The following is a 112,592-nucleotide window of genomic DNA, read 5'->3' on the forward strand; positions in this document are numbered from 1 at the left end:
TCTCGCGCCATTTTGACGGGCAGCTCCAGGGCAAAACGGTGGCGCTGTGGGGTCTGGCGTTCAAGCCCAATACCGACGATATGCGTGAGGCGTCCAGTCGACGTTTGATGGAGGCCTTGTGGGAAGCGGGCGCTACGGTGCGTGCCTACGATCCGGAGGCGAGAGAAGAGACTCACCGCCTCTATGGCGACCGTGCGGACCTCACGCTTTGCGAGGGCGCGTATCAAGCGTTGGACGGCGCGGATGTGCTGGCGATCGTCACCGAATGGAAGGCGTTCCGTAGTCCGGACTTCGCGCGCATTCGCAGCGCACTAGCCAGTCCCGCGATTTTCGATGGGCGCAATCTTTACGACCCCGCGGCGGTCGAGGAGGCCGGGCTGGCGTACTACGGCGTAGGCCGTGGCCGCAGCTTGAGGTCGTCGGGACGCGGGCCTTCCCCATGAATGTCCGTTCGCGGGTGCGGCATGCACAGGCGATTCCCGGAACCAGTGCCCGCGCCAGCTCCTGGCGCCTTGCAACCATCGCTATTTTTTTTCTGTGGACGTTCTTCTCCGTTTTTGTCTACAGCCATTTCAGCCAGCTGGGCGATAGTGAGGCGTATCTGACTGGTGCCTACGATGAGGATAGGCAGGCACGTACGGTGGTCATCACGCTGCTGTCGGTGAAGCTGCTGTCTCTGGTCAATAGTGAGCTTGTCGCGCACTTGGTGTTTTCGATGTTTGCCGCCAGTGGCATGGCCTATCTATGGGTACATGCGGGTTTGCACGGCAAGTATCGCTGGCCGGTGCTGGCGATCATGCTTAATCCGTGTTTTGGCGTGTGGGCTTCCGTCATCGGTCGCGAGTCCCTTTTTGTGGGCTTGCTTGGCTACTTCATGGGCGCGGTGCTTGCTTACTACACGTGCAAGCATTTGAGGCATCTGCTGCTGGCGGGAGTGTGCCTTGCAGGACTGATTTTTGTTCGAAGCGCCTACGGCATCGGCCTGGCCATCTTTCTGATCATGTTTGTGATGTACACCTTGCCGATCCGGATGAACCTCAGTGCCGGTGTGCATATCGTGCTCGCTGTGGGTCTGGCGGCCTTGCTGGTGATCGTCGCCTGGCCGGCGCTTGATAACTATCTTGTCAACGACATTCTTCCGAAGGCGAAGAGTTACTTCACCCTTACTTCGGCCACCACGCGAACCTGGATTCAGCTGAGGACATCCGGTGATCTGTTTTCAGGACTATGGTGGTCCTTACCGCTGGCCCTGGTGGGGCCGACGCCAGGTGAGGTGGCGGCACGTCCAGTGATGCTGCCGTTCTTTGTCTCGGGGCTGGTGATCGTTGGCGTGTTGCTGCATCAGCTATGGCTGACCTTGAACGGGGCGATGCCAAAAAGTGTGCGCAAGGTCCTGATGTTGGCCTGGTTGCCGTCGCTGGTCGTCATCCTGATTTCGTATGTGCCTTTCGGTATCTACAACCCGGGTAGCGGCATCCGGTACCTGTGCGGCGTTTTGCCCTTTCTGGTATTCCCCGCACTGTTTTGCTCGACCGTCCGTGCCGACAGCAGGTGCGCGCCGTTGAGGGTCATGTACCCGGCGCATCGCAGTAGCCGTGTGCTCGGTGCCGGGCCATGAGCGTGCTGGTATCTATGGTGCGCCTTGTGCCAGCGGCCATGTCTGTGTTCGTCACCGCCGGCATGATCGCCTTGTTGGGCAAGGGTCGATATGGCGAGCTGTCAGTGCTGATGGCGACTGGCGCTTTGTTGAACGGCCTGTTCTTTCATTGCTCGCGCAATCTCATTGTGTACCGGTCTCTGCTGCGGCTGCGTGCGGAGGATCTGGGTGACTCGTGGGGCGTCGGTGTGTTGTTGTCGATGCTCGCGCTGCTTGGCCTGGTCGGTGCGGGTCGTTTCGATGCACTGCTGTGGCTGCAGGTCATGCTGTTTCTGGTTTGCATCTCGCTGTGGGAGCGGGAGCTCGAATACCTGCGCTCAACGATGGATATCCGTGGGTATCTCGTGGTGGCTTGCGCCAGGCCGATGTGGAATCTGGCGGGCGTCGCCTTGCTATGGCCGTATCGTGGCATGGCGTGGGCTCCGCATGCCGCTTTTCTGGTCGTCAGTGTGTCGCCCATGCTGGCGTGTGCATCAAAGATGAGAGAAGTGTGGGGCAAGCTGACCTCCATCCTCAGCTTCTCCCTGGGTAATGTGGCGAGGACGATGCCGGCAGGCGTCGTCATCACGCTTTCCATCTCTTACATCTTCGTATCGGATGCACTACTCAAGTTGAGTATGAGCAGGTTCCTGCCGGCCGAGGCCATGGGGACCTATGCCTCGGGTGTCGATCTGATCATGCCGGGCTGTTGGGTGCTGGTTTTTTCGCTGGCTTGGGATTTCGCGCCGCGATTGCTTGCTGCCGGCAGGGACGATCAAGCGCGAATCATCGTGAGAAGAAGCCTGCCGGTGGCTGTGCTCTGGCTGCTTGCGGTGTTCACGGTGCTGGCGATGCCCGACATGGAGTTGCCATTGATCGGCAGTCATGGGCGTCTGTATGCGTTCCAGTTGCTCGGCAATATGCTCGCGGCCGGACTATCCGGGATTGTCTTTCCGGCGTTTGTCGCCATGGGGCGGCGCTACACGGCATTGAGCTGCGCGCTCTTCGGCTTCAGCTTGAATCTTTCGTTGGCGTACTGGGCGATACGCTCATCAGGCGGCGAGCCTGACCAGGCGCTGCACCTTTCCCGTGCGATTGCGATAGCTCAGGTGATGGCCGCGACCGTGGCCATTTCCATGCTTTGCCGATGTATCGCGTTGGCGCGCCGGTATCCGCAGCAGACAGCCGAGTCATGAAGATCATTCTTTTCGCCAATACGGATTGGTATCTGTACAACTTTCGGTTGTCTACGGCGCTTCATTTGAAGCAAGGCGGGCACGACGTGATTCTGCTCTCGCCACCAGGCGACTACGGCCACCGTTTCGCATCTTATGGGCTTCGATGGATCGCACTTCCAATGCAGCGATCCGGGCTCAATCCCTTGCGTGAACTGCGTACCGTGTATGCGCTGGTTGCCTTGCTGAAGCAAGAGAAGCCCGGCCTGTTGCACAGCTTTACCGTCAAAAGCGCTATCTATGGCGCCATAGCGGCACGCATGGCCGGCGTACCCGCCGTGGTGAACGCGGTGGCCGGCATGGGCTACGTGTTTGCCAGCGAAAGCCTGAAAGCTCGACTGCTCCGGCCGCTGGTGAGGCTGCTGATGCGAGTCACCATGGGCCAGGGCCACTCGCTACTTATTCTGCAAAACCCCGATGACGCCAAGATGTTCGTGGATGAGGGGCTGGTGCCCGAAGAGAAGCTGCGGATCATCCTCAGCTCCGGCGTCAACACCATGCAGTTCAGGCCAGTCGAGCGGCGCGCGTCACCGAAACGCCCACTCAGGGTTTTACTCGCGGCACGTCTGTTGTGGGCCAAGGGCATCAGAGAATATGTCGAGGCCGCGCGTCTGCTGAAGGACAAGGGGAGGGATATCGAATTCCTGATTGCTGGTATGCCGGATACGGGTAACCCTCAGTCAGTGACGACGGAACAGATTCTGGCGTGGTCGGAGGCTGGCATTGTGACCTGGCTCGGGCATATGGCGGATATGCATGCGTTTCTTCCGTCCGCGGATGTCATGGCCTTGCCCAGCTACTACCGCGAGGGCGTGCCGAAGAGTCTGATCGAGGCGGCTGCCTGCGGGTTGGCCATCGTCACTACGGACCGTCCAGGATGTCGCGAAGTGGTGGCCCGTGATGGTATCGACGGGTTGCTGGTGGAGCCGCGCGATGAACAATCGCTTGCTCATGCCATTGCACGCCTCGACGACGATCGCGATCTGCTACATCAATTAGGCATTCAGGCGCGCCGGAATGCGTTGAAGCATTTTGACGAGAGGATCGTCATCAGCAAGACCATGGATGTGTATACCGAATTGCTGCCCGAATTTCGTAATGACGACGCTAACGCGTGGCAGCCGGACGCGGCCTGTATGCATACCATCGGCCAGACAGAAGGTTGGGTGGAAAGCGACCATGTGCCGGCTCCTTCGAGGCCGGTATCGTGACGGGGCGGAGTCTTTTTCGCACAGCCAAGCCATTGCTGTTGGTTATTGGTGTGCTGTTCCGGGTATTTCCGCGTGTAGTTTTCGTGGGCACCTGGTTCCTGGTCAGGAGCATGCCCGGCAAGGTGGGGGTGCTGATTAGATATCTCTACGCCAGGAGGCTCGCCAAGGCTTGCGGCGACAATGTGTTGATCGGTCCGGCCTGCACCATCTTGCATTGGAAAAATCTGGAGCTCGGCAACAATGTGGCATTGCACGAGCGGAGTTATGTCGATGCCATCGGCGGCGTGTCGGTGGGGAATGACGTTTCCATCGCCCATGCCACTTCGATCTTGTCCTTCGAGCACACATGGACAAATCGCGCCAAACCGATCAAGTACAACGACCTGTCGCTTTCGCCGATTGCGATCGCGTCCGATACATGGATTGGATGCGGTGTTCGCATTCTGGCTGGCGCATGTATCGGCGAGCGTACGGTGATAGCCGCTGGCGCGGTGGTTCCAAAGGGTTGCTATAAGGCCGGTGTCTTTGCCGGTGTGCCGGCCCGGCTCAAGAAGGCAATTTCATAAACGGGACGCACCCACGTATGCGTTCTGCTTTTTTTTCGCGCTGGTGTCTCCGTCGACGAGTTGTTGATCGGTTATCCATGCCGAAGTACGAGCGCTGTTTTTAGAAATTGTTCTATAGCGACGTATGAGGCGTGGGTTTCATGCTCGTTGTTCGGATTGCTGCGGAGTCCACGTGATGGACGCAGCCTTCATTAACTATTGAATGGACACTCTTGACATGCCTGATACCAAGATCCCTACGATCCTTTACGCCTACGACGAAGCAGCGCAAGTCGAATTGCATAGCGGTGAGACCGCCGTGGATCGGACCCCGATTCTGCATGGCGGCGGCATGCCAGGTACGGTGGTGACCATCTATGACGGACAACAGCGCGCCGTGGGCTCTGCGCAGGTGAACACATCCGGCGAATGGGAGTTTGAACTGAAAGCGGACCTGGCCAGTAGTGTGAACTTGTTTCAAGTCAGTACGGATGGCCAGGCATTCAGCGAACTTTTCGAGATCGATGTCGATCCGCGGGTTTTCGCTCCCGTATTTATCGATAGCGTGAGCGGTAGGGATGGATCAGCGTTTGAAGAGGGCGGCACGACTGACCCGTATCCGGTGCTTACCGGCAAGGTGGATGTTGCATCCCCTTGGCTATGGGACATGGCCGGGGATGTCTGGGTGACGATCTATGACGGCAGCAAAGAAATTGGCAAGTTTCAGGTCACCGATGGCTCGGGTAACTGGGAATATCAGCTGGAAACAGCTTTGTCGCCGGGCGAACACCATCTCACCGCAAAACTAGGTAATAGCCCGGCTAGCGGGGCGGTTGACTTCAGCGAGCTGCCGGCTACTGATGTGGCGCCATCCATTGAGATCGTGCGAGACGTGACTGGCGGTTCGCAGGCTGATCTGAGCAGTGGGGATGTCACCGATGAGCGCAATCCCCGCATCCAGGGTAAGGGCGAGCCGGGTACGGACGTGGCGATCTATGACAACGGCGAGCTGATCGGCGCGGCGCATGTGAACAGTGCCGGCAATTGGTGGTTCACGGTGTGGAATCTGTTGGGAGGCGATCACCTCCTGGTAGTAAAGGGTGCCGATGACCACGAAAGCGCGCCGTTCAAGCTGACCGTGGATATCTCGGGCATCGTTCCGGGGATCTCCATCGTGCGCGATGTGAGTGGCGATTCGCCGGGCAATCTGAGCAGCGGCGACGTGACCCATGAGCGCAATCCACGTATTCAAGGCACGGCCGAACCGGGTACGGATGTAGCGATCTACGACAATGGCGAGCTGATCGGCACGGCGCATGTAAACATTGCGGGCAACTGGTGGTTCACGGCGTGGAATCTGTTGGGGGGTGAGCACAACCTAGTGGTAAAGGGAGCCGATGACCACGAAAGCTCGCCATTCAAGCTGACGATAGACAACTCGAGCATCGTTCCGGAAATTTCGATCGTGCGTGAGGTGACCGGCGATTCACCCATCAATTTGAGCAGCGGCGCTACGACCGATGAGCGCAATCCACGCATCCAAGGTACAGCCGAGCCGGGTACGGATGTGACGATCTACGACAACGGCGAATCGATCGGCACGGCGCATGTGAATAGTGCCGGCAACTGGTGGTTCACGGCGTGGGGGCTGGGTGAAGGAAAGCATGGCCTTAGCGTCACGGGAGCGCATGGCAACGAGAGCGCGGCTTCGTTCGAATTTATCGTTCAGACGATGCCCGCAACGCAGCCGGCCATCCAGGGCGCGATTGCCGCGGATGGCTCCCTGATTGGCTCTGGTTATGGCTATACAACGGTTGATGTTCGGCCAACGCTTTTTGGCAATAAGGCTGGGGCAAACGCTATCGTCACCATCATGGACGATGGCAAGGTGATCGGTATAACCCATGCCGGTGCGCAGGGCACATGGGCCTACGAATTCTCGGATGCGTTGCTGGACGGGACTCACCATATCACCGTACAAGTGGGTGCCGGCCCGGTGAGTAACGTGTTCGATCTTGGCGTCGCTACCTGGTCGCCGAAGATCAATTCCGTGTATGACCATGACACTGACCAATCCCACAGCCAGGGCGGCTTTGTCATCACTGATGCGCATCCGACAATTTCGGGCATTGCTCCTATCAGTAGCTACGTGACCCTGATGGATGGCGATAAAGTACTTGGCACGGTTAAGGCAGATGCCCAGGGAAATTGGAGCATTACCCCGACACTCGATCCTGGCTCGCATCATTTGAGTGTGAGTGCAGACAACGGCAAGAACGGTTCTTCGGCGTTCGATTTCAACACCAATGCCGCCCCGCAAGAAGACAGCCAGCCCGAGGAATTGGCACAGCATGACATTCTCGTTGATGGACACGACGATCTGTTTACCTCTCACTCGGAGCATGACAACACATCGCTGAGTGTGCACGATCTTGAGGTCAATCAGGTCTTGCCGCTGGGAGGCCTGGCTAGTCAGCATGCATCTACGGAAGGGCAGGCGCTCAATATCCACTTCCCGCTATCGCACGAGCCGATCCACGTTCCGATGTAATACGAATGGGAGAACGGATGGTGCTCGGGTTTTCTTTCCTCCTTCCGGGTTGATTGGCACCGAATCTCCGCTAGATAGGCTTTTCTCATCCCCCTGCTCGCGACGCGAAGCTAGTCCCGTGGGACAGGGGGATGTTGAGCGTTGGGGAAACCTCCGACGCAAGCGTTCTCTCAAGCACTCACCCCTCCCCAGTCCTCCCCTGTAAGCAGGGGAGGGAGCCAACGGCTCGCGTAGATGGGATTCGGCGCCAATCAAGCTCTCAGAAAATGGAGGGTGGCCTGCTGCGTTTCTACAGCGTGACCCTGCTGCGCATCAGTTCGAAGTCGAAACGCTCGTTGATTGGCTTCAACGCCGACCGGCTAGCATCTCTTCCACCAGCGGCGTAAACCGCTCCCAGCTGCCGGGTTGTCCGGGCAGTTGTGTCAGCTGTTCAACCGTACGCAGAAACTGGTCGCGTGGGTATTCAACGGCGCCCAGGCTGATGAGGTGGTTGTTGGTGACCTGGGCGTCGATGAGGGGGAAGTCCCAGCGTTGGAGCAGTTGACCCAGGGCGAGGAGGGCGAGTTTGGAGCCGCCGCTTTCGCGGCTGAACATGGATTCGCCGCAAAAGAGACGACCAACGGCGACGCCGTAGATGCCACCGATGAGGCTTTCGCCTTCCCAGACTTCGACGCTGTGGGCGTGGCCCATGGCGTGGAGTCCGTCGTAGGCGTCGATCATGGCGGGGACGATCCAGGTGCCTATCTGGCCGGGGCGTGGTGCGGCGCAGGCTTCGACGACGTCGCGGAAGGCGTGGTCGATGGTGACGCGCCAGGGTTTGCCGGCGAGTTGGCGGCGCAGGCTGCGGTTGGGTTTGAGGCGGCTGGTGTGGAAGACGCAGCGTGGGTCGGGCGACCACCACAGGATGGGTTCGTCTTCGTTGTACCAGGGGAAGATGCCGCGCGAGTACGCCGCGAGCAGGCGGCGCGGAGAGAGGTCGCCGCCGAACGCGAGCAAGCCGTTGGGGTCGGTCATGGCGCGACCGGGATCGGGGAACAGCTCCGGTTTGGCTGCGTCGAGAAGAGGCAGGCGGATCATGGCTCGGCGTCGCGGTGGGCATACGGATCATGTTGCAACAGATCGTGTGCATAAGCGTCGATGCCTTCGGCCTCGCGCGCAAGCGCAGCACGCACGGCAGCGCGGAAGCCCTTGTCGGCCAGGTAGTGGCGCGAGTGCGTGCGTACCGGCAGAAAGCCACGCGCGAGTTTGTGTTCGCCTTGGGCGCCGGGTTCGAAGCGCTGCAACCCTTCGCGGATCGCGTGTTCGATGCCCTGGTAATAACACAGCTCGAAGTGTAGGCCGGGTATGTCGGCGCGGCTGCCCCAGTAGCGCCCGTAGAGCGCGGCACTACTTTGCAGAAACAGCGCCATGGCGATGATGACGTCGCCATCCAGCGCCATCGCCACGTGTGAGACCGTGCTCAGACTGTGTCCCAGTTCGGCGAAGAAGGCCGAGGTCAGCGCGGCGTGATTGCCCTTGGAGTCAAAGGTGTTGGTGTAGAGCTGGTGTATCTCGCGCCATTGCTCACGGCTCAGCGCATCGCCACGGTGCCATTCGATACGCAGACCGCTACGTGCCACCTGTGCGCGTTCGTGGCGGATGTTTTTGCGCTTCTTGTGATTCAACGCAGCGAGGAAGTCGTCGAAGCTCGCATAGCCGCGATTGGGCCAATGGAACTGCACGTCGGTACGGTGCAGCCAATCCCGCCCGAAAGCGGGCAGATCGTCGGCACTGAGAAAGTTGGCATGCACGGAAGACAGCCCCAACTGGTCGGCCAGCGCCTGCATCGCGCTGGTCAGCGCTTGGCGTCGCTGTGGCGCCCTGGTGTGAGTGCCCGCCAGCAGACGCTCACCCGGCACGGGCGAATAGGGCACGGCGTTGAGCAGCTTGGGGTAGTAGTCGCCGCCGGCACGTTCCCATGCGCCGGCCCAGCTCCAGTCGAACACGAATTCGCCGTGCGAGTTGCCTTTGAGGTACAGCGGCGCGGCGGCGATCAGCGCATCGTTTTCATACAAACCCAGATGATGCGGACGCCAGCCCCAGTCCTCGCGAATACAGCCGGTGGATTCCAGCGCGGCGAGGAAGGCGTGGGAGAGGAACGGGTTGTCGTCCGTGCGCAGCGCGTTCCAGTCCGCGGCCGGCAGTTCGGTAATTCTGGAATGAAAGCGCGCTTCGATCACGGTGTCTCAGTGTGCGGCAACCAACAGTGAGTGTGGCTGCCGCGGGTCATTCAATGCACCGCCGGCAAGCGTGCAGCGAGGCGCTCGACGAAAGCCTCCGGTTTACCGTAATCGTGCTGATGCGGCAGCACCTGTCGCTTGTCGTGTACTTCCAGCAGGAGGGTAGGGAAGCCCTGTCCGCCGACTTCTTCCATCAGGCGGCGGCTAGCCTGCACGTGTTCGATCACCTGCGTGCTCTGCGCCTTGGCGAAGGCGGCGGCGAAGCGTTCGCCGTCGAGGCCGATTTCCATCGCCAGCTCGGTCAGTACCTCGGGTTCCACCACACGCAGGCCGCGCTGATAATGCGCATCCTGGATGGCGATCAGCATGGGGTACGCCTTGGTCGGATCGATCGCTTCAGCCGCCAGCACCGCTGTGATCGGCGGCAGCGAATACAGCACAGTACCTTGCTCGGCCAGCAGGCCTTCCAGATACGCCTTGCCGAACGGCTGCCCGCTGAGCTGGGCGATGCGCTGGTCGGCATGCACGATGTGTTCGGCCATGTCCGGATCCAGCCGGCGCGGTTCGCCAAACAGGCCGCCGCCGTGCAGTTGCAGGGCCAGCCGGCCGCCGAGTTTGTCGACGGCCGCGCTCACCAGCGGCTGCGCGGCATAGCACCAGCCGCACAACGGATCGTGGATGTAATGCAGGGTGGCATGGTGGCCGGACATCAGGCTTCCGCGATCTGCGGATTGTCCAGCCAGCGTTCGGCGTCCAGCGCGGCCATGCAGCCGAAGCCGGCCGAGGTGATGGCCTGGCGGTAGACATGGTCGGCCACGTCGCCCGCGGCAAATACGCCGGGCACCGAGGTCATGGTGGCCATGCCGTTCTGGCCGCTGCGGATCTTGATGTAGCCGTCGTGCATCTCCAGCTGGCCTTCGAAAATGCCGGTATTCGGCGTGTGGCCGATGGCGACGAAGAAGCCGGTGGCCGGGATATCGCGGGTGGCGCCGCTGTTGACGTCCTTCACGCGCACGCCGGTCACACCTGACGGGTCGCCCAGCACCTCGTCGACGGCGTGATTCCACACCAGCTCGATCTTGCCGTGGGCAGCCTTCTCGAACAGCTTGTCCTGCATGATCTTTTCGGCGCGCAGCTTGTCGCGGCGATGCACCAGGGTGACCTTGCTGGCGATGTTGGACAGGTACAGCGCCTCTTCCACGGCGGTGTTGCCGCCGCCGACCACCACCACTTCCTGCTCGCGGAAGAAGAAACCGTCGCAGGTGGCGCAGGCGGACACACCCTTGCCCTTGAAGTGTTCTTCGCTAGCTATGCCCAGGTACTTGGCGGTAGCGCCGGTGGAAATGATCAGCGCGTCGGCGGTGTACTCGCCGGAGTCGCCCTTGAGGCGGAACGGGCGCTGCTTCAGGTCCACGCTATGGATATGGTCAAACACCATTTCAGTATGGAAGCGCTCGGCATGCTCGGCCATGCGCTGCATCAGCGCCGGACCCTGCAGGCCCTCCACGTCGCCCGGCCAGTTGTCCACGTCGGTCGTGGTCATCAATTGACCGCCCTGTTGCAGGCCAGTGATCAGCGTCGGCTTGAGATTGGCGCGGGCGGCATACACGGCGGCGGTGTAGCCGGCGGGGCCGGAGCCGAGGATCAGCAGGCGGCTGTGCTTGGGGGTGGTCATGGTTATAATCCTTGGGGTCTACTGGCAGCTTGAATCGTTATTCGTTCCGACCCTTACAGCGGTTTCCTCATGCCGGTTCAAGGCATGGAGCCGGGTCGCCTAAGCCCGCAAGAATGGGGAAGACGCGTGACCGATTCAAGGCGTAGGTAACGGCGATACGCCAGAGTCCCGGGGCTCTCAGGGTTCCGGGCAGCTGGTGGGGGATATCGACGGGTTCATCCGGCACTCAAGGGCATATGCCGAGGATGGCCGCCTTTTTAGTGGCACGACCCGATCAAGCATAGAGGCGTGGCGGGTTCTGGCTTTTGCCCCTGCGACGCAGTAGAAGCAGGTTTGGTTCACCCCGAGGAAAAGGAATACGGTGGCGCGTAGCGCGAATGTCAAGAAGCAAAAAGAGCCCAGCGGCCTCAGCGAGGAGCTGAAGCGCCGTCTGCGCGAAGCCGGCGCGTTGCTGCTGTTGCCGCTCGCTCTGTACCTGCTGGTCTGCCTGTTCAGTTACAACGACCAGGACCCTAGCTGGGGCCATGCCAGCACGGTGGAGCATGCGCGCAACTTCGGTGGCGAAGTGGGCGCGAACATCGCCAACCTGCTGCGCTACATCTTTGGGCTGGTCGCGTATTGCTTCCCGCTGTTGCTGCTGATTCTCGGCGTGCAGGTGCTGCGCCATCGCGGCGAGCGCACGGTGCAGCCATGGGAGCCGTCGCTGCGGCTGATCGGCTTCGTGTTCTTCTTTATTACCGCGCCGGCACTGCTGTATCTCAATTTTCATGACGAGCCGATCCTGCCGCAGGGCGTGGGCGGCATCATCGGCCAATGGGTGGGCAGCGGCCTGCTGCACGCCTTCGGCGACAAGGGCGCGCCGCTGCTGTTGCTGGCGGTGTTCCTGGTGGCAGTGACGCTGGCCACCGGCCTGTCCTGGTTCAAGCTGATGGATTGGACCGGCCAGTTTGTACTCAAGGTCGCCAACTGGTTCGGCGGCAAGCTGCGCGAGGCGCCGGAAGCGCTAGCCGCGCGTCAGGCGCGCGCCGAGCGCGACGTGGTCAAGAAAGTGGAAGCGGTGAAACAGGCCAAGCGCGAACCGGTGCGTATCGAAGCCCAGCCGGCGCCGGTGGTAAAGAGCGAGCGCGCCAAGGTCGAGACGCAGATTCCGCTGTTCACCGGTGCCGCCGCGCCGGGCGAACTGCCGCCGCTCTCGCTGCTGGACGAAGCACCGCCGCAGGGTCCGGGCTATTCCGAAGAAACCCTCGAAGTACTGTCGCGCCAGGTCGAGCTGAAGCTCAAAGACTTCAAGATCGAAGCCAAGGTGGTTGGCGTGTATCCCGGCCCCGTCATCACGCGCTTTGAGCTGGAGCCGGCGGCCGGCGTGCGCGGTTCGCAGGTGTCCAGTCTGGACAAGGACATCGCGCGTGGCCTTTCCGTGGTCAGTGTGCGCGTGGTCGACGTGATTCCCGGCAAGAACGTGATCGGCCTGGAAATTCCCAACAGCAAGAAGCAGATCGTTTATCTCTCCGAGATCCTGCGCTCCGACAAGTACGACCAGCTGAAGTCGCCGCTGGCGCTCGCGCTGGGCAAGGACATCGCTGGCCGTCCGTCCGTGGCCGACCTCGCCAAGATGCCGCACTTGCTGGTGGCCGGTACCACCGGCTCGGGCAAATCGGTAGCGGTCAACGCGATGGTGCTGAGCCTGCTCTACAAGAGCAGCGCGAAAGACGTGCGCATGATCATGATCGACCCGAAGATGCTGGAACTCTCGGTGTACGAGGGCATTCCGCACCTGCTGGCGCCGGTGGTCACCGACATGAAGGAGGCCGCCAACGCACTGCGCTGGTGCGTCGCCGAGATGGAGCGCCGCTACAAGCTGATGGCCGCAGTCGGCGTGCGCAACCTGGCCGGCTTCAATAAGAAGGTACGCGACGCCGAGAACTCCGGCCAGCCGATGCTGGATCCGCTGTTCCGTCCGAACCCCGAAATGCCGAATCTCGCGGCCGAGCCGCTGGAGCCGCTGCCGTACATTGTGGTCATCATCGACGAATTCGCCGACATGATGATGATCGTCGGCAAGAAGGTCGAAGAGCTGATCGCACGTCTGGCGCAAAAGGCGCGTGCCGCGGGTGTGCACCTGGTGCTCGCCACCCAGCGTCCGTCAGTGGATGTGATCACTGGTCTGATCAAGGCCAATATCCCTACGCGCATCGCGTTCCAGGTGTCGTCCAAGATCGACTCGCGCACCATTCTCGATCAGTCCGGCGCGGAAACCCTGCTTGGCCACGGCGACATGTTGTATCTGCCGCCCGGCACCGCCACACCGGATCGCGTACACGGCGCCTTCGTGGACGACCATGAAGTGCACAACGTAGTGAACTGGCTCCGGTCGCAGGGCGCGCCGCAATACATCGAAGGCGTGCTGGAAGAAGTGCAGGCCACCAGCGACGGCAAGTTCATCAACGACTCCGGCTTGCCGCAGGAAGGCGAGGAGGGCGGTGATGCCGACACGCAGCTGTATGACAAGGCCGTGCGCATTGTGACTGAGACGCGCCGCGCATCGATCTCCGGTGTGCAGCGCCATCTGCGTATTGGCTACAACCGCGCCGCGCGTCTGATCGAGCAGATGGAGCAGGATGGCGTGGTGAGCGCGCCGCAGCACAATGGCAACCGCGAAGTATTGGCACCGCCGCCGCCGAAGAATTGAGGTTTTGTGCTGGGAAGGGTGAGCCAAGGGCTTACCCCGTCCCAGCCTCCCCCTGCTTGCGGGGGGAGGAGCTAAAACCTTGCGACATCGTGCTCCCTCCCCTACACGCAGAGGGGGGCTTGGGGAAGGGTAAAGCCCTTGCGACACCCCACCCAAACGCCAACCATTAAGCGACCCCCGCGCAAACTTCGCCACCATCGCGGAAACGAAACAGGGAACCCCATGAACCGCTTCATCGCTTTCACCGCCGCCGTCGCCTTGTCGCTGTGCGGCGCCGCCCAGGCCGCCTCTGGCCCGGCGCGCGCACGCCTCGACACCTTCGCCACCGGCCTGCACTCACTCACCGGCAAGTTCACCCAGACCCTGACCGATGCCGCCGGCAACGCTGGCAAGACCAGCTCCGGCACGCTGGCGCTCGAAGCGCCGCGCCAGTTCCGCTGGGATACGGTAGCGCCGTACAAGCAGACCATCGTCGCCGACGGCAGCCGCGTGTGGCTGTACGACCCGGATCTGGAGCAGGTCACGGTGCGCGTACAAAGCACCGAAGAAGCACACAGCCCGCTCACCGTGCTCACCGACCTCAAGCAGATGGACCGCGATTTCAAAGTGGCGGAGCAGGGCGAGCACGACGGCCTGAACTGGCTGCGCCTCACCTCTACCGGCAAGGACCCGCAGTTCGACTACGCCGATCTGGGCTTCGACGCTAACGGCCTGGCACGCATGACCTTCCGCGACCAGCTCGGCGCGGTCACCGACATCCGCTTCTCCGGTTGGCAGCGCAACGCCTCGATTCCCCCGGCCACCTTCAACTTTGTGCCGCCGAAGGGTGCCGATGTGATTGGCGACGCGCCGGTGATCACCACCCAGCCGCTGAAGAACTGATTCACTAGCGTGCTGCGCCAGCTGCCGCGTTGGGCATGGATCGGCGGAGGCCTGCTGGCCTTTATCGCCGGCATGATCAACGCGGTCGGCTTTATGGGTTTTCGCCATCAGGCGATTACCCATCTCACCGGCACCACCACCTTGCTGGGCGCCGCGGTGGCCGAGGGTAACCGCGGCGAGATGCTGCACTGGGCACTGGCTATCGTGTCGTTTCTGGCCGGCGCAGTGCTCAGCGGTTTCATCGTGCAGCAGCACACACTGAAACTGGGGCGCCGCTACGGCGTGGCGCTGATGGTGGAGTCCGCACTGCTGTTCGCCGCCGTGCCGTTGATCCACGACGGCAACGACATCGGCCTATGTCTCGCCTCCATCGCTTGCGGCCTGCAGAACGCGATGGCCAGTACCTATAGCGGCGCCACCTTCCGCACCACGCATCTCTCCGGCATTTTCACTGACCTGGGCATTTACCTCGGCCAGCGCCTGCGCGGGCTGGAGGTGGACAGCCTGCGCATCCAGGTCTGTGTGGTGATTGCGAGCAGTTTTCTCGTCGGCAGTGTGGTCGGCGCGCTGGTGTTCGGCGTACTGGCCGAGCGCACGCTGTTGCTGCCCGCGGTGCTCACCGGCGTCGTCGGCCTCGCCTACGCCATCTACCGCCACCGGCATCTGACCTAAGATTTGCTAGGGCACCTGCCGTGAACATGGCAGACTGATGACCACACGACCTTGAGTCGGACCCGGCGAATCATTCGGCGGGCAGAAAGGGACGCGACATGTATTTTCTATGGATGGTTGTAGGCGCCGTGCTTGGCGCTATCGCCGGGCAGAGCGTGTTTGCCGCGCTGTCCGGCACCGTGCTCGGCCTGTTGTGGGCGCGACAGTCGAAGCTATCCAAGGAGTTGCGCGACACCCGCGCGACGCTGGATGCGCTGGGTGCAGGAAATAAAGCCGTGCCAAAGCCGGCGGAGAGTCGGCCCTTTCCGCTGGTCGCGCCACCGGCAGCCGCGGTGGCCGTCGCGCCCATGCCGGCTCGCGACACACAGCCATTGCCGGTGATAAACAACCCGCCGTCATCCATGCCGAAGCCGACACCTGAGCCACCTCGCGCTCAGGTGCCCGCATCGCCGCCACCGCCGAGTGGCCCTACGCTGCCGGAGCGCGTGTGGGGTTGGTTCACGGAGGGCAACGTGCCGGTAAAGATCGGCATGTTGGTGTTGTTTGCCGGTGTGGCCGCCTTGTTGAAATACGCCTCCGACAGCGGCTTGCTGCACGTGCCGATCGGGTTGCGAATCAGCTTGGTGGCGGTCGCGGCGATTGCGGCGCTCGGTTTCGGTTGGCGCCAACGCACCGAACGGCGCGTGTTCGCGCTATCGCTGCAAGGCGGTGCGATTGGCGTGTTGTTGATAACGATCTTCGCGGCGTTTCGTTTGTACGATCTGCTGCCGCCCGCCGCGGCCTTTGCCTTGCTCGTGCTGCTGGTCGCCGGGATCGGGGTGCTGGCTGTGCTGCAAGACGCCTTGGCGCTGGCGGTGCTTGGCCTGCTCGCCGGTTTTGCCGCACCGATCCTGGTTTCCACTGGCAGCGGAAGCCATGTGGCGCTGTTCAGTTACTACGCGGTGTTGAACATCGCGGTGTTGGGCATTGCGTGGGTGCGTTCCTGGCGCGTGCTGAACCTGTTGGGTTTCATCGCGACGTTCGGCGTCGGTACGGCCTGGGGCGTGTTGCGCTATCAGCACGAACTGTTCGCCAGCACCGAGCCGTTCCTGATTCTGAATTTCCTGTTCTATCTGGTGATTCCGTGGCTGCATGTGCTGCGCGCCCCGGCGGATCGACGCCTGGTGATCGACGGCAGCCTGTTGTTCGGCAATCCGATCGTGAGCTTGCTGCTGCAGGGCGCGCTGCTGCGTTGGCAGGGCCAGAGCATGGCATTTTCCGCGCTGATCGCTGCCGCCATTTACGTGCTGGTCGCCTTCAGCGTGCGCCATCGAAGTGGGCTGCGATTGTTGCGCGACGCTTGGGCGGTGTTGGCGGTGGCCTTGGCTACGCTGGCCGTGCCCTTGGCATTGAGCGCCGGTGTCACCGGCAGCATCTTTGCGTTGGAAGGCGCCGGTCTGATCTGGCTGGGTTTGAAGCAGCAGCGCGCATTGTCTCGCTGGAGCGGTCTGGCCTTGCAGGTATTTGCGGCCGGCGCTTTGCTCATCGGTCGCGCGGGACATGCGCACGACACGATGCTGCCGCTGCTCAACGGCGATTTCGTCGGTGCGTTGCTGCTCGTTGCGGCCGCTTTTGCCGGCAGCACGTTCTATGCGCGCTGGGGTAGCGATGTCTTGACGCAGCGAATCATCGCGGTGGCTCTGTATGGGTGGGGATTGTGCTGGTGGTTGCTGGCATGCCACGCGGAAATCGTTCACTTCGCCGGGCCATCCATGAGGTTGGCTTGGGGCATCGCGCTGCTTGCGCTCACCGCCTGGGGCACTGCCGAGGTGGCGCAGCGCCGGCCCCCGCACGAACTGGGGCAAGTCATCGCTTTCACCGTGCCCGCGCTGTTCGTCTCCATACTTCTGCTGCTGATCCGGTGCGGCGTGGAGGAGGAGCAGCTGCTGGTCGGCTGGCGCTTGCTCAGCGTCGCGTTTGCCGCCGTGCTCGGCTGGCGCGCATTGGCTTGCCTGCGCGCCTACCCGTTGGCCGCGACGCTGGCACAGCTCGCCTGGCTATGGCGTTGGGCCGTGATTTTTACAGTGGCGATTGGGGTGGCTTTCGCTGGCAGTCGCTGGCTGTCGACCAACTGGTACGTGGTGCTGGCATCTATCCCGCTGTTGCTATTGCTCGCGCTGGCGTTGTGGCAGCCGCGGTGGATCGCTTCGCCGCTGTCCGAGCTTTTGCCACAGTGGCGTCCGCCGTTGCTGCATTCATTGCTGATGGTGTTGGCCGCGCTGGGTCTCTGGGCACTGCTGCAGGATGGCGACGCAGCACCGCTGCATTATCTGCCGCTATTCAATCCGGTGGAGATGCTGCTATTGCTGATCGCCCTGTGCGTAGCGCGTTGGCTTATCGACCCGGCCACGTCGCCAGCATTGCAGCATGCGCGTCCGATCATGCTTGGCGTGTTTGTGCTGCTGTTTACTACCAGCGCCACCTTGCGCGGTGTGCATCAGCTGGCCGGCGTGCCCTGGGACAGCGCGCTAAGCGATTCCAGCCTCGCGCAGATGTCGTTGACCGTGGTGTGGAGCGCGCTCGGCCTGCTGGCCTGGGTGTGGGGCTCACGCCGTGGCCAGCGGCTGGTATGGCTGGCCGGCGCGGTGATGATGGGTGTGGTGCTGGCGAAGTTGCTGCTGATCGATCGCGGGCACCTCGGCAATTTGTTCGGCATCGGCTCCTTCATCGCCTATGGCTTGCTGTGCACGGTGATCGGTTATCTCGCGCCGGCGCCCCCCAAGCGCCCGCTTTCATCTGAAGAGGAGGCCGCACATGCGCCTTGATCTGCGTTGGGTTTTGGCGGCATCGCTGCTGCCGCTGGCAGCGGCGCATGCCAGTTCGGTGACTGAATATGCCTACGGTTTCGCCTTGGATACCAAGAGCGAAAGCGAGGCTTATCGGGTGGCCTTAAGTCCCGCTGTGTATGCAGCATCGCGACCCGATGCCGGGCTGCGCGACATCGTGGTGATCAATGCGCAAGGGCGCCAGGTGCCGTTTGCGCCGATGCCGCCCACCGCACCACAGGTGCATACGTATTCGCTCAAAGCGAAGCTGCTGCCGCTGCCCACCAGCGATGCGGATGGTAAAGACAGCGTGCGGGTGGAGCGCACCGCTAACGGCGATATCGTGATCAATCAGCCGAGGGCGGTGGCCGCTGCGATCATGCCGGTGCAATGGCTGGTCGATGCGCGCCGTTCGATCGCCATCGACCACATCGATATCGATGCGCTGGACTCCGAGCACGACATGCAGATCCAGCTGGCGGTCGAAGCCAGCGACGATTTGCAGCAATGGAGTGAGCGCAACCAAGGCGCCACCATCGTCAGCGTGAAACGCGGCGAAGACGCCGTAGACCAGCGCAGCATCCCGCTCAGCGGCGAGCCGGCACGCTATTACCGCTTGCGCATCATCGATGGCGCGCCGGCCTGGGACAGCGAGCACACGCCCGCTGTCCAGCTTAGCGGTCATTACACCGACCCGGCCGCCGATCACGCCGCGTCGCTGCAGTGGCAGACCTTGCAGGCCACCACGTCAAGCACATCCGGCAATGGCCATGACTACGATTACGCATTGCCAGCCAGCTTGCCGCTGGAGGCCGTGCGAGTAACGTTGCCGGACGCCAATACCGCTGCACTGTTCCAGTTGTCGGCGCAGGCAGGCGAGGGTGGCAGTGCATCGTGGGGCCCGTTGGCCTCGATTACCGCCGTGCGCGTCGCGGGTAAAACCACGGCCGATGCCTCGTTCTCGCCGCAACGCGTGCAGCATTTGCGCTTGCACACGGATACGCCATTGCCGCAGGCGCCTGCACTGGCGGTGGCCTGGTTGCCGGATGAGTTTGTGTTTCTCGCCGAAGGCGGCGGCCCTTATCAGCTGTTGGCCGGCAGCTATGCAGCACGGCGTGCTGACTACCCGGTAGCTGCGGCGCTGGAAAGCCTGCGCGGAACCCACCCCGAAGGCTGGCAGCCGCCTTTGGCCGCCCTGGGCGCGCGCAGCGATGCGGGTGGCCCACAGGCTCTGGCAGCGCCCAAGGTGCCTTATGATTGGACCAAGCCGCTGCTGTGGGTGGTGCTGGTGGCGGGCGCGCTGGCAGTTGGCGGCATGGCGCTGAGTTTGTTGCGGCAATCCAAGCGTGACGATGCCCGCCCCTGATTCCTAGATTGTTTCCGTTACCTCATGTCCAAGCTGTCCCCATCCCCCGGGCTATTCGCCGAGTCCGATGAGCTGAAGCCGCTGGCCGAGCGCATGCGTCCGCGCAGCCTCGACGAGATCGTGGGCCAGCAGCGTGTGCTGGCGCCGGGCAAGGCGCTGCGCCGCGCGCTGGAAGCGGGGCGGGTGCATTCGATGGTGTTGTGGGGGCCGCCGGGTTGCGGCAAGACCACGCTGGCGCTGCTGGTGGCGCGTTATGCCGATGCGGATTTCCGCGCGATCTCCGCCGTGCTTTCCGGCCTGCCTGAAGTGCGCAAGGCGCTGGCCGAAGCCGAAGGCAACTTTGCCCAGGGGCGGCGCACCGTGTTGTTCGTGGACGAGGTGCATCGCTTCAACAAAGCGCAGCAGGATGCGTTTCTGCCGCACATCGAGAAGGGCATCATCATCTTCGTCGGCGCGACGACTGAGAACCCTTCGTTCGAACTCAACTCCGCCTTGCTCTCGCGCTGCCGCGTGCATGTGCTGGAATCCGTTTCCGTCGAAGACATCGTGGCTGCGCTGAAGCGCGCACTGGCTGATAAAGAGCGCGGCCTCGGCGATGAGCAATTGCAGGTGGCCGACGCATCACTGCAACTCATCGCCCGCGCTGCCGATGGCGACGTGCGCCGCGGCCTGACTCTGCTGGAGATCGCCGCCGAGCTGGCCCATGACGGTGTGATCGATGACGCCACGCTCGAACAAGTGCTGGCCGATCGCACGCGTCGCTTCGACAAAGGCGGCGAGCAGTTCTACGACCAGATTTCCGCGCTGCATAAATCGGTGCGGTCGTCCGATCCGGATGCCGCGTTGTATTGGCTGTGCCGCATGCTGGATGGTGGCGTCGATCCGCTCTACCTCGCACGCCGCATGACCCGCATGGCGGTAGAAGACGTGGGCCTGGCCGAGCCGCGCGCGTGGCGCATGGCGCTGGATGCGTGGGACACCTACGAGCGCCTCGGCAGTCCGGAAGGCGAACTCGGCCTGGCGCAGCTGGCGATCTGGCTGGCCATCGCACCCAAGAGTAACGCTGCCTACAAGGCCTACAACCAGGCGCGCGCCGTCATCCGCGAGAGCGGCACGCTGGACGTGCCCATGCACCTGCGCAACGCGCCGACCAAACTGATGAAAGGCCTCGGCTACGGCAAGGGCTATCAATACGACCACGATGCCGAAGGCGGCGTCGCGCTCGATCAGCAATGCCTGCCGGATGCGCTCGAAGGTACCGTGTTCTACGAACCCGTCGAGCGCGGGTTGGAATTGAAGTTGCGCGAGAAGTTGCTGAGCTTGCGTGAAGCGCGGCGGCAGGCGCGTGACAGAAAGTAGGCGGCTTTTTTTCTAGCGCTACGAGGACTCGATTAACTTCGAGTCCGCGCAACGCACTCCCTCCCCTGCTAGCAGGGGAGGGCTGGGGAGGGGTAAGTACTTGAGAAAGCGCTACTGGCGAGTTTGTCTCAAGAGCATCCCCTCCCAGCCTCCCCCTGCATGCAGGGGGAGGAGCAGAAACGGTACCCCCAACACACTCGAGGTAAGTCATGTCCATCGTCTGGTACTTCGATTTCATCTCCCCATTCGCATGGCTGCAGTGGCCCAAGATCAAGGAACTGGCGCAAACGCAGCCAGTGACACTGCGCCCCATCCTGTTCGCGGGCGTGCTCGACCGCGTCGGCCAGAAAGGGCCAGCGGAGATTCCCGCCAAGCGCGAGTTCTCGTATCGCTACGTGTTGTGGCGCGCGCAGCAAACCGGGCAGACGCTGCGCTTTCCGCCCAAGCATCCCTTCAACCCGCTGGCCGCGTTGCGCCTGTGCATCGCCGCTGGCTGCGACGTGCGCGCCACCGACGCGATCTTCGACTGGATCTGGGGGCAAGGGCAGGTCGCCGACACCATCGAAGCGTTGGCGCCGGTCGCCAAACAGCTCGGCATGGCCGATCCCGCCACCGCCGTTGCCGACCCCGCGGTGAAGGCGCAGCTGAAAGCCAATTTCGACGCGGCCATGGCGGAAAACATCTTCGGCGTGCCCACGCTGTCGATCGACGGCCGGCTGTTCTGGGGCGGCGACGCCCACGAATTCGCGATGGACTATCTGCGCAATCCAGCCATGTGGGACGAGGCCGAGATGCGCCGCGTTGCCACCTTGCCGGTTGGCGTCTCACGGCTCTAAGCGCTGCTGCGCTCTCCCTTGCGGCGTTTCGCGGTGCGGGCATAGATTCGCCGCACCCATAACGATTCGAACTGGGGAGGGCGAATCATGCGCGTACTCGTAGCAGGACTGATCGGCGGCATCGTGATGTTTATCTGGGGCGCCGTGGCGCACATGGCGCTGGGGCTGGGTAACCTGGGCATACACCAGCCCGCCAATGAGGATGTGGTGCTGAGCACCCTGCACCAGGGGCTGGGCATGCAGTCCGGCGTGTACATCCTGCCGTCAGTAGACCCGAGCAAAATGTCCGACCCGGCGGTGGTGACGGCGTATTCGGAAAAGACCAAGGTGTCACCGTACGCCTGGGTGGTCTACATGCCGCAAAGCGACAACCTGATGCAGATGGGCCCGCAGCTCGGCCGGCAATGGGCCTCCGACACGCTCTCCTCGTTGGCACTGGCCTTTGTGATGGGCCTGGCCGCCTTCAGCTTCAGCCGCCGCCTCTCCCTTGCCGTGGTGCTGGCCGTGTTCGCCTGGCTGAGCACGATGGTGCCGTACTGGAACTGGTACCGCTTCCCGCTGGACTTCACCCTGGCCGCCCTGGTCGAGCAACTGCTTGGCTGGCTGCTGGCCGGCGCCGCGATGGCCTGGTGGCTGGGGCGCAGCGAGCGCTCACGGGTCTAAGCGCCAACTCCCTCCCCTGCGTGCAGCAGGGGAGGGCTGGGGTGGGGTCAAGCCCCTCATCTCGTAACGCCGCCACAAGTACTCACCCCCTCCCAACCTCCCCCTATCCGACGGGACTAGCTTCGCGTCACAAGCAGGGGGAGGGGCTAACAGCACCTCGCGTTGCAGCAATCCGCCCCCCACAGCGATAATCCCGCGTTCAAGTCATCACCCGGATCCCACCATGCTGGACCCCGCACTACTGCGTTCGCGCCTGGCCGACACCGCCGCGCGCCTCAAGGAAACCCGAGGCTACGAACTCGACGTGACCGCGGTCGACGCGCTGGAAAGCGAGCGCAAGCACCTGTCCACCGAAACGCAGGAGCTGCAGAACCTGCGCAACACGCGCTCCAAAGCGATCGGGCAGGCCAAAGCCAAGGGTGAAGATGTGGCGCCGCTGATGGCCGAAGTCGCCGGCATCGGCGACAAACTCAAAGCCAACGAGCACGCCCTGGCCGACGTGCAGGCCAAGCTCGCCGCCATCGCGCTGGGCATCCCCAACATCCCGCATGAGTCCGTGCCGCAGGGCAAGGACGAAAACGACAACGCCGAACAGCTGCGCTGGGGCACCCCGCGCGCGTTCGCGTTTGAGGTGAAAGACCACGTCGACCTCGGCGCCCGCCACGGCTGGCTCGACGCCGACGCCGGCGCCAAGCTCTCCGGCGCGCGCTTCACCGTGCTGCGCGGCCAGCTGGCGCAACTGCATCGCGCGCTTGCGCAGTTCATGCTCAACCTGCAAACCACCGAGCATGGCTACCTCGAATGCAACGTGCCGTTGATCGTCAACGCCGAAAGCATGCAGGGCACCGGCCAGCTGCCGAAGTTCGAAGAAGACCTGTTCTCCACCCACGTGGGTGACAGCAAGCGCTACCTGATTCCCACCGCCGAAGTCGCACTCACCAACCTCGTTGCCGACAGCATCGTCGAAGCCGACGCACTACCCATGCGCCTCACCGCGCACAGCATGTGCTTCCGCGCCGAAGCCGGCAGCTACGGCCGCGACACCCGCGGCATGATCCGCCAGCACCAGTTCGAGAAAGTCGAAATGGTGCAGATCGCCTCGCCCGAGCAATCGCACGCGCAGCTGGAAGAAATGGTCGGCCACGCCGAGAAAGTGCTACAGCTGCTCAACCTGCCGTACCGCAAAGTGCTGCTGTGCACCGGTGACATGGGCTTCGCCGCCATCAAGACCTACGACCTGGAAGTGTGGCTGCCCAGCCAGAACACTTACCGCGAGATTTCCTCCTGCTCCAACTGCGGTGATTTCCAGGCCCGCCGCATGCAAGCCCGCTGGCGCAACCCCGCCACCGGCAAGCCCGAGCTGGTGCACACCTTGAACGGCTCCGGCCTCGCCGTGGGCCGCACCCTGGTCGCCGTGATGGAGAACTATCAGAACGACGACGGCTCCATCACCGTGCCCGAGGCCCTGCGCCCCTACATGCACGGCCTGGAAAAACTCGCCTGAGCACCCATGCCGCCATGAGCGCCCAGCGCTGGGACAAAGTGGAACTGATCGCCAGCTACTCGCTGCTGGTGATCCTAGCCACCGAGCTGCTCACCCGCCTGGGCCTGATCAGCATGTTCCCGCTGCCCATCGTGGACCTGGTACTCAGCAGCATCGCCACCGTGCTGGTACTCGGCGCGTTCTGGTTCGCCCGCCACAGCCGCAAACTGCGCTTCTGGGTGATCGGCTTCGCTGCCGCTACCCAGCTGGTGCCGATGGTGATTCGCCAGCCGGTACTGCTGTTGCCGCTGATCGGCGCGGCGATTCCGGTGGGGATTATTTTGTGGGCGCTGCTGGCGTTGTCCAAGAAGGGGCAGGGGACGGCGGGGCATTCCTGATAAGATATCGCGGCTTAAACGGCGCGCGATGCACGATCGGGCGACGACAAATACGGAGAGATGGCCGAGTGGTTTAAGGCAGCAGTCTTGAAAACTGCCGTAGGTGTGAGCCTACCGTGGGTTCGAATCCCACTCTCTCCGCCAGATACGCAAAAGGCCCCCCAGCGGGGCCTTTTGCGTATCTGGCGGAGAGAGTGGTGTGGACGAAGCCACCGGTTCGACAGCCGAAGGCTGGCCCCGGAGCGCATAGCGCGGAGGGGTGAGGCCCATGGATGGGCCGAACAATCCCACCCTTCGAGCTGGACCTTATTTGCGCAAATTACTGAGAAACGGGGCGCAAATAGTTAACTACGTTTAACTACCTCCTTCCCACTTATGCGGGTGGAGATTGGTGCTTATCAATCGCAATCCGTGCGATGGACCAGGGCGAAAATGCTCGTCCGTTAGAGGAGCTTTCTTTACTTCACCCTCCGCTCTGCCAGCGACAGCAGAGCGGAGGTTTGTCCCTGTCGCAGGATAACTATGGAGAGAAGTGAATGAGCATGAAGCCTTACCTCAAGCGCCTGGCCCTCGGCATCTTCGTGGCACTCGCCTTTACGATCAACACTGGCGCAATGGCCGCGAACTTCGTCACTGCTAAGCAAACTATTACCATCGCCGCTGGCAGTTATCCGTCCACTATCACGGCGATCTGCCCGCCTGGCTATGCAGTCACGGGCGGCGGATTTCAAGAGATCAGTCAAGTGTCGGGGGACGGTGGCGGATTCACCCCCGTCGTTTCCGCAGCTCCAGGCCAAACCGCCTGGGTTGCCGCGCCCATCTTCATGGTCTTTTCAAGCGCCCCAACAGACGCTGGAGACGGGTGGACCGTTACCGGTGTCGTAACGCAGTTCGCGCCGGGGACGGTCACCGCCTACGCGCGTTGCATGATGTGACCTGTATTCCGACCGGCGTCGATAGGCGCCGGTCACCTTCCGAAAAGGGGGCAGGAACATTTATCAAAGAAATATGTCTTCGACCCCATATTTTCGGGCGTTACGAATCGCCACTGTATTGACGTAAGAGTTTGGCAAAACCTCACCTCGGACGAATTGAATGCGCGACATCTGTCGCCTGCTGACGTGGAAAGAGCTGCGCAAAAATACAACTGCTACCGGCCGCTGGGACTGAACTTCTACGGGAAACCGGACGGAGGCGGTTAATTGCATTTAACTTCCTCCTTCCCGTTTTCTATGTTGATCAGGTAGTCGGTGTATCGGGGGCATTTCTCTGTAAGGGAGCCGGGCTTCGTAATTCGGTTTGGCATGCTGCGTGCTAGGGTATTTCGACTAGGAATGCCAGGAAGATCGTAAGGATGAAAGAGGCCAAACAACTGCTTTTGGGGCTGCTCGACTACATTGGTGAGCAGGCGAAGTTGGTGAAGCCGGAAGGGTTCCAGCTCGCCAAGCTCGCTGGCCCCAAATATGGCCCCCTTGATCTGGTCGGCCTCCCCGCCCTGCGGTTCAACGTGAACGAGGCGGGCGAGGGGGCTTGGCTGCGCATGGAGCGACTTGAAGCGCTCCCACCCCCGGAGGTTCCACCGCCACTGGTCTCCTTTGTCTCGGCCTCGCTGGATCCGAACGGACAGCCGCCGGCTATTCTCGATGTGGCCGTGGATGCTCATTTGGCGACGAACCCCGACATGGATGGCGCTGAGTTCCGCGCCAACTTGTCCAGGCAGTTCGATCCCTATGCCAAAGAGTGGTGGGGATGGTCCGAGCAAGAGAAACCGCGTCGTCGATCCATTGACCTCTATACGTCGTTTTTCGCCCTTAAACAGCAAATCGAGGCCGAGGAAACGGCCAAGCCCCAAGAGCTGGTATGGGGTATTGGTGTGGCGTCTTGGAAGCTGCCCTCGGAAGAGGGCTCATTGAACTACGAGTATCCGTTGCTCACCCAGGCGGTTGAGATCGTCGTGGATGAGCAGTCCATGGCCATTGAAGTTCGGCCGCGTGATGTTGAGCCGCGGTTGGAGATGGATGCCCTGGTGAGCGCTTCGGTGATCGGAGCGGCTGCGGTGGAGATCACGGCCAAGGATCTTCTGAGCCGTGATGGAGCCCCCGAGCTAACGCCCTTTGACCCATCGTCCTACGGGCACATCTTGAAGCTGGTAGCGTCCAATCTGGATGCAAAGGGGGCCTATCGTGAAGTGCTTGCCGCTGGTGAGCCTTGGTCCGTGCCTGGTCCGCATCTTGTAGTCACCGACGCATGGATTTTGTTGGCACGGCCGCGACAGAACAACTTCCTGCTGGAAGATTTGAAGCGCCTCAAAGCCAAGGTGGAGCAGGCGACTGCGCTACCCAGTGGGCCCTTGTCCCTGGTGACGCCGCCGTCCAATGAGGTGGTTATCGTCGAGCCCATGCGCTTCCGCGGACTGTCCACCAGTGGCGGTGTCGGGGGTGGCGACGGCGCTAAGGTGGAGGAACTGTATTTCCCGCTGCCCAGCAACGAAGAGCAGATCACGATCATCGAGCAGTTGGAGCGAGCCCCGGGCGTGACTGTTCAGGGGCCGCCCGGGACCGGCAAGACCCACACTATTGCTAACGTGATCTGTCATTACCTTGCCACTGGTCGCAGGGTGCTGGTGACTTCTCGTGGCGAGCCCGCTCTCCAAGTGCTGCAAGAGAAACTACCGCCCGAGGTGCGCCCGTTGACCGTAGCACTGTTGTCCAGTGACCGGGATGGCACGCGCCAGTTCCAGGCGTCTATTGAGGCGATTCAACACAGCGTGTCTCAACTCAATCCGCGAGAAACACTGCGGGAGATTGAGAGCCTGAAAATCGGCATCGATCGGACGCATCATGAGTTGTCCGAGATCGAGCGCCGAATGGATGCGATTGCCGTGGCCCAGTTGGGCGACATCGAGGTTGATGGCGAAAAAATCCGCGCGCAGAAGGCGGCGGAGTTTTTGTTGAGTGGATCTGAAGCCCATGGTTGGCTCGATGATGAGCTCACCCTCGCTCGGGAGCATCAACCTCAACTTAGCGAAGATGATATGGCGGCGGTGCGTTTGGCGCGGCGCCAAGTGGGTGATGATCTCGTGTATCTGGGAGCGATGCTCCCTGATGCCGATGGTTTGCCTACGGCTGACCAAGTGAGTGAGTTGCATCAAACGCTGATCAGTTTGAAAAACCTCGAACATGAGATTGCTGAGGTCCCCGGCCTTGCCGTGAGTGGCAATACGGCTGAGATGCATCAGGCTGTCCAAGAGCTCTTGAAGAGCGTGGAGTTGGCCCACCGAGAAGTGGAAGCCTTGGAAGCGGGTGCGGCCGGTTGGGGGCAGGCGTTCCGCGAAAAATGCCGCGCCGGTTCTTATGCCGCGGAGCGTGCCGCGTTCGAGGCCATCTTTGGAGACATTGATCGTCTTGTGGCTGCACGCGCGGAGTTCTTGCAGCGACCGGTGGTGTTCCCTGCTGAGGGGCTGAGTTCACCCAAGACCATCGAGGCGGTAGCGCGTGCTGCGCAAACCGGTAAGCCGTTCGGTCTCCTGGCGATGGGATCCGGTGATGCCAAGCGGCATCTGACAACGGTCAAGGTATCCGGATTACCACCGCAGGATGCCGATGCTTGGCAGCACGTGCAGCGCCATGTGCTTCTCCATCAGGAGTTGGCCTCGTTTGTGGCGCGATGGAACACGTTTGCCGAACCCCTCTCCTTGCCGATGCTGTCGGAGGGAACGCTCGACCTGCGGAACATCGAAACTTTGGCCACGGCCGCCAGGAAGGTGCATCGACTGAGCACGCACCTAGATCGCGTCCTGGTTAACCAGGCATCCGCTGTGTACGCAGAGGCCCCAACCCAGAAGCTCCACGGTGGGTTGGCTGGGCTGCACGAGGTCACCCAAAGCCTGAGGAAATATCTGGAACGCTCGAAGTTGGCGCGGGCAGCGCATGGGGTCACTGCATTGCAAGAGCGGCTGGCGGGTAAAACCGGCGTGGTCTCTGAGAAGTTGCGGCAGTTTGGCCTGCATTTGCTGGGGCAGTCGCACAACACTGTTGAACAGGTGAGTTCGGAATACGTGAACTTGATGGCGGAGCTCCGGCGGATCACTGGGCTCGGGCCACAGCTGGTCACGGTGGCTGCTGCCGCGGAGAGTTTGCGGGCAACCGGTGCGCCTCGGTGGGCGGAACGGATTGAGCGGCAGCCGTGTGGACAGGCCGGTGACGACGCAGTGACACCGACACAATGGCGCAAGAGTTGGACGTGGGCCCGGCTCCGCGGACATCTGGAACAGATCGAGGCACGCCATGAGTTGCGGGAGTTGGCGAATCGCCGTTCGGAGCTAACCAAAGGTCTTCAACGACTGTATTCCGACCTAGTGGCCAAGTCTGCGTGGCTCGCAACCAAGCAAAACGCCACCGGAAAGATCATGTCCGCCCTCAACGGTTATGCCACGGCCATTCGGCGCATCGGGCAGGGCACGGGGGCGAATGCGCCGCGGTATCGGCGTGATGCCCGAGATGCAATGAACGATGCGGCAGGCGCGGTGCCCTGCTGGATCATGCCGCATGCACGCATCTCCGAAGCCATGCCGGCGGACATTGGTGCTTTTGACCTCGTGGTGGTGGATGAGGCCAGCCAGTCGGATCTATGGGCGCTACCGGCCATCTTGCGTGGCAAGAAGATCCTGGTGGTGGGCGACGATAAGCAGGTGTCCCCGGACGGCGGCTTTATTGCAGCCCAACAGATCGAGCTGTTGCGTCAGCGCTTCTTGGGAGACCAGCCGTTCGCCGCGGACATGACCCCGGAAAAATCACTCTATGACTTGGCGGCACGCGTGTTCGCTAGTCACCAGGTGATGCTCCGGGAACACTTCCGCTGTGTGGCCCCGATCATTGCCTATTCAAACCGGTTTTACGGGAATGCCATCCGGCCGCTCCGTATCCCGCTGGCATCCGAGCGGATTGATCCTCCGTTGGTTGATATTTTTGTTCCGAGTGGTCGTCGTGACAGTAAGGATTTCAACCGTGACGAGGCCGAGGCGATTGCCGACGAGATCGAGACTATCCTGGCCAACCCTGCATTGAATGGGCGCACGTTGGGTGTCGTGTCTCTGCTGGGGATCGAGCAAGCTAAATACATCGATGAGCTGGTCCGGGGGCGTTTCCCAGCAGCCGAGCTGGTGCGGCGCAAGTTCACTTGCGGTGAGCCCCGGGCATTCCAGGGCAGTGAACGTGACATCGTGTTCTTGTCGATGGTGGCAGACCGCGACCGCCACCATGCACTGTCCCGCATGGGACACGAACAACGGTTCAACGTGGCCGCCAGCCGTGCCAGGGATCGCATGTATTTGGTGCGCTCGGTGGAGTTGGGCGACTTATCCGAGGTCGATTTGCGCCGAGGCTTGATCGAACATTTCAGTCAGCCTGCGGTGTCTCCGGAAACACCAACTGAGAACCCCATTGATCTGTGTGAGTCGGGGTTTGAGCGGGAGGTATTCACGAGGCTCACTGAAAAGGGGTTCCGCGTGATCCCCCAAGTCAAAGTCGGCGGCTTCCGGATCGACATGGTGGTGGAAGGTGCTGACGACAAACGGTTGGCCATCGAGCTCGACGGCGACGAGTTTCACGGCCCCGATCGTTGGGCCCACGATATGAACCGTCAACGCGTCTTGGAGCGTGCAGGGTGGACGTTCTGGCGCTGCTTTGCCTCCACTTGGTCGTTGCACAAGGAGGAAGTTTTTGCCGAACTCTTGTCACGGCTCCGCCAAATGCAGATCGCGCCGATCGGTGCCCTCAGTCAGCTGGTCACCATGGTAGAGCACAGGGTCTGGCAGCCACCGGCGAAGGAAGAGAGCGAGGATGAGGTGGATCGAGTGATCCGAAAGGCCATTGATGATACCCAAGCAGAAATGACCTGATTCTTGGTGGGAAGCGATTCTTGCTGCGAATGTCGTTAGGAGAGGAACAAGGGAGACAATGGCATGAAAGTAAGGGATTTAATCAAAAAGCTTGGAGAGTTTGATCCTGAGCTCGAAGTGCTCTGCTCGACAGAGGACGAAGCGATTGTGGGGCGGCGGAAGCTAGTGCAGTTCTTTGATTTCGGGCATGCCGGCGTGGTGCGCGGGATCACTGGGCGCGATGAAAATCGAGAGTTTACGTTTACGTTTGACGACGGTGCAAAGGCGCGCGAGATTGTCTTCTTGGATGTGACCGCGGTCTTCTGACCTCGAATTCTTGCCAATTAGATGTTTAGGGCCGCTGAGCAGGTCGACCATTGGCATTGCGTGGAGAAATGGAGTGATAGATGTCATTGGATGATGAGGCTCTTTTCATCTTGAAAATGCCGCCAGATTTCCCCGTTGATGATCTCTACGCAGTGGCAGAGATCCTTTTCGATGCCGATATTTTTATCCCGGGCTACATCCCTCCGGAAGTTGGGCTCTATGAGCCAAAAGGATTTCTTTACTCACATCACGCGGAACGGTTGGAGACGATCTTGCTGCCAGATCGCAATGTGGCATCCCGATTGGCTCAGGTCATTCGAGGGAAGTCAGTCAGTCAAGATCACCAGCGCCGGCAGGCCGCTGCCATCATGGCGTTTGCGCAGTGCCTGGACATACAGATCGAGCCATCCATTGCTTTTCATGAGTTGGCCCACGTCCAAGGGAACGATGCTGCGCATGAAGAGCTGGCCTGGTTCCGTGCGGCTGATCATCCGAGACCGCTCGATTGGTTGAATGTTGCGCTTAGTCGCGCCGATCGGATGAATATCCAGGCTCCTCCGCCTAGCGTGGTCAGTCGCAACTTGGCGCGGCCGCTGCATCGATGGAAACGGAACTATATCCATGCCTTGAAGATCGGGGAGATCGAACTAACACCCATGTCAAAGTTGGACCAGGTACTCACGTTCTTCAAGTGGATGTATGAGGGTTTCATGTTGGGTGGTCCCGCTGCACTTTTGGCCGCGATTTACTTCGCGCCAAACTCCGCGCCACGCGGTGGCCTATTTAAGTCACTTCGTTCGCCGGATCGAGAGCGGGCCATCGGTGGTATTCGGAATGCCGCCTGGGATCTAACCCATTTAAGCGACTTCACCCGGCATGTGCAGGATCAGAGCAAGAGGTATCTGTTTGCCAGTTTTGATGTGGGGGCTCGTCATGTGGCAGGGTTACTTTTTGAGACTGGGCAGGATCCGAAAAATCCTGAAACCGTTGTCACGGGTTTAAGGCGTTGGTGGCCGGAGAAAGACGCAAGACTGATCGCTCAGATGCTGTTCGACTACTTCAGTCGAGGGCGCCCTCCCGAGTGGTATGCGGATCAGGCAGCGAATCCAGGTCGCATCGATGAACTCGTCTCGGAAGGCGAGCGGGCCGTGAGGCAATTTGCAGTGGCGTGATCGTTCTTGGTGCTCCGATGTTGTTTCATGGGTGGCAGGTGTACGGAATGGTTCGCCATCGAGAAGTAGCTGGATAGGGAGATTAATTTCACCTTGGGTGCTTGTTGTAAACAGATGTGGAGTGGGCATGGGCGTCACCCGGAGGCAGCATTACGTTTGGCGTGGTTATCTTCGCGCGTGGGCATCGGATGATCTGATCTACTGCTTGCGCGAAAATAAGATATTCAAATCAAATCTTATAGGGGTCGCCCAAGAGCGTGACTTCTACAAGCTTCTAGATCTGAACCAAGAAGAGATCCTGTATGTCGAGGCCTTCTGCAATGCGCAGCGAGAGCCGCTGCGGACTACAAATCTGAGATGGATAAAATTATTCACGAAGCTCTTCGATCATCAGAGGGAAATGATCGCGGCCGGCCATTCAGTTGAGCACGTCAACAGGGCGGTTGATTTGGCAGCAATCGAAGAGGTTGAGAAACTGCATGGTGAGATTGAACAGGGGGCGGTGAGATATCTGCAACTCCTACGCAGGGGTGATGCCTCTTTTTTTCAGAACGTGGAAGATAAGATTAGTTTCTTATACTTCTTGTGCGTTCAATACACGCGAACTAAAAGTTTAAAGGCAAGGGCGATGAGTGGCCCGAACCGGATTACTGCGGTCAATCCAGAGAATGTTTGGAATGTGCTGTCACAGATTGTTGCTACCAGCTTGGGGCAGAGCCTGATCGCATATTCTTATCAACTCTATTTTCTTAGGCCCGAGGGAGAGGCAAGTTTTATTACCGGTGATCAGCCGGTAATTAATGTGCGGAGCACGCTCACCCCTCCCGGAGAAGCTCCCCAAGAGCTAGACCTTTACTATCCTATTTCGCCCAAACTGGCTGTTTTGGTCGCCTCAGAGCCGCCCGACAACTCCTATTTGTCGGACGAGGATGTTTGTGAATACAACCTGCACATGCAGGCGCACTCGCACTCGCAGCTATTCGCCCACGAGGCTGAGATCTTGACCCCGTTTCAATGAAGCAGGCGGAAATCGCCGAGGGGTGCCTCGATCGACTGACGTGTAAGACGATAGCCTTCCCGAAACTTGGCCAACTCAGGGAGGCAACCCCCAACTGATGAGCCAGGCGTCGGGGGCATTCGGGCTGGACGTTACTCATATCAATCCACTCTCTCCGCCAGATACGCAAAAGGCCCCCCAGCGGGGCCTTTTGCGTATCTGGCGGAGAGAGTGGTGTGGACGAACCCATCGGTTCGACAAATTTGTCCGGAACAATCGTTCTTGCCGAACTTTGCGGCGGTCGGAGCGTTCCTAGCTTTGCCAAAGGGAGGCTGCTGGTGAGAGTGAAAGGAGTTAAATCCAGAAACCTTTCCGTATCGGCTCGCGGGATCCTGGCCATGGTCGTGACGATCAGCTGCCATCTCGGCCTGCTGATGGTGTTGCTGCGACCGGTCGCGCCCAGCACAGACATGACCTCGGTGGTTGAGAACGACACAGCAGCGCTCGATGTGCGCTTCATTTCGCTGCCGCGACTGACGGCTACGCCACCGGCATCACCCTCACCTCGACGGGTCGCCCCTCAGAAGGCACTAGTGAAAGAAACGGTACCGCCACCGGCCCAACGCATCATGCACGTTGCCTTACAGCCACCCAAAGCGAACTCCACCAACCTGTCGCTCCCGCCTGTCGCGCCCGTCACCCCCACGAACAACCAAGCCTCCACAGGCGACAGAGGATTTCGGAGCCGGCTACTCAACGCCCAACATTCCCAAGACATCCGTGGGGTGCCTGGGTCAGATAAACGTGTCGCGCCTGGCGTCGAATTGATCGATCCCATGAGCCAGGGCGTCGGTGCGGTGATGCGCGGCACGCAGCGTCTGTTTGGCGTTACGAATCGCCACTGTATCGACGTCGGAGTTTGGCAAAACCTCACCCCGGACGAATTGAATGAGCGACATCTGTCGCCTGCTGACGTGGAAAAAGCGGCGCAAAAATACAACTGCTACCGGCCGCTGGGACTGAACTTCTAGGATCGTTTTGACCGACTGCGAGTGGCAGCCACGATGATCAGCAGCACCGGCAGCGCGCGGCCAGTCTGCCGCTGTCGATCAGGCAGAAGTAACGTTACGACTTCACTCGATCGGCACCCTGGAGGATGATCGCGCAAGCGCGCCACCCCATGGTGCGCAAGCTGCCGAAGTAGCCCGGCTGCCTACGCAACTTGAATGCAGGTATCTGTCCCCCATTTAGGAGAGCCAACATGGTCAGCAAGAACACTGTTTGTCTCTGGTACGACGGCACCGCGTTGGACGCTGCGAAGTTCTACGCCGAGACGTTCCCGGATAGCGCGGTGGGAGCTATCCATCGCGCGCCCGGCGACTACCCCGACGGCAAGCAGGGCGATGTCTTGACGGTCGAGTTCACCGTGATGGGCATCCCTTGTCTCGGCTTGAATGGAGGGCCGGTGTTCAAGCACAACGAGGCGTTCTCGTTCCAGGTGGCGACCGACGACCAGGTTGAAACGGACCGCCTGTGGAACGCGATTGTCGGAAACGGCGGTCAGGAAAGCGCATGCGGCTGGTGCAAGGACAAGTGGGGGCTGTCGTGGCAGATCACGCCACGCGCGCTGACGGCCGCGTATACCGACCCCGATCGAGCGGCGGCCAAGCGCGCGTTCGACGCCATGATGGGGATGACTAAGATCGACATCGCTGCGATCGAAGCGGCTCGGCGCGGCTGACGCTACCGATCAGGTCAAGCCTTCGCGCCGCGACTCTGGATACTCGAGTCGCAACCCCACGTCGACCCACCGCGGGTTCTCTGAGCCCGTACCTCGGACCGTGTCGAAAAATGCTCCCGTCGTTCGTCGTAGTTCTACGAAGGCCAAAATAAATATTGGCATCCTGGTTCTACCAACCATCGCAAGACTCGGGAGAGATCATGGCTACCGCAACGGCAACAAAAAGAAAGCTCGTGTTGAAGATGTCCGTTTCCCTGGACGGCTTTGTCGCCGGACCGAATGGCGAGGCTGACTGGGTATTTCGGACATCGGGCGGCAACGACTCCACGGAGTGGGTGCTCAATACGCTTAGCGGAGCCGGCGTGCACATCATGGGGAGCCGTAGCTATCACGACATGGCGGCGTTCTGGCCCTATTCGGACATGCCGTTCGCACCGCCGATGAATGACATCCCCAAGGTCATCTTTTCGAGGAAGGGGGTCAAGGGCGACACACAGGTGGATCCGACGCCGGCGCTCGCCGAAGCAAAAGCGCGCAATGCGGAGGGGCATGGCGTCACGCCAACAGAGGCGGTCTTGCAGTCCTGGGCCGAACCCACGGTGGCGCGCGGCGATCTCGCGGAAGAAATTCTCCGACTGAAGGAACAGCCGGGCAATTACATTCTTGCGCATGGCGGCGCCCAGTTCGCCCAAAGCTTCGTTGCCTCCGGCCTTATTGATGAATATCGACTGGGCATTCATCCGGTTGTGCTGGGCCAAGGCCAACCGCTGTTCTCCGCATTGCACAGCCCGGTTGATCTGCGGCTAGTTAGCATGACTCCCTTCCGCTCTGGCGTCGTAGCGGCTGTCTACCAGCCGACATGAGCCTCGGAAAGTGCCGCGGTTGTGTCAAAGAACTGCACTCAGACCCCGTTTCCGCTCCCGTTTTCGCGCTCCGTTGTCAGAACAGACAACATCTTGTAGCTTCGAAATATGGCGCTTAAACGGATGGACAACGTAGGGATCGTCGTCGATGACCTCGAAGCGACGATTGATTTCTTTCGCGAGCTCGGCCTCGAGCTCGAAGGGCGGGCCACCATCGAAGGCGAATGGGCCGGACGTGTTACCGGATTGGGCGATCAATGCGTCGAGATTGCCATGATGTGCACTCCCGACGGTCACAGCCGGCTCGAGCTCTCCCGCTTTCTCACGCCGCCCGTTGTCGCGGATCATCGGAACACCCCGGTGAATGCTCTGGGCTATCTACGAGTGATGTTCACCGTGGACGACATCGACGAGACGCTCGAGAAGCTCCGCAAGCGCGGCGCGCAGCTCGTAGGCGAAGTGGTGCGTTATAAAGGCGCGTATCGGCTTTGCTACATCCGCGGGCCTGAAGGGCTGCTCATCGGTCTCGCCCAGGAGCTCAGCTGAGCGCCGGCACCACAAACAGAAATTAGAAATTAAAGGGGTCCACGCCCGCCGACACGACCTCGTATCGCTCGCAACGACATCGCGAGTTGGAGGGAGTCGGCGGGGTGAGCGCCCAGTTTCCCGGCGTCGCGGTGTCTACATCGACGCGCAAAAGGGAAACGAAGCTGCTGCAGCTGTCACCTCCCCACCCTCGCCAGAACAACTGACCAAGCTCGCCAGGAATGCTGACGAAGTTAGTCGACTGTTCGACTTCGGCCAGAAGCGGTCATATGGAGTGGCTTGTTGGATTTACTGCACTATGTGAAGCAGCAGCTGGCGCTTCAGGAGGGCGCTTCTTCTATCTGGTCTTTGTGGCCGGGTAGGTATTCGACCCACGAACCAGCTTGAATCCGACGATTGCACCATCGTCGCTTCGTTCGAAGCGAATCGACATGTCCTGCGCCGTCATGAAGAACGCGGTCTTCGACTCCGGAAACAGCTCCATGCGCTTGGCGCCGAACAATTCACTCTGGAAGTAGAGGCGTTCGCCTTCGGCGACGATGTGGGCGGGCAGGTTCACCAGCTGATAGTCGCCTGCCAGCTGTTTATTCGCATTGGCATCGCCGGCGATCGCGGTCTTCTTGATTACATGGAACTCAGGCCAGCCGTACTCGGCGGCAATACTGGACAGGATCTCGTCGATGAGGGCCGCGCCGTTGTCGCTATTGGTCATCACCACCACGCCCTGGCCGGAGCGGGTGTAGCCATACAGCTGAGAGCGGAATCCTTCGGTGCCGCCAGTATGAGCGAAGCTGGTGCGGTCGCCCAGGTTCTCGACGAAGAAACCCAGGCCGTACTCACCCAAGCCGCGGGTCAGCATGGTCGAGGTCATGTTGCGCGACAGAATTTTGTCGGACTTGCCCGATTCCGCTTGTTGAACCTCGATCACCACACGCGCCAAGTCGCTGGGCGTGGTCCAGAGACCGGCCGCGGCGGACTCCGGATAGTTATGCCATTGACCCGCGATGGCCTTGCCGTTGCCGTCGTAGCCCGTGGCCGCCAGGTCATGCCAGATGCTTGGCAGTGGCACGGCGAAGGTGCTCTGGGCCATCCCCAGCGGATCCAGGACCGCCGCTTTCATGTACTGGTCGAACGGCTGCCCACTGGCTTCGCTCATCATCAACTGGACGATGCTGTAACCACCGCCTGAGTAGCGCCAGGTACTGCCGGGGGCAATGTCTACTCGGACTGGTTCGGAGTTTGCGGGCGCCGTACCGTCCAGCACCTGCAACAAGGTCGGCAGCTTTTGCCCCGGCACATATCCCTTGAAACCATGCACCGTTATGCCAGCGCTGTGATTGAGCAGCATGCGCAGACTGACCGCCTTGTCCCGGGTGAACTCGTTCTGCGGAATCTTCCAGGACACGAGTTGGCTATTAGCGTCCCCGTCCAGCGAGAGCTTGCCTTGTTCAACCAGGCGCAAGGCCCCCATGGCGCTGACCGCTTTGCTGACCGAAGCGGCCTGGAACAGCGTGGTCGTGGTCGCGGGCCGCCGACTGGCGATATCGGCCACGCCGTAGGCACGTACCCATTCGATGCGGCCGTGGTTGATGAGGGCAATGCTGACCCCAGGAACCTGATAAAAGGCCATGCGCTCTGTCAGTGTCATTTTCTGATCTGGTGAGCCCTTGACCACGACGCGTGTGGACAGTCCCTGCTCGACCCTGGTGATCCGCGCTTGAAGCGCGGACGGCGTCGCTTCGGCGGAAGCTGGCGCCAATGGCGACTGAGCCTGGGCGCACAGGCTCCACAGCAAGAGCGTTGCGCAGGTCAGCCGTAGGTGATTCTTCATGAAAGGTTCGCCGTAGCAGTATGGGGTTCTGGACTCAGATGCATGAGCAAGCCATTTGGTTGCAACCGCTGCGCTTCCAAGCAAGCTTGCGTGTCTGCGTCGCGACGCTGGTCAATTTGTCCGACGAGCCTGGTCAACGGGGTTGGCAAAGGTCGGTCACCCGGCTGGCAGTCCGCAGTCAGAGACATTGAACTGCACTCTGACCTTGTTTTCGAGTCATCAATAGTTTACGCAAAGCTACTTGTCACCCACAGCAGGAGACCCGTTCCATGCCGATCGAATGCATCAATCCCGATGATCTGCCGATTCCGGAAATGTACACCCAGGTCGTTGTCGCGACAGGAAGTAAGTTGGTATTCGTCTCGGGCCAGCAGCCCGAAGACATAAACGGCAAGCTCGTTGGTCACGGTGATTTTGCGGCTCAGGCGCGCCTGGCGTTTAGCAATCTCGGCCGTGCGCTTGCTGCTGCCGGTGCCCGGCCTGAGCAAGTCTGCAAGATCACCATCTATGTCGTCGATTACAGACGCGACGAACACGTGCCGATCATCGAAGCGGCCCAGATAGCGCTGTTCGGAGATCACAAACCGGCAAACGTAGTGGTCGGAATAGCGATGATGTCCCCCGGCTACCTGATCGAGGTCGATGCAATCGCGGTCATCGACCACACCACCTAAAGCTACGCGAGGGCGCGGTAGATATGTAGCTTACGAATACGCTACTGAAGGCTTGCGGTTTTCAGCCCGATTGAACATCGGTTCGAGAAAACGGGACAGAGGTGGTTAATTGCATCTAACTACCTTCGTCCCGTTTTTTTCGTTTTCTGATCAGGCCGCCGCCTGAGCCATGTCGGTAACGACGTCGCCACCACACACATCACGCCATAGGTGATACATCATCCCGAACATCACCGCGAACACCGTCAGCATCATGGCGATATAGAGCGGAATGAGCAGCACGAACATCAGCCATGTGCCGACGAGCTTCCCGAGCAGGGCGAGTAGAAGGGCCACGATCGCGATGGCAATTGACATGACAATCCAGCCAAGGACGAGGCTCACTGCAAACACGATCAACGGCAGCAGGTTTTTCAGCGCGCCGACTACGCCATCGCCGATGGCGCCGAACACACTGCGACGACTCAGCGCCACCTGGCCAAGGCTGATCGCATAGAAACCCATCATGAAAAGGCCGAGCACCATGAAAAGTGCCATGGCGATTCCGAAGCCTTGGGGTAACGCCGGCGGTGGCTGATGAGTAGCTTGTGCAGTCACTACTTGCATGTACCAGCTGGCGATGCTGCCTCCCGTCGCTGCAATAATGATTCCGAGCACGACAAGGTAGGCCACCATGATCGCCAGTCCGTAGCCGATCAGTCGTAACGCTTCGCCTTGTCGATAAGGATTGAAGATGTCGCGAGCGCGGGCCGGCAATCCGCGCTCAGCGGCGTCAACCACCCGCAGGTAGCCCGCATAGAGCGGCGCGATCAGCAGGCCTATCAGCATGGAGAATGCCATGATCAAACCGAAGGTTGCCGGACTCTGCGGTGTGCCGGTGCTCATCGCGTGGAACTGCATCGGCAGCGTGATCAGCGTTGGCAACAGGCATGCCGCCACCAGGAAAGCTGCCCCTCCTAGCAACGGCTTCGGATGGCGGAAGGCCACGGTGATGCCGTTCGTCAGCCAGCCAAAACCGGCCGACGGTCCCTTGGATCGTGTCGTCATAGTGTCCTTTCCCTGAGATCGGCGCCCCCGCGCCGTGCAGGCCCAGCATAGCGGGTGGCGCTAATGCCACCTAGACGGGGGAGGCTTCCTGCCGCTTGCGCGCAGCCCGTCCGCCAGTAAGTATCCGGTCATTCATCAGGGTTGGAAACGATAGGCATGGAAATCCCCGTGGGAGCACTCGCCCTTGTTGGCTCGGGCGACTACCGATGGACGTCGAAAACGGGGTCAGGTTCACTTTCTGTGTTAGTTAAGTGAACCTGACCCCGTTAGCTTTCTTGACGACGTGCTTTCGGTAGCGACTGGCGGCTAGAAATACAAATCACGAGGACGAGCAAGCGGGGTGGAAGTGGTTGATTGCGTTTAACTACCTCCATCCCGTTTTCTTGCGCGGTTTCTTGCAAGGATTAGCACATGCACTGCTTGCTCTTAGGCAATGGCTTGAATCGCCTGTCCATGTCGCTGAGTTGGCATGAGCTTCTTGAGAGGCTTGCGGCTGATCTCGGTCTCGCCGGCCTGGTCCGCATCTACGACCAAAAGCCTCTTTCGCTACATTTCGAGGAGCTCTGCGTTCGACTGACTGACTACGGCAAAGTACGCGATGCAGAGAATGCCGTTAAGAAGCAGATCGCCGAGCTAGTCGATATTTTCCCGATCCACCCGCTGCACGTTGCCCTCGCGAGCCAATTCCAAGTCATTCTTACCACGAACTATGACTTCACCATTGAGGAATCCTTGGGGGGTGGCATCCGTACGAGGAATACAGTGCTGCCCGAGTCGAGGTACAGCTTGTTCAGGCGTATGGAGGTCGGGACACGCACAATCTGGCACATCCACGGTGAAGCAAGTCGTCCACAAAGCATTCTTCTGGGCTACGACCATTACGCTGGCTATCTACAGAAGATGCGCAACTATCTGACGAATGGCGTACCGTCTGAGGGAGTAACAGGCCAACTCAGATCGCCTCTGAGAGCCGGACTCCATGATTTCGAGAAGTACGACGTCCATTCGTGGGTCGATTATTTTCTTCGTGATCACCTACATGTGGTGGGCTTCGGGTTCGACTTCACAGAGATCGATTTATGGTGGCTGGTCGTATACAAGCGAAGGAGATATACACGGACCGGAAAGACCTATTTTTACATCGTCAACATCGACGGTACCGTCGCCGATCATGAGAATGCCAAGCTTTCGCTATTTGATTCTATCGGCGTCGAAGCGGTGGTTGTTCAGGCCTCAAGCTATGAGGATGGGTACGTAAAGATTGTGGACGCTGTTTCGTCTAACATTGCTAGGCACAAAGACTGGCTGCCACACAGCCTTAGCAAGAAGCCGAGTATCGACGGAGATGACCTTGACCGCTTCTTGATTCGCCGAAGAGCAGGCGATGCGCAACTCAATCTCCCCTTAAGACGACTACGCAAAAGGCGGCCTCAATGAGGGGTGATCGCCGGTAGACCGTATGCCTGGGCGATTTTTGAGATAGTCACATAACGATCCATTTGCCCTCCTTAGGGGTGTGGGTGAGCTTCGCCACCATCAGCGCGCTGAGCAGGACGGGGAGTTTTACGTATGGCTGACCTCGAAACCCTTATTAAGTCGCTGCAACGTGATCTCGCGCTTTCCGACTTGTTTAGTCGCACGCGAAACGGCGGTCCCGACGTTTGTGAGCTATCGCTACTGCTCATGGATCGGATGAAGATCAAGATGTACCAGGAGAAAGGGCATGCCATGCCGCACGTACATGTTGATTACGGTAGAGACAGTCATGTGGCTAGCTTCGCCATAGACGTTCCACGCTTGCTTGAGGGCGATCTTGGGCGCCATAGGAATGCTACCGTCATTGAGTTCATCTCCGATCATCGCGAAGAATTGCTCTCCATCTGGCGCGGTCTGCAAGCAGGTGCGAATGTTGCTCCGTTGGTTGTACAGCTCCGCGCTGATGCCGAGTGATAGGGCCATCGCCCCCCCCAATACTCGTGCCTTGCCAGGACGGGAAGGAAATGGAGCTGGCTCAGGTTAACTTTTCGAATCGAGTAAGCGAGCTCGGCCCAGTTATAAGTTGCCTTGAGAAGATTCAAGGCTGATGCGTTGCTACATAGCTACTACGCCAGTCTTCTAGTTCTTGCGCACGAATAGCTGCTCTCTCCATTCGGCACGTCGACAAGGTGCTCGGCCCCGGAGTCGACCCGAATCGGTCAGCCCTTGCTGCGCAGTCTTTTTCATAGAAGGCCAGCCATGCACGCTGTGCTGCCTGAATATCCTTAGTGGCATCCTTGTCTTCTAAGGCGGTAACTGCAGCCACCAGCGCTTTGTAAGCTTTGTTCAAACGCGCATCCTGATACGTAAATTCGGTATCGGCACAATCCCCCCAAAGCACCACTTGCCCCTGCGGGGCTTTGATGCACGCGTCGTAGCTAGGCCTGATGCCGTAATACCGTGGCGATATGTAAGAGAGGCGTTCTACGCCGGGCATGATGCCAATGCCGTTGATGACCTCAGCCTCGTCGCCGGACTTGGTTTGATGGTCCTGCGCGCTGCTCGCTTTGGGTGTGGTTTGTGGTGTCGATGCCGGCGCGCTACCGAAGAGGGATAAGCAAAGCAGCGGCGCCGCCCAGGCATTCGTTGCCCGATTCATAGATTCGTCCTCCAGACATGAAAGTCGCACGGTGGCTCCATGCGGTTGCACTCTATTGAAGCGATGTTGAGCGCTACTGCTTAAAACGGTAGCACTTAAAACTACTCATCAGTGGATGACACACTTCGCTCGTGTCGTGCAAGCAAACGCCTACAGACGTCCATCTGATCTTTTGCTAGCTTCGTTCCGTTGCTCGCGGAGTCTGTGGTACGTCGACGCAAGCAACCATTGCAGTGATGCAGTGTAGAAGCGCGAGCCAGAGGTGTTACTAGCACCCCTGACTCGCTAACCAAACCAACTGAAACGGAGTTGATATGGCTAAGCCAGATCATACGGCACAAGCTTGCCCGCCGAACCCCTCGGCGGCACCCTCACCGATCAACCGGGCGGTTCGCGTTATCAGCGAACACGACTGAGGAACCGCGGCGCTGCCGTTTCCATGCGAATCCACTTATGCCGTTGCACTCGGCGCGTTGTCGCGTGCATCGATGGAAAGCGCAGTCGCTGCGATCCACTTCTTCAATCACATCGTACCGATGCTCACGCATGAGCCGTCGGTGAGCCCTTGAGTCCTGTGATCGCCTCGCGGCACGTCGTGCGTTGCGCACGGTGTGCCGCACCTGGGACGAGAAGGGCGGCTACCAAGGAGATAAGCATGCACAAGGTTTTGGGAGAGCGCTGGATGCTGCACCACGCCGGCTATTACGCCGACCCGCAAGCCACGCCGGCCGAACTATTGAACGACGCCACCGAGTGGATGGCCTACGCACGCGGCATTGTCGATCTGTTGTCGGAGTTGGTGTTCGAGGCGGATGCCGTGAACGTGCGGCGTCTGTCGCTGGCGATGGATGGCGTCAGTGTGTTGATGGATATGAGCGCGCGCTCCGTCGCTCAGGCTCATGGGCATTGGCTGGAGCATGCGCGAAGGGAGACTGGTGCGGCGACGGCGACGGCGACGGCGACGAGCGACGATGCATGACTTTCAGCACGGTTCGATGCATGACTTTCAGCATGGGAGAAGCGAGGTGGAGGTAGTCCATTGCATCTAACTACCTCTGTCCCGCTTTTTTTCTCGTTTTGTTTCTGCTTCCGTCTCGTTTTGTTTCTCTGGCCCAGCCCATAACTGCGCAACGGACATCGGCGTCCGTCTGGAGGCCTTCATGAAACGACCGATCATTGCCACAACTATCGCGCTCGGTCTTGCCTGCATTGGCAGCGTCAGTGCCGCCCAAGACGAGATCCGCACCACCAACTTGCAATACGTCACCGTCAACGCACCACCAGGCCAATACGAAACCTACACTGTCGACTTGCACAAGGGTTACGGCTTGGAAGCCTTTGTCGGCAACACACACAAGCAGTACATGCAAGCGCAGCGGGCAGCTGAGCGGTCGGAAGCCCTGCGGAAACAGGGTATGGCCCAGCGGCCGCTGGTCGCCGTGGCCGTCGACAACTCGACCGGCCCTGGCGTGGCAAAACAGTTCCAGCTGATCGACGCCAACCGAAACACGGTGGCCATCGTCAACGTGTACTGCAAGCAGTACGTACGGGCGGGCGGCCCACGGTGTCAGTTGGTTGCTCGTTCGTTCGGGTCAACGAATAGCCAGCGTCTGGCGTCGAGGCATGCGGGGCACCACGAACGGATGGTGGCGTATCGGCATGGCTGAGCGGGGATGCGCCGTGTTTGTTTACTACCCGCGACGGACCGACGGCGTTCTGCTGTCAGTCCGTCGCCGCGGAGGCGGTCAGGCGCTGAGCGTGTTGCTTCGGCCAGACGATGCCTCCTTTAGCTTGAATTTGCTGGCGCGGCCGCTCAGCATGAGGGAAAGGAGCAGAGAAACGGGACGGAGTTAGTTGATGACGTTTAACTACCTCCGCCCCGTTTTGTTCGGCTCCACTCAAGCGTCAGGCTCGCAGACCATGCTCACCGTTTCCCGAATAAAGACGCTTCCTGATGACATTGAGGTGCTGAGCGCACCGGCGAATCTCGAGGGCCTGCGATTCGTCGCTCGCCTCGTTGACGAGTTTCGATCAGGATCCAATACCTTTTCCGAACCGGGCGAAGCCCTCTTTGAAGTTCGTGTCTCGGGCGAGCTGGTGGCGATCGGCGGGTTGAATGTCGATCCCTACACATCAAGCCGCGCCGTGGGCCGTGTGCGACGTACCTATGTCCATCCTGAGCACCGAAGCCGTGGTATCGGTGCGGCACTCATCGAAGCCATCGAGAAGCATGCCCACGGCAAGTTCGACTTACTGCGCCTGCGCACCGAGAGTGAGGCGGCGAGTCGGTTTTACGTTCGCGTTGGGTTTTCGCTTGTCTCCGGTGATCCGGAGGTAAGTCATGTCAAATGTCTGCGTCATCCGTAGAACTTCATCGCGCACGGGCCTTGGCGCCTCAGCGGCTTGTATCGTCTAGGCCGGGCTCAAGGCAGTCAGAGTCGTCATGCTGTGTCAGCCATTATGAAATCGCGCACCGTGACTCATGTTTTCTCAGTTTTTGACTTGCGCCGCACTGCGTCGATGCCCGTCGCGATGTCATCGCTTTGACTCTATGCAGAAATGCTCTGCCATTCACGCTTATATCAATCGCAGCGGCGCGAAGTCGGCTGAACCTTGATGGCGCGCGTTCTGTAAAGACAAACCCTTTCACTCGGAGTTGAAGACGTTGAACGTTTCATTCAAAGGCCTGGGCCGTTCCATCGGCCTATCGGTTGCGCTGGCACTGATTGCGCCGTCGGTGATGGCAAATTCTTTCGTTCACCCGGGCGCCTTGCATACCCAGGCCGATTTCGACCGTATGAAGACTCAGGTGGCGCAACACGCGCAACCTTGGACGGATGGCTGGAATGTGCTGATCAAGAATTCCCATGCGTCACTGAACTGGACAGCGCGCCCTCAGGCCATGATCTACCGCGGTTATGACCGCACCCACCCAGAGAACTACGCGGTGCTGTTCAACGACGCGGCGGCTGCGTATGCGCTTGCCCTGCGCTGGAAGGTGAGTGGTGATGACGCCTATGCCGACAAGGCCGTCGCCATTCTGGACGCGTGGTCCAAGACCTTGACCGGCATCAACGGCACATCCGATAAGTTTCTGGCGTCCGGTATCTACGGCTACCAGCTCGCCAATGCAGCGGAGATCATGCGCAGTTACAAGCACTGGTCGGCGCAGGATGTCGCGCGCTTCAAGACGATGATGCTCAACGTGTTCTATCCGATGAACCATCAGTTCCTGATGCATCACAACGGCGCAAAGATCGATCACTACTGGGCCAACTGGGACCTGGCCAACATGTCATCCATGCTAGCCATCGGCATCCTGGCGGATCGTCGGGACATCTATGACGAGGCCATCGAATACTTCAAGCATGGTGAAGGCAACGGCTCCATCGAACATGTAGTGTGGAAGATCTATCCCGACGGCCTTGGGCAGACCCAGGAAAGCGGGCGCGACCAGGGGCACAACACTCTCAACGTGGCGCTATTGGGCGCATTCTGCCAGATGGCCTGGAATCAACACGACGACCTGTTTGGCTATGACGACAATCGCGCACTCAAGGGTGTCGAATACATCGCCAAATACAACCTCGGCTATGACGTTCCCTATACGACCTACAGCAACAGCGATGTAACGCAACCAACTATCTCAAGCGCGGGGCGTGGCAATACCCGCCCGGTGTGGGAGCTGTTCTACAACCACTACGTGGTGCTCAAAGGACTCAATGCCCCTTATCTCCGTATGGCCGCCGAGAAAGTGCGCCCTGAGGGCGGTGGCGGCAACTACGGCCCTAATAGCGGCGGATTCGACCAGCTTGGATACGGCACGCTGACATATACGTTGAAGTAGTGGCTGGATGGGGCCGCTTACTTCACTGTGTAGAGCTCGCTGGCGATCTTCCAGGCCGATCCCACTTTGACCAGTTGCAACACTTTCCATCCGGATGAAGAACTGCGGTTCCCGGATACGGTTTCCGTAACGAAGTCGAGCGAGGCCTGTGCCAGGGGGCCATCCTGTTCGATGCGAATGTTGTAGAAGGCCTGGCGATAACGTCGGCCGTTGGCGAAAACCGCCCGCCGAAAGTCTTCGTAGCGACGCAGATCTGGCGGATGGTCGAGTGCGGTGGACTCTTGAACGGACGCAAAGGGAATGTTGTCGTCGAGAAGCAACGCACGAAAGCCAGCCTCGTCGCGCTCCGTCACGCAGCGAGTATAAGTTCGCAGCAGCAGCTCAATGGATTGACGATCGGCGCTGCTGGTTTGATGAGTTACCGAAAGGCGGGGCGACGCAACTACCAGGGTTGCCCCGAATAGCCCGATGGCCAGCACGCCGACGTGTGCAAGGATTCGCTTCATACGCTTAGATCCTGGTGATGGGGAACGCCAAGTATTCGATGTGGTAGATCTGCATGTCCAAGTCTGGATAGCGCTTTCACGCCATAAACGCGAGTGCTTTTAAAACCATTGACGAGGTTTCGGCGACCTCGGTGACCGCCTGAGGCCACCGATCCCGTGGCAGCCGCTTGCGCCACACCGCATCCGCTTCTCCTGAGGTTGTAGGCCAGCGCTTACAACCAAGGCATTGTGTCGCATGACCAATGGAAGTTCCGCATCAACCAGCGCAATCTTCGCGCCGCACCAGGGCGGCCGCCTTTGATGCTGCGTTCAAACGTCAGCGAATGCCAATAGCGCGAAGAAAATAATGCGCTCCTCTCGCAGGAAAACGGAGCCCGGCGTACGTACAACGTCTTACGTCGGGTCGATGCCTATGCCATGGCTCGTTTGGGCATCTCGCAAATGTGTACACACTCACATACTCACGGAGAATGAGATGTCCAATCAATTCACTGTGGCACAGCAAAATCTAGGTCTTACCCAGTTGGAACTGGGCAAGGCAGATGCCGCACTACAGCAGCTCGGAGTTTTGGCTCCTGCCACCGTGCAAAATGATCGTGGCCAGGAGATTCTGGCGGCGGTTAAACGGCTCGATGCACAGCAAGGCCTCACCAAGCTCAATCAGACCTTGGATCCCGGCCTTGTTGCCGCCATCGTCGCAGCCTCCAAGCGGTTTTGTAGTGTGGCGGACACGCCGCCGCAGACTCAGGGTGTGCATGTCCTGAACTACGGCACGCCCATCGGAACATGGCCGCGCGGCAATCTCTCGTACTACATCAACACGGATGGCATCCAGGGTCTCGACCCGGCCGTGGCGTACGACATCATTGATAAAGCGTATGCGGCCTATGCGGATGTTCAGCCGTTCTTTCTCTTCACCCCGGGCGGCCCTGATTGATAGTGACCTCAAGGCCCACTTCATCGATTTCAGGAAGGATGGCACCCCGGGTTCCGGCAAAGGCAAGCCTCCGACGGATGGGAATCTGTATCTCGATTCGACGATCAACTGGAGTGCCGACGGTTTGAAATCCGTCGTGTTGCACGAGATAGGTCATACGCTTGGACTGGGGCATTCCACCAATCCGCTATCGATCATGTATCCCTATTCAAAGTCCGGGCCGGTGGTGTCCGGCAACCTGGATTCGGAGACAATCCAGGCGCTTCAGGGGATGTACGGGTGGCTGCCGCAGCAATGTCTGAGTGATCGAGCTTCCACGGATGGCCCTTCGCTTGCCTATGTCGTCGAGCCGTCTCTTTCGGGTTCGGGTTTGACCCAAGTGTTCATGGTGTGGACTGGCTCCGAGGGCGACTCGTCTATCTACTTTTCCTCCAGCAACGATGGTCTCTCGTGGAGCCCGCAGCAGCCCATCAGCGGCGTGGGTTCGTCGATCGGTCCCTCGCTGGCGACCTTCCATCCACCTTCATCCGATGGCGATTCCCGCGTCGGCCTCATCATGGCCTGGAAGGGTGTGGGTGACGATTCGAGTATCTGGTGGTCGGTGAACACCACCCTGCAGGTTGACGGCTGGGCCGAACAACAACGGCTCGACGTGGGCACGTCGTCGCGGCCATCGATCGTGGAATTCAACCATCAGATAGCGCTCGCCTGGAAAGGTGCAGGCAACGATTCGAGTATCTGGTGGACAAAACGGGGCAGCAATGGCCAGTGGGAGCCACAGAAACAAATCGCCGGTCGCGGAACCTCATGCGGACCGACGCTCATTTTTTATGCCGGACAACTCCACATGTTCTGGAAGGGCATTGATGGCGACAGCAATGTCTATCACGCCGTTCTGATCGATGAACTCAATGAGATATGGGGCCCCCAGGAGGTCGTCACCTTTACCGACGCGGGCAATTTGAATTCAGGCGAATCTCCGGTTTGCATTGGGACGCAGTCCGAGCTATCGGCGACCGTCCACGGCCAGGAGATCGTGCTCGCCTGGCGAGGTATTCCCGGCGACGACTCGTTGTGGTTCAGCCGCTTCAACAAAAACCTTCCGCTGGAAGGCCAGATCAGCATACCGAATGTAGGGAGTGCTGCTGGCCCCAGCGTTACCGATGTCAGCGGTCGACTGGTGCTCGCGTGGCGAGGTGTTGGGGGCGATCGGAACTTGTGGGTCTCGAGACTTTGAGCCCGCAGTGCTTCGCGCCGCACTTCTACAGTCGATAAGTATCGGGGGGATCGCTTTGCAGTGACGAGCGGCTCGATCGCTTGCAAGGATAGGCGGTCGCCAAGGCACTGATGATGACGCTCGCCGCTGGATCACCCAGGCGTTGATCGTGCAGTGCGGTGAGATGGCTATAGACGGTGGCAGCAAGGTCCTGGCTCGATAGGCCTTGTGGGCGGCACTATTGTCGCCCGACGGCGTTGTCCGCCACGCCCAGAATGTGGGCGGTGGCTCGCGTGGTGGACAACTCCCGTTTCCTGGCGTCGTCTACCGGCCCTGCCTTGAGCGTTCTCTCGTCAATACCGGACAAGATCTCTTTGGCGGTCATCGGTCGATGAGAGTAGATATGCCAGTGAAACACGCCCGTTTTTGTCGTCCTGGATGACAAAACCATTTCATTCACTCACCGCGCTGGCGCGTTGCAACCATTTCGCGCTCACCCGCATCTATCCCTATCAACGGGACTCTGCTTGATTTAGGTCGGTTCCGTTCGCGGCGGCCCGGCCCGTCGGCGTGTTCGTGCTTTGCATTCCAGTCCAACGAGACGGCGACATCGTGTGATGTCGGCGAGTGCTTTCGTGCGCCCGATTCAAGCGAGGAACCTACCTATGCGTTCACTATTGTTTGTTGTCATGCTCGCGAGTTTGCAGTCTGCGGCGGCCACCGAATCTGGCCATGCGGTCGAGATCATCAATGGCGTGCGCGGCGATGTTGTGTCGTTCGCTGTCGCGCCCGCCGGTAGTGAGCGTTGGGTGAAGCTGGATATGCGCCGCAACCCGCTGGAATACGGTAGGGCCATGACGGTCGACATTACCGACGCCAGTACGGAGCAGGTTAGTGACGACTGCTTGCACGATCTGCGCACGGTATTTATGGACGGTAGGGTCGTGCTTACGCGCGACTTTGATATATGCAGCCATCCTATCTATCGCCTTAGCCCGCGCTCGTACTACGTCAGCATCGATCCACGTGGGTGACGGCAGGTCGCGGAGGCGAATCCGATCCCCATGGCTTGATCAAGGCGGATCTCGATCAGGGTGGATGCGTTGCTGCATGTCCGCCGCGCCCGCCTTACCACACTCGTTCACAAACGCTGCCTTGATCGCGTCGGGGCTGTCGAAGTGCAGGGTGGCGACCATGTAGGCGTCCACCGCGCCTACCTTACGGATAAGTAAGTTTCCCGTAGCCCGTGGGTCATGTCGCCTCCCTACTGTCAGGGAGCTAACAAACGGCGTGGCTGTTTCTACATGCGAGGGGCTATGAAGAATCATCATCAGCGCGGCATCCGCGCCGCCATGCCTTGCTTGCGCAAGCGTGCTATCGGCTCGGCCATTGGCCTAGCCATCATCGGTTGGTCATCGATCGCTTGTGCTTATGGCATGGATGGGCTGAGTACCGGTACAGCCTCTGCGGGTGGCGATGAGCAACAGTCGACCGGACCCAAGACCGACGCAACCAAACGCAAGTCCGACAAGGTGGTCAACTTGAATGGCGTGTCGGTCACGGCACAGACCGAGGCGCAGGTGCCCCCGACGGCGGCATTTACCGAAAGTGTGATCAGCGCAGAGACCATACGTAATCTGTCGCCCGGCCCCAGTACGACGGCGCAGACGATGCTCAATCAGGAGCCTTCGATCTTTGCATATACCAATGGTCCGATGGGTGTCGAAACCACCATCTATTTCCGCGCGTTCAACTCGAGCCAGTTCGCCGAGACTTACGCCGGCGTGGCACTCAACGACGTGTTCAATGGCGGTGTGACGAATCAGGCCGAGAATCGCAACAATGTGCTGATCACGCCGAACAACCTGCAATCGGTGCAGCTGTATCGCGGCATCAATAACCCCGCGGTCAACTCGTACAACTCGTTGGGCGGTACGGTGAACTACATTCCCCGGCAACCGGGTGATGTGTATGGCGGCGAAGTGGGTTTGAGCTACGGCAGCTTCCATACCTATGGCTGGCACGCGACGCTGGATACCGGTGATTGGAACGGCGTGAAACAGATTCTGTCGTTCGAGCAGAACGGTAGTCATGGCTGGATTCAGAACACCAACGATCACAACAACAACTTGTACTGGGGTCTGACGTACGCCATCGACGACAGCAACCACGTCTATAACTACTTTCTCTACAACAACAATGCCGGCTACGCGCCATTCAATATGCCGGTGGCGCTCTTGCGCCAGTACGGCAATAGCTATCAATGGCCTAAGAACTGGACCAACTCGTACATGAAGGACACGAACTGGATGGATGTGCTCGGCTGGAAATCCCAGTTCGCAGACAACATCCGGTTCGAGAGTAAGTTGTTTTTCGGCAGAAACGAATACCTGCGGAACTCGTATTCGAACCCGGCTTATCAGCAGAGTGATACGCAGCCCTACAACCTGGAAGATACGCCGAGCGGCTATGCGTTCTGGCTGAATAACCCGAACGGCCCGACTTACGATCCGGCGGCGGTATTCGGCACGGTCCAGGACGGCACCGCTTACCATTTCTATGGTTACACCACCGAAGGTATCGGCGACACGTCAACCTTGACCCTTAGCCTGCCGCAGAACGAGATCACTGTGGGCGGCAATATCACCTACGGCAAGCTGCATTCGCGTGAATACTGGTACGGCTCGCAGCCGGTGCCGCAGATCGATGGCTACAACAATACGTGGGACGAGCACGATCATCGTACGCTGGGATCTGTTTTCGCTCAGGACGAGATCGCGCTGCTGGATGGCAAGCTACATATCACGCCGGGTGTGAAGTACATCTATGCCAAGACCACGAACCACGATGTGGTTGGCATCTACTATCCCATCGCTGGAAGAGTAAAAGATACCGAGCATTTCCTGTCGCCGACCATCGGGTTGAATTACGAGGTCATGGAAGGCCTGAATGTTTACGGTGGCTACGGAAAGAACTTCAAATTGCCCGACATCTCCGCCTATTACGGCGCGTTCCAGTCGGATGCCTCTGGCAACCCCACCATCGTTCCGCCCAAGGTCAAGCCCGAGTACGTCGAGGATTTCGAACTCGGCGCGCGCTACCAAATCGATGGCTTCAGTGCGGCGCTCAATGGCTACCGCGAGAACTTCACGAATACATTCGTGACATCGACCGACCCAGTGACCTTGTTGAGCACCTTCAAAAATGGCGGCAGATCGCGTTACCAGGGCGTTGAGTTGCAATTGAAGCAGGACTGGGATGCCGGCGCGTTTGGCGGTCTGAGCCTCTATTTCAACTATGCGCATAACCAGGCGAAGTTCACGTCGTCGTTTAGCTCGGATTTTGCGGGACAGGTAACAGCGGGGCAGCCGCTTGCCGGTGTGCCGCAGAACCTCATCAGCACTGGCATCGTCTGGCGATGGAATGGCTGGCGGGTCAACGCGGACGCTCGTTACGTCGACAAGCAATACATCGACCAGCTGTTTGCCGGCACGCCCACCGCCTCGACGATCAAGTCCTATGCAGTGGTCAACCTCGGTGTGAACAAGACGATTGCGCTCGACAAGTCCGGCTTTGTGAAGCAGCTCAAGTTCGGCCTGAATATCGACAACCTGTTCAACCGGCGCTATCTCAACACGGCGTTTACCGATACCGATGTCAATGGCAACAGCTTCATCCGCGGCATTGTTGCGGCGCCGCGTTCGGTGATGGGTAGCGTTGCCGTCGATTTCTAAGCTGATGGTTGCGGCCAGATTGATGTGGCCGGAAACGGGGCGGGGTAGCTAAGCGCAACTAACTATCTCCGCCCCGTTTTTGTTGCCAGCTCGCCTTTCCCTGCGAACAGGGGGGGGCGGATACCTGCGCGAGTTCTTTTGGAGACGGGCAGGGGGCGGGGCAAATCGGCAGCGCTTATAAGTAGCTGAGCAAGGGGTGACGCCGCCGCACCTTCAGCGCCGCGTACCATCGCGCGCATGGATACAGCGCCACCAGAATCGCCACCCAGATCAGATAGACCATCGGCAGGCTTACGCCCCAATGCGCCTTGGCCAGGCGTGAGGTATCGCCAAGGAAGTTGATGAAGTCAGATGGCGGTACACCCTGCGCCAGGCCCACCAGTACCGCGAGCCCATGGATGAGGTAGATGTGCAACAGATAGGTGAATAGCGGCGTGCGCCCGTAGGCCAGCAGGGCGCGCTCCGGCCAGCCGCGCAAACGTTCCAGCCCCAACGAAAGACCCAGCGATACGCCAAGCGTGGCGAGCACGTACAGCAGTGACGGCGGATATTTGGAAACGTTGATGAAGGAGATGAAGGTGTGCACGCTGTCGGTCTGTTGGCTCCATGGCGCCTGGTCGCCGTAGCCGTTGAGTAGGCGCAGCACGAGAAAGACCAGCAGGCAGGCCGCGGCAAGCAATGCAAGCGTGCGTCTGCGTGTTGCGTCGGTCTGCACGAATACATGCCCGCACCCGTAGCCAAGACACATGATGCCGAACCACGGAATCAGCGGATAAGCCACCAGTCCCGGCCCGAACGGTGGCTCGCCGAGTTGCATGAGCAGCGCCCACACGGGTGCGAATGGGCCGAAGGATGCCGCATCCACCGAGGCCAGCGCGTTGTGCCCGGCGACAATCACCATCCCGATCAGCAACACCGCGCGCGCGGGTAGATAGATGAGCGCCGCCATCAACATCATGCTGCCGCCAATCGCCCATATCACTTGCATGAAAGCGAATGGCAGCGCGAAGTTGAAGGCGAAGCTGATCACCGTCAATTCCAGCGCGATCAGCCAGAGGCCGCGAGACAGCAGGAAACGGGCGAGCTCCGAACGGCTTTTGCCATTCTCGCGCTGCAAATAGATGGAGGTGCCCGCGAGAAACACGAACGTAGGCGCGCAAAGATGCGTGACCCAGCGTGTCGCAAACAGCATCAGCGTGGTCTTTTCCGGATCCGTCGGGCTGAACTCAAACGCCTGGACATGAAAGAAGTCGCGGGTGTGATCGAGCACCATCAACGCCAGCACCAGGCCCCGCAGCAGATCGACCACCCTGATGCGTCGGCGAGCCGCTTCGGCGTCCGCGCCAGCGGCCGTAAGCGTGGCGGTTTGCTGCAGCGCGGATTCGTCGTTCATGAGGCTCGCCGGATGATTTGCGGAGAGCACTAGAGGTGGCGGGCAAAGCATGTGAGCGTTGCGTCGCTCACCGTTTCGCACGCGCAACCCCTGTCTCGTGCCCGTACCGATAAAGCCGCTTGCGCGGTCCCATACCCTGCACAGCTTTGCGGGATGGTAATCACACGGCCTCTCAAAGCAAGTGCTGGCCGGGAAGTGCAGGGGGGCACCCCTCTCCAGGCAGAGACCCTGGGAGCCAATCCCAAGCCCCTTCTTCCCGTTCTGTCCGAGAGTTTTTAGTGGTTCGTTCTCGCGTAAAAACATGCGCCAGGATTCACCGGGCAGTAACTCCCACGACAGCATGCTCCACGCTCCAATCAACGCGGAGGTGGTCATGGGCATTCTGGATACGTTAGGTGAAGTTGCAGGTGCAGTGGCAGCCGTCGAGGCCGCCGAGAAGCTTGATCCGAACGCGGGTCTTCTGACGAAAGGCCTGGCTGCCGTTGCCGGCTTCAAGGGTGCGGGTGCGCTCGAGTCGATGGTCGAGAAGAAGGAAGGCGAGGCTGAAGCGACCGACGGCGATACGCAGACTAGCGACTCGCAAGCCTGATTGGCTGATGGGTTATTTCAAGGGCCGGTCACCTGTGGTGGCTGGCCCTTGTGCTGTCTGGGGTAATGGCAGCTACGCCGCTACCTCGATGCACTCTTGTTCGCGCCCTGTCAGCACCTTGCGACCGATACTCCGCGCCGTATCCAGAAGCAGATTCAAGTCCGATGCTTCAGGTTGGATGAGGAGTTCTGACGTGACTACGCGTGCGCCGCAGTAGTTGAAGATGCCATGGTCAATCTGAGTCCTCATTGCGCCGAAGTAGCCGTGGCGCGCGTAGGTTCTTTGGTTGGCGCCTGCACTTGCAATGAGATGTACAGGTAGGTGTTGGAGTCGTTTTATGAGTTTGCCATCGGGGCCTTCGTCATAGGCCCAGCCGTTGGCGAACACGCGATCGATCCATCCCTTCAGCAGGGCTGGCATGGACCACCAGTAAACGGGGTAGACCAACACCAGCGCATCTGCGCGATCCAGTCGTGCCTGCTCAACGGAGACGTCTGTCGATATCGTGGCTTCACGAAGATGGACACCGACATCGGTTGCAGTGAAGCGAGGGTCGAACCCTTCGGCAGCTAGATCGGCAAATTCGATGGTGTGAGCTTCGCCCGATTGTGAAATGCCCTCGGCAACAGCTTTGGCCAAGCCGTGAGTGAACGAATGGGGGTTGGGATGCGCGATGACGATCAGTGCGTGCACGGGGGCTCCTGGGCGATTGCGAGCCGGGATGGGCTCTTATATACTTTTAGTAAGTTACTTTTGGTATGTAGGAGTGTCAAGCCTTGGCGAAATTGATTCCATTGGCATCAAAGCCGAGACGCCGGTTGTCGCGACAGGAGCGATACGAACAACTCGTTCGAGTCGCTTGGCAATTGGTGAGGGAGGAGGGAACGGAGGCACTTTCGCTAGGTAGGCTGTCAGAGCGGGCGGAAGTGACCAAGCCGGTTGTCTATGACCATTTCGGGACGCGAGCAGGCCTTCTTGCAGTGCTCTATCAGGATTTTGATGAGCGCCAAACGGCATTGATGGACGAGGCGTTGGATAAGAGCAAGTCAACACTCGCGAGCAGGGCGGCTGTTATTGCGTCCTCTTATGTCGAGTGCGTGCTGCTTCAAGGGCGCGAAATTCCCGGCGTGATCGCTGCACTTGCCGGCTCGCCCGAGCTGGAGAAGATCAAACGCGATTACCGATCGGTTTTCATCGAGAAGTGCCGTCGCGTACTTGCTCCCTTCGCCGAAGGAGTTGAGATTCCAACGGTCAGTCTGTGGGCGATGCTTGGCGCGGCCGATGCTTTGTCGGACGCGGCAGCTGTGGGTGACATCACGGCCGAGCAGGCCAAGGCGGAGTTGCTGGAGACCATCACCGCACTCGTTGCACGAGCCTCGCGTGGGAAGCCAGCAAAGTCTTCGCGTCGCGGGTAAGAAAGCAGAGAGCGGAGGCTCTCAGGCTAGTGGCAAGAAAACAGGTCAAGTTCACCTTTCAAGTTGAGTAGGTGAACCTAACCCCATTAGTGGACGGCGCGAAGGAGGAGCCTCATCCTATTTTCATGACCGGTGAGTGTGGCTGCACAGCTTGGGTTTGCTGCTGTTGATCCAGCTGGTGGTTGTTCTGAATCTGTTGGCCCTCTGCCTCGACGTTATGGGCCGGTCGGAGCGCCCCCGGGCCATCTACATCCACTCCCTTGCCACCCAACAGATAGCTGCGTTTCAAATCAGCGTGGTTGAGGGCAGACCATGCGAAATCTACGCAGTTATGGCGAGCATCTTTGTAGTAGGTGTTGAACCCATGTTTGTCGGGGTGCTGGCCGAAATCGTTGAGCTTGTCGTACTGCTGTTTGCTGACTTCCATCGTCCTTGAGTACAACGGGTCCTTGTAATTCTGGACGTCGTCTCTCGCGATGGCTCCCGGGCCGTCGATGTTCCCATGCTTGATGGGTGCAAAGCCGTAGCTCTGCGTCACATGTCCGTTGCTAGTGGTATAGAACATGTGACCGGGTAGAGAGGATGCTCCAGGATCTTCTTTGACCAACGGAGTTCCGGGTGCTGCGATATAGACGGTGACGGTGTACTTCTCATCTTCCATGACATGCCCCTTCACTCTCCGGTGTTATAGAACTCATCCACTCTCAACATTGTTTTGATGTCTTTGAAGATGGGTTGATCCTGGGTGGTTCTTACGATTGCGACGTAATGCCCATCGCGGGTGGCACGAAACCCTGCAATCAAGACGTTGGAAGTTTTGCCATCAGTGGCATAAAGGTGCATATGGGCAATAGGGTGGTCGGCCTTTACAGCAGTCCCATAAGCAGTGGCCAGGATGGTGTCGTTGTCCTCCGTAGGAACAGGGAGGCGACGCTTACCTTCTTCGAGGAAAACTTGGACTTCAATGGGCAAATTCTGCTGTTGAATCGCATCTTCGACCGCGCCTTTCTCAGTCTGGGGGAAATCCAAGGCAACCATCAGACGGCGACGAGTATCGATCTCGCCTTTTTCCACCCAGAAATCGATGGTGGCGACGTTGTCGGCCTTGTCCATCGCATAAGGTTTTGTGATTGGCGGAATCGGATGCTTGGCGGGAGATGAGGCTGTTGCCAGCGATACGATCATGTATCCGATGGCGATGCCAAAAGCTTTAATCAGTCTGTTCGTCATGAGATTCCGCTCCTTGGGACGAACGGCATTCTTGCATGCCTTTGTGGGTCTCGATGGTGGCATGGTCTGAGCGGTCTTGTTCCATTCAGTGGGGGAGTTAGTTGATCCCAGAAGCTTCGCCATGATCCTTCTTACGCTGGCTTCTTTACGCATGTCTTCTGTGTAAACACCAACACCATCGGCGTCGTCATCACCGTCGTCAAAATCGCCATGATCAACAGGATCGTATACATCCGCTGATCGATGGCGCCGATATCCAGCCCGACCTTGATGACGATCAGCTCCATCAAACCGCGCGCGTTCATCAGCGATCCCACCGCAAAGCTCGTGCACCACGAACGGCCAGCCATGCGTGCGCCGGCAACACCGCCCAACACTTTGCCCACGATCGCGACTGCCAGCACGGCAGCCATGGCGAGGCCGGCGCCGCCGGTGAGCATGTCGGGTGTGGTGTTGAGGCCGGAAAGCACGAAGAAGATCGGTAGCAGTACCAGCACGGCGACGTGTTCGATGCGTTCGATCAGCGAGTGAAGCAGGCGGTCGTCGCGTGGCAGACAGAGGCCGAACAGGAAGGCGCCGAATACCGCGTGCAGGCCGAGCCAGTCGGTGATGGCAGCGAAGCCGATGGCGCCGGCGAGCAGGATCGCCAGCAGCGTATTGGCAGGGCGGCCATCCGGCGCCCGGCGAGCCAGTAGTCGGACGAGCAGCGGGCGCAGCAAACCCAGTCCGATGATCGACACAGCGGCCAGGCCGATGCAGGTCCGCCAGAACGGTGCCCAGTTGCCATGGGCGGAGATGAGCGCTACCACCAGCGCCAGCGCGATCCAAGCGAACACGTCGGTGACCGCTGCGGCGGCGATCGCCAGTTGCCCGGGTTCGCTTTGCGTGAGGTGGCGATCTTTGAGGATGCGCGCCATCACCGGCAGCGCCGTGATCGCCACGGAAACGGCGATAAACATCGCGAACGGCCAGAAGCCAATGCCGCGTGGCGCGTAGCCCGCGTAGAGCATGGGCCCTATGCATAGCCCGAGTGCGGCGGGCAGGAGAACGGCGAGGCCGCCCACATAGCTGGCATCCCGTAGTTGCCGCCCAGCGCCGCTGGGAAAGCGCAATTCGGCGCCGACGATGAACATGAAAAGCACCAGCCCGATCGTGCTGAGGCTGTTCAATCCACTAAGCGTCGATGGTGCGAAGAGCGTGCCCTGCCAGGTGGGCGCGATGGCACCGAACACGATCGGCCCCAGCAGCAGGCCGGTGATCATTTCGCCGACCACGGCGGGCTGCCCCAGCCAACGCAGCGCCCACGACACGGCTCTGGATACGACCAGGATCACCAGCAACTGCACCAATAGAGTCGGGTGACCCATCCTTTTCTCCCCCGCGACCGATAGCAGGGAAGCATAGGTGACGGTCAACTTTCAGCCAAGGATGATGGGGAATATCAACCGCCCCTGTGGTTTTGTTAGTCGGGACTCTGCTCAATGGAAAGCTTCCGCCCAGCGGAGCAGCGATTGGACGTTGAAGTCCTTAGGTGAGAATGGATGCCGTCAGTAAGTCGCTCATCTATTCGCCATGCCATGGTGCCGCTAAAGTGCGCGCCATGCATATCCGACCGTTTGTCGAAACTGACTGGCCTCAAGTCTGGCCGATCGTGCGTGATGTGGTGCAGGCGCAGGAGACGTTCGTCTTCGATCCCGCTATGACCATGTCGCAGGCGCACGATATCTGGGTTGAGAGGGCGCCTGGACTGACTGTGGTCGCGGTAGACGGCGAGCGTGTCCTCGGTACGGCCAAGATGGGAGCCAATCGCCCCGGCCCGGGATCGCATGTGTCGACGGCCAGCTTCATGGTCGCGGGCGATGCCCGCGGGCGTGGCGTGGGCACGGCGTTATGCCAGTTCGCGATGGCTTGGGCACGGTCGGACGGATACGCGGGCATGCAATTCAACGCGGTCGTTGAATCCAATCGCTCGGCTGTTGAACTCTATCGTCGGCTCGGCTTCGATATCGTGGGCACCGTTCCCGGTGCCTTCGCGCATCCCTCGCTAGGTCGCGTTGGGTTGCATGTCATGTACTACGCCTTCTAGTCGACGTCGCATTCGAGGTCGCTGGGATGGAAAGGCCCGGGCGGTGTATCTGTCGATGCGCTGCCCGGGTCGATCAGCCGCGCACGTCGGGTGTGTCGACCGTGCCTTCGGCGGGGGCGCGCTTCAACAGCACGGCCAGCACCGGCGGCGTCACCATCGCCGTTAGCAGCGACATCGCCACAATGATGGCGTACATGCGGTCGCTGAACACGCCAGCCGCAAGGCCGAGGCTGGCAATCACCACACCCACTTCACCGCGTGGCACCATGCCGAAGCCGACGAGGGTGGCGCTGCGCTTGCCGAGTGAGAGCGCACCGAGAAAGCCGCCAGCGAGTTTGGAGATGATCGCGATCACGGTGACTACGGCGAGCATGATCAGCGCATCAGCATTGCCGAGCTGGTGCAGGTCGATCTTGCTGCCGGTGATGACGAAGAAGAACGGGGTGAGCAGGGCGAGCAGCGGCTGCACCTGTTTCTCCAGCGTGTGCTGCTGGCGCGTTTCCGAGGCGATCATGCCGGCGAGGAAGGCGCCGATAATGGCGGCCAGGCCGAACAGGGTGGAGACGTAAGCCAGGCCGAGGCACAGCGCCAGCACCACAGCGAGTGCGGAGTGCTGTCCATGCGGCTTGTCCAGCCAGCTGGAATTCCAGCGCATGGCGCGCGCGCCGCCCAGGCCGATCACCGCGATGAAACCGATGGCACCGGCCAGCGTGGTAACCAGGTGCATCACGTTGAAACCTTCGCCGCCCTGCAGCGACACCACCACGCCAAGTAGCAGCATGGCGAGGATGTCGTCGATCACGGCAGCGCCGAGGATCACCTTGCTCTCGGTGCGCTGCAGCGCGTTCAATTCCTGCAATACGCGTGCGGTGATGCCAGCAGAAGTAGCGACGAAAGCGGCCGCAACAAATAGCGACTTGCCCCAATCGAAGCCGCTGGTATGCGCCCACACGCCGCCCATGGCGAACGGCACGATGACGCCGAGCACGCCGACGAGGAAGGCCACTTTGCCGACCTTCTTCAAATCTTCCAGTCGCGTTTCCAGACCCACTGCGAACAACAGCAGCACCACGCCGATCTCAGCCAGCACATCCAGCGGCGTGCCGACGGCGATCTGGTCGGGGGTGATCCAGCCGAGCAGCGAGGGACCGACCACGCAGCCCGCGGCGATCTCGCCGACGACACCAGGCAGCTTCAGGCGCTGGGCGATCTCACCACCGATCTGCGCCGCGACGAAGACGATGAAAAGGGTCAGCAGAATGTCGGCTGCGTGATGCATGCGGGGGTCCTTCCGAAAGCAAATATGCCTGGGATGCTACACGGTTGCGCGCTTGGGGGCATCGCGGCCCAGGCGGCTGAAAACCCAGCTGGCCGTGGCGGTGACGATGCCCAGCAGCAGCACGGTCCAGCGGAATGCGCCCACGTAGTCGTCGTGCGCGTGGCCTTGCAGCAGAGCCTCCATCAATAGCGAGGCCAGCGCGATGCCGAAGCTCATCGAGAGGTACTGCGCGGTGGAGGCCATCGACGACGCCATCGAGGCGTATTTCACGTCGAGGTCGTTGTAGATCAGCGTGTTCATGGCGGTGTACTGCAGACCCATGAAGCCGCCGTAGACGAACACCATCGGCGCGATCACCCATATCGGCGAGGTCTTGCCCAATAGTGCGAATGAGGCCAGCAGCACGGCAACGATCAGCGTATTGGTGAGCAGGAAGCGGCGATAGCCCATGCGCGTGAGTAAGCGGTTGATCACCCACTTCGCACAGATCGAACCCAGTGCTTGCGGCACCATCATCAGGCCGGCCATGGTGGGTGACCAGCCGCAACCGACCTGCAGGAACAGCACCAGCAATAGGAACATGCCGGAGACGCCGAGGCGGGTGAACAGGTTGCCAGCGAGCGATACCCATACGCTGCGCACGCGCAGCAGGGCGAGGTCGGCGACCGGGTGGGCGGTGCGACGGCTATGCCATACATAGATGCCGCCAAAGATCAGCGCGAGCACGCCGCTGATAGCGATCCTGGGCCATTGCCCGCCGCCGCCGCTGGCGACTTCCGACGCGGTCAGCAACATCGCCGAAGCCGTGGCAAACAGCAGGAAGCCGAGCATATCGAAGCGGTGCGGATCGTCCAGGCGGTAATCCGGCATCTCGCGCCGGTTCATCCAGTAACCGATGATGCCCACCGGTACGTTGATCAGGAAGATCAGGCGCCACGAGGTGTATTGCGCCAGCAGGCCACCGAGCAGCGGGCCTAGTACGGAGCCTAAAAGACCGACGGTGGCCACGGTGCTCATGGAGCGCACGAAGTCGCGCTTGTCGATGCTGCGCACCAGCACATAGCGGCCCACCGGCATCAGCGCTGCGCCACCTAAACCCTGCAGCACGCGTGCGGCGACCAGTTGGGGCAGCGTTTGCGCCATGCCGCATAGCAGCGAGCCGATGGTGAACACGGCGATGGCTGCGGCGAACACGCGCCGTGTGCCGAAGCGATCACATACCCAGGGGCTGGCAGGAATGAAAATAGCCAGGGTCAGCACGTAGCTGGTCAGCGCGATGCGCATGCCCAGCGGCGTAACGCCCAGTGCTTCGGCCATGGCGGGCACGGCGGTGTTGACGATGGTGGAGTCGAGCGCCTGCATAAAGAAGGCGGCGGCGACCAGCCAGATCAGGCCGCGGTAGCGTTCGCGCGACGAAACGGGCGGAGGTGTGCCGGTTTCGGGACCGGTGGGGCCGGAAGGTGGGGGCACTTCCGTGGCGGCGAAATGTTCGGGCATGACCTGCACAATGATAGCTGCTATGGCACCTTGCTTTTCGCAGTGGGCGCCACCAAAGTCAGGACAGTTTCACCACGAATCCGATCGAACACGGGGTCGCCATGCGATGTCGTTTCGACCACCGCGCCGGGGCGTCCTCGCCTCGGCGCGTCTTTTTGTACCCATGGCGCGGGAGCGCGCCTATAGATAGGACATCGTCATGAGTATCAAGCCACCCATCGTTCTCTCCCGTCTCGACCTAGAGCGCATCGAAGCCTTGCTGGAGCGCATGCCGCTTGCGCAGGCGGAGGGTTATGCCACCTTGCGCGCCGAGCTGGATCGAGCGGAGGTGCTGGAGCCGGCCGCCATGCCGAACGACGTGGTGACCATGAATTCCCGCGTGACCTTCGAGGATGAGGCGCAGGGCGAAAAGCTCACCTTGACCTTGGTGTATCCGGCTGCGGCGGGTGCCGCCGGTACGGTGTCGATCCTGGCGCCCGTTGGTAGTGCGTTGCTGGGCTTGACCAAAGGTCAGCACATTGACTGGCCGACACCCGATGGCAAGCAGCGGCGGCTGCATGTGCTGGGGATCGAGTATCAGCCGGAGGCGGCGGGGCATTTGCACCGTTGAGCTTTACTCCTCTCCCTGTTCACAGGGGGAGGTTGGGAGGGGGTAGCTCTTGCGACAACCTTTCCCGAGCACTTTCTCAAGTACTTACCCCTCCCCAACCCTCCCCTGTCCCACGGGACTAGCTTCGCGTCGCAAGCAGGGGAGGGAGCAAAAGCACTAATCCCACTTCTTTTGAAAGCCCACCTGGAACCCCCCAGGCAGCAAGCCCACGATCCACGGCGACTTGCGGTGCTCAGCCCACAAGCCCACGCCCACGCCTAGCGCGGCGCCGGCCAGTACGTCGGTCTGCCAGTGCGCATGGTTCTTCATGCGCGCCACGGCGTCATAGACCGGCAACAGGGCCAGGGCATAAACAGCGGGGTGCTCGTCGCCATAGGTGGCGATGATCGGCGTTACCGCGGCGGTGATGGTGGACACCTCACCGCTGGGGAAGCTTTGTGCGTGGATGCCCTGAAACCATTGGTTGGGGCTTTTCGACTGGGTGGGGCGTTTGCGCTGGAAGGTCCATTTCAGGGCCTGGGCGCTGACGCTGGTGACCACGATGGAGTCCACCGAGCGCCACAGCGTATCGCCCAGCTGGTTGTCGTCGCCCAGCCATAACGCGCCGCCGGCGACGGAAAGCACGGTGCCGTAGAGCAGCACCTGCTGGTTGCTGCGCTTCCAGATGCCGGTGTTGTCGTAGTGAATGGTGTGGTCGATGCCGAGAGGGCCGCCTCCCGCCCAGGCGTTCTCAGGCAGCAGGGTTGTACACAGAACGATAACAAGCAGAAGCAGGATAAACCGCAGCGTGCGCATGGCCGTGTCCTCCCGCGGCAGGCGAACGCCGCCGCACCCGAGGGCGACCGTAGACCCGTCCGCTTTCGGGCGGCTTACTCGCTAAACTTCCCGAATGAACCAACGCCACACCACCACCATCCAGACCCGTGCCGCCGAGCTGCGCGAGCGTATCGAGCAAGCCAATTACCGTTATCACGTTCTCGACGACCCGGAGATCACCGACGCCGAGTACGACCGCCTGATGCGCGAACTGGAAGCGCTGGAGGCCGAGCATCCGGAGCTGGCTGCCGACGACTCGCCGACCCGCCGCGTCGGTGCTCGCGCGCAGGGCGGTTTTGCCGAAGTGCGTCATGCGCTGCCGATGTTGTCGCTGGGCAACGCTTTCGAGCAGGAAGGCGAGGGCGATCGCGAGCGCTTTCGCGAGGTCGCGGAATTCGAGCGGCGCATCGAGCAGACGCTGGATCGCCGCGAGCCGGTGTTCTCGGTGGAGCCCAAGCTCGATGGCCTGGCGATCAGCCTGCGCTACGAGAACGGCGTTTTCATGCAGGGCGCGACGCGCGGCGACGGCGAGACCGGCGAAGACGTGACCGCCAACCTGCGCACGGTCGGCGCGATTCCGCTGCGCCTGCGTGGAAGTGGCTGGCCGCGTGTACTGGAAGTACGCGGTGAAGTAATCATGCTGCGCAAGGATTTCGAGGCCTTCAACGAGCGTGCCCGCGCACAGGGCGAGAAGACCCTGGCCAATCCGCGCAATGGCGCCGCCGGTTCGCTGCGCCAGCTCGATCCGGCGATCACCAAGAAGCGCAAGCTCAGTTTCTTTGCCTACGCCATCGGCGTGGTGGAGGGCGGCGAGATGCCGCCGACGCATTCGCAGACCCTGCAGAAGCTGCGCGAGTGGGGCTTTCCGGTGTCGCCGGAAGTAGGCACGGCACGCGGCTTCAAGGGGTTGATCGCGTATTACCACCGCATCGGCGAGAAGCGCGACAAACTGCCGTACGACATCGATGGTGTGGTCTACAAGCTGGACGATTACGCCGGCCAGCAAGAGATGGGTTTTGTCTCGCGCGCGCCGCGTTGGGCCATCGCGCATAAATTTCCGGCGCAGGAACAGACCACCACGGTGGAGGCGATCGAGATTCAGATCGGCCGCACCGGTGCGGCGACACCGGTAGCGCGGCTGGCGCCAGTGCAAGTGGCTGGCGTGACGGTGACCAACGCGACGCTGCATAACGCCGATCAAGTAGCGCGCCTCGATGTGCGCGTGGGCGACACGGTGATCGTGCGCCGCGCGGGTGATGTGATTCCGGAAGTGGTGCGGGTGATTCCCGAGCATCGCCCGCCGCACACGGTGCCCTGGACGATGCCAGCACACTGTCCTGTATGCGGATCCGCACTATTGCGCGAGGAGGGCGAGGCGGCGTGGCGTTGCTCGGGCGGCCTGATCTGCGCGGCACAGCGCAAGGAAGCTCTGATCCATTTCGCGGCGCGTCGTGCGATGGATATCGAAGGCATCGGCGAGCGCTTTGTCGATGCGCTGGTTGACTTTGGCTACGTGCACACGCCGGCCGATCTGTATCGCCTGACCCTGGACGATTTCCTGGAGATGAAGCGACGTGCCGACGAGCGCGACGGCACCACCCCGGAAACAGTGAAGCAGGGCAAGGTTGCCACCAAGTGGGCCGAGAACCTGATTGAAGGCATCGAAGCCAGCAAGCACACGACCCTGCCGCGTTTTCTGTTTGCGCTGGGCATCATGCATATCGGCGAAAGCACCGCGAAGACGCTGGCCGCGTGGCTGGGTCGCCTGGAATACGTGCGCACCACACCGGAGCCGGTGTTGCAGGTGCTGCCGGATATTGGGGGCGAAGTTGCGCGTTCCATTGCGGGTTTCTTTGCGCAGGAAGGCAATCAGAAAGTGGTGGACGATTTGCTGGCGTCCGGCATCGTATTCAGCGATGAGGCCGAGCCTTCGCCCAAGCTGCGCGGCAAGCTCGGTCTGGATGTATTGCTGGATATGGCCAAGGTGTCCAAGCTGGGTCCGAAGAGCACCAAGCAGTTGGTCCAGCACTATACGAATCTGCAGCAGCTGATCCGCGCCGGGCAGGCGCAGTGGGTGACCGCGGGTGTGCCATCGGCGGCGGCGATCAACCTGGAAGCCTATCTGGCCGACGAGGCGAATCTGGTGCCGCTGCGTGAGGCGGCGGCGGCGATGCAGCGCCTGCTCGATGCCATTCCCTCGAGTGCTGGCGCTGCCACTGCACCACTCGAGGGGCTGACCGTGGTGCTCACCGGCACGCTTGCCACGCTGGGGCGCGACGATGCCAAGGATCGACTAGAAGCGCTGGGTGCGAAGGTGTCCGGCTCGGTATCAAAGAAAACCAGTTTCGTGGTGGCGGGCGAAGCGGCCGGTTCCAAGCTCGACAAGGCGCAGGAGCTGGGCGTTGAAGTATGGGATGAAGCACAGCTCCTGGCGCTGCTGGCCAAGCACGAGGGAAGAGCATGACCACGCATGATGGCGATCGGGTGATTCCGCTGGTGCGTCGCGCGCCGCTGCAACTGCGCGCACGCCTGAATGCGTTGATCCGTTCTTTCTTCGCCGAGCGCGGTGTATTGGAAGTAGAAACGCCGATCCTGTCGGCGGCCGGCAATACCGATCCGAATATCGAAAGCTTCAGCGCGAGCTTCAGCGGTCATGTGGACGCCGGCCCGCGCGAACGCTGGCTGCGCACGTCGCCGGAATATCCGCTCAAGCGTTTGCTCGCTGCCGGCGTGGGCGACTGCTACGAGATGGGCCGGGTGTTTCGCAATGGCGAGGCGGGTGGGCGACACAATCCCGAATTCACCATGCTCGAGTGGTACCGCGTCGGCTGGGATCATCGTCAGCTGATGGAAGAAAGCATTGCGCTGGTGGAAGCCGCGCTGGCGCTGGTGCATCGGCGTGCGGAAGTGGTGGTGGAAAGTTATCGTCAGCTGTTTCTCGACGAGCTGGGGCTGGATCCGCTGCATGCCAGCATCGATGAGCTGCGCGCACCGCTAGCCGAGTACGGCATTGATCCGGAGGGGCTGCGGCGCGACGACTGGCTCGATCTGTTGATCACGCACAAATTGCAGCCGGTCTTTCCGCGCGACCGCGTGACGGTGATTCACGACTACCCGGCCAGCCAGTGTGCGCTGGCGAAGATCCGCCCCGGCGATCCGCCGATGGCCGAGCGCTTCGAGCTGTATCTGGGGCGTTACGAACTCGCCAACGGTTATCACGAGTTGAACGACGGTGCTGAGCAGCGTCGGCGCTTCGGGCGCGACAACGCGATGCGTCGCGAGCGCGGCCTGCGCGAAGTGCCGCTGGATGAGCATCTGCTGGCGGTGCTGGATGCGATGCCCGATTGCGCCGGGGTTGCTATGGGTATGGAGCGGTTGCTGATGTGTCTGGCAGGCACGGATGCGATTGCGGATGTGTTGGCTTTTCCGTTTGCGGATGCCTGAAGCGCCTCCATTTTTTGTTGCACGCTTCTGCCCCTCCCCCTGCTAGCGACGCGAAGCTAGTCCGTGGGACAGGGAGAGGTTGGGAGGGGGTGAGCCTTTGCGACGACGCTACAAAGCTTGCTGGGCTTGACCCCACCCCAACCCTCCCCTGCTGCACGCAGGGGAGGGAGTAATTGGTGCAAGCCTGGAGTGCTGCATCACGCAGGGGAGGAAGTAATCGGTGCAAGGCCGCTAGCTGAATTGCCCGCAAAGTTCCGATTGACTCGCCCGCGGCAGCCACGCAGAGTGGCCGCGTGCCAATACTTGTGAGGCTTCGATGAAACCCAGCGTACCCGGCCTGATCCTGATTGTGATCGGCGTGCTGTTCCTGATGCGCAACCTTGGCTTCGACCTGCACTTGGGTCAGCTGTTCGTGACCTGGTGGCCGCTGGCGCTGATCGCGCTGGGCGTCGGCATGCTGTTCAAGGGCAATCTGCCCAAAGCCTGACGCCGCGGTTTACCTGTAGGAGCGCACCCTGTGCGCGAAAGCCGGTCGAAAAGGCATCAAAAAAAGAGGGATCCGGCCTTCGCCGGATCCCTCTCTCGTTTCTTTCGTCAGTCCTTGCTTTCCAGCAGATGACGATAGATTAGGCCGCCAACCGCGCCGCCAATCAGCGGGATTAGCCAGAACACCCACAGCTGCTGGAGCGCCCAGCTGCCCTGGAACAGCGCCACGCCGGTGCTGCGTGCCGGGTTCACCGAGGTATTGGTGACCGGAATGCTGATCAGGTGGATCAACGTGAGCGCGAGGCCGATGGCGAGCGGGCCGAAGCCGGCCGGTGCGCGCTTGTCGGTGGAGCCGTGGATCACGATCAGGAAGAACGCGGTCAGCACCAGCTCGGTCACGATGGCCGCATGCAGCGAATAGCCGCCCGGCGAGTGATCGCCGTAACCGTTGGAGGCGAAGCCCGCACTGGCGTCGAAACCGGCCTTGCCGCTGGCGATCACGTACAGCACGGCGCCTGCCGCGATGCCGCCGATGACCTGCGCGACGATGTAAGGCAGTACGTCTTTGGCCGGGAAGCGGCCGCCGGCACACAGGCCCACGGTTACTGCCGGATTGAAATGGCCGCCCGAGATGTGGCCGACCGCGTAGGCCATGGTCACTACGGTGAGGCCGAAGGCGAGCGCGACGCCCGCGAAGCCGATACCAAAATCAGGAAAGGCGGCCGCCAGAACAGCGCTGCCGCAACCACCGAACACCAGCCAGAACGTGCCGAACAATTCGGCGGTAAAACGCTTGCCCATACTCATGAGTAGGTCTCCTTGCGAATAGCGGGAAGGGAAATCCAAAAAGTTTGTTACCCCTACTGCCCAGGCTCTCCCTGCCCAAGCGCCGGGCTAGCCTAGCAAACTGGTCAGGCGAGGCATATGGGAGCGTGTCCGATAGCGCCTGCGGCAGGCTCCATGTTTGGTGCTATGTTGCCCGCCACCTTTCGATGCCCGCACCGCAGCCACCGATGATGCAAGCCGCTCCGTCAGTGCCCACGCTCGACCCGTCCGCCTCGCTTACCCGCAACGATTTCCGCACGCTGTTCCTGGCGGCCCTGGGTGGTGCGCTGGAGTTCTACGACTTTGTAGTGTTCGTGTTCTTCGCGTTGCCGCTCAGCGAGCTGTTCTTTCCGAAGGGCACCGCGCCATGGCTGGCGCAGCTGCAGGTGTACGGCATTTTTGCGGCGGGCTATCTCGCACGGCCGCTGGGCGGCATCGTGATGGCGCATTTCGGCGACCGGCTGGGGCGCAAGCGCATGTTTACGCTTAGCGTGTTCCTGATGGCCCTGCCTACGCTGGCGATCGGCCTGCTGCCGGTGCATGCGCAGGTCGGTCTGCTCGCACCGGTACTGCTGTTGTTGTTGCGCGTGGTGCAGGGCATTGCCATCGGTGGTGAAGTGCCGGGTGCATGGGTGTTCGTGGCCGAGCACGCGCCGAGGGGCAGGGTGGGCTTTGCCTGCGCCAGTCTTACCTCTGGCCTGACGGTAGGCATTTTGATCGGATCGCTGACAGCGGCGTGGATCAATCATCACCTCAGCCACGATCAGGTGCTGGCCTGGGGCTGGCGTATGCCGTTTCTGCTTGGTGGCGTGTTCGGATTCATCGCCGTGTGGTTGCGCCGCTGGCTGAGCGAGACACCGGTGTTCGCCGCGATGCGCGAGCGCAAGGAGCTGAGTCGGGAGCTGCCGCTACGCGCGGTGCTGCGGTCGCATCGCGGCGCGGTGGTGACGTCAATGTTGGTGACCTGGATGCTGACGGCGGCGATCCTGGTGCTCATCCTGATGCTGCCGAACCTGGCGCAGAAGCAGTTCGGACTGAGTCCCGATGTGGCGTTCCTCGGCAACAGTCTCGCGGCGTTTTTCCTGTGCCTGGGATGCATCAGCTATGGCTGGCTGGTGGATCGCATTGGTGATCGCCAAGCTCTGCTTGCGGGTTCACTAGCCTTGTTGGCGGGGACCTACGTTTTGTTCGGCGATCTGGCAAGTGGTGGTCAGCACTTTCTGGTGCTGTATTCGCTGGTGGGTTTCCTGGTCGGCACGGTCGGCGTAGTACCTACGGTGATGGTGATGGCCTTTCCGGCACCGATTCGCTACTCCGGGCTGTCGTTTGCGTACAACGTGGCGTATGCCGTGTTCGGTGCGAGTACGGCTACCTTGATCGAGGTGTTGGCCGAGCGCGTGGGGCGCATGGCGCCGGCGCATTACGTAGCAATCACCGCGGTGGTGTCGGCCGTGGTGGCCGTTTATTTGCTCAAGCAGAGGCGCGAGGCCCTGTAGGAGCCCACCCCCGGACTCGATCCGGTGGTGCACTCCTACCTAGAATTCCAGTTCTTGCGCGGCGCAGAGATAGTCGATCATCGGCGAGATGCGCTTGAAGGTGGCGACGATCCACGGCAACAGCTCGGCTGAGCAGGCGAGCTTTTCGTCGAAACCTTCGCCGGCGGCGAAGTCCTTGCGCTTGATGTCGTCGATCAGTTCATGTGCCGGATCAAAGCCCCGCGGCGGGCGGCTGAGCGCTTCGCCCCAGAAGGTGAAGTGCTCGCGGAACGTTTTGCTCTGGGTGGCTTTTTTCCAGGCGGTGGGGTTATCGGCCAGGAACGCGCGAAGGCGCTTGAGCGCGTCGGGTTCCGGATGCCACATGCCACCACCGGCAAAGCAGTCGCCCGGCTGGATGTGTACATAGAACGATGGCGCCGGGATCTCATGGCGCCGCTCGTGGAAGAAGCGCGAGCCCTGCCATGGTTTGTATGGCAGCTTGTTGTTGGAGAAGCGCGTGTCGCGGTAGATGCGGAACAGCGAGCCGCCGTTCTTGCGCGGGTCGGCGCGGTAGTGCGGGCTGATCTTGGCCAGCGGGGCTTGCAGGTCGGTGATCAGTTCCAAGAACGGATCGCGCACGTCGCGATCGTAATCGGCCTTGTGCGCCTGGAACCATTCGCGGCTGTTGTTGCGGTCGAGCGCGCGCAGGAAGCGGAACGTGGCGGGCGAGAAGTAGCTCTTCGGCATAGGGCTATCAAGGATCAGGCGGTGAGGGGAAGGAGGTCGGCGGTCAGATGCTCGCCCCACAGTTGCAGTTGATCGAGCAGGGACAGTTTGCCGGAATCTCCGGCAAGTTCGACACGCAGCGCGGCGATGCGGGCGAAGTAATCGTCCATAGTCAGGTTGGTCAGCGGACCCGGCTTGAGCAGGCGGTGGCGGCGGAAATGCTCCCAGCGCGCGCGCTCGTCGGCGGTAAGTGTCTCCGGCCAGTTGCGGGCGCGATAGCGGAAGAGCAGCTCCGGATAGCGCGGATCGCGGAAGGGGAAGTTGCGCGCGCCCAGCTGTTCCGGCGGTGTGGCGCGCACATCGGCCAGCAGACGCTTGTCGGCATCGGGCAGGAAGCCGCCGTAGATGGCGAGTTCGGGATCGGCCGGGGGCGGCAGTTCGGCGGCGCGCTGAAACACCAGGCGCAGTTTCGCGGCGAGTCCGTCGATGCTGGCGAGCAGGTCGCGATGGGCGAGGCACTGCTCGACATCCAGCTGCAGCCGCGCGGTGTCGACACCTTTGAGTACCGACAGCGGCGCCAGCGCCGGAGCCCGGTTGGCGCGCACGGTGCGCAGTGCGATGCGCTCGATGCCTTCGGGCAGATCCGCGCGCGAGGTGAATACGCGGTCGGCGATTTCGTCCGCATCCAAGGCCAGCAAATCACTGGGGTCGGCGGCGAGGTCGTACACGATTACCTCGCCCGGCCGGCTCGGGTGCTGAGCCAGCGGCGCGATGAGGGTCAGGCAGTGACGGCTGGCCGGATAGCGCGACGACACGTGCACCACCGGCGTCATGTTCACCACATCGAGCAACTCGAACACTTTCTGTTTCCGGCGCAGGCCGAAGTACCAGTCCCACAGCCGTGGCTGGCGCACCCGGATCAGGCGGGCCAGATCGATCAGTGCGTGCACGTCGGAGAGCGCGTCATGCGCGCGCTCCTGCTGGAGATGATTGGCGGTGGCAAGGTGTTCCAGTTTGAAGCTGGGCGAGCCGTCCTCGCGGGTGGGCCATTCGATGCCTTCGGGCCGCAGGGCTTCGCACATACGCACCAGGTCGATCAGGTCCCAGCGCGAATTGCCGTTCTCCCACTCGCGCCCGTAGGGCTCGTAGAAGTTGCGGTAGAGCATCTGCCGGGTGAACTCATCGTCGAAGCGCAGCGAGTTGTAGCCCACGCCGCAGGTGCCGGGTGCGGCCAGCTGCTCGTGCACGCGCGCGGCGAAATCGGCCTCGCTCACGCCTTCGCGCTCGGCGTGCTGCGGGGTGATGCCGGTGATCAGACAGGCCTCGGGGTGAGGAGGCATTTCGCGTGGCGGTTTGCCGAAGAACATCACCGGTTCGCCGACGATTTCCAGTTCCATGGTGGTGCGGATGCCGGCGAACTGCAGGGGGCGGTCGCGCCAGGCATCGGCACCCGAGGTCTCGTAGTCATGCCAGAAGAAGGTCTGCATGGCCGGGATCATCGCATGGCATCCAGGCGCCGGTTAGGTCTCTGCGGCTGTGGCGCCTGCTGCTAGACTGCGCGCCCAGGAGGGAGCATGAATCAAGCCAACGACGACAATCTGATCTGGATCGATCTGGAGATGACCGGTCTCGATACCGACAACGACTCCATTCTTGAGATCGCCACCATCGTCACCGACAAGGACCTGAACATACTGGCCGAGGGCCCGGTGTTCGCCGTCCGCCACGCCACGGAGCAGTTGGAGGCGATGGATGCGTGGAACCGCAACCAGCATCGCCGGTCTGGCCTGTGGGAACAGGTGCTGGCCTCCACCGATGACCACGCCGCCGCCGAACAGGCCACGCTGGATTTCCTCAAGGCTTGGGTGCCCACCGGCAAGTCGCCAATGTGCGGCAACTCGATCTGCCAGGATCGCCGTTTCATGCACCGCCAGATGCCGCGTCTGGAGCGTTATTTCCATTACCGCAACCTCGATGTGTCGACACTCAAGGAGTTGTCGCGCCGCTGGTCGCCGAGTATCGGCAAGGGCTTCAGCAAGGAGTCCGCGCATACCGCGCTGTCGGATATCCGCGACTCCATCGACGAGCTGCGTTACTACCGTCAGTACATGGGTGCGCTGGGCGGCGCCGGTTGATTCATCACCATGCCGCGACACGCCTGAGTGCCGCGCGATCCGGGAGTGAACATGTCCGCTGAATTATTCGCCCCTGTCCTCGATTGCGCCGGTCGCCCGCTGCGGCTGGACCGGCCGCGCGTGGTGGGCATCCTCAACGTCACCCCCGATTCGTTTTCCGATGGCGGCAGCCACGCCAGCACCGAAGCTGCGGTGACGCATGGCCTGCGTCTGGCGGAGGAGGGCGCGGACATGCTCGACGTGGGCGGCGAATCCACCCGCCCCGGCGCCGACGAGGTGCCGCTGGAGGAAGAGCTGCGCCGGGTCATTCCGGTCATCGAGCAACTGGCGGCCCGTACTTCGCTGCCGATCGCTGTCGATACTTCCAAGCCGGAAATGATGCGCGCTGCCGTAGCCGCGGGCGCGGGCATGATCAACGACGTCTACGCGCTGCGCCGCGAAGGGGCGCTGGATGCGGCAGCCGAGCTGCGTGTGGCGATCTGCCTGATGCACATGCAGGGCGAGCCACGCAGCATGCAGGCCGAGCCGCATTACGACGATGTGGTGGGCGACGTGCATCGCTTTCTCACGGATCGTCTGTTTTCCTGCGAGCTGGCGGGCATCGACAAGCGGCAGGTGTTGGTTGACCCGGGCTTTGGCTTCGGCAAGACGCTGGAGCACAACCTGGCGCTGCTACGCGCGCTGGAGCGTTTCGGCAACCTCGGCAGCGGCGCTTACGTGGGCCTGTCGCGCAAGTCGATGATCGGCACGCTCACCGGCAAGGCCGAGCCCGCGCAGCGCGTGGCCGGTTCGGTCGCTGCCGCGGTGATCGCGGTGCAACGTGGCGCACGTATGGTGCGTGTACATGATGTGGCCGCTACGGTCGACGCTTTGAAGGTTTGGCATGCCGTGGCTGCAGGGGAGCCGGCGGCGCGCCGTGAGAGCCGTCCGGCCATGCCGCGCTGGCCAGACGACGAATAAACATAACGACGATGGCGCCCCGCGCGGCGCGCGTGTACAGGATCCCCTATGAGCGAACGCAAATACTTCGGTACCGACGGCATCCGCGGCCCGGTGGGCCAGTGGCCGATCAGCGCGGATTTCATGCTGCGGCTGGGCCATGCGGCGGGTATCGCGCTGGCGCGCAATGCGAAGTCGCGGCCGAAGGTGCTGATCGGCAAGGACACCCGCGTGTCCGGTTATATGTTCGAGTCCGCGCTGGAGGCCGGCCTGGTTGCTGCCGGCGTGGATGTGGGCCTGCTTGGCCCAATGCCGACGCCGGCGGTGGCATTCCTCACGCGCTCGCTGCGCGCGCAAGCGGGTATTGTGATCAGCGCGTCGCACAATCCGCATCAGGACAACGGCATCAAGTTCTTTTCGGCGACCGGCGAAAAACTCTCTGACGAACTGGAAGAGGCCATCGAGCAGGAATTGGACGGCGACTTCACTACTGTTGCCTCCGAGCGGCTGGGCAAGGCGACCCGCGTCGATGACGCGGTCGCGCGTTACACCGAATTCTGCAAGGCCACGGTCGACGAGCATTTCAGCCTGCGCGGTTTGAAGCTGGTACTGGACTGCGCCAACGGCGCGACCTACCAGGTGGCGCCCCGTGTGTTCTCCGAGCTGGGCGCGGAAGTGATCGCCATCGGAGACCGGCCCGACGGGTTCAATATCAATCGCGGCGTGGGCTCCACCCATCCGCAGGCGCTGCAGCTGGCGGTGCTGGAGCATCACGCGGATCTCGGTATTGCCTTCGACGGTGATGGCGATCGCGTGCAGATAGTCGATCGCAACGGTCTGCTCGCCGATGGCGACGACATGCTCTACGTGCTGGCCTGCGCCTGGCAGGCGCAAGGTCATCTGAAAGGACCAGTGGTCGGCACCTTGATGAGCAACTACGGCCTGCAGCAGGCGCTGGACAAGCTGGGCGTGCCGTTGATCCGCGCCAACGTCGGCGATCGTTATGTGCTGCAGCAACTCAAGCAACACGGCGGACTGCTTGGTGGTGAAACCTCCGGTCACATTCTGTGCTTGGATCGCGCCACCACCGGTGACGGCATCGTCTCCGCGCTGGCCGTACTGGAGGCGCTGGGCGGGCTCGATTTCGCCGATGCGCGCCAGGGTCTGCACAAGACGCCTCAGCTCATGATCAATGTCCGCGCCGATGGTGCCCGCGAGGCGCTGCATAGTGAGGCCGTGAAACAGGCTTTGGCCGAGGCGGAGCAGACCTTGCTGGGCCGGGGCCGGGTGGTGCTGCGCGCCTCCGGTACTGAGCCGCTGGTGCGGGTGACCGTGGAGGCGGCTGACGAGGCCGAGGTGAAGCGGATAGCGGAGAAGCTGGCGGAGGTCGTAAAATCCTCCGCCGAACGCTCGTGAGCCAGTAAGAGCACGCCTCTTGCTCAGGTCGCCAAGGATTGGCCCGACGTGCCCCGCCCCTGCGGTGGCGGACTGAATCGACCGCACGCCAACCTGTGGATCACGACATGAAAAAAGTACCGACCCTGGATATCCGTCGCTACGACACTGACCGCGCCGCCTTCGTCGCCGAACTGGGCGCGGCCTACCGCGAATTCGGCTTCTGCTGCATCAGCGGGCACGGCATTCCGCGCGACCTGATCGATGGCGCCTACGACGCTTTCCAGCAGTTCTTCGCGCTGCCTGCCGAAACCAAGATGAAGTACCACGTGCCCGGCAGCGGCGGCGCGCGCGGCTACACGCCATTCAAGGTGGAGACCGCCAAGGACAGCAAGTACGCCGACCTCAAGGAGTTCTGGCATGTGGGGCGCGAGATTCCGCGCGACTCCCGCTTCGCCGATGTGATGCCGCCCAACCTGTGGCCGACGGAAGTGGCCAGCTTCAAGCAGTACGGCTACGGCCTGTTCGAGGCGCTGGATCAGCTCGGCACGCGCGTGCTGCGCGCGTTGGCCTTGCATATCGACTTGCCCGAGAACTATTTCGAGGACAAGACCGAGCAGGGCAACTCCATCTTGCGCCCGATCCATTACCCGCCGATCACCGAGGACAACATTCCCAACGTGCGCGCGGGTGCCCATGAAGACATCAACTTCATCACCCTGCTGGTCGGCGCCAGCGCGGAGGGCCTGGAAGTGCTGACCCGCGAGGGTGAATGGCTGCCGATCACCACCGAGGGCGATGCCATCGTGGTCAACATCGGCGACATGCTGCAGCGTCTGACCAACCACGTGTATCCCTCCACCACGCATCGCGTGGTGAACCCGCAGAACGAGAACGCACGCAAGCCGCGTTATTCGGTGCCGTACTTCCTGCATCCGAATCCGGATGTGGTGCTCGATCCGGTGCCGCAATGCGTGACGGCGGAGAACCCGAGCCGCTACGACACCTCGATCTCCTCGCATGAGTACCTGCTGCAGCGCCTGCGTGAGATCAAGCTGATCTGATGCCGGGCATGACTTCCGGTCGGTTTGCGCCGGCCGGAAGTCCGCTAGCCTCGGCGCTTCCTCAAGGAGCGCCGTCATGCGATTTCCGCTGTTATCCGCCTGGGTGGTTGCCTCGTGTTGCGTCACTGCTGCCATGGCCGCGGAGTCGGCGGTGGCGCCCATGCATTCCATGGATGGACTGATCGGCCATTGGCAGTGCCATGGCGTGTTCCCCGCCAGCGGCAAGACCATCGATTCCAGCATGCGTTTCGAGCCGGATCTCGGCGGCGATGCTGTACTCAAGCATCATGACGACGTGGCGCCGGCGCGTTATCGCGCGGTGGAAGCCTGGGCCTATGACGCCAAGGCGCAACGCTATAACGCGACGGTGCTGGATAACTTTGGTGGCGCGCGGCGTTTCAGTTCGGAAGGCTGGGTGCAGGACACGCTCACCTGGACTTCTTCGCCGGATGTGCAGCCGGCTCAAAGCTTCGTTTACCTGCGCAAGGGCACCGATCTGCAAGTCGACTGGCAGGTGATGAAGGAAGGGCATTTCGTGGTGGGCGATACGCTGACTTGCAAACGCCAGTAATTCGCTTTCTTAATCGAGAAGTGGATTTCTTCTTAATCGAGAAGTCGATTTCGGTCCCGGGTAAAGTGGCGCGTCTTCCAACGGAGCGCCGCCATGCCGCTGACACCGCATACGGAAAAACACTTCACCGCGTCGGATACCGTGCGCGATCTGGTGATCGGCATGGCCGATGGTCTCACCGTACCGTTTGCCTTGGCGGCGGGCCTTTCCGGTGCAGTAGCCGCGAGCCGCGTGGTGGTAGTGGCCGGCGTTGCGGAGATCGCCGCCGGTGCGATCGCGATGGGATTGGGCGGCTATCTGGCCGCGCGCGGCGACGCCGATCACTATCGTTCCGAGCGGGCGCGCGAGCACTACGAAGTGCGTGAGCTGGCGCATCGCGAAGAAGACGAAGTGGTGCAGATTTTTTCGCACTACGGCCTGGATCGCGCAGCCTGTGCGCCCATCCTGGCGCACTTCCGTACTGACCCCGATGCCTGGGTCGATTTCATGATGCGTTTCGAGCTCGGGCTGGAGCAGCCGGAGCCGGGGCGTGCCTTGCGCAGTGCGCTGACGATCGGTGGAGCTTATGTCGTTGGCGGTCTGGTGCCGCTACTGCCTTATATGTTGATTGGCGAGCTGTCGCGCGCCCTGCCAGTATCAGTGATCTGCACGCTGGTAGCGCTGGGTCTGTTCGGTGCGGCCAAGGCACGCTTCACGGGCATCGGCATGGGACGCGGCGCGCTGCAGACCATGCTGGTCGGCGGCATCGCATCTGCGGCCGCCTTCCTGCTTGCGCGATGGATCGGCGGTTAATCGGCGTGGCGGTAGCGCTTCGACTCGCGGGCCGATAGCCACAGCGCCATGCGATCCGGCATCAGCTTTACCAGGCTCTTGATGAAGCGATTGAAGCGGCCGGTAACATGGACGATCTCGCCGCGCTCTACCGCCGCGTAGCTCTCGCGCACGACATCTTCCGCGGTTTGCCACATATAGCTGGGCATCTTGTTGACCAGATCGCGCGTGCCGGTGACATCGTGAAATTCCGACCGGGTGAAGCCCGGGCAAAGCGCGCATACGTTGACGCCGAGATGCCGGTTCTCCAGCGCCAGCGACTGCGAGAACTTGATCAGATAGGCCTTAGATGCGGCATACAACGTGTGTCCGGCGGAGCCTGGTACATGGCCGGCCAGCGAGGCGACATTGACGATGCGCCCGTAGCCGCGCTGGCGCATGCCGGGCAACAGGCGCCAGGCAAGTTCGGCCGGTGCGGTGATCAGCACCTGGATGAAATCCGCATGCGTCTTCCACTCACTCGCCTCGAACGTGCCGGGCACGCCGTAGCCGGCGTTGTTGATCAGCCAATCCACATGCAGCTCGCGCTGGGTCAGTGCATGGCTTAGCTGTTCCGGCGCGGCGGGGTCGGCCAGATCGCAAGGCAGTACTGTGACCTGACTGCGATACTGCTGCCGCAACTCCTCGGCAAGGGTCTCCAGGCGATCGACGCGCCGGGCGGTAAGTACCAAGTCATGTCCACGCGCGGCGAGGTCGCGGGCAAAGGCGGCACCGATGCCCGCGGAGGCGCCTGTGATGAGGCTGAGTGGACGGGATGGCGGCATGTATCTCTCGTGGTTCTGTGAATGTCGGCGATCTTGCCGGCTGTCGCCGTTGTGCGCCAGCCGGCACGGCGTTGCCGCGCCAGGGGCGGGTCGCTAAGCTTTCGCGTTTTTAGGCAAGGGACACAGGCCATGCGCAAAAAGCTCGTCGCCGGTAACTGGAAGATGCACGGCAGCCGTTCCATGGCGCAGGTCCTGGTGAGCGAGATCGTCGCCGGCAAGCCGTCCGCGATCGATGTCGCTGTGTTCCCGCCCTTTCCCTATATCGCCGCGCTGGCGGATGGCCACATCGGTTCCGGCCTGGGTTTTGGCGCGCAGGACGTAAGCGAGCATGAAGGGCAGGGTGCCTATACCGGCGAAGTGTCGGCAGCCATGCTGGCCGACAGCGGTGCCCAGTGGGCGCTGGTGGGCCATTCGGAGCGCCGCCAGTATCACGGCGAGAGCGACGAGCTGGTTGCCCGTAAATTCGCTGCCGCCCGTGCCGGCGGCCTCACTCCGATCCTTTGCATCGGCGAGACGCTGGCTCAGCGCGAGGCCGGCGAGACGGAGGCGGTGATTGCGCGTCAGCTGCAGGCAGTGATCGCGCTGAACGGCATTGGCAGTTTCGATACGGCCGTAATCGCCTACGAACCGGTGTGGGCCATCGGCACCGGCCGCACGGCCACCCCGGAGCAGGCCCAGGAAGTGCATGCGTTCATCCGTAGCCAACTGGCGAAGGAGGATGTTATGATTGCCGGTCTGACGCGACTGCTTTACGGCGGAAGCGTCAAAGCGGCAAATGCCGCGGAATTGTTCGCGCAAGCGGACGTGGATGGGGGACTCATCGGAGGCGCTTCACTGACCTCTGCCGATTTCCTCGGTATCTGCGCCGCGGCGCACTGAGCGTACGGACTCCCGGAAACCCATGTTCGTCATTTTCAGCGTCTTCTACATTCTGATCGCCGCCGCGATGATCGTGCTGATTCTGATGCAGCGCGGCGCTGGCGCCGACGCGGGCTCCGGTTTCGGCGGCGGTGCTTCCGCCACCGTGTTCGGTGCGCGCGGTTCCTCCAGCTTCATGACGCGCGCCACCGGCGTGTTGGCTGCGCTGTTCTTCCTGCTCAGTCTCGGCATGGGTATCTACCTGAGCCATCATGGTGCGCCGCAGAACACCGGTGGCGATCTGGGCGTGATGTCCGGTCTTGCCAACCCGCCGGCTGCCACGCAAAATGCGCAGCCCTCCGCACCGGCTCCGGCCAATGCGGAAGTGCCGCAGGCCACCAAGCCTGCCGCTGGCGAAGTCCCGGCCGCTACGGCCCCGGCCGCAGCCAAGAACGCCAGCGCCAAGAACGCCAGCGCCAAGAACACCAGCGAAGTTCCTGCTGCAACGGAACCCGCCAAGAAAAACTAAGTAAGACACCTGCCCAGGTGGCGGAATTGGTAGACGCACTACCTTGAGGTGGTAGCGACGCAAGTCGTGGGGGTTCGAGTCCCCCCTTGGGCACCAATCAGTAATTCCAGGATGTTCTTTGGAGATTCTGGGATCTTTAAAAAAACCCGCAAATTCTGCGGGTTTTTTTTATGCCTGCATGTCCGCGATCGTCCACGGCGTATCGGCTTCCAAGTCATCAGGTTCGATGAGTTGCGTTCTATTTGTAACCCCATTTCCACATGAGGTCGTTGGCGCAATTCATCAGAGCCCTTCGGTAGGCATCGATAACTAAGCGCGAGTCGATGCCGAGTGCGGCATCAATGTTCCGATCCATGGCAGCGAGAAGTGCGTGTGCGGCAGCTGCGTCGTGTTCGAGGTTGGCGTAAATGTCGCCGTCGGGGCGAAAGTTTCCGCTGACGCAATGCATCGGTGTTTTAAGCTGCATGGCCGGGCCCTCATGCAGGAGGTGAACGCGGATTAGATCAAGACGTGCAAGTCGAGTACACAGGCCAAATGGTGGATGGGGCTGACTGGCTGCGGCTTGATTTAATACGTTGAGATACCGCCCCTGCCCGTGGCAGCGGTGGACACTCAATGTATCAGCACACGTCCTTCATCGACCCCTATGCCCAAAAGCCATGACGAACTCCAGATAGCGCTTAACCGCCTGTTGCTGCAGGTGCCCCGGCTTATGCGCCAATCCCGCGATCGCGACGACTTCTGGCCGATGTTCGCTGCCCTGACGAACCCTATTCTCGATTCGGCTGGACCTGACGATTTCGACTGGGTCAGCTCCCAGATCACCGCCATCCTTCAGAGCAATCGCCTCACGCCGCCGGAAGCCTGATCCGCACACATCGATTCAAGTAAGGCGGTAGAGCGCCGGCCAGAAATGAAATGGGCCCGGGAGAACGTCGCCAATGTCGCGGCGCAATCCCAGGCCCTGATTCAATAGATAGTGCGGTGGCTTGCTTTAACGTGCCGACGAGACGGCGGTAATGCCTTCCTGCACCAGCACACGATCGCCCGGATCGTGATCCATGCGCTGAGTGCGAGTGACACCGTTGTATTCGTAACGTACGTCGTAGCCGACGATTTTGTTGCTGCTGTTGTTCACCGTTTCACAGCGGCGTTCCGTGGACTGCGTCACCTGGTTCTGTTGCCGGCTTTCTTCGATCCTCTTGCCGGCGTAACCACCGCCCACAGCACCGGCGACGGTCGCCAGTGTGCGGCCCTTGCCGCCACCGATCTGGTTGCCCAGCAGGCCGCCGGCTACGGCGCCGATCGCCATGCCCGCGATCTGATGTTGATCTTTGGGCGGTTCGGTGTGCGAGACCACTTCGTCATGACAGACCTGCTTGGGATTATTGGTGGTCTGGCGGATCGGATCGACGCTGATCACGCGGGCGTATTTGGCGCCGTTATCAGCACCCGGCGAACCGCTGGGTGCCGCAGCGGCCATGCCGTTACCGGCATCGGCGCTGGCCTCGCGGTTGCAAGCTGACAGGCCCAAGACGGCTGCGGTCGTCATTGCTGCGAAGAGCACATTGCGCATCAACATGGTCGTTGTCTCCGTTTAGTTGCCAAGCACAATGTCAGTGATGACGCCGGTGGCGATCGCGATCAGTACGAACTGGCCACCGTCGCCACGAACCCAGCGATAGCCAGGACGCGGCTCGTGCAGGTGGTAGCTGTAGTAGTCGTCGACGTAGTACTCGCGAACGCGATAGCGCTCGGGCAGGCGGTCGCCACGCCCGTAATGCCTGTCCCAGCCGAGGTGGCGGCCATTGTCGTGATGGTCGTCGTCGCGCCCATAACCACGACGGTCGTCGTCATGACCTCGGCCATGGCCGCGATCGTCATCATCATGGCCGCGATCATGGCTGCGGCCGTGTCCATCGTCAGACCAGCCGTGGTCGTGATCGCGATCCCTGTCTTGCCACGGTGCGGCTGCCGCACTGATGGAGAGCGCAAGCAGCGATAGCGACGCCGCGGCGACGAAGAAGCGTTTCATATCAGATCTCCCAAGACGTGAACTGGTTGGTCATACCGCGTATGGCCTGGAGCGGAAGCCCCCTTCCGAGGAAAGAGGCTAAGAGTTTTCACCTGAACGACTGAGCTACTAGGAAGGGTCGTTAGGATGCTGCTCGCCATCCGTTCAGCCAGTAAGCGTTGAGTAGGAAAGCAACCTCCCAGAAAGAGAAAGGCCCCCTTTCGGGGGCCAGTGGGCGCATCAGCAGGGGACCGAATTACCCGTTGCCATCCAGTGGACCGTGCCTGGAGGCGAGCAAAGATTCCAGCATGTCTTATCCAGTATCTATCAGAATAGTCCTAGGTAAGCGGCGGCTTCGGTTAGGGGATGCCGGGCAAGTACAGCGGTAAAGACGGGCTGATTGGCGTTTCTGCTGATTGAGTTAGCCTGATGGTCGGTTCACGCGGAGCAATGACTCAAGCATGATGAAAGTACAGGGGAATGTGGTCGATGGCTTCCAGTGGAAGCCAGCCACGGCGGCCGTTTTCTTGGCGGCCATGTTGGGTCTGGGGGGATGTGCGCAGATGAAGGCGCTCAGGTCGAAGATGGGAGGACAGCCGACGTCGACGACTCCTCCTTCCGTAGCACCTGCGCCGGCGCCAGTCGAAACGGCGGATACGGAATCGGTGAGGGAGACCTCACTCACCGCCATCGTCCGTGGCGATCTGCAACAGGGACATTACGCCGCGGGTGAAAAAGCCTTGCGGCAGTACCTGCGACAGCATCCCGGTGATCGCGCGGCGCAGGCCATGCTGCGTCAGCTCACGGGCGATCCGGTGCAAATGCTCGGCGCGCTCTCCCGAACGTATGTCGTGAAGACAGGCGACTCTTATGGCTCCCTGGCAGCACGCTATCTCGGCGACGCTAGTTTGTTTCTTGTGCTCGCTCGCTACAACGACTCGACCCAGCCATCGGTGCTGCGCGCCGGCCAGACCTTGCGTATACCGGCATCGGCCAAGAGCGTGATGTCACAAGGATTGGCGGCAGCCAGCGGTGGGGAGGCGTCATCCCCCGACACCCTGGTGGTGCGTTCTGGCGCTGTGCCGGACACCGAATCACCCGCAACGAAGGCTATCCGGCTGCAGAAGGAGAGCGTTGTTCTGCTTGGTCAAGGGCAGAAAGCACAAGCATTGGCCCATCTCGGCGATGCATTGAGCCTCGACCCGAAGCTGAAGCCGAGCAGCAGCGAGGCTGCGTCCTTGCGTACGCAGTTGCTTTCCTCATATCACCAGCGAGCCATCGTGCTGTACCGCGATCAGCAACTCGATCCGGCGATTGCGTTGTGGGACCGGGTGCTGGCCATCGATCCAGGTTACGAACCGGCCACGATCTATCGCACACGTGCGCTGGAGCTCAAGAAGCGCCTCACGCAACTCTGAGTTTTAGCCGGGCTCCCTTTCGGGCGGTGACGCAGGCATGACCTGCGTCGGTTGAGTGACGTCTTCGACCGCCGCAGGTCTGGCTGCACGCGTGCTCGGATGCTGCCGCGATTGGAGCGCGCTGTTCATCAGGTTGAACGTATGGAACAGCCGCCCAAGCTCGTCTCGACGAGTCAGGCGGATGCGATGGGCAAAGTCGCCGCGCGATACACGCAGCAAGGCGTCGCCCAGCAGATCCAGCAACATCAGTGGCTGACGGAACAGCCAGTAGGCAGCGCCAACCACGGCGACCAGTGTCACCAACAACACGGCAACAATGACCCCCAGCGTGGTTCTTTGAGCCGCGCGCAGCGGTTCGGTATTGATGCCTAGCCGTAGCTCGCCTACTGCCTTGGTCTGATAGCGGATCGGCACATCGAACAGCAGGCTTTCGCCCGCCTGCGAATCGTCCTTCGCAAGATAGCTTTCCCCGCCGTCCGAAGAGGTCTGTAGCTGCGGTACGGTGGGGGCGGGCAGTTCGCCGTTGATTTCATCCGGACGGGTGCTCGCGATCACGTGACCGGTGCGGTCCGCGATGGCGAGGTAATGAATCTGGCGATTGCGCGAGACGTCCTCGACCAACGCACGGGTAGCGGCGCGATCGCCAAGCAACAGATTTTCAGCAGACTCGCTGGCGATCATGCGACCCATCGACTGGCCGAAATCCTGGGCCAGGCCCGTGACGGCAGTGTTCTGCTTTGCATAGATCGCGGCCAGGCCAAGCAGTAGCACCAAGGTAAGCGTGGCGCCGAGCATGCCGGCCCAGCGTAGGCGTAGCGATATGATGCGGGCGGCCAGCGGCTTCTCGTGCAGTCGTTCGTACTCCCGGCGCGCCGCGCGCAGATCGTCGACCACTTCGGCACCGCGCTGATAGCGCGTATCCGGCATGGGCGCCAGCAAGGTGCGTGCAACGTCAACCAGCATCGAAGGGGTGGCCGGATCGCGCGGCTCGATCGTAGGCAGCGGCGTGCGCAGACGTTCCTTGAGTAGCTCTTGTACATCGCCGGTCGCCGACCAGGGCAGCTTGCCGGTGATCATCCAAAACAACACCACGCCCAACGAGAACAGATCGCTGCGCGCATCGCTGGGCTCGCCACGCAGACGCTCCATCGCCATATAGGTCGGTGTGCCGCCGATCTCCTTGGGAGCGTCGCCCGGTGCCTGACGTGTGCGGCGACGCTCGGCGATACCGAAGTCCGCGATCTTCGCGTAATGCCAGCCTTCGGCCAGCATGATGTTCTCGGGTTTGATGTCGTGGTGGACAATGCTCTGCGCATGCGCGTAGTCGAGTCCTGCCGCGATCTGGCTCGCCAGCTCGATGACTATCTCTGGCGCAGGGAAACCTTCACTGGCGACGCGGCTGGCAAGAGTCTCACCGGACAGCCGTTCCATCGCGATATACGGACGTCCATCGTCAGTTTCGCCGGCTTCGAAGATCGTAACGATGTGTGGGTGCGTCAGATGGCCAGCGGCTCGCGCCTCAATCTGGAAGCGCTTGCGGTAGCCGGGATCGTCCGCTACTTCCCGATGCAAGCATTTGATGGCCACCTCGCGTTCGATATCCGGGTCGAACCCGGCATAGACCACGGCCGTGGCGCCTTTACCGAGGATGCCATCAATGCGATAGCGGCCAACGCTCCGCGGAAAGCGGTCGGTCATAAGGCGGTTACTTGGCAAGCTGCCAGATCAGAACGCCTACGGCGATCGCCGCCATCAGACCAGCCGCGAGATAACGGAGAAGAGAGGGCGGTGGCAGCCCACGCTCACGCGTGCGAAACACAAACTCGGCCTGACCCAGACGGATGCGGTCGCCATGCTTGAGCACCGCCTCATGCACGCGCTTGTCGTTGACGAAGGTGCCGTTAGTCGACAGCGTATTCATGATCAGGTAGTGGCCATGCTGGTTGATGATCCACGCGTGCGACGCCGAGACGCTCAGGTCATCCACCACGATGTCGTTGTCGCTGCGCCGGCCAATGGTCTGGCGACCGGAGCGCAGCGAATGGCGGCGGCGCTCGAGCCCAGCACTCACGCCTTGGAGCACCGGCTCGTGCACGCTGGCCCGGCCATCTGACCCTGCCTCGACCTCACTGGCGAGCCGATGCAACTCCTCGGCAGAAAACAGTCGGGTTCCCTGCGGACCCGCAGTGGGTCGGCTGGGAGAGCGGGAGGGCATCGGGCGCGGCTGGTTCATCGGATGCCTTGGCATCAAAAGCGGGTCGCCACTATATCCACAACAGCACCTTCGGTAGGCTTTCCCCGCTGTCGCGCCCTGGATGGGTGCGGTGGCATCAGGGAAGGGGGAGGCTATGAGGCTGGCCAAAGTATGGGTCAACGGGAACCGAGTCGCGGCGCAGTTGGCCGAAGGGTATGTGCTCGGGGAAATCGCAGGCCCATGTCCTGTCGAATCCGGATCGTCGCTTTACGGTGTGGATCGAAAGCGCGGCGAGCAAACCTGGCGCAACAAGGATGGCGCACAGCTATCCGTCAGAGTTGAAAGCGTCGACGTTGAAGCGAGCGGTGCGTGGCACTGGCTTGAAGATGACGGCTGATAGGGGCATCGCTCAAAGAATCCCGGCGACCGAGCCATAGCAGTAGGCTCGGTCGCCGCCGACGTGCTCGCCGGTACACGCCCTCCTGGCTTGTAGGAAAGTGGCCAGTGAGAGGGGATTGCTTTCGAGCGGGGGCGCGTCGAAAGCCCCGCCTCAGGGCCGGTGGCATGGTCGTTTTCCGCGCGATCACTCAGAATCAGACTATTCCTAGGCATCGGGCCTGGGCGACGGAAATGCCAAGTGCATCACATTGATGAGCCGCACTGGCTTACACGCGACATGGAGGCCACGTGAGCGACAACACTCGATCCAATGCCGGGCTGCGATTCCTGCTGAGCCTCTCGGTCCTGGGGCTTTGGGCCTCAATCCTCGTTACTGCATTGATCTTTATGGGGCGCGGCGGTGGCGATTACGGCACCGCGATGGCCATGGGCCTGCTGCTGCTTGCCTGTCTGGCCGTGGCCGGCGCCGCCCTGTTGCTGTTTGGGTTGTACACCGTGTTCGCGCGTCCCTGGCGGCTAGCCGCCGGAGCGGAGCGCAAACTGTTTGTGGTGCATGCGTGGCTGGCGAGTGTCGTGCTGCTGGTGGGCGGCGGCTCGGTCGCCAGGTCCTACCTGGAAGACCTCAAAAGCGAGCGCAGCCTGAGGCAAGGCGCGCATCAGAACCAGATCGTCGACGCCATTACCAAAGATGACACCCAGGACTTCGAACGCGAACTCAAGGCGTGCGGCGATCTCTGCGCTGACGACACCTGGGTGGAAGAGGCCGTCGATCGGCGCGCGCTACGTGTACTCGCATGGCAATTGAGCAGCCTCGATAAAGCGCAGTATCAGCACCTCTACACCGAACGCAGCAACAAACACGGCTGCCAGGGTGGCTCGCTGTTCGACATCGCCATGCCGGTGTCGGGTCTGGCGGGTTTGCGCTATCAGCCCGAGATGATCAGCGCGTTGCAGCCGTTCTGGACCGTCGATGATCTCCACGCAGCACTGTGGGGCGCAGCGGCAGGCGATCATCCCGAAGGCATGCAAGCCTTGATCAAGGCAGGCGCCGATCCGTCGAAACCGCTGTCATCCGCCAAAGAAGGCAGCCTGATCCTCGTCGCTACCGGGCGCGGTGCGGAACACTCGCTGGCGTGGCTGGCGACACAGGGCTATCACGTTGACGCGGCTTCCCAGCATGACCTTTGGATGGCATTGATCCATTGGGGAAACCAGACCGCCGCCGAGACCTATCGCGGGCGGATGGATAGCGTGCTCGATTCCTTGATCGCCATGGGCGCCAGCATCACCCCGGCCAGCCCAGAGGGTGATCCACTGCGCCTGGCCTTACAGGAAAGCGATTCGATCCTGGCCAAGGCACTGGTGCGTCGTGGTGCAAGCGATACGTCGTGGTCACCGGATGAGCGCAAAACCCTCGCCGAATTAGTGGCGCAATCCGAGGAAGAGGAAGGCATGTCGCAGGATAGCTTCCACCTGCGATGCAATCCGTTTGGGTTGCGGGAGGTGGAGGAGGCGGGGACGGATCGGGAGTAGAGAGACTCGGTTGCTTGGAGCCGCAGACAATGATTGTTGGGAATCGAAAGCAGCTCTGAATAGCTCGCTAAGTTCCAGCCCCTCCCTTTACAAATAGCGGAGGAGCTGGAGTGATCGCACAGTCTTCGCTAGGGGATGTGGTTCACCGCGTTATCGGCGACCAAGCTGCCCCAGCCCGTGGTGTAGTCCCAGCCCGGCGCGGCGAAATAGCCGTTACTGCCGCCGGAAGTGCTGATGTTGTTGCCGGAGGTAATGTCGTGGAAGGCCCTTGCGTAGAACCGGCTTTGCGCAAGCGCATACAGTAAGGGGGGCGCGAAGCCCGGGTTGTAGCCCTTGGCCTGGATGATGCGGGCCCACCCGCCGACGAATATCGGTGAGGCGAGACTGGTGCCAGCGAGCGGGGCGATCACCGGCGTGCCCGGTGGCCTTCCCAGCACACTACTATCGGTGACGATCAATGCCCCGGAGTTCGTGTCCGCGTCGTAGGCGATATCCGGTACAGCGCGATACGTTTGGTTAGTGATCCCAGCGACACCGCGCTGCCACGACGGTATCAGCTCGAACGTACTGGGACTGCCTCCACTGCCTTTCCATGCCGTTTCGCCACTCCAGATATTGAGCACCGGCGTGGCGGATAGCGTGGTACCGCCAACCGCGAGCACATAGGGCGAGCTCGCCGGGTACCAAGGCGTCGTTCCGCCATTGCCGCACTCATCCGCACCAAAGTCACCGGAAGCTACGGAGAAGGTCCTGCCCTGACTCTGCGCGGCCTGGAAGAGCGCGTCGCTGGCGACTAGGCCACTCGCCCGAGCGTCGTTCTCGCATTCGCCCAGCGACACATTGATGATCGGTGGCGCGTTGACCTGATCAGTCAGTGCCAGATAGAGCGCGGAGTAGATATCGGGATCGTTCAATGAAACGCCGTCATACAGGACCAGCGACCGCACGCCGCCCATCCCGACGATGGCCTGAGTGTCCAGGTCCCACTCGGGATTACCGCTCGTATCGCTGCTACCTGGACCGACCACCTTCACGTCGACACTGGGCAACCTATCTATCGCGGTGAAGAGCTTTAGATGGTTTTTCGCTGCTGTCATATCGCCTGCGGTGATGATGCCCGGCGTAACCGAGGTCGCGGCGGGTAGACGACGTGCACCGTAGATGGTGGGAAAATCGGTAGGGTTGTGCGGAAAGGTCACTCCCGGTGGCGCGGGGTCTCCGGTTCTCACTTCAGAACTGACATAGGTACGCAACCTGTGCACATTCTGCATGCCAAGCACGGCGACTACGGAGTCTTGCAATACTGCGGGAACCCGCACATCGCTGGCGTTGGCGTAGGCATCACGACCGTCATGCGTTCGCACTTGCACCAAATGGGTGGCGAACGCCGCCTGCAGAGCATCGGCGCGGCCAGAGGCTTCCACCATCAGTCGATTGCGCCCGATTCTCACATCGGTCAAGCCAGCTCGACGAAGATGATCGGCCACTGCCTCGGCCTGTGCTTCCGTGGGCGCGTATTGCGCGTCGTACTGTTCCGGCGTTAGTGGCTTGAAGCCGGGGGGCGCCATATAGGCGTCCAATTGATCCTGGTTGCGCGGCTTCAGCGCCACCACGACATGCATGGGCTGCGACGAGGGCAGCGGTCCCATTATCGCATCGCCCTGACGCAGTAACGTGGCGTGATGAAGGCTAACCATCGCGGCATCGTTCGCCGGACCGGCCCACGAGTCGGCGGCGGCAAGACTCATGGCGGTAATCAACAGCTTGATACGAAGACGATTCAACATGTTCGACTCCTCAGCTGAAGCGGCAGCGCGGCACCTCTAACGAGAATGCGGACACACCGCAAAAAGAAACGCCGCGCTTGCGCGCGACACCTTGGCTGGATGGTTTGCTTTCGACTCCAAGAGCATCGGCGCTACGCTCCTTGCCTCTTTTTGGATAGCCGGCACTACGCAGAGGTAATGCGGTGTTACTGATGAATGACCACCTTTGGAGCGCACCGACTCTTCCGTAATAGACGCTGTCGAATCGATCGGCCGATATGCTTAGTCAACACTCCTCGATAGCCTGAAAACGCCTTCCAGCATCACCTCGACGAATAGACGAGGGAAGAATCGACATATGGATCTTCTTCACGGCGCTTGAACAGTTCGCCGAGTCCCTTGGTAGGCTGTTGAGAGGCCTACTCGATTCGCGACAGCTATAGCTGTGGATGCGGTGGCGTGTGTGCATGCATCGCAGCGATGCGCTTGAGGGCACGCAGGCCAACACCATGTCGACGGTGCGATGCATGATCCGCTGGCATTGGAGTGCAGGGGTGGGTTACTCGTCGCGGTTCACTTTCTCAATCAATACGCGAAGAAGTTGAAGCAAGGAAAAGTGGCTGGCGATTAGTGCCCTGTGATCACCTGCGGCACATCGCGTTATGAGCACGGTGTGCCGCACCTGGCAGCTTCGCTATTGATCCGATGGTTTTAGTGGCCGCTGACGATGCCCTGCGCGGCATCGGTGTCGGTGGTTCGAGCGACCTCGCGGTGAGAACTCTGGGAGTCGACGACTTCCATGCGAACCCGGTCGTTGGGCAGGAAAACGATCATGAGCACCTTGCCGCTGGTGCCTTCGTAGCGGGGCACGCGGACCACTGCGTGAAGTTCGCCGCTGTCTTCGACAATGCCGGGGGAGCTGTGCAGGAATTGGTCGTCGTGTGTGGAGCGCTTCCAGGAAACGTCCAGTGCCAACGACGGTTTCCACGGGGGCAGGGGGATGTCAATGTTCCATGTGTTGTTGTCCAGCGTGGTCACTGTCTGGTTGTTCGGATAGAACACCTGCTCCTGGAATTCTTTGATGCGGCCGGCGTATGCCGTTTTCATCAACTCCAGATTGACTTCGGTGACTGGCGCTGGCGCGTAGTTGACCACTGCCACGCGCAGGCTGTGGTCAAAACGGTAATCCGCCAAGCTGTGTTGGATGCCGTCGATGGCGCAAAAGCCGACAACAATGATCAGCGCGGGCAATAGGATGGCAGTGAGCGGGATGACCCATAGCGCGTAGCGCAAGGAGCGCTTCTTGCGCAGCAGCACCATGCCGGCGATGCCGCCCAGGATGCCGGTAAGGGGGACGCCACCCACCAGCAGCATGACTAGAAAGATGGCTTGACCCAGAGCGCCGCCAAGACCGCCACTGGCTGGCGAGTGCAGGCTGAAAAGCAGGATGACGGCAATGATCAGGGTGATTAAAGCGCCGATGGCGGCGCCGAATGCGGCCGCTTTCCAGCGAGAGCGTTTTGTTGCGTCCATGCTTCGATCCTTTCTTCCACCTGACGTGGCGCGGTGGACACGTTAGGTGGCGGTGCTTTTCATGGCAAGGGTGCCGGGTTGTGCGATGCCTTAGAACCCGCTGAAGAACGCATAGGCGAACAACGCGCAGCCAACGAGCCCGAGGGCGACAGAGGCCCACCAGGCAGGGCGCTTGCGTGTAAGCGCTGCCACCGCACCCAGTGCGATACCTACCTGCAATAGCGCCACCGATTCGGCATAGCGATGGTGCTGATGCATTAGGTGATCGGCTTCGGCTGATTTGGTGTCGCGTTCGTGTTCGAGTTCGCGCGCCTGGGTGTCGAGTTCGTGCTGTTCCTTGAGGTAGCGGGTTTCATCCTCGGCGAGCTTCGCCGGCGGTGCTTTATCCGCCGCGATCCAGGCGCCTTGCGCGTTACGTGTTATGGCGGCCTTGAGGCCTTTGGCCTGGTAGTACGCCCATACATCCGAGGCTCTGGCCTGCAAGGCCGTGGCTTCGGTCTTGAGGATCAAGGCTTCGTTCGCCGTACTGCCCGCCTGCAGCGAGGTGATCGCGGCAAGGGCAGCGAATACCGCCGTGCTGAGCGCAACGGTGCGCAGCAAATTGCCGCCTTCGCGTTCGACTTCTTCGGCGATGGCTTCGCGCAGCTTGTCGGTGTCGACTTCGATCTCTTCGGGCATGGTGCGCGTATCCGCTGGCGAGGGTGGCGCATTGTATGCGCGCCAGAGCGGGGCTTTGGAAGGCGAATGAAGTCTCGGGGAGAAACTTTTCTTGCGCCCCATCCCCTGGCTGCTACGGGCGACAGCGCGACGACAGCCTGATTTGCTGGAATGGCTTGGCTTTCCCCACAAGCGTCGACCGGATCCAGTCCCATGGTTTGTGCGAGGTCAGGCCGAGCAGCTGTTCGGTGGCATGACGGCGACGGGTCCGGGCGGAGCAAGCCTTCCGGAGTGGAGACATGGAGCAAGTGGTATCCCGCGGTAAAGACAGACTGCCCATCCTCATGTACCACAACATCGCGCGGGCGCCGCGCGATCTGCGTGTCTATCGCAGTTTGTACGTCAGTCCCGAGACGTTCACCCGCCAGATGTGGTTGCTGCATCGCCTGGGGTATACGGGTTTGTCGATGTCCGCCGCCATGCCTTACTTACGGGGAGAGCAACGCGGCCGCGTTGCCGTGATCACGCTCGATGATGGCTATGCCGACAACCTTGAAGCTGCGCTGCCCGTACTGTCCCGATTCGGTTTCAGCGCGACGGTTTATGTGGTCAGCGGAAGCATTGGCCGTTTCAACGCGTGGGACGCGGAGCGCCTGGGTATTCGCAAGCGCCTGATGTCGGTTGAGGAGTTGCGAGCGTGGCACAGCGGCGGCATGGAGATTGGCGCGCACTCGCAAACGCATCCCCGCCTGACCCAATGCGACGATCATCAGTTGCGCAACGAAATTCAGGGTTGCAAGGCCGATCTGGAAGATCGCCTTGGCGTGGGGGTCACGCAGTTTTGCTATCCCTACGGTGATGCGGACGATCGCGTCGCCGAAGCCACCCGGGATGCAGGCTATACGGCGGCCACTATGACGCGCCGTGGGCGTGCTGTGCCCGGTTCGGATCTGTGGCGGCTGCCACGGGTGCAAGTGGCAAGACATCATTTTCTACCGCAATTCGCCATGCGAACGCTGACCGGGTACGAGGATCGGCGCGCATGAAGTTTCTTTTCGTGGGCACCAATCCCGAGAACACTGGCGGTGCCACGCATTTCGTTGCGCTTGCGCAGGCGCTGGTAGAGGTGGGGCATTCGGTCAACGTAGTGGCTTATCCTGGTGGCCTGATTGCGCAAGAGCTCGCCCATTCGGACGTCCGCCTGCATGGCGCCGTGTTTCGCAATGCATACGACCTACGTGGATACGCCAAGGTGATGGCGGCTGCAAAGCAATCGAAGCCCGACTGGCTGGTGGGCAACTTCGGTAAGGAGTATTGGCCGCTGATTGTCATCGGGCGTTTGCTCGGCGTGCCGGTGGCGTTGTTTCGTCATCGCACGCCGCCGATGAAGCGATTGTCGGGCTACCTGCTTCCGCGCCTGGCGCAGCGTTTCTTCGCGGTGTCCAACTATGCCCGCCAGGCGTACCTCAATCGTGGTGTGCCGGCCGGGTTGGTGCGTGTGCTCTATAACCCGGTCAGCCTGGCGCGATGCCGGCCAGACGCGCGTCAGCGCGGCGCGACCCTGCTGTCGCTCGGCATCGACGACGAAGCCATAGTGCTGGGTTATGCCGGCCGCATGCACGGTGGCAAGGGGATTTTCACTTTGCTTGAAGCGGCGACGGCGGCCATGGTGGAAGAGTCACGCCTGCATTGTCTTTGGCTGGGCGATGGCCCGGAAGCTCAGGACCTGCGCGCGCGTGCCACCGCGGGTCCGGCGGCGGCACGGCATCACTTTGTTGGTTGGACGCATGACGTCAGCCCCTACTACAACGCGATGTCAATGCTGGCGTTTCCGTCGATTTCCCCGGAGACGTTTGGTCGCGTTTCAATCGAAGCGCAGGCGTCGGGGGTTCCGGTGCTGGCAAGCAACGTTGGTGGCGTGCCGGAAACGTTGAGCCCGGATGTGACGGGGTTGCTTCTGCCGCCAGGTGATGCGGGTGCGTGGCACAGCGCCATTCTGAAAATGTGCGATGCGTCGTTCCGGCGGCCGATGGCCGAGGCGGCGCGGCCGTACGTGCAGGAGCACTTCAGCACGACCGTCATTGCGGATGAGTTCGTGAAGATCCTGGCGGATCACTAGAAACACACCCGCTTGAAGGTTGCCTGGCACCGACGCAAGAAAGGCCATCTTGCGATGGCCTTTCGGATGGATGCCTGTGCGGGCCGAAAGCCAGGCGAGCCTGACGCCAGGCACTTATCTGCTGCGAATGCGCGTATTGGGTGCAGTCGGGCGTGTAGGGGCAGTGCCGGTGTGCGCAGGGTCTCTCGCAAACTGCTTGGTCGTGCGGTAAGCCGGCGCGGCTTTTTCTTCGGTGCTGCGTTCGGGCTTGTTGTGAGTGGCGCCGCTGTAGACGTCGTGAATGCTGGCAAGCGAAAGCGGTTTGGGCGGTTGATTCATGAATAGGCTCGCTTGAGATCGGCTGCCATATCGACAGGCCGAAAGTTTTCGGGCTCTCCAAAATGCGGGAGAGTGCGTCGCGAACTGGAGAGTGAAAGCTGGCCGTGCCCGGAAAACCGTTACGTGGCCGGCCTAACTCCAATCGACAGGTGGGTCGAACCGTTTTGCTTCTACACGTACATGCACTCAAGTGCGTTGTGCATGCGCTGGTACCACAACGCCTCGATGTCTGAGGCGTGATCCAGCTGTATCTTGACACCCTACTCCTACGGACGGATCGAGTTGTTATGTCCCTGCAATGCCGGGCGGCGGGCGGCTGTGATTGCCAGTGTCATGGAATGGGGCTACGGTCGGATTCTTACCGCCTCGCTGGAAACACACATGCCGCTCGTCTTGATCGAGGCTTGGGCTGATGGGCCGGATGCCTCGGGGCTATGGCGGGGTTGCTGGCGTCTCTTGCAGGATGGCGCGGCCGTCCGGGGGCGTTTCGGGGTTACGGCGAAACGTTTTCCAAACCGCGACGACGCTATCAGCGCCGCGACGGTGCTGGGGAATTCGGACAAACGTAATTTGCCATCCGTGAATGCCTCAACCGAGAAGGGCCTTGGTAGATAATTGGAGCCCCTGGTTTTCGTCGTGTTGGAGGAGTTCTCATGTATCGCATTGCGCGCACCGCATTGATTGTTGCCATCGGTCTCGGCCTGCCTATGTGGGCTTCAGCTCAGGCGGGAGTAGGGCGGCTAGCGTCCAAGCTGGATATGGCGTCCAAAAATTTCGATGCGGCGGATCGCGATCACGATGGCATGTTGACCAAGGACGAGGCCGAGAAGGGCAACGTGCCGTTCATTGCGCACCATTTCGATCAGATCGATCGCGAGCATCGCGGCAAAGTGTCCAAGCAGGATGTAGCGGCCTATCTGCAGTCGCGACAGCGACCGGCGCCGGCAGCAGCATCCTCGGCGGCGAAGCCGGATTAAGCGTCAGAAGAATCGGATAGGAAAACCCCTACAGAAGGATGCGCTGATCCCCGCTAGGTCGTCGCAAGGGATCGGCGCAAGCTTTCTCTGCCCCGTGAGTCAGGCGGTGGGCGAAATGCCTGCGCCAGCCGATGACCGGGGTGTTCTTCTGCATGGCTCACGCCCCTGAGCTAAGGCTTTGGCGCCCCGTACCTGGTTCGGGGCGCCTTTTCTATTTCTGGGGTGCCGAATCGTCTGGTACTGGTAGTTATCTTTGAATAACTTCAGTTTATTCAACGCATTGTTTGATTTGTTTGAGGTGATTCAATTTCTGGTGGCGGCAAGACTCTAGGCGCCCTCAGGAACCCATCTTGCGGCGGGCGACGCTCCGCACCGACATATAAGTAGTCTCGCGCCTACAAACACCTGCGTAAGGGGCTGATAGGAGAAATCCATAGGAAAAGGCACTCTTTCCAAGTCGGCGAGTCAGGAAGATGCGGCCGTGCCCGCTGGAGCTTCCGATGACCCGACGTCCTTCCACCGCACAGGTCGCGCAGATGATCGTTTACTCGCTCAAGCAGTCGCCCGATGGTCAGTGGAGTGTGTGCCGCTCGGGGTTTTCCCTGTTCAGTGATTTACGGCTTGGACCGGCGATTACCCTGGCGCGCGAAGTAGCGCGCGACGAACACGTGCGCTCCGGGCGCACGGTGTGCGTCGAGATGCCGGGGCCGGAATCATCGATCCGCCTCGCGCAATATGCGCGGCCGGAGCCCATTCCGCTGGTCGCCGCCGCCTGAAGGGGTAGAGCCCCTGCGTTGCTCGCGGAGGCTCGGTGTAAAGAGGCCGGGTGACGATGCCCCGCCTTCGGCGCTTGTTTCACCTCAGTGATCTGGGCAAAGTGCGGCGATCTCTCTGACGGATGCCGCTCATGTCGATGTCGATTCGCCGCGCCCTGATCGCCGTACTGGTGATGGCTGTGCTGCCGTTGCAGGCGACCACTTTGTTGGTCAACGCCCACATACACACGCTGGATCCGGACAAGCCGCAGGCCACCGCGCTGGCATGGGGTGATGACGGCCGTTTGCTCGCCGTGGGTACCACCAGCGAATTGCAGGCGCAGTATCGCGACGCCAAGTCGGTAGACGCGCACGGTGCCACGGTGATCCCGGGGTTGATCGACGCGCATGGACACCTGCTCGGGCTGGGTGTACTGCGCAGCCAGGCGGATTTGGTTGGCGCACGCTCCAAGGCGGAAGTGGTCAAGCGCCTGCAGGCATGGGCAGCGAAGCTGCCGAAGGACGCATGGGTACTGGGCCGTGGTTGGGACCAGAACCTGTGGCCCGAGAAGGCTTTCCCCAGTGCGGCGGATCTGGATGCGGCTTTCCCTGACCGGCCGGTGTATCTGGAGCGCGTCGATGGTCACGCGTCCTGGGTGAACACGGTGGCGATCAAGCGTGCGAAGAAGTCGCTGGACGGCGATTGGCAGCCGGATGGCGGCCGGATCCAGCGCGTCGGTACGCGTGCCAGCGGTGTATTGGTGGATGGCGCGCAGGAACTCGTGCGGAGCGCGATTCCGCCGATGACGCCGGCACAAACGCGCGAGGCTTACAAGCAAGCTTTCGATGACGCCGTGGCAACCGGCCTGACCGGCGTGCATGACGCCGGCGTGAGCCTGGACGACTTCAAGGTGCTGCAGCAGATGGCGAAGGATGGCGAGATCCCGCTGCGCCTCTATGAAATGGCTGACGGCAATCATGCGGCGCTGGATTGGCTGTGCGCGCAAGGCGGGCAGTGGATCGATCCGAGCGGCCGGCTGCGCATGCATACGGTGAAGCTCTATATGGATGGTGCCCTGGGCAGCCGCGGTGCCGCGTTGTTGAGCGACTACAGCGACGATCATGGCAACAAGGGCATCTTCGTCACTTCGCCGGAGGATTACCGCGTAGCGGTGGAGAAGGCGCACGGTTGCAAGGTGCAGGTGGCGACGCACGCGATCGGTGATCGTGGCAACCGCATGGTGCTCGATACCTATCAGGCGGTGCTGGGCAAGGATGCGGCGACGGATCACCGCTGGCGTGTGGAGCATGCGCAGATCGTTGCGCTGGACGACATCTCGCGTTTCGCCACATTGCATCTGATCGCTTCGATGCAGCCCACTCACGCCACCTCCGACATGCCGTGGGTCGCGCAGCGCCTGGGTACCGAGCGTTTGAAGGGTGCTTATGCCTGGCAGCGTTTTCTGCACGAGCGCGTGCCGCTGGCGTTTGGCTCGGATTTTCCAGTGGAAAGCGTGAATCCGATGCTGGGGCTGTATGCCGCGATCACCCGTCAGGATCTGGCCGGTCAGCCGCCGGGCGGTTGGCTGCCGGATCAGAAGGTGAGTCGCATCCAGGCACTGGTGGGCTTCACCCGCGTCGCGGCTTACGCGGGTTTCATGGAGCGTGAAGTGGGCATGCTCAAGGCGGGTATGCGCGCCGACTTTGTGTTGCTTAACGCTGACCCGCTGACGATCGAGCCGCGGCAGATCGCCGACCTGAAACCGCTGAGCACCTGGGTCGATGGCAAGGCGGTCTATACAGCAGGAAAAGCCGACGCCGCGCGATGATCTGCGCGGCGTTGGCCTGGGGTGGCTGTTAAAGCCGTAGCTTAGGCGGCCTTGCGGGTCGTCACGACGCCGATCGACGCCTGGGCGGTCTTCAGCGCCTCGGTCTTGTGGTCAGCGCTGAGATTGACGCCTTCGGCGCGGACGAACTCGATGTCGGTGATGCCGATGAAGCCCAGCACGGCGCGCAAGTAGGGCTCCTGGAAATCCACGGCCACGCCGCTGGTCCCTTCGCTATAGATGCCGCCGCGGCTGGAGGCGATGACCACGCGCTTGCCTTTGGCCAGGCCTTCCGGGCCGTTTTCGGTGTAGCGGAATGTCTTGCCGGCGATCAGTACACGGTCGAGCCAGGCCTTCAGCGAGCTGGGAATGCTGAAGTTGTACATCGGCGCACCGATTACGATGACGTCTGCGGCAAGGAATTCCTCCATCACTTCATTGCCGAGCAGGGCGGCTGGATCGGCGGCGTCGGCCACCGGGGTCCAGTGCGGTAGCGGCTGGGCAGCCAGGTCGCGATAGGTGACTTCCAGGCCCGGCTGTTCGCGGACCAGCTCGGCTACGATGGCGGCGGTCAGGCCGCGGGAAACGGAGTGGTTGCCTAGGGCGCTGGCGTCGATATGCAGGAGTTTCATGGCGATTCCTCGATCACGAGCCGGTCTGGCCGGCGACGGGAATAACGATATACTTGGAACAGTGGGTCGATAAGTCGGCCTTTTTTGAACTAATTGTTCGAAAATGGGAACAGTGATGATCGTACTGGACGGCGCCCTGCAGGATCTCAACGATCTGTATTTCTTTGCCTCAGTGGTGGAACACGGCGGTTTCTCCGCCGCCGGTCGTGCGCTGGGTGTCCCCAAGTCACGTCTGAGCAAGCGCATCGCGCAGCTGGAAGAACGCCTCGGCGTGCGCCTGCTGCAGCGGACCACGCGGCGCTTTGTGGTGACCGAAGTTGGCGAGCGCTTCTACACGCATTGCCGCGCGGTGCTGGAAGAGGCGCGTGCCGCGCAGGATGCGGTGGACGAATTGCGCGCCGAGCCGCGCGGTGTGGTGCGTGTGAGCTGTCCCAACTCGTTGGCACAGACCATCGTGGCGCACGTGCTGCCCGACTTTCTGGCCCAACATCCCAAGGTGCAGGTGCGGTTGCAGGCGACCAACCGCCGCGTGGATTTGATCGGCGAAGGTTTCGATCTGGCCATCCGCGTGCGTAGCAAGCTGGACACTGACGCGACGATGGTCATGCGCACGTTCGGCCAGTCGCGCGTGCTGCCGGTGGCCAGTCCGGTGCTGCTCAAGCAGGTGGGGCGCCCGCAGGTGCCGTCCGATCTGTCGGCGATCCCGGCGCTGGCCATGAACGAGCACGAGGGCGCGCAGAGCTGGGAGCTGATCGGCGCCGACGGCGAGCGCGTGGTAGTGGACATCCAGCCACGCCTGATCTGCGGTGACTTTGCGGTGCTGCTGGAGGCGGCGCGACGTGGTATCGGCGTCACGCTGTTGCCGGAATTCGTGTGCGCGCCGGCTATCACCCGCGGTGAACTCGAAGTGGTGCTGCCTGACTGGAGCGTGCCCGAGGGCACCATGCACTTTGTTTATCCCAGCCGCCGCGGCTTGTTACCAGGCGTGCGCGCCTTTGTTGACTTCCTGGCCGAGCGGCTGCCTTCCGCCACACTGCAGAAGCACGAGGAATGCAGTAAGCGTCCGCTGCCGGAAGTGTAATTGGCAGAGCGTGCTAGCATTCCGTTTGGCCTTCCAAACCCCTGAGCCCATGCATATCGAAACCAAGCTTCCGAAGGTGGGTACCACCATCTTCAGCGTGATGAGTCAGCTCGCGCTGGAACATAAGGCCGTCAACCTGGGGCAGGGTTTTCCGGACTTTGAGCCGCCGGAAGCATTGCGCGACACCATCACCCGTGCAATGGCCGAAGGCCGCAACCAATACGCGCCAGGCATTGGCCTGGCGCCGCTGCGTGAGCAGATCGCGCTGAAGACTGAGCGCATGTATGGGCGCCGCATCAATGCCGATACGGATGTGACGGTAACTTCCGGCGCGACGGAAGCCCTGTTCGCCGCTATTGCAGCCGTGGTGCGCACGGGCGACGAAGTGATCGTGTTCGACCCGGCGTACGACAGCTATGAGCCGGCGATTGACTTGCAGGGCGCGAAGGCGGTGCATATTCCGTTGACCTTGCCCAATTTCGGCATCGACTGGCAGCGTGTGCGCGATGCGATCACGCCGCGCACGCGGATGATCCTGATCAACAGTCCGCACAACCCGTCGGGCGCTGTGTTATCGGCGGCCGATCTCGATACGCTGGCGGCGATCGTGCGCGATACCGAGATCGTGGTGCTCTCGGATGAGGTGTACGAGCACATTGTGTTCGACGGCGCGCTGCATCAGAGCGTGCTACGCCATGCCGAACTGGCTGAGCGCAGCATTGTGGTGTCGTCGTTCGGCAAGACGTACCACTGCACCGGCTGGAAGCTCGGTTACGCCGTGGCGCCAAAAGCACTGTCGGCCGAGTTTCGCAAAGTGCATCAGTACCTCACGTTCTGCACCTTCCATCCGGCGCAGCTGGCATTTGCCGAATTCATGGCGAGTACGCCGGAGCACTACCTGGAACTGCCGGCTTTCTATCAGGCCAAGCGCGACCGCTTCCGCGCGTTGCTCAAGCCAACGCGCCTGAAGTTGCTGGATGTGCCGGGCGGTTATTTCCAGTTGGTGGACTACTCGGCGATTCGTGACGAGCCGGATGTCGCGTTCTGCGAGTGGCTGGTGAAGGAGGGCGGCGTGGCCGCGATTCCTTTGGCGCCGTTCTATGAGACCGCCCCTGATACCCGCCTGGTTCGCCTGTGCTTCGCCAAGAGCGATGCCACCATGGAAGCCGCCGCGGAGCGTCTATGCAAACTCTGAAAGTGAGTCTGGTGCAGGGCGCGACGCGCTGGCATGACGCACCGGCCAATCGCGATTACTACGGCGCGCTGGTACGCAGCGTGGCGGATCAGAGTGATTTGATTGTGTTGCCGGAGACTTTTCTCTCCGGCTTCAGCAACGATACGCATGCCAGCGCCGAGACCATGGATGGCGAAGGCGTGGTTTGGCTGCGTGCGTTGGCCGTCGAAGTGGATGCCGTGATCTGCGGCAGTCTGGCGATTCGCGAAGGCGATACGGTGTACAACCGGCTGTTGTGGGTGCGGCCCGACGGCAGCTATGCGCAGTACGACAAGCGACATCTGTTCCGCATGGCCGGTGAGCACACCCGTTATGGCGGTGGCAATGAGCGTCTCATTGTCGAGCTGAAGGGTTGGCGCATCCTGCCGCAGGTTTGCTACGACCTGCGCTTCCCGGTGTGGCTGCGCAACCGCCGCCTGGAAAGTGCGGTGGGTGGCATGGATTACGACCTTGCCCTGTTCGTCGCCAATTGGCCTGCGCCGCGTCGTCAGCCATGGCGCACGCTGTTGCGCGCGCGCGCGATCGAGAACCTGAGCTATGTGATTGGCCTGAATCGCGTGGGTGTGGATGGCAATGATCTGCCTTATGCGGGCGACAGCGCGGTGCTCGATCCCGTGGGCGAGCCGCTAGTAGAACTAGGTTCGCAGGAGCAAGTGGTGACGGTGACGCTCGATCCCGCACCGTTGCTGGCGCACCGCGAGCGGTTTCCGGCATGGATGGATGCAGACGAGTTTTCGTTGCATATCGAGTGAGGCGCGGCAGATTGGGGCTCGCCTCAATGTGCGATCACGCTTTCAACAAGACCACCACGGCGCCAGTGCCGCCCTGCATTGGCCGTGCCGAAGCAAAGGCGATTACGTCGTCACGCCGTCTTAGCAGACGGTCGGTCAGCACCTTCAACACCGGCCCGCTCGCTTTTGAGCGCAAGCCCTTGCCATGCACGATGCGTACACAGCGCAAGCCGTGATGGCGCGCCTCGGCGAGAAAGTCGGCGATGGTGGCCTGCGCCGCCGCGGCATTCATCTGGTGCAGGTCGATATCGTCCTGCACGCTGAACTGGCCGCGCTTGAGTTGTTTGAGGAGCTTCGGCGGATAGCCGTCGCGCAGGTAACTGAGTTCTTCGCCGACCTCCAGTACGCCGGGGTCGAAGGCCATATCGAGCAGCTCGGCCGGCACCGCCGCTTCATCGGCCTCCAGCATGTGCGGATACGGCTCCGGCTTGGGCGTGGCCGGTGGAGGCTCAACCGGATCGAACCGGCGCACCTCGCCGATGGCCTCACGGAACAGGCGGGTATCGTCGTCGCTGACAGGAGAGGGCGGGCGGCGTTTCATGGCAGGCATCCTAACCAAGATGGACCGCGCCGATGCGCCTCTGGTTCGGTGATCACGGTGTTGGTGCTTTCCTGGTATCCAGCCAGTAGGTGGAGAAGTGTTTCGAGCTGCTTTGGGCGTGACCGCGGCCGTGAAACCGTTGGCCCGCTCGGGTAGACTTCAAGATCTACGGAGCGCACCGGGGAGCTTGCGGGCGGCGTGCCGGATATCAGCTTTGAACGGATCATGATGCGAGTTCTTGTCAGTAACGACGATGGCGTGGATGCAGTGGGCATCCGCGTGCTCGCCGAACGCCTCAGTGCGGTCGGCCAGGTCACAGTGGTGGCTCCCGATCGCGACCGTTCCGGGGCCAGCAACTCGCTCACGCTCGATGCGCCGATCCGCGCTTTGCAGATGGATAACGGTTATTACCGCGTGGCGGGTACGCCCACCGACTGCGTGCATCTGGCGCTGGCGGGCATGCTCGACTACGAGCCGGACATCGTGGTGTCGGGCATCAACAACTCGGCCAATCTTGGCGACGACGTGATCTATTCGGGCACCGTATCGGCGGCGATGGAAGGGCGCTTTCTCGGCCTTCCTGCGATCGCGGTGTCTTTGGTCAGCAAGGACCACAAGGGTGAGCATTACGACTCGGCGGCCAAGGCTGTGCTGTTGCTGATGGAGCGCCTGTTGGTCGATCCGCTGCCGGCGGACACTATCCTCAACGTCAATGTGCCGGACCGGCCGTGGGACGAGATCCGCGGTTTCGAGGTGACCCGGCTCGGCAAGCGGCATCGCTCGGCGCCGTGCATCAAGCAGACCGACCCGCGCGGCAAGACCATCTGGTGGATTGGCCCGGCCGGCGATGTGGATGATGCCGGTCCTGGCACTGACTTCGACGCCGTACGGCGCGGCTATGTGTCCGTCACGCCGATTCATGTCGATCTGACCCGTTTCCAGGCATTGGAGAAGGTGAGCAGCTGGGCGCATGCGTTGTCCGACGGCATGGCGACCAAAACCGATGACAAGGCGGCATGAGGTGAACGTGCATCCGTTGCCGCCATCCGCACTCAAAGGCGAGGGAATGACCTCGCAACGCGCGCGCGATCGCCTTGCGACCAAGCTCAAGGAAGAGGGCATTCGCGACCAGCGCGTGATCGACGTAATCCGCAATCTGCCGCGCCATCATTTCATTGATCAGGCGCTGCATTCGCGCGCCTATGAGAACACCGCGCTACCGATCGGCCACGGCCAGACCATCTCGCAGCCGTGGGTCGTGGCGCGGATGACCGAGGCCTTGCTTGAATTCGGCATGCCGCAGAAGGTGCTCGAAGTGGGTACCGGCTCTGGCTATCAGGCCGTAGTGCTGGCCTCGCTGGTGCCGCAGGTGTTTACGGTGGAGCGCATTGAGGAGCTGCTGCGCCAGGCGCGCCGTCGCTTCCGCCAGCTGGGGCTGACCAATATTCGTTCGCGCCATGACGACGGCAAGCTCGGCTGGCCCGATGAGGCACCGTTCGACGCCATCATCCTCACGGCGGCCGGCGATGCCATCCCGACTCAGTTGCTCGATCAGCTGAGCCCCACGGGTGTATTGGTCGCGCCGGTGGGTTCGCCGAGCCACCAGACGTTGATTCGCATGCGCGGCGACGGACAGGGCGACTTCATCCAGGAAGAACTCGGTGCGGTGAGTTTCGTGCCGCTGCTCGGCGGCATCGGTTGATGCGCCACCTCCATCAAGGAAGCGCCTGATGCGCCTGTTCGGATCGCTGTACGCCCGTGCTCTTACCTGGGCGCGTCACCCCAGGGCTGTGTATTACCTGTGTGGCCTGAGCTTCGTCGAAGCCTTCATCTTCCCGATCATGCCGGAGGTGATGCTGGCGCCGATGATGCTGGGCAAGCGGCATAAGGCGTTTTTCTACGCCAACGTCAGCTTGTTGTTCTCGCTGCTCGGCTCGCTGGTGGGTTACGCGTTAGGACATTGGGCGTTTCAGGCGTTGCACCCTGTACTCGACGCGCTGCATTTGCTGGCACCGATCGAGCAGGGTGTGGAAAGCCTGCGTGCGCAGATGAATACGCATTGGCTGGGCCTGCTGGTGGTGCTGGCACTGGCGGCGCTGCAGCCGGTGGTGCCGATGAAGTTCGTGACCTGGGCGGCGGGTATCGTTGGTGTGCCGATCATTCCGTTCATGGTTTGCATCGCAGTGGGCCGCGGTAAGCGCGTGTGGCTGCTGGCGCTGCTAATCCGCCTGTTCGGCGAGAAAGCCGAGCGCCTCCTGCACAAGCACATCGAGCGTATTGGCTGGGCGGCGATCGTGATCCTCGCCTTGTTGCTGGTGTGGTGGATCTGGCTGCGCTGAACGACTGGTATAAACGGTAAGGAAGGCCCGCATGAAAATACCGTTACGGCTGGGTATGCTGGCGCGCATGAATGGATATCTTCGTTTTCTCGCTCCCATCGCGGCCGCTCTGACGCTGGCCGCCTGCGTATCGCCCCGCAGCTCGGTGGTGGTGGAGCCGGCCGGTAGCGGACGTGGGCAAACGGTTAGCCCAGCGGCGCGCGCTGCCGCGCCGGGCGGGACCTATCAGGTAGTAAAGGGCGACACCCTTTACTCCATCGCATTCCGCAAGGGCGTGGATTTTCGCGACTTGGCGTCCTGGAATGGCATTGCCGCGCCTTACACGATCTGGCCGGGCCAGACCTTGAAGCTCTCTTCTTCAGGTGCAGCTTCGGCAGCAAGTGCGAGCCGTCCTGTGGTTGCATCGCATCCGGCAACGGTGGCTTCCCAGGCAACGGTGGCGGCGCACTCGACGGCCGCGGCGAGTACCGCGCCGGGTTTCCAGACGGTTCCGCCGTCTCCGCCGGCAAGTTCACATAGCGCACTCCCGGTGAGTGCGCCCGTTGCTGCAGCGGTTGCGGCACCGGTAGTTGTAGCCACTGCAGCGACCTCAGGCACGGCGCCCGCGAGTGCCACGTCGGTCGTGCCGGTGGCAGGCGTTCCCACGCCGACACATGCTCCGCCACCGGCAGCCACGCCGGCGCCCGCTCCAGTGGCATCTGGCGCCACGCGCTCAAACGGTGGTGTCAACTGGCGCTGGCCGGCGGACGGCAGTCTGGGCAAGCGTTTCCAGAGTGGTGACGCGATTCCGGGCATCGAAATTCTGGGCAAGTCGGGCGATCCGGTGCGCGCGGCGGCTGACGGCGTGGTGGTGTACAGCGGCAACGGCCTGGTGGGCTATGGCGAGCTGGTCATCATCAAGCACAACGACAGCTTCCTATCGGCCTACGGGCACAACAGCAAGCGGTTTGTAAAGGAAGGGCAGCGAGTGAGCGCCGGGCAGCAGATCGCCGAGATGGGTTCGACCGGCTCGACTCGGGATGAGCTGCAGTTCCAGATCCGCCGCGACGGCAATCCGGTCGATCCGCTGGGCTATCTGCCGTCGCGATGACCGCGCCGAGTGTTTCGGGTAGGAGCCCACCCTGTGGGCGACCCTGCAGAAATATCATTTCGTAGGTTTTTCGCCCATAGGGCGGGCTCCTACAAAAAGCTCAGTTCTCGGGCAGGATAAAGGCGGCGACCACGCGCCGGCGTTCGCCGGCCAGCAGGTCGTAGGTGCGTGCAGCGGCGGCGTTGTCCATCACTTCGATGCCGACACCCTTGCGCAGGAAGCCGGCCATAAAGGCTGCCGCCGGAAACACCTGGCGCTCGCCGGTGCCCAGGATCACTACTTCAGGCTGTAGCTCCAGGATGGTCTCGACGTGCCCCGCGTCAAGCGTGCTGGCGTGAGTAACCGGCCAGTTTTCAATCGTGCGATCCGGAGCCAGCAACAGGCTGCGGGTGAACTCGCGGTCGACCACGGTGATGCTGCGGGCGCCGACGCGGCGCACGAACAGGTATTCGCCGGGACGGTCGAGTGAGAGATCCATAAGCGGCTTAGCGGGGCAGGGCGAGCTTGGGTTCGTCTTCGTTGCGGCGGAACAGCACCACGATGTGGCCGATCTGCTGCACGCTCTCGGATTTAGTGCCTTCGGCGAGGAAGCTGATCTGCGCGTCGCGCTCTTCCTTGTCGCCACCCGACAGCTTCACCTTGACGAGCTCATGATGGGACAGGGCCTGGTCCAGTTCTTTGAGCACGGCGTCGGTAGCGCCCTTGGCGCCGAGCAGGATCACCGGGCTCAAGTCGTGGGCGAGGCTGCGCAGGTAGCGGCGCTGCGAAGGGGAAAGTGCCATGCGTTCAGTCTCGGATTCGCGGCGAATGGACCGTAAAGGGTATCATGCGGACCATTCTCCCCGTATCTGTGGCAGTTGCCGACATGTCTCGCAGCAAAAGCAGTTCCCGCTGGCTGCGGGAGCATTTCGATGACGTCTATGTGAAGAAGGCCCAGGCCGAGGGGATGCGTTCGCGTGCGGCCTTCAAACTGGAAGAGCTGATCGACCGGGACCGCCTGCTCAAACCGGGCATGCGTGTGGTCGATCTGGGGGCCGCTCCGGGGGGCTGGTCCCAACTGGTGCGCCAGCGCATGGGCGATAAGGGCACCATCATCGCTATGGATATCCTGCCGATGCAGGGTATTGGCGGGGTGGAGTTCCTGCAGGGTGATTTCCGCGAGGAGTCAGTGCTGCGCGAGCTCGAGGAGCGCTTAGGCGGGGAGAAGGTCGATCTTGTGCTGTCCGACATGGCCCCCAATATGAGTGGTGTCGCGCTGGCCGATCAGATCCGCGCTATGGATTTGGCCGAGCTGGCGCTGGATTTCAGTCGCCACTGGCTGAAACCTGGCGGTTCTTTCCTGATCAAGCTGTTCCAGGGAGCTGGCTTCGACGATTACTTACGTAGCTTGCGTGTGGAGTTTTCGCGCGTAACTATGCGTAAACCAAAGGCCTCCCGCGCCCGTTCGCGTGAGGTATATGCACTGGCCACAGGAAAAAAGGTCAGTGACGGTCAACCGGGCGAGAACCGTGCATGAACGAAATGGCTAAAAACCTGCTGCTCTGGCTGATTATCGCCGTGGTGTTGCTCACCGTGTTCCAGAGCTTCAACCCGCATGGCGCGTCGTCGTCCGATCTGCCTTACAGCAGCTTCGTACAGAGCGTGGACAACGGCAACGTCGCCACCGCCATGATCAGTGCGGACCAACCGGCCTCCATCAGCGGCAAGCTGAAGGACGGCAGCTCGTTCCGCACCGTCGCCCCTGTGCTGGGCTTCTCCACCAACTCGGTGGTGAAGCAGATGCAGGACAAGGGCGTGGAGGTGCGTCAGGAACCCTCCAACAACGGCTTCTCGCTACTGGGCTTGTTGCTCAACTGGCTGCCGATCATCCTGATCGTGGGCGTGTTCATCTGGTTCATGCGGCAGATGCAGGCCGGCGCCGGTGGCCGTGGCGCCATGAGCTTTGGCCGCTCGCGCGCCAAGCTGCAGGGCGAGGACCAGATCAAGGTCAACTTCAGTGATGTCGCTGGCTGCGATGAAGCGAAGGAAGAAGTTGGCGAGCTGGTCGAATTCCTGCGCGACCCGGGCAAATTCCAGAAGCTGGGCGGCAAAATTCCGCGCGGCGTGCTGATGGTGGGCCCGCCGGGTACCGGCAAGACCCTGCTCGCCAAGGCGATTGCCGGCGAGGCCAAGGTGCCGTTCTTCTCGATTTCCGGTTCCGATTTCGTCGAGATGTTTGTCGGTGTCGGCGCCAGCCGCGTGCGCGACATGTTCGAGCAGGCCAAGAAGCACGCGCCGTGCATCATCTTCATCGACGAAATCGACGCTGTCGGCCGCCATCGTGGTGCAGGCCTGGGCGGCGGTCACGACGAGCGCGAGCAAACCCTCAATCAGTTGCTGGTGGAAATGGACGGTTTCGAAGGCACCGAAGGTGTCATCGTGATCGCTGCCACCAACCGTCCCGACGTACTCGATCCGGCGCTGCTGCGTCCGGGCCGTTTTGACCGCCAGGTAGTGGTCGGCCTGCCGGACGTGAAGGGCCGCGAGCAGATCCTCAAGGTGCATCTGCGCAAGGTGCCGACTTCCGCCGACGTCGATCCGATGACCATCGCGCGCGGTACGCCGGGGTTCTCCGGTGCTGACCTCGCCAACCTCGTTAATGAGGCTGCGTTGTTCGCCGCGCGCGAGAACGCCCGCGATGTGCGCATGAGCCATATGGATAAGGCGCGCGACAAGATCCTGATGGGTACCGAGCGCCGCTCCATGGCGATGAGCGAGGATGAGAAGAAGCTCACCGCGTATCACGAGGCGGGTCACGCTATCGTCGGTCGCCTGGTGCCGGAGCATGACCCGGTCTACAAGGTCACCATCATTCCGCGCGGCCGTGCGCTGGGCGTCACCATGTATTTACCGGAAGGCGACAAGTACAGCATGAACCGCGTGGCCATCGAGTCGCAGCTGTGCTCGCTCTACGGCGGTCGTGTGGCTGAGGCGCTCATTTTCGGTGAGGACAAGGTCACCACGGGCGCCTCCAATGACATCGAGCGCGCCACCAAGATGGCGCGCAACATGGCGACCAAGTGGGGCCTGTCCGACAAGCTGGGTCCGATGACCTACGGCGAGGAAGAGGACGAAGTGTTCCTGGGCCGCGCCGTGACGCAGCACAAGAACGTCTCCAACGAGACCGCGCGCAAGATCGATGAGGAAGTGCGCGAGATTCTTGACCGTGCTTATGCGCGCACCAAGCAGCTGCTGACCAATAACATCGACAAGCTGCACGTCATGGCCGATGCGTTGCTGCAGTACGAGACGATCGATGCACACCAGATCGAGGACATCATGAATGGCCGTACGCCGGGTCCGCCGGCGGATTGGTCCAAGACGGCGTCGTCTGGCTCCACGCCACCGCCTCCGCCGCCACGTGGCGATGCGGGCGCGAAGGTGGGTGACCCGGCTACGCAAAGCCGTCATCCGCTTTCCTGAGTGGTTACAGGCGATCGTGGATCGTGAGAAGAGGGCGGCCGGAAAGGTCGCCTTCTTTGCTTGTGGAGGTATGTGAAGCGGGAATCGCCTCTAGGCGTCCTTGGTTTGGACGGCTAGAATGACCGGCTCAGGTCATGCCGGTCGTCATCAAGAATGAATATTCTTCGCTCTCGATGAAAAAAATCTGAAAAAAGTATTGACGACCGCGCTCCGAATCTGAATAATTCCGCTTCTCGCTTCGGCGCTTTCCACTCAGGTGGTTACGCGACAAAGTAAAGGTTTTACAACGCGCCCGTAGCTCAGTTGGATAGAGTACCAGGCTACGAACTTGGTGGTCGGGAGTTCGAATCTCTCCGGGCGCGCCATTACAACGCAGGACATGATGTTCGCATCATGGCTTGTGCCGCAAGGCAAAATATCGCCATGTGGACCGGACGAAAGATGTGTTCGGTGTGCTTCGATACGGATTGACTGAGCGAAGCGACACCCGTAGCATTTCAAAGCTTCGGCTCGCGTAAGCGATCGAGGGTTCGAAATCGGGGTATAGCTCAGCTTGGTAGAGCGCCAGCTTTGGGAGCTGGAAGTCGTGGGTTCGAATCCCTCTGCCCCGACCAGCGTTGCTTTGCACCATGTGCATTGCGCCTGTAGCTCAACCGGATAGAGCATCGGCCTTCTAAGCCGACGGTTGCAGGTTCGATTCCTGTCGGGCGCGCCAGTACATCAAGTTTTACGGTGGGCGTAGCTCAGTTGGTTAGAGTACCGGATTGTGATTCCGGTTGTCGTGGGTTCGAATCCCATCGTCCACCCCAGTTCAAAAGTTAGTCGGGCCGTTAGCTCAGCTGGTAGAGCAGTTGACTCTTAATCAATTGGTCGAAGGTTCGAATCCTTCACGGCCCACCAAACCAAAAAGCGCTCAGGGAAACCTGGGCGCTTTTTCTTTGGCTCAAATATATACGTGCGTTTTGTTCTTCGGAGCAAGTGCGATTCGCCATCAAAACTTCATAGGCCAACTGGATCTTGTCGATCCGGAACTTATCGACTGAAATCCAGTAGTGCATTGGGATAAGACAATGAGCGATTTCGACAACCGGGTCATGCGGGTCCTCGAAGGCTACAAGGCGGCAGTCCTCGCCAAGGATGCCGATGCCTTTATCAAGCTCTACAGCCAGAACGTGCGCGTGTTCGACGCCTGGGGCATCTGGTGCCATCAGGGCGCACAGGCCTGGCGGCAAGTCGTCGAGCAATGGTTTGCTTCGCTGGGCGAAGAGTCTGTGGCTGTGAGCATGGAGGAGATCCGGATCACCGGCGCGCAGGAATGGGCGCTACTGAGCGCCATCGTGACTTACGCCGGCATATCCCAGACGGGCGAAAGACTTCGGGAGATGCAGAACCGCCTTACATGGGGATTGTCGAGGGAAGGTGGTAGCTGGCGGATTGTCCATGAGCACACATCAGCACCCATAGGCTTTGACGACTTGAAAGCTATTCTCGAGCGCAACAAGACTTAACTTGGATGGTGTACGAGCCTAGGGTACGCCCTAGTGTGTCCACACTCTCGGAATGGCTAGGGTCTAGGCTCGTCTCACAAGAGTTTTGACCATGGTAGGTTCCGTTTCCGGTTCAAACGGCTCGAACTCGGCCAGCAATGCCGCTACGCATGCCGCGGATCACGCGGCGAGCGTCACCCCAAGTTCGTGCACAAATGCCGCGGAAAATCGGTCATGTACGCCAGCCGAAAGGGCGTCAATCGATGCGATGGGGAAGGCGGTTTCTGGCGCTGTCGACGCTGCCGATGCAGCTAAAAGAGCTAAGTCCGAGACAGACGGTTGCGCTGCCGAGGCGGCAGCCCAGCAAGCGCAGAAAGCAGCCGACGCAGCGCAAGATGCCGCAGACACGGCTGCTACTGCGGCGGCGAGGCAGCCAACGCCTGGAACCGAACAGGCGGCTCAAATTGCCGCAGACGCTGCCAAACAGGCTGCTGGATTCGCCGCCGAAGCAGCTGCCGCTGTAAAGGCTGGGAATGCTGAGCGAGGAACGATCGGTTGTGTATCGCAAGCGCCAGCGAATCCCACACCCTCGTTATCGTTGAGTACGATCAGCCAGCTCAATGCGATGTCGGTGAATCCCTATGGAGCGGGTGTAACACCCTCCGCGTAAGTGGAGGAGATGAATCTGATAGGGCCACCTACGCGATTGCGCATCTCGTCCCGGGGCCTGAGGCGTCCGTCTTTGGCCGCTGTAGCCGAGGGGGGCTCTCATGGTGCCTTTAAGTGGCAACCGAAGCCGCAAAAAAAAGAAAGCCCCATCCTTGGGGCCTGCGACCGTCCGTAGTCGCTATGTCCTAAATCCGGGGCGTCGGCTCGTGAGCCCTGACTTGCCGGACGTGAGTAGTCTGATTCCTAGGTAAGACAAGTTGTAGCGGTGAATGGCGCGCCTGCGTATAGGGGAATTCCTACAAGATGTGCACATCTATGCGCCTTCGTTTCGTCTCATGGTTGTGATTCGCGAGCTTTGCGTCTCATTGGCGCGACATTGCCACCCACTTCGAGTGCGTCTGGACGTGATGGCACGATGTGGAACAAACAGGCATAAAAAAACCCGCCAGTTAGCGGGTTTTCTTGTGTTTCTGGGACTGTATGGAACGTCCTGAAACTCTCTGTTGGTACCGGTGATAGGACTCGAACCTACACTCTGTCGCCAGAAGCGGATTTTGAGTCCGCCGCGTCTACCATTCCGCCACACCGGCATTGCAGCTGACCATTATGCCGGTTTCAGTGCACCGGGTCGAGACCCAGCTTGCGGTCGCTGCGCTCGTAGCAGTGATTTTCGCCGACCGGCTTGAAGACGGCGCAATGGGTCATCTGCCCTGAGTAGATGTGCAGGCTGACGGCCACAGCATCGTCGCTTGGATTGCGGATGGTGTGGTACTCGTGCGGCGGGATCAGGCTGCCGGCGGAGCCGGGGCCGGCCTGGATCGAGCCGACGGGCTGAAAGCGCCACTGGCCATCCGTATCGCTGAGGCGCTCGTACTGCACCACTTCCAGCGCACCGCTCCATACGCCTTCGACGCACCACATGCCGCAGTGGTCGTGGATCGGTGTGCCCTGACCTGGACCCCAGGTCATGGCCACTACGCAGTAGCCGAGGTCTTCGCTGCGGTACAGCTCGCGGCGCGCATAGCGTCCTTCGGCAGTCTCGAAGACACAGTCAGGCAGCTTCACCTCGTTGCCGCGGATTAGCTGGCACAGGCTGTTGCGCAGGCTGTCGGTGATCTCGGGCGTGGTGGGTTTGCCGACGGCGGCGTCGATGGCGTCGATGAGCTTGCGACAGCCGGGGAATTCCAGGGTGAGCATGACGTTCTCGGTTAGCGTTGTTGCCGCAACATCTTAGCAGCGGCTGGGGCCAGAGGTAGGAAGGGCGTTCAGAGTCGGGTGAGGAAGCCACCAATAGCCCGGCTGTAGTTCTCGATATCGACCAGGAAGGCGTCATGGCCCTGCGGGGAGTCCAGCGCGACGAACTCGACCGCAGCCCCAGCCGCCTTCAGGCCCTCCGCGATCTGCTCCTGCTGCTCCAGCGGGAACAGGATGTCGGTACTCACGCCGATCACCATGGCGCGCTCGATCTGGATGCGCTTGAGTCCTTCAGGGATGCTGCCTTCGCCATATTCGGCCATGTCGAACCAGTCGCTGGCACGTGAGAGGTAGAGGTAGCTGTTCGGGTCGAAGGTGCGCACGAAGCGCTGCGCATGCCCCTGCAGGTACGACTCCACTTCGAATTCGAAACCGAACGGATTGTCGTCACGCTGTTCGGCCTCAAGGCGGATGCGTGCGAAGCGGCCGTTCCATTCCATCGCCGAACGATAGGTGATCACGCCAAGCTTGCGCGCGATGCTCATCCCGGTATCGGGGTAGTGCTGGTCGTCGTACTGGCCGTTATTCCAGTGCGGGTCCAGGCGGATCGCTTCGCGCTGCAATGAGCGGATGGCGATAGCGAAAGGCTGCGCCTGCGGCGCGGTGTCCACGCTGATATGCGCGCGCACGCTGCCCGGGTGCAGCAGCATGTAAGCCAGCGCGCTCATGCCGCCCATCGAGCAACCGATCAGGCAAGCGAGCTGTTCGATGCCCAATCCACTGACAGCGGCGTGGGCAGAGTTGGCCACATCTTCCAAGGCAAGCTCGGGAAAGCTCAGCCGGTACGGTTGGCCGGTCGCCGGGTCGATCGAAGCAGGACAGGTGGAGCCCTTGTCGCTGCCCAGCGAGTTTACGCAGATCACAAACCAGTGCGAGGTATCGATAGCCTTGCCTGGCCCGATCATGGCCTCCCACCAGCCCGGTGAAGGGTCGACTGCATTGGACGCGGCATGCGCGCTCGGCGAAAGGCCAGTAAGAATCAGCACTGCATTGTCGCGCGCCGCGCTCAGCTCGCCCCAGGTTTCGTAGGCAACGCAGGCGCCGTGCAATTCGCCGCCTCGCTTCATGGGGAAAGGAGAGGGGAGATCGAAGTAGCGGCGCGCGTCGTGAGTCATTCAATGAACCTTGTCGATGCTGATCTTGACTGGCGTTCGCGTACCCACATCAACCACACCGGCATCGCCTTCCAGATCGCCTGGCTGCGGGATGGCTTGCCCACTCTTGCTGATGCGGGCACCCACAAACACTCGAGGCACGGTGGACAGCTTGAGTTGCGGCGTCATGCCCATCGCGTCCGTCAGCGTAATGGTGGCGGGTAGTGTGGCCGCATCGAGCTTGGCTACGGCCAGCGGCATCGACGGGCCCTGTTCG

108 protein-coding genes and 8 tRNA genes (1 of these 116 running past the window's edge) are annotated in these 112,592 nt (G+C 61.2%); 78 read left to right on the plus strand and 38 right to left on the minus strand.

Going from position 1 to position 112,592, the window contains the following annotated elements:
• The 6 genes from BM338_RS12565 to BM338_RS12590 form a co-directional block, all read left to right on the plus strand.
• Positions 1 to 443 (plus strand): UDP binding domain-containing protein (locus BM338_RS12565; protein WP_143109293.1); only part of this gene is annotated, 443 nt, incomplete at its 5' end.
• A gap of 197 nt (positions 444 to 640) precedes the next feature.
• The gene (locus BM338_RS12570; RefSeq protein WP_143109294.1) at positions 641 to 1,618 is read left to right on the plus strand and encodes a hypothetical protein; all 978 of its coding nucleotides are present in this window, start codon (positions 641 to 643) and stop codon (positions 1,616 to 1,618) included.
• Complete coding sequence (locus tag BM338_RS12575; RefSeq protein ID WP_090451289.1) at positions 1,615 to 2,832, plus strand: hypothetical protein; 1,218 nt, start codon at positions 1,615 to 1,617, stop codon at positions 2,830 to 2,832. Before BM338_RS12570 ends, BM338_RS12575 begins: the two co-directional genes overlap by 4 nt.
• Positions 2,829 to 4,082, plus strand: a complete 1,254-nt coding sequence (locus BM338_RS12580) for a glycosyltransferase family 4 protein (protein WP_090451290.1) — start codon at positions 2,829 to 2,831, stop codon at positions 4,080 to 4,082. The genes BM338_RS12575 and BM338_RS12580 overlap by 4 nt, the downstream gene beginning before the upstream one ends.
• Positions 4,083 to 4,192: 110 nt before the next feature.
• Positions 4,193 to 4,648, plus strand: coding sequence for an acyltransferase (locus BM338_RS12585; RefSeq protein WP_090452488.1), 456 nt, complete (start codon positions 4,193 to 4,195; stop codon positions 4,646 to 4,648).
• Between the two features lie 217 nt (positions 4,649 to 4,865).
• Positions 4,866 to 7,178 (plus strand): Ig-like domain-containing protein, encoded by a 2,313-nt coding sequence (locus BM338_RS12590; RefSeq protein ID WP_090451291.1) that lies wholly within the window; start codon positions 4,866 to 4,868, stop codon positions 7,176 to 7,178.
• A 345-nt stretch (positions 7,179 to 7,523) separates the two neighbouring features.
• Here BM338_RS12590 and aat read toward each other — a convergent pair whose 3' ends face one another.
• Genes aat through trxB form a run of 4 tightly spaced genes read right to left on the minus strand, consistent with a single transcriptional unit; the run spans position 7,524 to position 11,072 of the window.
• Positions 7,524 to 8,255, minus strand: coding sequence for a leucyl/phenylalanyl-tRNA--protein transferase (gene aat, locus BM338_RS12595; RefSeq protein WP_090451292.1), 732 nt, complete (start codon positions 8,253 to 8,255; stop codon positions 7,524 to 7,526).
• Positions 8,252 to 9,397, minus strand: a complete 1,146-nt coding sequence (locus BM338_RS12600; RefSeq protein ID WP_090451293.1) for a GNAT family N-acetyltransferase — start codon at positions 9,395 to 9,397, stop codon at positions 8,252 to 8,254. The genes aat and BM338_RS12600 overlap by 4 nt, the downstream gene beginning before the upstream one ends.
• A 50-nt stretch (positions 9,398 to 9,447) precedes the next feature.
• Complete coding sequence (locus BM338_RS12605; RefSeq protein WP_090451294.1) at positions 9,448 to 10,107, minus strand: DsbA family protein; 660 nt, start codon at positions 10,105 to 10,107, stop codon at positions 9,448 to 9,450.
• Positions 10,107 to 11,072, minus strand: a complete 966-nt coding sequence (gene trxB, locus BM338_RS12610) for a thioredoxin-disulfide reductase (protein ID WP_090451295.1) — start codon at positions 11,070 to 11,072, stop codon at positions 10,107 to 10,109. The genes BM338_RS12605 and trxB overlap by 1 nt, the downstream gene beginning before the upstream one ends.
• Before the next feature lie 418 nt (positions 11,073 to 11,490).
• On the opposite strand from trxB, the gene BM338_RS12615 reads away from it, so the two are divergent.
• From BM338_RS12615 to BM338_RS12710, 20 genes are all read left to right on the plus strand, one after another.
• Complete coding sequence (locus BM338_RS12615) at positions 11,491 to 13,761, plus strand: DNA translocase FtsK (protein ID WP_255367337.1); 2,271 nt, start codon at positions 11,491 to 11,493, stop codon at positions 13,759 to 13,761.
• 222 nt (positions 13,762 to 13,983) lie between these two features.
• The gene (gene lolA, locus BM338_RS12620; protein WP_090451297.1) at positions 13,984 to 14,643 is read left to right on the plus strand and encodes an outer membrane lipoprotein periplasmic chaperone LolA; all 660 of its coding nucleotides are present in this window, start codon (positions 13,984 to 13,986) and stop codon (positions 14,641 to 14,643) included.
• A gap of 9 nt (positions 14,644 to 14,652) precedes the next feature.
• On the plus strand, positions 14,653 to 15,315 hold the full coding sequence (locus BM338_RS12625) for a YoaK family protein (RefSeq protein ID WP_090451298.1): 663 nt from the start codon (positions 14,653 to 14,655) through the stop codon (positions 15,313 to 15,315).
• A 98-nt stretch (positions 15,316 to 15,413) separates the two neighbouring features.
• Positions 15,414 to 18,119 carry a DUF2339 domain-containing protein gene (locus BM338_RS12630; protein WP_090451299.1) on the plus strand — a complete coding sequence of 902 codons (2,706 nt, stop codon included), beginning with the start codon at positions 15,414 to 15,416 and terminating at the stop codon, positions 18,117 to 18,119.
• Positions 18,109 to 19,485 (plus strand): DUF3999 family protein, encoded by a 1,377-nt coding sequence (locus tag BM338_RS12635; protein ID WP_090451300.1) that lies wholly within the window; start codon positions 18,109 to 18,111, stop codon positions 19,483 to 19,485. The genes BM338_RS12630 and BM338_RS12635 overlap by 11 nt, the downstream gene beginning before the upstream one ends.
• A 24-nt stretch (positions 19,486 to 19,509) precedes the next feature.
• Positions 19,510 to 20,844, plus strand: coding sequence for a replication-associated recombination protein A (locus BM338_RS12640; RefSeq protein ID WP_090451301.1), 1,335 nt, complete (start codon positions 19,510 to 19,512; stop codon positions 20,842 to 20,844).
• A gap of 209 nt (positions 20,845 to 21,053) precedes the next feature.
• Positions 21,054 to 21,680: a 2-hydroxychromene-2-carboxylate isomerase gene (locus BM338_RS12645; protein ID WP_090451302.1), complete on the plus strand. Its 627-nt coding sequence runs from the start codon at positions 21,054 to 21,056 to the stop codon at positions 21,678 to 21,680.
• A gap of 87 nt (positions 21,681 to 21,767) precedes the next feature.
• Positions 21,768 to 22,343, plus strand: a complete 576-nt coding sequence (locus BM338_RS12650) for a hypothetical protein (protein ID WP_090451303.1) — start codon at positions 21,768 to 21,770, stop codon at positions 22,341 to 22,343.
• A gap of 223 nt (positions 22,344 to 22,566) precedes the next feature.
• Positions 22,567 to 23,847 (plus strand): serine--tRNA ligase, encoded by a 1,281-nt coding sequence (serS, locus tag BM338_RS12655; protein WP_090451304.1) that lies wholly within the window; start codon positions 22,567 to 22,569, stop codon positions 23,845 to 23,847.
• Positions 23,848 to 23,861: 14 nt separating this feature from the next.
• Positions 23,862 to 24,224 (plus strand): LrgA, encoded by a 363-nt coding sequence (locus tag BM338_RS12660; protein WP_177229335.1) that lies wholly within the window; start codon positions 23,862 to 23,864, stop codon positions 24,222 to 24,224.
• A 54-nt stretch (positions 24,225 to 24,278) separates the two neighbouring features.
• A tRNA-Ser gene (locus BM338_RS12665) sits at positions 24,279 to 24,368 on the plus strand.
• A gap of 392 nt (positions 24,369 to 24,760) precedes the next feature.
• Positions 24,761 to 25,159, plus strand: a complete 399-nt coding sequence (locus tag BM338_RS12670; protein WP_090451306.1) for a hypothetical protein — start codon at positions 24,761 to 24,763, stop codon at positions 25,157 to 25,159.
• 419 nt (positions 25,160 to 25,578) lie between these two features.
• Positions 25,579 to 30,123 (plus strand): AAA domain-containing protein, encoded by a 4,545-nt coding sequence (locus BM338_RS12675; protein ID WP_090451307.1) that lies wholly within the window; start codon positions 25,579 to 25,581, stop codon positions 30,121 to 30,123.
• A 63-nt stretch (positions 30,124 to 30,186) separates the two neighbouring features.
• Positions 30,187 to 30,429 (plus strand): hypothetical protein, encoded by a 243-nt coding sequence (locus BM338_RS12680; protein WP_090451308.1) that lies wholly within the window; start codon positions 30,187 to 30,189, stop codon positions 30,427 to 30,429.
• 80 nt (positions 30,430 to 30,509) lie between these two features.
• Positions 30,510 to 31,601 carry a hypothetical protein gene (locus tag BM338_RS12685; protein ID WP_090451309.1) on the plus strand — a complete coding sequence of 364 codons (1,092 nt, stop codon included), beginning with the start codon at positions 30,510 to 30,512 and terminating at the stop codon, positions 31,599 to 31,601.
• Between the two features lie 127 nt (positions 31,602 to 31,728).
• Entirely contained in the window at positions 31,729 to 32,619 is an 891-nt protein-coding gene (locus BM338_RS12690; protein WP_090451310.1) for a DUF4238 domain-containing protein, read from the plus strand.
• Positions 32,620 to 32,834: 215 nt separating this feature from the next.
• Complete coding sequence (locus tag BM338_RS21375) at positions 32,835 to 33,629, plus strand: hypothetical protein (RefSeq protein ID WP_143109296.1); 795 nt, start codon at positions 32,835 to 32,837, stop codon at positions 33,627 to 33,629.
• Between the two features lie 230 nt (positions 33,630 to 33,859).
• Positions 33,860 to 34,339 carry a VOC family protein gene (locus BM338_RS12700; protein ID WP_090451312.1) on the plus strand — a complete coding sequence of 160 codons (480 nt, stop codon included), beginning with the start codon at positions 33,860 to 33,862 and terminating at the stop codon, positions 34,337 to 34,339.
• 200 nt (positions 34,340 to 34,539) lie between these two features.
• Positions 34,540 to 35,202: a dihydrofolate reductase family protein gene (locus tag BM338_RS12705; RefSeq protein WP_090451313.1), complete on the plus strand. Its 663-nt coding sequence runs from the start codon at positions 34,540 to 34,542 to the stop codon at positions 35,200 to 35,202.
• 123 nt (positions 35,203 to 35,325) lie between these two features.
• A complete protein-coding gene (locus tag BM338_RS12710; protein ID WP_218156346.1) occupies positions 35,326 to 35,748 on the plus strand; it encodes a VOC family protein in 423 nt (140 codons plus the stop codon).
• 337 nt (positions 35,749 to 36,085) lie between these two features.
• Here BM338_RS12710 and BM338_RS12715 read toward each other — a convergent pair whose 3' ends face one another.
• The gene (locus tag BM338_RS12715) at positions 36,086 to 37,543 is read right to left on the minus strand and encodes a serine hydrolase domain-containing protein (RefSeq protein WP_255367297.1); all 1,458 of its coding nucleotides are present in this window, start codon (positions 37,541 to 37,543) and stop codon (positions 36,086 to 36,088) included.
• A 305-nt stretch (positions 37,544 to 37,848) separates the two neighbouring features.
• Between BM338_RS12715 and BM338_RS12720 the strand changes: the two genes are divergently transcribed.
• Complete coding sequence (locus BM338_RS12720; RefSeq protein ID WP_090451316.1) at positions 37,849 to 38,253, plus strand: RidA family protein; 405 nt, start codon at positions 37,849 to 37,851, stop codon at positions 38,251 to 38,253.
• A gap of 150 nt (positions 38,254 to 38,403) precedes the next feature.
• Here BM338_RS12720 and BM338_RS12725 read toward each other — a convergent pair whose 3' ends face one another.
• A complete protein-coding gene (locus tag BM338_RS12725) occupies positions 38,404 to 39,300 on the minus strand; it encodes a hypothetical protein (RefSeq protein WP_090451317.1) in 897 nt (298 codons plus the stop codon).
• 411 nt (positions 39,301 to 39,711) lie between these two features.
• On the opposite strand from BM338_RS12725, the gene BM338_RS12730 reads away from it, so the two are divergent.
• Complete coding sequence (locus BM338_RS12730; RefSeq protein WP_090451318.1) at positions 39,712 to 40,737, plus strand: SIR2 family protein; 1,026 nt, start codon at positions 39,712 to 39,714, stop codon at positions 40,735 to 40,737.
• A 132-nt stretch (positions 40,738 to 40,869) separates the two neighbouring features.
• Positions 40,870 to 41,250, plus strand: a complete 381-nt coding sequence (locus BM338_RS12735) for a DUF4160 domain-containing protein (protein ID WP_255367298.1) — start codon at positions 40,870 to 40,872, stop codon at positions 41,248 to 41,250.
• A 124-nt stretch (positions 41,251 to 41,374) separates the two neighbouring features.
• On the opposite strand, the gene BM338_RS12740 is transcribed toward BM338_RS12735, so the two are convergent.
• Positions 41,375 to 41,935, minus strand: a complete 561-nt coding sequence (locus tag BM338_RS12740; protein ID WP_090451319.1) for a lysozyme inhibitor LprI family protein — start codon at positions 41,933 to 41,935, stop codon at positions 41,375 to 41,377.
• Between the two features lie 655 nt (positions 41,936 to 42,590).
• On the opposite strand from BM338_RS12740, the gene BM338_RS12745 reads away from it, so the two are divergent.
• From BM338_RS12745 to BM338_RS12760, 4 genes are all read left to right on the plus strand, one after another.
• The gene (locus BM338_RS12745) at positions 42,591 to 42,914 is read left to right on the plus strand and encodes a hypothetical protein (protein ID WP_090451320.1); all 324 of its coding nucleotides are present in this window, start codon (positions 42,591 to 42,593) and stop codon (positions 42,912 to 42,914) included.
• A gap of 181 nt (positions 42,915 to 43,095) precedes the next feature.
• A complete protein-coding gene (locus BM338_RS12750) occupies positions 43,096 to 43,602 on the plus strand; it encodes a hypothetical protein (RefSeq protein ID WP_090451321.1) in 507 nt (168 codons plus the stop codon).
• Positions 43,603 to 43,792: 190 nt separating this feature from the next.
• Positions 43,793 to 44,302, plus strand: coding sequence for a GNAT family N-acetyltransferase (locus tag BM338_RS12755; protein WP_090451322.1), 510 nt, complete (start codon positions 43,793 to 43,795; stop codon positions 44,300 to 44,302).
• 298 nt (positions 44,303 to 44,600) lie between these two features.
• On the plus strand, positions 44,601 to 45,782 hold the full coding sequence (locus BM338_RS12760; RefSeq protein WP_218156347.1) for an alginate lyase family protein: 1,182 nt from the start codon (positions 44,601 to 44,603) through the stop codon (positions 45,780 to 45,782).
• A 17-nt stretch (positions 45,783 to 45,799) separates the two neighbouring features.
• On the opposite strand, the gene BM338_RS12765 is transcribed toward BM338_RS12760, so the two are convergent.
• On the minus strand, positions 45,800 to 46,288 hold the full coding sequence (locus tag BM338_RS12765; RefSeq protein ID WP_090451323.1) for a hypothetical protein: 489 nt from the start codon (positions 46,286 to 46,288) through the stop codon (positions 45,800 to 45,802).
• A gap of 475 nt (positions 46,289 to 46,763) precedes the next feature.
• Between BM338_RS12765 and BM338_RS21380 the strand changes: the two genes are divergently transcribed.
• The 3 genes from BM338_RS21380 to BM338_RS12780 all read left to right on the plus strand — a co-directional run bounded on the left by BM338_RS21380 (position 46,764) and on the right by BM338_RS12780 (position 49,475).
• Positions 46,764 to 47,225: a hypothetical protein gene (locus BM338_RS21380; RefSeq protein WP_143109297.1), complete on the plus strand. Its 462-nt coding sequence runs from the start codon at positions 46,764 to 46,766 to the stop codon at positions 47,223 to 47,225.
• Positions 47,182 to 48,462, plus strand: coding sequence for a matrixin family metalloprotease (locus BM338_RS12775; RefSeq protein ID WP_177229336.1), 1,281 nt, complete (start codon positions 47,182 to 47,184; stop codon positions 48,460 to 48,462). Before BM338_RS21380 ends, BM338_RS12775 begins: the two co-directional genes overlap by 44 nt.
• Positions 48,463 to 49,106: 644 nt before the next feature.
• Positions 49,107 to 49,475: a hypothetical protein gene (locus tag BM338_RS12780; protein ID WP_090451326.1), complete on the plus strand. Its 369-nt coding sequence runs from the start codon at positions 49,107 to 49,109 to the stop codon at positions 49,473 to 49,475.
• A 39-nt stretch (positions 49,476 to 49,514) separates the two neighbouring features.
• Here the strand turns inward: BM338_RS12780 and BM338_RS21800 are convergent, their stop codons facing one another.
• On the minus strand, positions 49,515 to 49,637 hold the full coding sequence (locus BM338_RS21800) for a hypothetical protein (RefSeq protein WP_255367299.1): 123 nt from the start codon (positions 49,635 to 49,637) through the stop codon (positions 49,515 to 49,517).
• Positions 49,638 to 49,757: 120 nt separating this feature from the next.
• On the opposite strand from BM338_RS21800, the gene BM338_RS12785 reads away from it, so the two are divergent.
• Entirely contained in the window at positions 49,758 to 52,175 is a 2,418-nt protein-coding gene (locus BM338_RS12785) for a TonB-dependent receptor (protein ID WP_177229337.1), read from the plus strand.
• A 175-nt stretch (positions 52,176 to 52,350) separates the two neighbouring features.
• On the opposite strand, the gene BM338_RS12790 is transcribed toward BM338_RS12785, so the two are convergent.
• Positions 52,351 to 53,568: an acetyltransferase domain-containing protein gene (locus tag BM338_RS12790; protein WP_090451328.1), complete on the minus strand. Its 1,218-nt coding sequence runs from the start codon at positions 53,566 to 53,568 to the stop codon at positions 52,351 to 52,353.
• A 373-nt stretch (positions 53,569 to 53,941) separates the two neighbouring features.
• Between BM338_RS12790 and BM338_RS12795 the strand changes: the two genes are divergently transcribed.
• The gene (locus BM338_RS12795; RefSeq protein WP_090451329.1) at positions 53,942 to 54,157 is read left to right on the plus strand and encodes a hypothetical protein; all 216 of its coding nucleotides are present in this window, start codon (positions 53,942 to 53,944) and stop codon (positions 54,155 to 54,157) included.
• Between the two features lie 72 nt (positions 54,158 to 54,229).
• Here BM338_RS12795 and BM338_RS12800 read toward each other — a convergent pair whose 3' ends face one another.
• Positions 54,230 to 54,850: an NAD(P)H-dependent oxidoreductase gene (locus BM338_RS12800; RefSeq protein WP_090451330.1), complete on the minus strand. Its 621-nt coding sequence runs from the start codon at positions 54,848 to 54,850 to the stop codon at positions 54,230 to 54,232.
• Positions 54,851 to 54,975: 125 nt separating this feature from the next.
• Here BM338_RS12800 and BM338_RS12805 point away from each other — a divergent pair, with 125 nt between their 5' ends.
• Entirely contained in the window at positions 54,976 to 55,572 is a 597-nt protein-coding gene (locus BM338_RS12805) for a TetR/AcrR family transcriptional regulator (protein WP_218156363.1), read from the plus strand.
• Between the two features lie 112 nt (positions 55,573 to 55,684).
• Here BM338_RS12805 and BM338_RS12810 read toward each other — a convergent pair whose 3' ends face one another.
• From BM338_RS12810 to BM338_RS12820, 3 genes are all read right to left on the minus strand, one after another.
• Positions 55,685 to 56,233: a hypothetical protein gene (locus BM338_RS12810; protein ID WP_090451332.1), complete on the minus strand. Its 549-nt coding sequence runs from the start codon at positions 56,231 to 56,233 to the stop codon at positions 55,685 to 55,687.
• An 11-nt stretch (positions 56,234 to 56,244) separates the two neighbouring features.
• Positions 56,245 to 56,802 (minus strand): hypothetical protein, encoded by a 558-nt coding sequence (locus tag BM338_RS12815; protein ID WP_090451333.1) that lies wholly within the window; start codon positions 56,800 to 56,802, stop codon positions 56,245 to 56,247.
• Positions 56,803 to 56,933: 131 nt separating this feature from the next.
• On the minus strand, positions 56,934 to 58,169 hold the full coding sequence (locus BM338_RS12820; protein WP_090451334.1) for a cation:proton antiporter: 1,236 nt from the start codon (positions 58,167 to 58,169) through the stop codon (positions 56,934 to 56,936).
• 233 nt (positions 58,170 to 58,402) lie between these two features.
• Here BM338_RS12820 and BM338_RS12825 point away from each other — a divergent pair, with 233 nt between their 5' ends.
• Positions 58,403 to 58,888: a GNAT family N-acetyltransferase gene (locus tag BM338_RS12825; protein WP_090452495.1), complete on the plus strand. Its 486-nt coding sequence runs from the start codon at positions 58,403 to 58,405 to the stop codon at positions 58,886 to 58,888.
• 73 nt (positions 58,889 to 58,961) lie between these two features.
• Here the strand turns inward: BM338_RS12825 and BM338_RS12830 are convergent, their stop codons facing one another.
• Entirely contained in the window at positions 58,962 to 60,167 is a 1,206-nt protein-coding gene (locus BM338_RS12830) for a cation:proton antiporter (RefSeq protein ID WP_090451335.1), read from the minus strand.
• 36 nt (positions 60,168 to 60,203) lie between these two features.
• Positions 60,204 to 61,664, minus strand: a complete 1,461-nt coding sequence (locus BM338_RS12835) for an MFS transporter (protein WP_090451336.1) — start codon at positions 61,662 to 61,664, stop codon at positions 60,204 to 60,206.
• Between the two features lie 199 nt (positions 61,665 to 61,863).
• Between BM338_RS12835 and rnk the strand changes: the two genes are divergently transcribed.
• A complete protein-coding gene (gene rnk, locus BM338_RS12840) occupies positions 61,864 to 62,274 on the plus strand; it encodes a nucleoside diphosphate kinase regulator (protein WP_090451337.1) in 411 nt (136 codons plus the stop codon).
• A 156-nt stretch (positions 62,275 to 62,430) separates the two neighbouring features.
• On the opposite strand, the gene BM338_RS12845 is transcribed toward rnk, so the two are convergent.
• Entirely contained in the window at positions 62,431 to 63,069 is a 639-nt protein-coding gene (locus tag BM338_RS12845; protein WP_090451338.1) for a phosphatase PAP2 family protein, read from the minus strand.
• A gap of 94 nt (positions 63,070 to 63,163) precedes the next feature.
• Here BM338_RS12845 and ligA point away from each other — a divergent pair, with 94 nt between their 5' ends.
• From ligA to BM338_RS21615, 3 genes are all read left to right on the plus strand, one after another.
• On the plus strand, positions 63,164 to 65,554 hold the full coding sequence (ligA, locus tag BM338_RS12850) for an NAD-dependent DNA ligase LigA (protein ID WP_090451339.1): 2,391 nt from the start codon (positions 63,164 to 63,166) through the stop codon (positions 65,552 to 65,554).
• Positions 65,551 to 66,534 (plus strand): EF-P lysine aminoacylase EpmA, encoded by a 984-nt coding sequence (gene epmA / locus BM338_RS12855; RefSeq protein WP_090451340.1) that lies wholly within the window; start codon positions 65,551 to 65,553, stop codon positions 66,532 to 66,534. Before ligA ends, epmA begins: the two co-directional genes overlap by 4 nt.
• A 316-nt stretch (positions 66,535 to 66,850) precedes the next feature.
• Positions 66,851 to 67,021, plus strand: a complete 171-nt coding sequence (locus BM338_RS21615; protein WP_177229338.1) for a LiaI-LiaF-like domain-containing protein — start codon at positions 66,851 to 66,853, stop codon at positions 67,019 to 67,021.
• Between the two features lie 107 nt (positions 67,022 to 67,128).
• On the opposite strand, the gene aqpZ is transcribed toward BM338_RS21615, so the two are convergent.
• Positions 67,129 to 67,827: an aquaporin Z gene (gene aqpZ, locus BM338_RS12860; RefSeq protein WP_218156348.1), complete on the minus strand. Its 699-nt coding sequence runs from the start codon at positions 67,825 to 67,827 to the stop codon at positions 67,129 to 67,131.
• Positions 67,828 to 68,054: 227 nt separating this feature from the next.
• Between aqpZ and BM338_RS12865 the strand changes: the two genes are divergently transcribed.
• Positions 68,055 to 69,341 carry an MFS transporter gene (locus BM338_RS12865; protein WP_218156364.1) on the plus strand — a complete coding sequence of 429 codons (1,287 nt, stop codon included), beginning with the start codon at positions 68,055 to 68,057 and terminating at the stop codon, positions 69,339 to 69,341.
• A 39-nt stretch (positions 69,342 to 69,380) separates the two neighbouring features.
• Here the strand turns inward: BM338_RS12865 and BM338_RS12870 are convergent, their stop codons facing one another.
• Together BM338_RS12870 and sbcB are read right to left on the minus strand one after the other, a co-directional pair.
• Entirely contained in the window at positions 69,381 to 70,067 is a 687-nt protein-coding gene (locus tag BM338_RS12870) for a DUF2461 domain-containing protein (RefSeq protein WP_090451341.1), read from the minus strand.
• A gap of 14 nt (positions 70,068 to 70,081) precedes the next feature.
• Complete coding sequence (gene sbcB, locus BM338_RS12875) at positions 70,082 to 71,533, minus strand: exodeoxyribonuclease I (protein ID WP_090452501.1); 1,452 nt, start codon at positions 71,531 to 71,533, stop codon at positions 70,082 to 70,084.
• 87 nt (positions 71,534 to 71,620) lie between these two features.
• Here sbcB and orn point away from each other — a divergent pair, with 87 nt between their 5' ends.
• From orn to BM338_RS12905, 6 genes are all read left to right on the plus strand, one after another.
• Complete coding sequence (gene orn, locus BM338_RS12880; RefSeq protein ID WP_090451342.1) at positions 71,621 to 72,181, plus strand: oligoribonuclease; 561 nt, start codon at positions 71,621 to 71,623, stop codon at positions 72,179 to 72,181.
• A 51-nt stretch (positions 72,182 to 72,232) separates the two neighbouring features.
• A complete protein-coding gene (gene folP, locus BM338_RS12885) occupies positions 72,233 to 73,141 on the plus strand; it encodes a dihydropteroate synthase (RefSeq protein ID WP_177229339.1) in 909 nt (302 codons plus the stop codon).
• Positions 73,142 to 73,189: 48 nt separating this feature from the next.
• Positions 73,190 to 74,536 carry a phosphoglucosamine mutase gene (gene glmM, locus BM338_RS12890; RefSeq protein ID WP_090451344.1) on the plus strand — a complete coding sequence of 449 codons (1,347 nt, stop codon included), beginning with the start codon at positions 73,190 to 73,192 and terminating at the stop codon, positions 74,534 to 74,536.
• Between the two features lie 107 nt (positions 74,537 to 74,643).
• On the plus strand, positions 74,644 to 75,579 hold the full coding sequence (locus tag BM338_RS12895) for an isopenicillin N synthase family dioxygenase (RefSeq protein WP_090451345.1): 936 nt from the start codon (positions 74,644 to 74,646) through the stop codon (positions 75,577 to 75,579).
• A gap of 76 nt (positions 75,580 to 75,655) precedes the next feature.
• The gene (locus tag BM338_RS12900) at positions 75,656 to 76,150 is read left to right on the plus strand and encodes a hypothetical protein (protein WP_090451346.1); all 495 of its coding nucleotides are present in this window, start codon (positions 75,656 to 75,658) and stop codon (positions 76,148 to 76,150) included.
• A 93-nt stretch (positions 76,151 to 76,243) separates the two neighbouring features.
• Positions 76,244 to 76,942, plus strand: a complete 699-nt coding sequence (locus tag BM338_RS12905) for a VIT1/CCC1 transporter family protein (protein WP_090451347.1) — start codon at positions 76,244 to 76,246, stop codon at positions 76,940 to 76,942.
• Here BM338_RS12905 and BM338_RS12910 read toward each other — a convergent pair.
• The gene (locus BM338_RS12910; protein WP_090451348.1) at positions 76,939 to 77,745 is read right to left on the minus strand and encodes an SDR family NAD(P)-dependent oxidoreductase; all 807 of its coding nucleotides are present in this window, start codon (positions 77,743 to 77,745) and stop codon (positions 76,939 to 76,941) included. The genes BM338_RS12905 and BM338_RS12910 overlap by 4 nt on opposite strands.
• 129 nt (positions 77,746 to 77,874) lie before the next feature.
• Here BM338_RS12910 and tpiA point away from each other — a divergent pair, with 129 nt between their 5' ends.
• The 3 genes from tpiA to BM338_RS12925 all read left to right on the plus strand — a co-directional run bounded on the left by tpiA (position 77,875) and on the right by BM338_RS12925 (position 79,228).
• Positions 77,875 to 78,624 (plus strand): triose-phosphate isomerase, encoded by a 750-nt coding sequence (tpiA, locus tag BM338_RS12915; RefSeq protein WP_090451349.1) that lies wholly within the window; start codon positions 77,875 to 77,877, stop codon positions 78,622 to 78,624.
• A 22-nt stretch (positions 78,625 to 78,646) separates the two neighbouring features.
• Complete coding sequence (gene secG, locus BM338_RS12920; RefSeq protein WP_090451350.1) at positions 78,647 to 79,132, plus strand: preprotein translocase subunit SecG; 486 nt, start codon at positions 78,647 to 78,649, stop codon at positions 79,130 to 79,132.
• An 11-nt stretch (positions 79,133 to 79,143) separates the two neighbouring features.
• Positions 79,144 to 79,228: transfer RNA gene (locus tag BM338_RS12925), tRNA-Leu, on the plus strand.
• A gap of 142 nt (positions 79,229 to 79,370) precedes the next feature.
• On the opposite strand, the gene BM338_RS12930 is transcribed toward BM338_RS12925, so the two are convergent.
• Positions 79,371 to 79,598, minus strand: coding sequence for a hypothetical protein (locus BM338_RS12930; RefSeq protein WP_090451351.1), 228 nt, complete (start codon positions 79,596 to 79,598; stop codon positions 79,371 to 79,373).
• A 246-nt stretch (positions 79,599 to 79,844) separates the two neighbouring features.
• Between BM338_RS12930 and BM338_RS21620 the strand changes: the two genes are divergently transcribed.
• Positions 79,845 to 80,000, plus strand: coding sequence for a hypothetical protein (locus tag BM338_RS21620; protein WP_218156349.1), 156 nt, complete (start codon positions 79,845 to 79,847; stop codon positions 79,998 to 80,000).
• Between the two features lie 126 nt (positions 80,001 to 80,126).
• On the opposite strand, the gene BM338_RS12940 is transcribed toward BM338_RS21620, so the two are convergent.
• The gene (locus BM338_RS12940) at positions 80,127 to 80,714 is read right to left on the minus strand and encodes a glycine zipper 2TM domain-containing protein (protein WP_090451353.1); all 588 of its coding nucleotides are present in this window, start codon (positions 80,712 to 80,714) and stop codon (positions 80,127 to 80,129) included.
• A gap of 15 nt (positions 80,715 to 80,729) precedes the next feature.
• Positions 80,730 to 81,167 carry an RcnB family protein gene (locus BM338_RS12945; RefSeq protein WP_090451354.1) on the minus strand — a complete coding sequence of 146 codons (438 nt, stop codon included), beginning with the start codon at positions 81,165 to 81,167 and terminating at the stop codon, positions 80,730 to 80,732.
• 644 nt (positions 81,168 to 81,811) lie between these two features.
• Between BM338_RS12945 and BM338_RS12950 the strand changes: the two genes are divergently transcribed.
• Entirely contained in the window at positions 81,812 to 82,564 is a 753-nt protein-coding gene (locus BM338_RS12950; RefSeq protein WP_090451355.1) for a LysM peptidoglycan-binding domain-containing protein, read from the plus strand.
• Positions 82,565 to 82,567: 3 nt separating this feature from the next.
• Here BM338_RS12950 and BM338_RS12955 read toward each other — a convergent pair whose 3' ends face one another.
• Positions 82,568 to 84,262: a protein kinase domain-containing protein gene (locus BM338_RS12955; protein ID WP_090451356.1), complete on the minus strand. Its 1,695-nt coding sequence runs from the start codon at positions 84,260 to 84,262 to the stop codon at positions 82,568 to 82,570.
• 7 nt (positions 84,263 to 84,269) lie between these two features.
• On the minus strand, positions 84,270 to 84,635 hold the full coding sequence (locus BM338_RS12960) for an FHA domain-containing protein (RefSeq protein WP_255367300.1): 366 nt from the start codon (positions 84,633 to 84,635) through the stop codon (positions 84,270 to 84,272).
• A 277-nt stretch (positions 84,636 to 84,912) separates the two neighbouring features.
• Between BM338_RS12960 and BM338_RS12965 the strand changes: the two genes are divergently transcribed.
• The gene (locus BM338_RS12965; protein WP_090451357.1) at positions 84,913 to 85,155 is read left to right on the plus strand and encodes a hypothetical protein; all 243 of its coding nucleotides are present in this window, start codon (positions 84,913 to 84,915) and stop codon (positions 85,153 to 85,155) included.
• A 290-nt stretch (positions 85,156 to 85,445) separates the two neighbouring features.
• Positions 85,446 to 86,690: a hypothetical protein gene (locus tag BM338_RS12970; protein WP_143109299.1), complete on the plus strand. Its 1,245-nt coding sequence runs from the start codon at positions 85,446 to 85,448 to the stop codon at positions 86,688 to 86,690.
• A 128-nt stretch (positions 86,691 to 86,818) separates the two neighbouring features.
• On the opposite strand, the gene BM338_RS12975 is transcribed toward BM338_RS12970, so the two are convergent.
• From BM338_RS12975 to BM338_RS12985, 3 genes are all read right to left on the minus strand, one after another.
• Entirely contained in the window at positions 86,819 to 88,477 is a 1,659-nt protein-coding gene (locus BM338_RS12975; RefSeq protein ID WP_090451359.1) for a S53 family peptidase, read from the minus strand.
• 690 nt (positions 88,478 to 89,167) lie between these two features.
• The gene (locus BM338_RS12980) at positions 89,168 to 89,989 is read right to left on the minus strand and encodes a DUF3304 domain-containing protein (RefSeq protein ID WP_090451360.1); all 822 of its coding nucleotides are present in this window, start codon (positions 89,987 to 89,989) and stop codon (positions 89,168 to 89,170) included.
• A 90-nt stretch (positions 89,990 to 90,079) separates the two neighbouring features.
• Complete coding sequence (locus BM338_RS12985) at positions 90,080 to 90,667, minus strand: DUF4337 domain-containing protein (protein WP_090451361.1); 588 nt, start codon at positions 90,665 to 90,667, stop codon at positions 90,080 to 90,082.
• Between the two features lie 278 nt (positions 90,668 to 90,945).
• Between BM338_RS12985 and BM338_RS12990 the strand changes: the two genes are divergently transcribed.
• Together BM338_RS12990 and BM338_RS12995 are read left to right on the plus strand one after the other, a co-directional pair.
• The gene (locus BM338_RS12990) at positions 90,946 to 91,692 is read left to right on the plus strand and encodes a polysaccharide deacetylase family protein (RefSeq protein WP_090451362.1); all 747 of its coding nucleotides are present in this window, start codon (positions 90,946 to 90,948) and stop codon (positions 91,690 to 91,692) included.
• The gene (locus BM338_RS12995) at positions 91,689 to 92,765 is read left to right on the plus strand and encodes a glycosyltransferase family 4 protein (RefSeq protein ID WP_090451363.1); all 1,077 of its coding nucleotides are present in this window, start codon (positions 91,689 to 91,691) and stop codon (positions 92,763 to 92,765) included. The genes BM338_RS12990 and BM338_RS12995 overlap by 4 nt, the downstream gene beginning before the upstream one ends.
• Before the next feature lie 114 nt (positions 92,766 to 92,879).
• Here BM338_RS12995 and BM338_RS13000 read toward each other — a convergent pair whose 3' ends face one another.
• Positions 92,880 to 93,083: a hypothetical protein gene (locus BM338_RS13000; protein ID WP_090451364.1), complete on the minus strand. Its 204-nt coding sequence runs from the start codon at positions 93,081 to 93,083 to the stop codon at positions 92,880 to 92,882.
• 653 nt (positions 93,084 to 93,736) lie between these two features.
• Here BM338_RS13000 and BM338_RS13010 point away from each other — a divergent pair.
• The 3 genes from BM338_RS13010 to BM338_RS13020 all read left to right on the plus strand — a co-directional run bounded on the left by BM338_RS13010 (position 93,737) and on the right by BM338_RS13020 (position 96,644).
• Positions 93,737 to 94,060 (plus strand): EF-hand domain-containing protein, encoded by a 324-nt coding sequence (locus tag BM338_RS13010; RefSeq protein WP_090451366.1) that lies wholly within the window; start codon positions 93,737 to 93,739, stop codon positions 94,058 to 94,060.
• A 500-nt stretch (positions 94,061 to 94,560) separates the two neighbouring features.
• Positions 94,561 to 94,836 carry a hypothetical protein gene (locus BM338_RS13015; RefSeq protein ID WP_255367301.1) on the plus strand — a complete coding sequence of 92 codons (276 nt, stop codon included), beginning with the start codon at positions 94,561 to 94,563 and terminating at the stop codon, positions 94,834 to 94,836.
• A 131-nt stretch (positions 94,837 to 94,967) separates the two neighbouring features.
• On the plus strand, positions 94,968 to 96,644 hold the full coding sequence (locus BM338_RS13020) for an amidohydrolase (RefSeq protein ID WP_218156350.1): 1,677 nt from the start codon (positions 94,968 to 94,970) through the stop codon (positions 96,642 to 96,644).
• Between the two features lie 41 nt (positions 96,645 to 96,685).
• Here BM338_RS13020 and BM338_RS13025 read toward each other — a convergent pair whose 3' ends face one another.
• A complete protein-coding gene (locus BM338_RS13025; protein WP_090451367.1) occupies positions 96,686 to 97,273 on the minus strand; it encodes an FMN-dependent NADH-azoreductase in 588 nt (195 codons plus the stop codon).
• Between the two features lie 115 nt (positions 97,274 to 97,388).
• Here BM338_RS13025 and BM338_RS13030 point away from each other — a divergent pair, with 115 nt between their 5' ends.
• Genes BM338_RS13030 through BM338_RS13040 form a run of 3 tightly spaced genes read left to right on the plus strand, consistent with a single transcriptional unit; the run spans position 97,389 to position 100,340 of the window.
• Positions 97,389 to 98,354, plus strand: coding sequence for a LysR substrate-binding domain-containing protein (locus BM338_RS13030; protein ID WP_090451368.1), 966 nt, complete (start codon positions 97,389 to 97,391; stop codon positions 98,352 to 98,354).
• A 49-nt stretch (positions 98,355 to 98,403) separates the two neighbouring features.
• The gene (locus tag BM338_RS13035; protein WP_090451369.1) at positions 98,404 to 99,549 is read left to right on the plus strand and encodes a pyridoxal phosphate-dependent aminotransferase; all 1,146 of its coding nucleotides are present in this window, start codon (positions 98,404 to 98,406) and stop codon (positions 99,547 to 99,549) included.
• Positions 99,537 to 100,340: an amidohydrolase gene (locus tag BM338_RS13040; RefSeq protein ID WP_090451370.1), complete on the plus strand. Its 804-nt coding sequence runs from the start codon at positions 99,537 to 99,539 to the stop codon at positions 100,338 to 100,340. The genes BM338_RS13035 and BM338_RS13040 overlap by 13 nt, the downstream gene beginning before the upstream one ends.
• A gap of 34 nt (positions 100,341 to 100,374) precedes the next feature.
• On the opposite strand, the gene BM338_RS13045 is transcribed toward BM338_RS13040, so the two are convergent.
• On the minus strand, positions 100,375 to 100,920 hold the full coding sequence (locus BM338_RS13045) for a Smr/MutS family protein (RefSeq protein ID WP_090451371.1): 546 nt from the start codon (positions 100,918 to 100,920) through the stop codon (positions 100,375 to 100,377).
• A 228-nt stretch (positions 100,921 to 101,148) separates the two neighbouring features.
• Here BM338_RS13045 and surE point away from each other — a divergent pair, with 228 nt between their 5' ends.
• From surE to BM338_RS13065, 4 genes are read left to right on the plus strand one after another with little or no spacing between them, the layout of a single operon-like run.
• A complete protein-coding gene (gene surE, locus BM338_RS13050) occupies positions 101,149 to 101,940 on the plus strand; it encodes a 5'/3'-nucleotidase SurE (RefSeq protein WP_090452509.1) in 792 nt (263 codons plus the stop codon).
• A 1-nt stretch (position 101,941) separates the two neighbouring features.
• Positions 101,942 to 102,622, plus strand: coding sequence for a protein-L-isoaspartate(D-aspartate) O-methyltransferase (locus tag BM338_RS13055; RefSeq protein WP_090451372.1), 681 nt, complete (start codon positions 101,942 to 101,944; stop codon positions 102,620 to 102,622).
• Positions 102,623 to 102,650: 28 nt separating this feature from the next.
• Positions 102,651 to 103,259 carry a YqaA family protein gene (locus BM338_RS13060; protein WP_090451373.1) on the plus strand — a complete coding sequence of 203 codons (609 nt, stop codon included), beginning with the start codon at positions 102,651 to 102,653 and terminating at the stop codon, positions 103,257 to 103,259.
• 55 nt (positions 103,260 to 103,314) lie between these two features.
• Positions 103,315 to 104,349, plus strand: a complete 1,035-nt coding sequence (locus BM338_RS13065) for a peptidoglycan DD-metalloendopeptidase family protein (RefSeq protein WP_090451374.1) — start codon at positions 103,315 to 103,317, stop codon at positions 104,347 to 104,349.
• 100 nt (positions 104,350 to 104,449) lie between these two features.
• Here BM338_RS13065 and BM338_RS13070 read toward each other — a convergent pair whose 3' ends face one another.
• Positions 104,450 to 104,827 carry an Mth938-like domain-containing protein gene (locus BM338_RS13070; RefSeq protein ID WP_090451375.1) on the minus strand — a complete coding sequence of 126 codons (378 nt, stop codon included), beginning with the start codon at positions 104,825 to 104,827 and terminating at the stop codon, positions 104,450 to 104,452.
• 7 nt (positions 104,828 to 104,834) lie between these two features.
• A complete protein-coding gene (gene yhbY, locus BM338_RS13075; protein ID WP_090451376.1) occupies positions 104,835 to 105,131 on the minus strand; it encodes a ribosome assembly RNA-binding protein YhbY in 297 nt (98 codons plus the stop codon).
• Between the two features lie 83 nt (positions 105,132 to 105,214).
• Between yhbY and rlmE the strand changes: the two genes are divergently transcribed.
• The 8 genes from rlmE (at position 105,215) to BM338_RS13115 (ending at position 109,319) form a co-directional block, all read left to right on the plus strand.
• On the plus strand, positions 105,215 to 105,865 hold the full coding sequence (gene rlmE / locus BM338_RS13080) for a 23S rRNA (uridine(2552)-2'-O)-methyltransferase RlmE (protein WP_090451377.1): 651 nt from the start codon (positions 105,215 to 105,217) through the stop codon (positions 105,863 to 105,865).
• Positions 105,862 to 107,811, plus strand: coding sequence for an ATP-dependent zinc metalloprotease FtsH (gene ftsH, locus BM338_RS13085; RefSeq protein ID WP_177229341.1), 1,950 nt, complete (start codon positions 105,862 to 105,864; stop codon positions 107,809 to 107,811). The genes rlmE and ftsH overlap by 4 nt, the downstream gene beginning before the upstream one ends.
• 288 nt (positions 107,812 to 108,099) lie before the next feature.
• Positions 108,100 to 108,176, plus strand: a tRNA-Arg gene (locus BM338_RS13090).
• A 172-nt stretch (positions 108,177 to 108,348) separates the two neighbouring features.
• Positions 108,349 to 108,425: transfer RNA gene (locus tag BM338_RS13095), tRNA-Pro, on the plus strand.
• A gap of 24 nt (positions 108,426 to 108,449) precedes the next feature.
• Positions 108,450 to 108,526 (plus strand) — tRNA-Arg (locus BM338_RS13100).
• 17 nt (positions 108,527 to 108,543) lie between these two features.
• Positions 108,544 to 108,620 (plus strand) — tRNA-His (locus tag BM338_RS13105).
• A gap of 15 nt (positions 108,621 to 108,635) precedes the next feature.
• Positions 108,636 to 108,711 (plus strand) — tRNA-Lys (locus BM338_RS13110).
• A 170-nt stretch (positions 108,712 to 108,881) separates the two neighbouring features.
• Positions 108,882 to 109,319 (plus strand): YybH family protein, encoded by a 438-nt coding sequence (locus BM338_RS13115; RefSeq protein ID WP_090451378.1) that lies wholly within the window; start codon positions 108,882 to 108,884, stop codon positions 109,317 to 109,319.
• A gap of 1,152 nt (positions 109,320 to 110,471) precedes the next feature.
• Here BM338_RS13115 and BM338_RS13125 read toward each other — a convergent pair.
• The 4 genes from BM338_RS13125 to BM338_RS13140 all read right to left on the minus strand — a co-directional run.
• A tRNA-Leu gene (locus tag BM338_RS13125) sits at positions 110,472 to 110,557 on the minus strand.
• Positions 110,558 to 110,582: 25 nt separating this feature from the next.
• On the minus strand, positions 110,583 to 111,164 hold the full coding sequence (locus BM338_RS13130; RefSeq protein ID WP_090451380.1) for a cysteine dioxygenase family protein: 582 nt from the start codon (positions 111,162 to 111,164) through the stop codon (positions 110,583 to 110,585).
• 68 nt (positions 111,165 to 111,232) lie between these two features.
• Positions 111,233 to 112,336 (minus strand): homoserine O-acetyltransferase MetX, encoded by a 1,104-nt coding sequence (locus BM338_RS13135; RefSeq protein WP_090451381.1) that lies wholly within the window; start codon positions 112,334 to 112,336, stop codon positions 111,233 to 111,235.
• On the minus strand, positions 112,337 to 112,592 hold the final stretch of the coding sequence (locus BM338_RS13140) for a tetratricopeptide repeat protein (protein ID WP_090452513.1). The gene runs 779 nt beyond the window's last position; the window shows 256 of its 1,035 coding nt (coding positions 780-1,035); its start codon lies off the right edge, out of view; its stop codon occupies positions 112,337 to 112,339.

It is taken from the genome of Dyella sp. OK004 (assembly GCF_900114495.1).
GTDB lineage: Bacteria > Pseudomonadota > Gammaproteobacteria > Xanthomonadales > Rhodanobacteraceae > Dyella_D.

Excerpts from the sequence above, each read along its gene's own strand:
- BM338_RS12575 (WP_090451289.1), top strand. The coding sequence starts at position 1,615 with ATGAGCGTGCTGGTATCTATGGTGCGCCTTGTGCCAGCGGCCATGTCT.
- BM338_RS12580 (WP_090451290.1), top strand. The coding sequence starts at position 2,829 with ATGAAGATCATTCTTTTCGCCAATACGGATTGGTATCTGTACAACTTT.
- BM338_RS12585 (WP_090452488.1), top strand. The coding sequence starts at position 4,193 with ATGCCCGGCAAGGTGGGGGTGCTGATTAGATATCTCTACGCCAGGAGG.
- BM338_RS12590 (WP_090451291.1), top strand. The coding sequence starts at position 4,866 with ATGCCTGATACCAAGATCCCTACGATCCTTTACGCCTACGACGAAGCA.
- aat (WP_090451292.1), bottom strand. The coding sequence starts at position 8,255 with ATGATCCGCCTGCCTCTTCTCGACGCAGCCAAACCGGAGCTGTTCCCC.
- BM338_RS12605 (WP_090451294.1), bottom strand. The coding sequence starts at position 10,107 with ATGTCCGGCCACCATGCCACCCTGCATTACATCCACGATCCGTTGTGC.
- trxB (WP_090451295.1), bottom strand. The coding sequence starts at position 11,072 with ATGACCACCCCCAAGCACAGCCGCCTGCTGATCCTCGGCTCCGGCCCC.
- lolA (WP_090451297.1), top strand. The coding sequence starts at position 13,984 with ATGAACCGCTTCATCGCTTTCACCGCCGCCGTCGCCTTGTCGCTGTGC.
- BM338_RS12630 (WP_090451299.1), top strand. The coding sequence starts at position 15,414 with ATGTATTTTCTATGGATGGTTGTAGGCGCCGTGCTTGGCGCTATCGCC.
- BM338_RS12635 (WP_090451300.1), top strand. The coding sequence starts at position 18,109 with ATGCGCCTTGATCTGCGTTGGGTTTTGGCGGCATCGCTGCTGCCGCTG.
- BM338_RS12640 (WP_090451301.1), top strand. The coding sequence starts at position 19,510 with ATGTCCAAGCTGTCCCCATCCCCCGGGCTATTCGCCGAGTCCGATGAG.
- BM338_RS12645 (WP_090451302.1), top strand. The coding sequence starts at position 21,054 with ATGTCCATCGTCTGGTACTTCGATTTCATCTCCCCATTCGCATGGCTG.
- BM338_RS12650 (WP_090451303.1), top strand. The coding sequence starts at position 21,768 with ATGCGCGTACTCGTAGCAGGACTGATCGGCGGCATCGTGATGTTTATC.
- serS (WP_090451304.1), top strand. The coding sequence starts at position 22,567 with ATGCTGGACCCCGCACTACTGCGTTCGCGCCTGGCCGACACCGCCGCG.
- BM338_RS12660 (WP_177229335.1), top strand. The coding sequence starts at position 23,862 with ATGAGCGCCCAGCGCTGGGACAAAGTGGAACTGATCGCCAGCTACTCG.
- BM338_RS12670 (WP_090451306.1), top strand. The coding sequence starts at position 24,761 with ATGAGCATGAAGCCTTACCTCAAGCGCCTGGCCCTCGGCATCTTCGTG.
- BM338_RS12675 (WP_090451307.1), top strand. The coding sequence starts at position 25,579 with ATGAAAGAGGCCAAACAACTGCTTTTGGGGCTGCTCGACTACATTGGT.
- BM338_RS12680 (WP_090451308.1), top strand. The coding sequence starts at position 30,187 with ATGAAAGTAAGGGATTTAATCAAAAAGCTTGGAGAGTTTGATCCTGAG.
- BM338_RS12685 (WP_090451309.1), top strand. The coding sequence starts at position 30,510 with ATGTCATTGGATGATGAGGCTCTTTTCATCTTGAAAATGCCGCCAGAT.
- BM338_RS12690 (WP_090451310.1), top strand. The coding sequence starts at position 31,729 with ATGGGCGTCACCCGGAGGCAGCATTACGTTTGGCGTGGTTATCTTCGC.
- BM338_RS12700 (WP_090451312.1), top strand. The coding sequence starts at position 33,860 with ATGGTCAGCAAGAACACTGTTTGTCTCTGGTACGACGGCACCGCGTTG.
- BM338_RS12705 (WP_090451313.1), top strand. The coding sequence starts at position 34,540 with ATGGCTACCGCAACGGCAACAAAAAGAAAGCTCGTGTTGAAGATGTCC.
- BM338_RS12710 (WP_218156346.1), top strand. The coding sequence starts at position 35,326 with ATGGACAACGTAGGGATCGTCGTCGATGACCTCGAAGCGACGATTGAT.
- BM338_RS12720 (WP_090451316.1), top strand. The coding sequence starts at position 37,849 with ATGCCGATCGAATGCATCAATCCCGATGATCTGCCGATTCCGGAAATG.
- BM338_RS12725 (WP_090451317.1), bottom strand. The coding sequence starts at position 39,300 with ATGACGACACGATCCAAGGGACCGTCGGCCGGTTTTGGCTGGCTGACG.
- BM338_RS12730 (WP_090451318.1), top strand. The coding sequence starts at position 39,712 with ATGCACTGCTTGCTCTTAGGCAATGGCTTGAATCGCCTGTCCATGTCG.
- BM338_RS12735 (WP_255367298.1), top strand. The coding sequence starts at position 40,870 with ATGGCTGACCTCGAAACCCTTATTAAGTCGCTGCAACGTGATCTCGCG.
- BM338_RS12740 (WP_090451319.1), bottom strand. The coding sequence starts at position 41,935 with ATGAATCGGGCAACGAATGCCTGGGCGGCGCCGCTGCTTTGCTTATCC.
- BM338_RS12745 (WP_090451320.1), top strand. The coding sequence starts at position 42,591 with ATGCACAAGGTTTTGGGAGAGCGCTGGATGCTGCACCACGCCGGCTAT.
- BM338_RS12750 (WP_090451321.1), top strand. The coding sequence starts at position 43,096 with ATGAAACGACCGATCATTGCCACAACTATCGCGCTCGGTCTTGCCTGC.
- BM338_RS12755 (WP_090451322.1), top strand. The coding sequence starts at position 43,793 with ATGACGTTTAACTACCTCCGCCCCGTTTTGTTCGGCTCCACTCAAGCG.
- BM338_RS12765 (WP_090451323.1), bottom strand. The coding sequence starts at position 46,288 with ATGAAGCGAATCCTTGCACACGTCGGCGTGCTGGCCATCGGGCTATTC.
- BM338_RS21380 (WP_143109297.1), top strand. The coding sequence starts at position 46,764 with ATGTCCAATCAATTCACTGTGGCACAGCAAAATCTAGGTCTTACCCAG.
- BM338_RS12775 (WP_177229336.1), top strand. The coding sequence starts at position 47,182 with ATGTTCAGCCGTTCTTTCTCTTCACCCCGGGCGGCCCTGATTGATAGT.
- BM338_RS12780 (WP_090451326.1), top strand. The coding sequence starts at position 49,107 with ATGCGTTCACTATTGTTTGTTGTCATGCTCGCGAGTTTGCAGTCTGCG.
- BM338_RS21800 (WP_255367299.1), bottom strand. The coding sequence starts at position 49,637 with ATGGTCGCCACCCTGCACTTCGACAGCCCCGACGCGATCAAGGCAGCG.
- BM338_RS12785 (WP_177229337.1), top strand. The coding sequence starts at position 49,758 with ATGAAGAATCATCATCAGCGCGGCATCCGCGCCGCCATGCCTTGCTTG.
- BM338_RS12790 (WP_090451328.1), bottom strand. The coding sequence starts at position 53,568 with ATGAACGACGAATCCGCGCTGCAGCAAACCGCCACGCTTACGGCCGCT.
- BM338_RS12795 (WP_090451329.1), top strand. The coding sequence starts at position 53,942 with ATGGGCATTCTGGATACGTTAGGTGAAGTTGCAGGTGCAGTGGCAGCC.
- BM338_RS12810 (WP_090451332.1), bottom strand. The coding sequence starts at position 56,233 with ATGGAAGATGAGAAGTACACCGTCACCGTCTATATCGCAGCACCCGGA.
- BM338_RS12815 (WP_090451333.1), bottom strand. The coding sequence starts at position 56,802 with ATGACGAACAGACTGATTAAAGCTTTTGGCATCGCCATCGGATACATG.
- BM338_RS12820 (WP_090451334.1), bottom strand. The coding sequence starts at position 58,169 with ATGGGTCACCCGACTCTATTGGTGCAGTTGCTGGTGATCCTGGTCGTA.
- BM338_RS12825 (WP_090452495.1), top strand. The coding sequence starts at position 58,403 with ATGCATATCCGACCGTTTGTCGAAACTGACTGGCCTCAAGTCTGGCCG.
- BM338_RS12830 (WP_090451335.1), bottom strand. The coding sequence starts at position 60,167 with ATGCATCACGCAGCCGACATTCTGCTGACCCTTTTCATCGTCTTCGTC.
- BM338_RS12835 (WP_090451336.1), bottom strand. The coding sequence starts at position 61,664 with ATGCCCGAACATTTCGCCGCCACGGAAGTGCCCCCACCTTCCGGCCCC.
- rnk (WP_090451337.1), top strand. The coding sequence starts at position 61,864 with ATGAGTATCAAGCCACCCATCGTTCTCTCCCGTCTCGACCTAGAGCGC.
- BM338_RS12845 (WP_090451338.1), bottom strand. The coding sequence starts at position 63,069 with ATGCGCACGCTGCGGTTTATCCTGCTTCTGCTTGTTATCGTTCTGTGT.
- ligA (WP_090451339.1), top strand. The coding sequence starts at position 63,164 with ATGAACCAACGCCACACCACCACCATCCAGACCCGTGCCGCCGAGCTG.
- epmA (WP_090451340.1), top strand. The coding sequence starts at position 65,551 with ATGACCACGCATGATGGCGATCGGGTGATTCCGCTGGTGCGTCGCGCG.
- BM338_RS21615 (WP_177229338.1), top strand. The coding sequence starts at position 66,851 with ATGAAACCCAGCGTACCCGGCCTGATCCTGATTGTGATCGGCGTGCTG.
- aqpZ (WP_218156348.1), bottom strand. The coding sequence starts at position 67,827 with ATGAGTATGGGCAAGCGTTTTACCGCCGAATTGTTCGGCACGTTCTGG.
- BM338_RS12870 (WP_090451341.1), bottom strand. The coding sequence starts at position 70,067 with ATGCCGAAGAGCTACTTCTCGCCCGCCACGTTCCGCTTCCTGCGCGCG.
- sbcB (WP_090452501.1), bottom strand. The coding sequence starts at position 71,533 with ATGCAGACCTTCTTCTGGCATGACTACGAGACCTCGGGTGCCGATGCC.
- orn (WP_090451342.1), top strand. The coding sequence starts at position 71,621 with ATGAATCAAGCCAACGACGACAATCTGATCTGGATCGATCTGGAGATG.
- folP (WP_177229339.1), top strand. The coding sequence starts at position 72,233 with ATGTCCGCTGAATTATTCGCCCCTGTCCTCGATTGCGCCGGTCGCCCG.
- glmM (WP_090451344.1), top strand. The coding sequence starts at position 73,190 with ATGAGCGAACGCAAATACTTCGGTACCGACGGCATCCGCGGCCCGGTG.
- BM338_RS12895 (WP_090451345.1), top strand. The coding sequence starts at position 74,644 with ATGAAAAAAGTACCGACCCTGGATATCCGTCGCTACGACACTGACCGC.
- BM338_RS12900 (WP_090451346.1), top strand. The coding sequence starts at position 75,656 with ATGCGATTTCCGCTGTTATCCGCCTGGGTGGTTGCCTCGTGTTGCGTC.
- BM338_RS12905 (WP_090451347.1), top strand. The coding sequence starts at position 76,244 with ATGCCGCTGACACCGCATACGGAAAAACACTTCACCGCGTCGGATACC.
- BM338_RS12910 (WP_090451348.1), bottom strand. The coding sequence starts at position 77,745 with ATGCCGCCATCCCGTCCACTCAGCCTCATCACAGGCGCCTCCGCGGGC.
- tpiA (WP_090451349.1), top strand. The coding sequence starts at position 77,875 with ATGCGCAAAAAGCTCGTCGCCGGTAACTGGAAGATGCACGGCAGCCGT.
- secG (WP_090451350.1), top strand. The coding sequence starts at position 78,647 with ATGTTCGTCATTTTCAGCGTCTTCTACATTCTGATCGCCGCCGCGATG.
- BM338_RS12930 (WP_090451351.1), bottom strand. The coding sequence starts at position 79,598 with ATGCAGCTTAAAACACCGATGCATTGCGTCAGCGGAAACTTTCGCCCC.
- BM338_RS21620 (WP_218156349.1), top strand. The coding sequence starts at position 79,845 with ATGCGCCAATCCCGCGATCGCGACGACTTCTGGCCGATGTTCGCTGCC.
- BM338_RS12940 (WP_090451353.1), bottom strand. The coding sequence starts at position 80,714 with ATGTTGATGCGCAATGTGCTCTTCGCAGCAATGACGACCGCAGCCGTC.
- BM338_RS12945 (WP_090451354.1), bottom strand. The coding sequence starts at position 81,167 with ATGAAACGCTTCTTCGTCGCCGCGGCGTCGCTATCGCTGCTTGCGCTC.
- BM338_RS12955 (WP_090451356.1), bottom strand. The coding sequence starts at position 84,262 with ATGACCGACCGCTTTCCGCGGAGCGTTGGCCGCTATCGCATTGATGGC.
- BM338_RS12965 (WP_090451357.1), top strand. The coding sequence starts at position 84,913 with ATGAGGCTGGCCAAAGTATGGGTCAACGGGAACCGAGTCGCGGCGCAG.
- BM338_RS12975 (WP_090451359.1), bottom strand. The coding sequence starts at position 88,477 with ATGTTGAATCGTCTTCGTATCAAGCTGTTGATTACCGCCATGAGTCTT.
- BM338_RS12980 (WP_090451360.1), bottom strand. The coding sequence starts at position 89,989 with ATGGACGCAACAAAACGCTCTCGCTGGAAAGCGGCCGCATTCGGCGCC.
- BM338_RS12985 (WP_090451361.1), bottom strand. The coding sequence starts at position 90,667 with ATGCCCGAAGAGATCGAAGTCGACACCGACAAGCTGCGCGAAGCCATC.
- BM338_RS12990 (WP_090451362.1), top strand. The coding sequence starts at position 90,946 with ATGGAGCAAGTGGTATCCCGCGGTAAAGACAGACTGCCCATCCTCATG.
- BM338_RS12995 (WP_090451363.1), top strand. The coding sequence starts at position 91,689 with ATGAAGTTTCTTTTCGTGGGCACCAATCCCGAGAACACTGGCGGTGCC.
- BM338_RS13000 (WP_090451364.1), bottom strand. The coding sequence starts at position 93,083 with ATGAATCAACCGCCCAAACCGCTTTCGCTTGCCAGCATTCACGACGTC.
- BM338_RS13010 (WP_090451366.1), top strand. The coding sequence starts at position 93,737 with ATGTATCGCATTGCGCGCACCGCATTGATTGTTGCCATCGGTCTCGGC.
- BM338_RS13015 (WP_255367301.1), top strand. The coding sequence starts at position 94,561 with ATGACCCGACGTCCTTCCACCGCACAGGTCGCGCAGATGATCGTTTAC.
- BM338_RS13020 (WP_218156350.1), top strand. The coding sequence starts at position 94,968 with ATGTCGATGTCGATTCGCCGCGCCCTGATCGCCGTACTGGTGATGGCT.
- BM338_RS13025 (WP_090451367.1), bottom strand. The coding sequence starts at position 97,273 with ATGAAACTCCTGCATATCGACGCCAGCGCCCTAGGCAACCACTCCGTT.
- BM338_RS13030 (WP_090451368.1), top strand. The coding sequence starts at position 97,389 with ATGATCGTACTGGACGGCGCCCTGCAGGATCTCAACGATCTGTATTTC.
- BM338_RS13035 (WP_090451369.1), top strand. The coding sequence starts at position 98,404 with ATGCATATCGAAACCAAGCTTCCGAAGGTGGGTACCACCATCTTCAGC.
- BM338_RS13040 (WP_090451370.1), top strand. The coding sequence starts at position 99,537 with ATGCAAACTCTGAAAGTGAGTCTGGTGCAGGGCGCGACGCGCTGGCAT.
- BM338_RS13045 (WP_090451371.1), bottom strand. The coding sequence starts at position 100,920 with ATGAAACGCCGCCCGCCCTCTCCTGTCAGCGACGACGATACCCGCCTG.
- surE (WP_090452509.1), top strand. The coding sequence starts at position 101,149 with ATGCGAGTTCTTGTCAGTAACGACGATGGCGTGGATGCAGTGGGCATC.
- BM338_RS13060 (WP_090451373.1), top strand. The coding sequence starts at position 102,651 with ATGCGCCTGTTCGGATCGCTGTACGCCCGTGCTCTTACCTGGGCGCGT.
- BM338_RS13065 (WP_090451374.1), top strand. The coding sequence starts at position 103,315 with ATGCTGGCGCGCATGAATGGATATCTTCGTTTTCTCGCTCCCATCGCG.
- BM338_RS13070 (WP_090451375.1), bottom strand. The coding sequence starts at position 104,827 with ATGGATCTCTCACTCGACCGTCCCGGCGAATACCTGTTCGTGCGCCGC.
- yhbY (WP_090451376.1), bottom strand. The coding sequence starts at position 105,131 with ATGGCACTTTCCCCTTCGCAGCGCCGCTACCTGCGCAGCCTCGCCCAC.
- rlmE (WP_090451377.1), top strand. The coding sequence starts at position 105,215 with ATGTCTCGCAGCAAAAGCAGTTCCCGCTGGCTGCGGGAGCATTTCGAT.
- ftsH (WP_177229341.1), top strand. The coding sequence starts at position 105,862 with ATGAACGAAATGGCTAAAAACCTGCTGCTCTGGCTGATTATCGCCGTG.
- BM338_RS13115 (WP_090451378.1), top strand. The coding sequence starts at position 108,882 with ATGAGCGATTTCGACAACCGGGTCATGCGGGTCCTCGAAGGCTACAAG.
- BM338_RS13130 (WP_090451380.1), bottom strand. The coding sequence starts at position 111,164 with ATGCTCACCCTGGAATTCCCCGGCTGTCGCAAGCTCATCGACGCCATC.
- BM338_RS13135 (WP_090451381.1), bottom strand. The coding sequence starts at position 112,336 with ATGACTCACGACGCGCGCCGCTACTTCGATCTCCCCTCTCCTTTCCCC.